The following is a 115,343-nucleotide window of genomic DNA, read 5'->3' as shown; positions in this document are numbered from 1 at the left end:
TCTTCAACAGAGAGCCCGACATAAGGGTTATCGAGAAATGGATAATTATCGTGAACCAGAATTTCGATTAAATATTCTCTGCTTTGTTCTTCTATCGTTTCTGTCATGCCTTTGTAGTCAGGCAGTATTTTCTGGCCGATCGTCACTAAATAAATAATCCCCAGAATACTTGCCGGCAGGCTGACAAGACCTAATGTGAAAAGAGAGTAACCATCCATGCCGCGGTCGAGCATCAAACCATGAATAACCAGGTTAGTGGAGGTTCCCATCAATGTTAATATTCCTCCTAGAATGGATGCATAAGATAATGGGATTAAAAATTTAGAAGGAGAAATCTTATGTTTTGTACACCATTCTTTTACGATGGGAGTAAGTGTGACTACGATCGGTGTATTGTTTAAAAATGCGGAAACCCCGGAAACAGGGATCAGTAATTTAAATAGCGATCGTATTCCGCTGGCTTTTGGAGTGCCAAGCATTCTTGATAAAGCCTGGTTCACGACGCCGCTTTTTTGAATCGCCCCGGCAATAATAAATAAAAGGGCGACCGTCATCATTCCTTCATTCGAAAATCCGGAGAGAGCCTCTTGTGGAGTGAGAATGCCGGACATTAAAAAAATTACTAATGCAACAAATACGATAATGTCCGCCCGGGCGATCTCTTTAACCAGAGCAAACATCATCAGCAGGACGACAAATAATACAAATCCCATCTCCCACGTCAATATTCAGGGCCTCCCTTCAAAATAATAAGTATATAAAACACTAAGAATATGATTGAATTATACATTAGGCAATCTAAAAAGTATAAACACAATCATATTCATACATTTCTTATTTGTCAAGTCGGAATTAAACTTGAAGCTATTGCAATTTTGTTGTGGAAATCAAAATTATATTGTATGCTGTTCTATGCTTTGTATTTGGAATAAGGAGGAAATTTAGTGGATACCGCAGATACACCATCCTTTTTAAATTTATTATGTTTGCACCAGCTCTCGGGCCGACCCTTTCCGGATTAATAGTGGATGGCTTGACGTGGCGCTGGCTCTTCTTTATAGTCATTCCATTTGCCATCTTTTCAATTGTGTTTGCTGCAATATATTTAAAAAATGTTTCTGAGGTCACTCGTCCGAAGGTAGATGTGCTCTCCATTTTACTTTCTACTATTGGATTTGGCGGTATTGTTTTCGGTTTCAGCAGCGCGGGAGAAAGTGCAGAAGGCTGGAGTAGTCCTGCGGTTTATATCACCTTGGCTTTAGGGTTTTTATCTCTTGCTTTGTTTGTATGGAGACAGTTGAGAGTTGAGGAACCAATGCTTGATCTTCGTGCATTCCTGTCCCCAATGTTCACGTTAACAACCATTCTGCTTGTGATTATGATGATGAGCCTGTTTTCTACAATGATCATTCTGCCATTATTTTTACAGGGGGCTTTGGCATTAAGTGCATATGCTGCAGGGCTTGCCTTATTGCCAGGGGGTATCTTAAACGGTATGATGTCTCCAATAGCAGGGAGATTGTTTGACCGCTTTGGGCCGCGTATGCTGGTTATACCAGGGACCGCAATTCTGGTTTTTGTTATGTGGATGTTTACAAACGTTTCCTCAACTACTTCGACGATTACGTTTATTGTGCTTCATTCCATACTAATGATTGGCATTTCTCTCGTAATGATGCCAGGCCAGACCAATGGGTTAAACCAGCTGCCGAGAAAGTATTATCCACACGGAACCGCAATATTAAACACGCTGCAGCAAGTGGCGGGAGCTATTGGAGTCGCCCTGTTTATCAGCATAATGTCCGCCGGCCAGGCAGGGTATCTAAGGGGACTCGAAAACCCTGAGAATCCGGTGAATCAGGCTGAAGCTTTAACTGCCGGTGTCCAGAGCGCATTTACAGGTGGTCTCGTTTTTGCTATTGCTGCGTTTATCTTATCCTTGTTTATAAAAAAATCAGTATCGCCAGATGATGCCTTTCAGCATTCCTCCTGAAATAAAGGAGTATTCATAAGGATTCTTCGTCTCAGCTTAGACTAGCGAAGGGAAAATCTCCTCATACCAATAGTAAAGAGGGGCTGTAGCAAAAGCCCCTTTTTATAGAAAAAGTAGTAACCTAAATAGAAGATAGCAGGGGACAAGTCCGAAGACTCCAGTGGGAAGAGCAGCGGCTGAAGATCCGCCGGGCGCGGGTTTCGCCCGGTTAGCTGAAGCGCTGCCCACGGAAAGCGAAGGACTTGTCCCCTGCTTTTTTTTACCATGCAAAAAGGGGCGAGTATAATTTATGATACAGCCCCGTCTTATCAATGATGATCAGTCGTAAAAATTCACGATCCCATCATACACAGCATTCGCTGCTTGAGCCTCATAACCTGGTGCACTCATTTTGGAGGCGTCTTCGGCATTGGTCATAAAACCTAGTTCAATTAAGGAGCTTGACATCGTCGTATTTTTTATTACTAAAAATTCAGCTTCCGCTGTACGGCGGTCGTTCATACTCGTCTGAGCTGTTAATTCTTCCTGGATGGATTCAGCCAGGGCATAGCTTTCCTCGGGGCTGTTATCGTTGTTGTAGTAAGTTTCTGCTCCTTCAGCCGCAGGTGCGGCTGCGTTTGCATGAATACTAACGTATGAATCAGCGTCCGCATCTTCAGCAATCGAGACTCGTTCGTCCAATGATAAAAATGAATCATCCTCGCGCGTCATTACTACATCTACACCATCTTCTTCAAGCAGATCCTCTACCTCCAGGGCAACTCCGAGATTGAGCTCTTTTTCCACGAGGCCGTTAGCTTCTGCCCCCGAATCACTTGCCCCGTGTCCTGCATCAATTACAATCGTCTTATCAGACAAGGAGCTTTCCCCGGGGTCATTTTCTGACAGGTAATAACTGTGGACATACCCCGAATGATTGTCGCCGTAATTTATTTTTACCCAGTCTTCATTACTGCGTTCGTGGATGGTAACCATGTCTCCGCTGTTAAGAAGATCTAACGATTCACTATCTGGATCAGGCTGGTCACGTACATTTAAACCATCGGTAGTCACCTGGGCCTCCGCAAGAACTTCATCTGAAGCAGGAGTCTCTGTATCAACATCTTCTGCTTTTATGACATAATCCTGGTGAACATAGGCCTGCTGCCCTTCATACTTTATTTCCAGCCAGTCGCCTTCCGTATCGTAAACATCAATCATGCTTCCACCCGGCAAAGATCCAATACCTGTGTATTGTGTTCCAGGGCCGTTTCTGACATTCAAGTTTGGTTCTGTAGAAACCTCTCCTTCATACAGAACGCTCTTAGAATCCTGCGCATCGTTATTATCATTATGTAAGCGCAGATTTTCATTCATCGCTCTTGCAAGATAAGCAGAAATTTCAGATCTTGAGGCGGGTTGGTTTGGGGAAAATTCACTTTCCTCTTCGATAATTCCGTGATCAACCAAGGTTGCTATGTATCCACTTGCCCAATGATCTGAAGAAATATCAGTGAATGAAACTGAGGTATTATTACTTTCAGATTCTTCACCAAAAAATGCTCTGGAAATAGTCGCTGCCACATGAGCTTTACCCATGCTGTTGTTGGGCTGGAACGTTCCGTCATTTTTTCCGGTAAAAACCCCGAGGTCTGCAGCATGCTCAATATAATCATATGCCCAAAAAGATGAGGACACATCTGGGAAGGTAGCTGCAGCTGGTTTAGGAATTTCATTAGAGAGTGCATTCGACATCATTTTAGCTGTGTGCGCTCTCGAAACATTGTCTCCAGGTCCATACGATCCATCCTCACGTCCGCTGACAATTTCTTGTTCAGTCAAATACTGAATCTCTTCGTCTGCCCAATGATCAGACCCTACATCTGAAAAAGGGCCGGCCGCCTGAGCTGGAGATGAAAAAATCGGAAGTGAAAAAACAGCAGCTGCGGCAGATAGCGTCATATAATGTTTCGTTTTTCTCAAGTGACATAATCCTCCTTTATTAGAGATAATTAGACGATATTCTACAAAAATTGCTGTCTGTTTTTAAGGGTACCATGAACAAAATGAGGAAACTAGAAGTAAGAAAGATTCATTTTTGCAGATTAGTTAAAAATTATTTCAAACAAATTATTGAAATATAGTAAGAGAAAAGATACATATAAAAAGCCGTTTTTAGTATAAAGGAGTATGCAGAAGATAGAGCATACTTCTTATACAAAAACGGCTTTGTAATTATTTTTCAGGAAAAAAATCTAATTCAAACTTTTGTTGGAAAATTAGTAAAAAAATTATTCATCTTTGGATGGCTGCTTCTTTTCTTTTGGTTTATTTTCCCAGGATTCTATATTTTTTAAGCCAGGAATACTATCTTTATAAAATACAGGGTCCAATCCCAGCTTACGTTGGCGCTGATAATCGTCGAGTGCTGCAAGAGCGACTTTCGTAAGCATGGCTATTGCCACTAAGTTCACAAGAGCCATCGACCCCATAAAAACGTCTGCAAGGCTCCAGATCAGTTCCAGTTCAGCCATAGCACCGACCATGACCATAATTAAGAATGCTACTCGGAAAATTTGAATATATACGGGGTTGGTAGAAATGAATTCGATATTTGATTCACCGTAGTAATAATTCCCGAGCAATGAACTGAATGCAAAAAAGAAAATCGCAAAAGAAGCAAAGGTCTGCGCCCACCCGCCTAAATGAGTTTCAAGTGCAAGCTGAGTCAGCTGAATACCTTCCATATCTCCAACTGTATAGACATCGGCAAGTATGATAATAAAAGCAGTAGAGCTGCAAATAATTAAAGTATCTGTAAACACACCTAAGGTTTGAACAAGTCCCTGTTTAACCGGATGACTGACAGAGGCGGTTGCTGCAGCGTTAGGTGCACTCCCCATACCGGCTTCGTTGGAAAAGAGCCCACGCTGTATTCCATTCATAATTATAGCCCCGAGCGTTCCGCCGGCTACCTCTTGAATGCCTAAGGCGTTTGTAATGATTAAGGAGAAGACCTCCGGTAAAACTTCTATATTGATCATCATAATGATAAACGCAATGATGATATATAAAACTGCAAATACAGGTACAACTATTTCAGCCACCACAGCAATTCTGCGGATGCCGCCGTAAATAATAAAACCGATCATTACCGCGATAATTGCGCCGTTGACCCAGGTTGGAATCTGATAGGCCCCGTTGAAAGCAAGCGAAATCGTATTCGTCTGGACTGCATTAAAGATTAAACCGAAGGAAAGGGTTATTAGGACGGCAAAAAGAATGCCCATCCAGCGCATCCCCAGCGCTTTCTCCATAAAGTAGGCGGGTCCGCCGCGGAATCCGTCTTTATCCTTTACTTTATACATTTGTGCCAGTGTACTTTCTACAAAGCCGGTCGCAGCACCGAGGAGGGCAATTAACCACATCCAAAATATAGCACCAGGCCCGCCCGCCGTGATTGCGATAGCTACCCCGGCAAGATTCCCGGTTCCTACTCTCGCGGCCGTACTAATAGCAAATGCCTGAAAAGGCGTAGTACCTTTCCTTTCATTAAAATCAGATCGGTCTGTGCCCTTGACGAGCAGCTTCACCATCTCTCCAAGTAGTCGGAATTGTACAAATTTTGTGCGGATGGTGAAGAAGAGTCCGAGTCCTAACAGCATACCAATGAGAAGGTACGTCCATAAAACATTATTCGCTGAATCAACAAGAGTACCAAACCAAGTATCCAAAACATCACCCCTATGTAATAAATATTCGTGATTCGAATCAATTTCATAAGTAAGTTTCTGAAAATAACACACGAACATGTTGATTGTAACATAAGGCTTCTAGAAGCAAGGTCTGCTGGAAGCCTCCCCCTGTTCTCCGGACGCTGGTTCCGCTATTTCCTCCAAACAGCACCGTTTTAAGACGCTGCCGGACATGGGTTCCGTTATCGGCTGAAAAAGAAGCCAAATTCTCTGTCATTCAGGCAAATAGCGTACCTGATGTCCTCCAGCCATTCAAAAAGTGAGAAATTGGTTCAAATAACGGAACTCCTGTCCGCATCACCATTCGATATAATTGTCCCCCCCTTTAAAAATTCAGAAGCGGAAGGTGGTCACTCCAGGTCGATGAAAACCGGCCATGTCCTGGGACCAGCATCGGTACCAGCACGTCTGGTACAAGTTTGAGGTAATGCCCGGGGAAGCTTAGATCAGTCCAACGGGAAGCGTTCGACTGAAGCGAAAAACCAATGGCAGAAAAAAATTATATGTTCATGTTCGTATCAGACTTATGAAATTCATTCAATTAATATTTCCCTCAATTTAGGTGAAACTAACATGAAATTACAAAGGAGGATGAAAACATGGCTAAACCAGATGATCGTTCGGACAATCCTGAAAAGCTCGAGAGAATGATCGGGCATACGATGCAGAATATGAATGAAGCAAAGGATTTTGTGAAAGCTCATGCAGAGGAAATGAATGAAGAGGAAATTCAAGAGATAGAAGAGAAAAATGAACGCAGAGCGAGAAGTATAGAAGGGTATCGTGAAGAAATAAAAGATGAAACGCAGGACAGCAGGGACAGTTAAGTAAAAGGAAACCGCCGGAGCAGAAACACCGGCGGTTACTTTTATGCTTTTCATGAATAAGCATGCTGAGCAGATTTTCGCAGAAACAGCAGAACCAGACTGAAATGCTTATTGGTCAATTTCATATTTGTCACGACTTTCTGCAAATGAATTAAAGCGCCTTTTGAAGAGGTAAAACAAATGGCTGAAAATTACTTTCAACATGGCATAGCCTGGAATGGCTAAAATGATCCCTATCACGCCGAATAAATGTCCTGCAGTCAACAGGATAAATATAATTGTGACAGGATGAATGTGGAGCCGTTTACCCATAATTTGAGGAGAGATAAACTTTCCTTCTAACAGCTGTACGACAGTCCAAACAATGATAAGTTTAAACAGCATAAATGGTGATGTAACAATTGCAATGATCAGTGCCGGTGTTATGGCAATAGCCGGCCCAAGATACGGAACGATGCTAGTGACACTTGCGATGGAAGCGAGCAGCAGCGCATAGTCAAGTCCAATAATGAGAAATCCAATATACATCATCACACCGATACAAAGACTAACCAGAATCTGTCCTTGAATATATGCCCCGAGCTGATGATCAATTCCGTAAAACACGGTTCTTAAGTCATCGCGGATTCGAGGTGGAAAAAGTGTAACGATTCGTTCTGGAAACTTATTACCGTCTTTAAGTAAATAAAACAAAATAAAAGGAAGAGTAACAATTGCAATAATAACGCTTGTCAGCTGTGAAATAAAGCTTGTAACTCCTTCTAAGGTGCGTCCGCCATATTCGGCAATGTTTGCCGGAATATCCTGTGTTATACCAGTAAGATCAGAAGATAGATCTTCATAGTAGCTTGCAAACATGGAGTTTTTCAGCCATTGATCAAGGCTGTTTCCCATCTGCGTAAGATAGTCCGGGAATTCCTCCGCCAGGTCGACAAACTGCCTTTCTAAAAAGGGAATAATTAAGAAAATTAATAAGGTAATTAAACCAGCAACGACAAGAAACATAATAAAGATGGAAACGACTCTGTTGATTCCTATTTTAACGAGAAGATAGACAAAGGGACTTAGTAGGTAATATGCGATCACAGAAAGGATTACAGGTAAAGCAATAGTTTCAATCAATACCACAAAAGGGTGAAAGAGAAATGAAACGTGAGTGTACACTAATATATTTAAACCCAGTAATAAAACAACACCAAGAAGAAAATAGAGATTTCTTCCGCCAAAAAAACGCATAAGAGAAGATGTCTCCCAACGAAACATATACAATTTCCTTTCTTTGTGAACGAATTTCATAAGTGGATGCGGACAACAGATACGTTATTTTATCAAATTTTCCACATTTTGAATTGGCGGACAGGAGTTCCGTTATTTACCTGAATGCTAGAATGGAACCCATGTCCGGCAGCGTCTTAATACGGTGTTGTTTGGAGAAAATAGCGGAACGAGCGTCCGGAGAACCAACGGCGGTTTGCGGATCGGGAATCCTTATGCCGCCCCCCGACAGGTTCGTGTGTTATTTTTAGAAAAGCACTTATGAAATAGATACTTTTCTTTAAGAAAAATATTTCTGCTATATATATTATCATAATATATATGAAAGCTTTGTTACGAAAGCATGTGAAAATAAAAAAATACGAAAGGCAGGTTTGCCTGCTTTAAAGGAGGGAAGAAGTGGGGGGATGCAGAGATATGAAAGGAGTATGTAATTGGCACTAATATCCATATCCATCTTTATAGCTGCTGCTATTATATCTGTTTTTGCAGCGATAAAACTATCAAAATATGCTGATATTATAAGTAAAGAAACAAAAATGGGAGGCATGCTTGCGGGAATGCTTTTACTCGCTGTCGCTACCTCTCTCCCTGAACTGACCGCCTCGATTTCTGCAGGTGTGATCGGCAGTCCGGATATTGCTATCGGTAATGGGGTCGGAAGCATTCTGTTTAACATATTTGTACTGTTTTTATTTGATATTCATTTCAGACAGAAACGATTATTTTTAGGAGTGTCGTCGAATCATATTTATACCGGTGTTATAGCTCTGCTTTTATGTGTAATTATTGGATTTGCACTGCTTGTCAGGTCTGGGCCGGATTTTTTAGGAGTAAGCTTGACAAGTTTTGTAATTGTAATTATTTATATTACTGGTCTCACGATTGTGTCCCGAAAACAGCACTTAGAAATGGAAGAGCAGGAACCAGTTCAATTCTCAAGAAAGAAATCTGTAACTAATCTATCATTAAAGACTTTAGCTTGGCGATTTTTAATTTTTGCATTTGTAATATTTATATCTGGAAGCGCCCTTACTGTTTCCGGGGATATGTTGGCAGAATCCACCGGAATCAGCGCAACAGCAGTCGGAAGCTTCCTGATTGCCCTTGCGACCTCTCTTCCGGATGCTGTCGGAGTGTATGTTGCGTTGAAAGTAGCCAATATAAATCTGGCGGTCGGGACGATTCTTGGAAGCAATCTGTTTAATGTGGCAAGTATTTCGACTGCAGATGTTTTTTACCGGAGTGGTAGTATATGGGAAGATGCTGGACCACAGAATGTCGTTACGGCAGCTGCGGCCTTTTCATTAACAGCTTCCGTGATGTTGATCTTAAATAGAAAGAAAAGCCGCACTACGATAACGTATTTAATGCCGTCCCTTACTGCTGTTGCGATTTATATTGGTTATGGTGTCTATATTTTCATTTTCTAAAACTGGCAGTGTTATTTCAGTACCAACGAAATAACGCTGTTTTTTTGCTTGAAATTTGAAACTGGATGGAGAGGTGATTCGTTACGTACAGAGACTAATTTATGAAGGAGAAAATTTACTGGGGATTGCCTGACTATTCTTATGCTCAGCTAATATCAAAAACATTTCTGAAGGAGCCTTGATCATCTGATCAGCTCCTTCAGCTTATCGAGATGGCTGTAAATGATTGATTCGAGACTCCGATTATATAACACTGCTGCGGGGTGGTAGATAGGGAAAATTGTATAGTGTTGAGCCGTGAACTCGTATCGATTAGTTTTCTCATCAGTCATCTTCAAAATTGGCGAATCTATTTGTTTTCCAGTGACCTCCGCCATTTTTTCTTGTTTTCCAAGCAATCTTGAAAATGCGACTTTGCCCATAGGAGCTATTATTTTCGGGACCGTGTATTGAATTTCGAAATCCAGCAAGGGGGCGTGAGCAGCTGTTTCTTTTTTTGTTGGGGTACGATTATACTTCCGCGGCTCTTTATTTACTCGTTCTTTCCATTGAAATGGCCTGCTGCGTACGGCACTTGTGATATACACATCCTTTCTCTCATACCCGAGATAATGAAGAAATTGAATAAATTCTTTTCCAGCCATTCCGCTGAAAGGGATGCCATTTTGAATTTCAGTTTCTCCCGGTGCTTCTCCTACAAACATTACAGGAGGGTTGATCGGTCCTTGACCAAAAACGAAGCCTTCACAATCAAAAGGCTCCATACGTTTCTTGCATGTATTTACGAGCTCTTCAGGAAACATCTTCTGACCTCACTTTCCCCGTTATCTCTAACCCTTTCCCACTATTACCCTGGTTCACTCTGCTTTTTTATCATATCTAGTAATCCTTGCATATTCTGATGTTTCCTTGCATGAAACATTGACTGGAGTGGGCATCCTTTTGTCTCCAGACGTTTGATGACGTAATCCATCGTAAATATTGTCCGGTCTAAATCTTCTGAGACTTCCTCCCAAAATAGAGGGCAGGCGACCAGCCCCTCATTCGTCCCCCGAACGGCATATGGGGCGATTATCGTCTTTCCTTTTGCATGCTGGGGAACATCTACATACATCCTGCCTTTTCGCTTTTTCTTTAAACGCTCCATTGTGAATAAATCAGGGAAGGTGGAGGTTAAATAAAGGCCGAATGCGGCAGTTACTGGTTTTATCTCCTTCCATGTATAGGTGTCAGCGGGGAGCGGCAGATAAAATTGAAGACCTTTATTGCCTGAAAATTTAACGAAGGTTTCAAGGTGAAAGCTGTCACAAAGCTCTTTAAGCTGTAAAGCTGCCTTGGCTGCCAGGAAAAATTTAGAGGTCTCTGGAGGGTCAAGGTCCAGCACTATGTCCTCTACAAATGGAGAATCGATCGTCTCAAAGGGTATATGCCATTCGAGCGCAAGCTGATTAGCCAGCCAGAGCAGGGTATGAGTGTGATTGCATACTATAAAGCGGATGTCATCTTCTTGGTGTGTGTCTACAAAATCCGGGGCATAATCAGGACATTCCTTTTGGTAAAAACCATCTTCAAAGCTGCCGTGCGGGAAACGTACCAGAGTTAATAAGTGCTGTTTTAAATGTGGCAGAGCGTAGGGAGCAGCCAGGCGCACATATGACAAATAAGTAAGCTTAGTGATATCCGGTTTTTTCCAAAGGAGTTTATCAGGACTCGTAATGTCTACTTCCTCCGGCCACTTTAAGTCAGCAATCTCAAAAGTCTCTGCGGTGCAGTCAGCCGGGCTGCTTTGTAATTGAAAGCCGGCAAAGCGTGGTTCACGTAAATCACCCGCTGTACGGGTAGTATAGGCAGCAGTGATAACGAGCGTTGGTTCCATAATATATAGTTTTTGATAGTTGTCCCAGGTACCATTGTTTTTAATCATATGAGTTAACGTCTTTTTTTCTTCCTTTGAAAAGCCATGAGCCATCTTTCCGGCAGCATTCACCTCACTACCCTGATAATAACCGAGGTGAAAATAATCATTAGACGGATCATAGGCAGTAAGAAAACAATTTGCCATGCTTGGATACTTCACTTTTATCCAATTATTGGTTTTTCCAGAATTATATTGGGACTGGGTTCGTTTCGCGATAACTCCTTCACTGCGGCATTGAAGCTGCAGTTCGAGGATATCCTCAATATTTTTGTAAAAAGGCACAAACATGATTGAGTTCATATTGGTTACAGCTGGCCGGAGAGGGAGTTGATGACCTTCCATAAATAGTTTCAACAGCTGCTTGCGCTTAATTAAAGTTTGTGAAAATTGTGGTTTGTTCTTCAGCATTACTACGTCAAATGCTAAATAGGCGGCAGGGCGCTTTGCTGCCTGTTCATTGATCTTCGTTCTGCTGCGAAGCCGGTGTCTGCTTTGCAGGGCATAAAAGTCAGCCTTCCCTTCGTTATTTAGAATAGCAAGTTCCCCATCCAGCTCGAATGCCTCAGATGATGTACAAAACTTTTTGCAGCTGCTCCATATTTCCGGAAACAGCCATAGAATATCCTTGCCGTTTTTCGTTACAAGTTCTGCCGATTCGCCATCCCACCTCAGCTTTGCCCTGTAGCCATCATATTTAATCTCATAAATCCATCCTGCTATATCCGGAAGAAAATTGGATCTTTCAGGTTTCATGAAATCCATAGTCGTCCCCTCCTGAATTCTTTTCATAAGTAGTATGAATGAGGAACAAGGTGAACATGCACACTATTACAAAAAGGAGGGTATCTCCATGCACACGATGTGGAAAGGCAGTATCCAATTTGGTCTTGTCAGTATTCCAATAAAAATGCATGCGGCTACAGAAGATAAAGATGTTTCCTTTCGATCTCTTCATGCAAAATGTCATTCCCCTATAAAATACGAAAAAGTCTGTCCAGTCTGCGGAGAAGAGGTAGATAAAGAAGAACTTGTAAAAGGGTATGAAACAACTGCAGGGCAGTTTATTATTATGGAAGAGGAAGAATTGAAAAGTATACGCTCACAGTCACAAGACAGGGCTGTAGAAATTCTTGATTTTATTAATATTGACGAAATTGATCCGATCTATTTTAACCGCAGTTATTACCTCGGTCCGAATGAAGGCGGCACAAAAGCTTACGCCCTGCTGAGACAGGCGCTGAATGATACGAGAAAAGCAGGTATTGCAAAAATTTTGATTCGATCCAAAGAACAGCTTGCCGTGATCCGAGTGTTCGAAAATACGCTGCTGATGGAAACGCTGCATTTTCCTGATGAAATTAGAGCAGCTGCTGATGTACCCAACGTTCCCAGCGAAGAAAATATTGTGAAAAAAGAGCTCGATACTGCTAAAATGTTAATTGAACAGCTTAGTGAAGAATTTCAGCCGGCTAAGTATGAGGACGAATATCGGAAGAAACTATTAGATCTTATCGAAGCAAAGAAAAATGGAGAAGAAGTGACGTCTCCAGAAGGGCCGCCTAAGAAGGACAATGTAACGGACCTAATGGAAGCACTGCAGGCATCAGTGGATCGAAATAAAAAGAAAACCACAAAGAAAACGACAAAAAAACGGAAAACTGCACCGAAAACGAAAGTCACCTCATAGAAGAGGTTTACAATGTTGATTCTTCCTTAAAACCAATGTAGTGTAAAAAGCAGGAAAGTGAAATTGGTTGAGGAGGGTTTCAAGCATGGATGATCGTTTATTTAAGTCAGCGATGGGTAAATTTGCCACTGGGATAACGGTGGTGACGACCGAATCAGATGGAGAAGTACATGGAATGACGGCAAATGCTTTTATGTCCGTCTCACTTGATCCAAAGTTGGTGTTAATTTCTGTCGCGAAAAAAGCAAAAACTCATGGTTATATTGAACAAGCCGGAAAATTTGCTGTAAGCATTCTAAAAGATGATCAGGAACAGCTTTCACAATATTTTGCAAAACAGATAGGTAAAGACGTAGATGTGAAATTTGAACGCTTTGAGAATCAGTCTGTGATTGAAGGCGCCCTGGTGAATATTGCCTGCAACGTCTATGATTCTCATGAAGCAGGAGATCACACGTTGTTTATCGGAGAGGTTATCAATCTGCAGGTGCAGGATGAAAACCCGCTTCTTTATTTTGAAGGAAAGTACAGGGAATTTAAATAATGTAAGATAAAAAAGCTTTGCGGCAAAAGCCGCAAAGCTTTAATTATTCAAGTGTGCGCTTATTTTCATCTGTGTCAAACGGTTTGTCCGGCTCCGGAGAATCTCCTTTATTAAATATGCCGTCTCCGCCACAGACGCTGCATGAATATCTCCATTGCTCATCATCCATTAGAAGACCGGTACCATCGCAAGCTTTACATTCATTTTCTCTTGGATTCATTGATAACATTCTCCTGTTAAAAAATTCTGTTACTGTCTGTCTTTGACCCAATTAATTAAACCGCCTTTTAACAGGATGTCCTTCTGCCGATCTGATAATTCATGTTTAAGCCCAATTTCTTTTCCGCTTTCTTTAATGATTGCTTTTAAGTCTTTTCCTTCTTTAATCGAAGCATGAATGTCTACAATTTGCAGAACATCACTTGAGTTAATTTTGTCGTAATCACTTTCATTTGCAAAGGTTACCGGAAGAATACCAAAATTAACCAGATTCTGCCAATGAATTCTTGCGAAGTCTTTTACGATAACTACTTTTAAGCCAAGATATCTTGGGGCAAGCGCAGCATGTTCCCGGCTAGATCCCTGGCCATAATTGGAACCTCCGATAATGGCGTGGCCGCTTTTCTCCCTCATATCCATCGAACGACTGTAATAGTCCTCATCTAAAATCTCAAAAGCAAATTTACTAATCTCCGGAAGATTACTTCGATACGGCAGGACCCGTGCTCCACCGGCTAAAATTTCATCAGTAGAGAAATTATCCCCTACTTTAAGCAGAATTGGTACTTCCATTTCATCAGGGAGTATATCCATTTCAGGCAAAGAAGCAATGTTTGGCCCTTTTTCAAGCTGGATTTTCAGGGATTCTTCCAATTCCGGAGGCTCCTGCAGCAAACGGAAATCCACGGTAGGCTTATCTGGGTCCTTGACCTTCGGGTATTTCATTTCCAGTGTCCGAGGATCTGTAATTCTTCCCTTTAGGGCTGAAGCAGCTGCGGTTTCCGGGCTGCAAAGGAATACGCTGTCTTCCCGAGTTCCTGAACGGCCCGGAAAGTTACGGGGTGTCGTTCGCAGACTGTTTCTTCCTGAAGCCGGGGCCTGGCCCATGCCGATACAGCCGTTACAACCGGCTTGATGAAGGCGCCCGCCGGCTGAAAGCAGACTGGCCACGTGACCGTTTTCTACTAAATCCGTCAACAATTGCCTCGATGTAGGATTAATGTCAAAGGAGACCCCGGGCGCAATCTGATTATTTTTTACGATTTCTGCTGAAATGGCAAAATCACGATAACCGGGATTTGCTGATGACCCAATGTATGACTGGTAAATTTCTTCCCCGGCCACTTCCTCTATAGGAACAACATTTCCTGGACTCGATGGTTTTGCAATCATCGGGACTAATTCCGAAAGGTTAATTTCTTCCTCTAAATCATATGTTGCTTTTTTATCTGCAGTAAGCTCCATCCATTCATCTTCACGTCCCTGGCTTTTCATAAATCGTTTAATTTCTTTATCGGAAGGAAACACAGTAGCTGTTGCGCCAAGCTCCGCCCCCATATTGGCGATTACGTGTCTATCCATGGCACTCAGCTCCTTCAAGCCGGGACCGTAATATTCTATGATTTTATTGACACCACCTTTTACATCATGGCGTCGCAGCAGCTCAAGAATTGCATCCTTCGCACTTACCCAGTCCGGCAGTTTGCCAGTAAGCTTGATGCCCCAAATTTGAGGCATTTTCACATAGTATGGTTCTCCGGCAATTGCAAGTGCAACATCAATACCTCCTGCGCCCATCGCAAGCATACCCATGCATCCGTTCGCACAGGTATGGCTGTCTGAACCAAGCAGCGTACGCCCCGGCCGGGCAAGCCTCTGCATATGAACGGGGTGGCTGACCCCATTACCTGGACGACTGAAATATAAGCCGAACCGTTTTGCTGCACTTTCTAGAAATAAATGATCGTCAGGGTTTTTACTGTCTTCTTGAATCATATTGTGATCCACATACTGAGCAGAAGCTTCTGTTTTTGCGCGTTCTATCCCCATCGCTTCGAGTTCAAGCATAACCATTGTTCCCGTAGCATCCTGAGTCAGAGTCTGGTCAATTTTCAGGCCGATTTCTTCTCCCGGCTCCATTTTGCCGGAAACAAGGTGCTCACTTATTAATTTTTGTGCAACATTCTGAGCCATCAATACCCCTCCAATGAATTATTTCTGATTTTGAAGTAATTACTTCCACATGTGTATATGTTTTCTATTCCTTTTGTGATGTATGTACAAACAATGAAATATTTCTGTATAACAAGATTCTACGGGACAAAAATGTTAAAATAACAATGAATCTTTTTCCCGCTTCATTCGTACAAGTAATAACAAATACAATTTTGTCTTGGGAGGCATCGGCGTTGGGTAAAAGAATAATGTTGTTTATTTTAACAAACGTACTCGTCATCACGACGATTACGATTGCGATAATGGTGCTGGGCATGTTTGGGGTAAACCTGAATTACATCACAGCGGAAGGCTCAATTAATTTTGTCAGTCTCTTTATTTTAAGCGGTGTGATTGGGTTTGCAGGGTCATTCATCTCATTGGCTATGTCGAGATTTATTGCAAAACAGGCGATGGGTGTAAAGGTGATAGATCCTGATAAAAGTACTGGTGTCGAAAGGCAGCTCGTTGAAAGAGTACACCGGCTGTCCCGCAGAGCCGGCTTGACGAAGATGCCGGAGGTCGGTATTTATAATTCTGCAGAAGTGAATGCTTTTGCTACAGGTCCAAGCAAGAAACGTTCGCTTGTGGCAGTGTCGAGCGGTCTGCTTCAGTCTATGGATGACGATGCGGTCGAAGGTGTTCTCGCTCATGAGGTGGCGCACGTGGCGAACGGGGATATGGTGACAATGACACTTCTTCAAGGTGTTGTTAACACGTTTGTCGTTTTCTTTTCCCGTATCGCAGCATTTTTTGCGTCCCGCTTTATTCAAAACGACGCTGTTAGAATGATCGTTCATTTTGGAGCAATCATCGTTTTTCAAATATTGTTCTCCATCTTAGGAAGCCTTGTCGTGATGGCATATTCCCGCTACAGAGAATTTCATGCTGACCGCGGAGGGGCTGATCTTGCAGGTAAAGACAAAATGGCGCATGCTCTGCGTTCTCTGCAGTCCTATGTGAATAGAGTGGACAATGAACATGCTTCTGTTCAAACATTGAAAATTAACAATAAATCTTCTGCAGCTATGCTGTTTTCGTCTCACCCTCCGCTGGAAGAGCGGATCCGCAGGCTGGAAGAGAAATAAGAAAGATCAAGCTGGGGCTGTATCAAAAGCCCCTTTTTATAGAAAAAGTAGTATCCTAAATAGAAGATAGCAGGGGACAAGTCCGAAGACTCCAGTGGGAAGAGCAGCGGCTGAAGATCCGCCGGGCGCGGGTTTCGCCCGGTTAGCTGAAGCGCTGCCCACGGAAAGCGAAGGACTTGTCCACTGCTTTTTTTACCATGCAAAAAGGGGCGAGTATCATTTATGATACAGCCCCTATTTTTTTGGCTCTAAAGAGAATTTATATGCTGCGGGCTGATCGCATTCCACGGCCAACACTAAAGCAATTGCTCTTTTCCGATGATTCTAAAAATTATTTGTTCTTGGGACAACCTCATATATCATATTTTTTTAAAGAGTTTGATGGCGGAGGAGGGGGATGCAGTGTATAAACAAAGGGAGGATGCACCTCAAAGAGAAGAAATGCTGCAGATTTTTAAGCAGCTGGCGGGCCAGGCGAAATTTTTAGAGGAAAAACTGGCAGCATGTGAAACGGATTATATTCAGGCGACGCAAGGCTATGCAGAAACCTTTAATCACTTTACCGTTCAATTGACTCAGCCGCATTTAAACGTGGCGCTGCTGCATGTAAAAGCGATGGAAACTGTCAAAGATTTTCGGTTTCTGCAGCTGCAGATTTTGAGAAAACAGTTAACCGGCAGGATAGAAATCGATGTTCCGCCTGCAGCCTTAAGTGAATTAGTGAATGAGGCAAATCGAAAACTAAGTAAACTGTCTTATTTTAAAAAGCTTTCTAAAGAAAGCTCACATTTAGAGAAAGCATAATTACAAACGCCAGGCTGCAGAATAAAGCCTGGCGTTTGTAATTTCCTCAAGAATTGTTAATGGAATGTACATAGTAACAGTGGGCAGGATCTGATATAAATAGTAAATAGTCCCCTTAAAATAATAAGCCATCTGAATAATATATGTTTTGATTAAAGGAGAAAGGAAGTGGGAGAATGAGAAAGAAAAGAACTTGGTACGTAGTGTTTACGTTATTGATATTGGCTTTTCCTGCTGCGGCAGGTGCGCACACTCACCTGGAAAGCTCAGATCCGGAAGATGGAGAAACGCTCAGTGAAGACACGGAAGAAATTGTTTTAACATTTGATTCCTCTGTGCAGGAACCGAATGAGGTTACTTTGACTGGAGAAAATGGCGAAGCGCTGACCCCGGAAATTATTCATGAATCAGAAGATACTCTGCAAATTAAGCTTCCAGATGATCTTCAGGAAGGTGATTACTCATTAGCATACAGTATCGTGGGTGAAGACGGTCATATGATGGAAGAGGAATTGACATATACCTTCGAAGCAGATGAAACGGATCAGGATACAGCAGAGGAGGAAAGTGAAGCGGAGAAGGAGAATGCGACTCCAGAGGAAGAAAGTCAAAATGAAGAAGAAGCTTCAGATATAGAAGGTAATGAGGAGAATGATAGTGAAACCGAAGAGAATAATCAAAACACCTTTATTCTTCCAGCAGCCGGGGGAATGCTGATCATTGCGGCTTTATCTTTGATCTTTTTGTTGCGAAAGAAAAAATCATGATCCTCGCATTGAGTAACAGTATGATGTATTTATGTTTTTCGATTATTATGGGAGGATGTCTGCTGGCACTTATACCAGCTGATAAAAAACCCAGCATTAAGCTTCCACAGAAATGGCTGTCAATAAGCACCGCATTCATTCCGGTATTCGCCGCAGCACCAGTGATTTATCTTGCGGCTGACATCAATAAATATAGAGATGAATCATTTTGGATAAGCTTATTGCACATTTTATTCACTGCAGAAACAGGCAGAGCATGGACTGCGCTGCTGTTTCTGTGTCTTTGTTTTCTAGGACTGATAGGGATCATGTCTCGGACTGCCTCCTTTCCAATTGTATATGCTGCCGGTATTTTTCTGATATTTGGCATGATTACCACGCAGGGGGTTACCGGTCATGCGGTCAGCATGGGAAGCTATCCTGGAGCAGCTGCTCATATTTTTCATTTTATGGCTGTCAGCGCCTGGCTTGGAGTACTATTTGTGGTCAGCTGGTATTCGACTGACGATAACTATTGGAAGGAATTCACAGGCTGGTTTACTCCTATAGCTGTTGGCTGTGTAACCGTCGTTATCTTTTCAGGTATGCTGATGGCTTCTTTCTTGACAGAGGACTTAACGAATTCATGGCTGCTCACTTATGGTCAGACCCTGCTTCTCAAGCACTTGTTGTTCATCCCTCTACTCACCTATGCATGTATTAATGGATTTTTACTAAGAAGAAAAATTAACAGCCATAAGAATTACTCACCACGAATCTGGTGGAGAGCGGAGTCTCTGATTGCAGTTGTTATTTTTGTCGTGACGGCATTCATGAGCGAACAAGAGCCTCCTCATAATATTCAACAGACGCTTGCCTCACAGGAGCCTACACCTATCTTCCAGTCACTGTTATCTTTCGAGGTTTCTCCGGAGACAAATGTTACATTCAGCCCTGATGTCGTCAGCATACTATTTCTAGTAAGCGGACTGCTCTATATCATGATCATCGTAATAGGTTTCCAAAAGAAGCTTTCAGCACCAATCACGCTGCTGTTGAGTTTACTGACGGTGCTCAGTTTGTATTTTGGAGTGATGAACAGTCTTGAAGATACTTCCGCTTCCATGTCCTATCTCTTTCAAGAAGACTAGAATCCCTCACTGGAACGGTCTTCTTTTTTCGAAATTTAAGAAAGTAAGGATTGTGTTGATTGCATCTCTGCAGGCTGCCGCTTTCCGTGGGGCTTGTCTTCAACTAATTCATCCTCAGCGAAGCTTCGTCAGAATGGATTTTCAGACTTCGCTGATCCCGCGACGCACAGGACCTGGCCGGTTTTAATCGACCCGGAGTGTCCGGAATGACCGTTAGAAAGCTGACATGTTTATGTGTCAGTTTTTTCAATTCATTTTTCTGGAAAATACAAATACATATCGTTTATACTGAGAAAGTTAAGAATAATATATCGGCACCCGAAATAATGAGAGATTTGAGGGAGAGACATGGTTAAAAATCAACAGGCAACAGGAGTAGTGATGGCTACTCTTGCTTATTTGCTGTGGGGGGTACTGCCTCTGTATTGGAAACTTGTGGGAGAGGTGCCCTCAGGAGAGGTGCTTGCCCATCGAATAGTCTGGTCTTTGGTATTTATGACAGCGGCCCTTCTCATCATGAGAAAAGCTGGAAAAGTAAAGAATGAAATTGTAAAGACGTTTTCTTCCTTTCAGTCCGGAGCATCTATTACGCTTGCGGCAATATTAATTAGTGTCAACTGGTTTATTTTTATCTTCGCGGTAACAAGTGACAGGGTGATTGAAGCTTCGCTTGGTTATTATATCAATCCGCTTATAAATGTAGTTCTTGCGACTATTTTCTTAAAAGAAAAGCTAACAAAATCCGAGGCCGCAGCTTTTTTTCTGGCAATTGCCGGGGTTATTACATTAACAGCTTCCTATGGATACGTACCGTGGGCAGCATTGGCACTTGCGCTGTCCTTCGGAATGTATGGATTAATTAAAAAAACAATCTCTGTTGGAGCATGGGCCGGTCTTACTATTGAAACACTGCTGATGACACCATTTGCCCTTTTATTTTTGTTGATTATTGGGAATGGAAGTGGGACAGTTTTTTCATACGATAGTGGCGTGGTGATGCTATTAATAGGTGGAGGGGCAGTAACAGCAATTCCATTACTTCTCTTTGCAGCAGGTACAAAACGGATTACTTTTTCGCTGGTTGGATTTTTACAATATTTCGCTCCAACTATTATGCTGATATTAGGAGTGTTTTTATTTAAAGAACCGTTCTCCCCTCAGCAGCTTACCGCTTTTATCATTATTTGGATTGGACTGATTATATTTACAGTGTCCCGGTCAAGCACGTCGTTAAGAAATAAAAGACAAACGATGGTTGCTCATTCAGAAAATTAGCGGGCTTGATGGGAGAAAAGGGGGAAGACATGGAGTATAAAGCAGGCAGTTTTTGGAGAAGGCTTGCTGCAGTTCTATTAGATGGAATAGTTGTAGCTGCGCTCTCATTTATTATTTTTTATCTAATGGGGGGTAACCTTACATCATCACCCACAGAGAATTGGGTGCAGAACCTCATTTCTTTATTATATGGAATGGTCCTGCCGGCAGTCTGGAGCGGGTACACACTAGGAAAAAAAGCGCTCGGTGTAAGAATCATTAAAATGGACGGCTCCAATGTTAGTTTATGGACGATGTTTTTAAGGTATTTTGTCGGTGGCCTTGTAATGGTCGTGACGCTCGGAACAGCCTTAATTGCTTCGATTATTATGATAATTGTAAGAGAAGATAAACGTGTCGTGCATGATTTTATTGCTGGAACGAGAGTTATTAAAGCGTAAAGAGAATACAACTGTTTCATTACTTTTATTATTGTAGTGAAACAGTTGTATTTTTTGTGTATTTCCAAAGGTTGCATGTATATAACAGATTATCTCAATGAACCGTTTTCAATATTGACTGTTTTATGAAGGATTTGTGTTTATTTTGAAACATTTTCGTGAGAGTTGTTTGACAGGTACTGACAGAAAGCCTCAAATTGTAACATATCTGCTATGATAAACTTGTGTATTTTTCGCCAGTACAGGGAAAAGGTTCACATCATAAATTAAGAGATATATCTATATAGAAAGGAGTGCTGCGTCCGGTGAGGCAATTAAATTCCTGGGTAAAACGCTTAGCACTATTGCCGGCTCTCGCTTTTCTGTTACTCACAGGGGGATGTGCAGAGCTTACAGTGCTGGATCCAAAAGGTCCGGTCGGATCCGCCCAAAAAGATCTCATAATGTTTTCTATTATTTTAATGCTTGTCATAGTCGTGGTCGTATTTGTATTGTTCACGTACATGTTAGTCAAATATCGAGATCGTCCAAATCGTGATGAAAAAGACTATGATCCTGACCACGAGGGAAACACAATGCTTGAAATTGTCTGGACGATTATACCGTTTATTATTGTCGGAGCGCTATCTGTTCCGACTGTTATTACGATTATGGATCTTGAGGAGCCCCCTGAGGCTACAAGTGATAAAGAACCGCTCGTTGTTTATGCAACGGCTGCAGACTGGAAATGGTTTTTCAGTTATCCGGAGCAGGGAATTGAAACGGTCAATTACTTACACATTCCGACAGACCGGGCGATTGAATTTAGACTGTCTTCGGCTGATTCGATGGCTTCCATCTGGATTCCTGCTTTAGGCGGGCAGAAGTATAACATGGCCGGAATGGAAACCAAATTATATCTCCAGGCAGATGAAGAAGGGACGTATGACGGCCGGAACTCAAACTATAACGGTTCTGGTTTTGCAGAGCATACCTTCGAAGTGATTGCTCAGAACGAAGAGGAGTTTGTGGACTGGGCAGACGAGGTAAGCAATAATGCTCCTGAATTATCGCAGGACGAGTATGACGCCATGCTTGCGCCAGGACTGGTCGAAGAACAGGAATTTTCCTCTACTCATTTAGAGTATGTAGACCATGGGACAAATGAAGGAAGAGACTATACTGTCGAACGTTATGGTCCCGATGTATATGAGAATAAGCTGCATCTAAAAGGCGGCAGAGGAGTAGAAGAAGGTGCGGGAAGCAATGACTAATATCGCACATCGGAAAGCAGGTGAAACGACTTGAACCTTGGTTTTATAGATTTTCTTCTAGAAGACTTTTTAGTCACCGGCCAGCCTCTAATTTACGGGGCGATGGTCTCTATCGTTCTCGTCTCAGCTGCCATATTGTTTGTATTAACCTATTTTAGAAAATGGGGCTGGCTCTGGCGGGAATGGATCATTACAGTAGACCATAAAAAGATCGGTATTATGTATATTATCGCCGCGCTGGCGATGCTTTTCCGGGGCGGGGTCGATGCTTTACTAATGCGTACGCAGCTGACGCTGCCAGGGATGGAATTTTTGGATTCTCAGCACTATAACGAAATCTTTACTACTCACGGTACAATCATGATAATTTTCATGGCGATGCCGTTTCTAATAGGGTTAATGAACTATGTTGTTCCCCTGCAGATTGGGGCAAGAGATGTTGCCTTTCCGGCACTGAATAACCTAAGCTTCTGGTCATTCGCTTTTGGGGCAATGTTATTCAATATTTCCTTTGTAATTGGGGGATCACCTGACAACGGTTGGACCGCCTACACCCCTATGGCAGGCTCAGAGCTTAATCCCGGGCCTGCGCAGAATTACTATTTGCTTGGTCTTCAGCTTTCTGGTATTGGTACGCTCGCTACAGGCATCAACTTTATGGTAACAATATTTAAGATGCGGGCTCCAGGCATGACAATGATGAGGCTTCCAATCTTTACGTGGTCCACCTTGATCACTTCGCTTATTATCGTATTTGCTTTTCCAATTTTAACGGTAGCATTGGCGTTAATGACAGTTGACCGGATATTTGGTTCTCATTTCTTTACGCTTGCCGGTGAGGGCATGCCTATGATGTGGGCGAACCTTTTCTGGCTGTGGGGGCATCCCGAGGTTTATATCGTAGCACTTCCTGCTTTCGGTATATTCTCTGAAGTTATTTCAACATTTGCACGTAAGCAGTTGTTTGGATATAAAGCAATGGTCTATGCGATGGTGGTCATCGCTGGATTAAGCTTCCTCGTATGGGTCCACCATTTCTTTACGATGGGAGCGGGCGGAACTGTCAATTCGTTCTTCTCCATTACCACTATGCTGATTGCGGTTCCTACCGGAGTGAAGATATTTAACTGGCTTGGAACGATGTATAAAGGGAAAATTACCTTTGAAACTCCGATGCTGTGGGCACTTGCCTTTATACCCTGCTTTGTAGTCGGTGGTGTAACTGGTGTAATGCTTGCCATGGCTGCAGCAGATTATCAGTATCACAATACGTATTTTCTTGTCGCGCACTTTCACTATGTACTGATCTCTGGGACAGTATTCGGCTGCTTTGCAGGTCTGACATTCTGGTACCCTAAAATGTTTGGTCACAAGATGAATGAGTTTTACGGAAAAATTAGCTTCTGGCTGTTTGTGATAGGTTTTAATGTATGTTTCTTTCCGATGTATTTCCTCGGATTTGCAGGAATGCCTCGGCGGACGTATACAATTGAACCGGAATGGATGGCACTTAATGTAACGGCTTCTATCGGTGCTATTTTAATGGCTGCAGGGTTTGCTGTCTTTGTATATAACATTTATTACAGCTTCCGCTACAGCACTCGTGAAACTACCGGAGACCCTTGGAACGGAAGAGCACTTGAATGGGCAACACCGACGCCAGTGCCTTTTTACAATTTTGCTACAATCCCTCATGTGGAAGCACCAGAAGCCTTCTGGCACATGAAGAAGAATAAAAGAGTGACGTACGATGAAAGCAAGCTGGAACCGATTCATATGCCTAATGACACGGGCACACCTTTCATTATGATGGCCTTCTTATTTGTGGCAAGCTTCGGTCTTGTCTGGGAATGGTTCTGGATGGCGATTCCAGCATTAATTGGGGCGATTGTTTATATGGGCATCCGTTCCTTTGAAAATAACGACGGATTCCATGTCCCGGTGGATGAAATTAAACGGACAGAAAAAGAAGCAAGGGAGGATAAACGATGAGTGGACATGCAGATTTAAAAACCGGCCCTATCGAATATCGTTCCCATCAAGGCAGAATGGACATCCTTGGCTTCTGGATATTTCTTGGTGCGGAGGTAGCGCTTTTTTCTACGTTGTTCGCCACGTACGCCGTCATGTTCGGGCGTACCGGTGATGCAAATACACCACATGAACTGTTCGAACTGCCGATGGTCCTCATCATGACCTTTCTGCTTCTGACAAGCAGCTTTACGTGCGGACTGGCTATTCACGAAATGAGGAGGGGCTCTCAAAAAGGAATGCTCGTATGGATGGGCATTACACTTGCTCTCGGGCTTGGCTTCCTTGGATTTGAAATTTACGAATTCGTTCACTATATTCATGAGGACGCCGCCATGACGTCGAGCGCATTTTGGTCAGGCTTCTTCATTCTCACCGGCACACATGGCCTGCACGTCACCTTAGGTATTGGCTGGGCAGTGATGGCGCTTATACAGGTTATCATGCGGGGTCTGAATCCTATGACCGCGAAGAAGATATTTATTGTTGGTCTTTACTGGCACTTTTTAGATGTTGTCTGGATCTTTATTTTCACAGGTGTTTACCTGATAGGGATGGTGGTATAGATGAGTTCACATACCGATGAACGTTTCCCTAAAAAACACGTGATTGGTTTTCTCGCTTCTATTATTCTGACACTTGTTGCTGCGTATACTGCTCTTGGAAGCGGATTGCCGACGACCTGGATCATTATTATCATTATGGTGCTTGCCGTAATTCAAGCTGCAATTCAGCTGTTCATGTTTATGCATATGACGGAAACAGACAGTGGCGGCCTGCAGACAGGCAATATTCTATTCGGATTTTTCACAGCGGCTGTCATTGTGGCAGGATCGGTTTGGGTTATGTCCTTCGGATATCATCATGATCATGGCGGAGGCCCTGATGAAGGCGGATCTGATTCAGAAGAACATGAAGAACACGAGGATATGGACCACTAATTTAAGAACCCTCTGGAGCAAGAGCTTCAGAGGGTTTTCTGCATAGGAAAACCCGGCACTGAGGCCGGGTTTAGTTTCTAATTGGAACGAATACTGGATTGCAGCTCAGAGCGCAGGCGGCGCATCGGCTGTTTGATTTCCAATTCTTTGAAGAAAGTAATCATCAGCATAATCAATGCTACATCTGCCAACGCAAGGCTTCCGTAGAATGCGATTACAGAAGTAGGAGCATTTAACAACGTAATTGATGTGAAATGACTATAGAAATAATCCCACATGCCGAGCATTAAAGCAAACTGTATAACGGAAAGCCACTTATAGCCCCTTCTCCAAAAAATCAACGGGCTGACTGACGCCAACAGCATAAAAATTAGAAGAACATCCATATTAGCACACCTCTTTAGTAATGTCGTTTGAAGTAAATTCATTAGTAAACGGTTTCATTTATTAAGTTACGTTTATTGTAACAAATGATTCACAAAAAAGACATATAAAAACGCTGAAATTTGAATTTTTTTTGAAGGAATTTTTTTCGGGTTGATTTTTAAAATCTGGTATAAATATATACATTTGAAAACCTGCGATTGCAGGGGCGGTGTTGTTTTAAAAAGCAGCAAACACAGTAAAACGCGCTTTTTGAAGTGATTAGCGGAAGCAGGGTCCGGAGAACTAGCAGCACACAAACCAAAACGGACTTTCCACTACGCCAATACAAATAAGAAACTAAAGATTATCTCAAAACACTTCCTCCTGAAATTTTCACTGATTCTCCGACGATGTTAGCTGCTGCATCAGTCAGCAAAAAAACAATGGTGTGTGCTACTTCCTCAGGTTCGGTAATTCGGCCGGAAGGGAGGCCGTTAGCAGCAATCTCCATCTGTTCTTCGAATGTATTTCCATTTCGGTCTGCAATCCGCTGAATAGCGCGTCTGCCCATTTCTGTATTAACAAATCCTGGGCAGACTGCATTGACACGAATGCCATGGGGAATGGCTTCTACTGCCATTGAATGTGTAAATCCAATTAATGCGAACTTTGAAGCGGCGTAGGCAGTATTCCCATAGGTTCCCCGAAGTCCCGACAGCGATGAAACATTTACAATTGCGCCTTCTTTCTGGCTGCGCATGGATTCATAAATTTTTTGAGTTAATAGGACAGCTGAAGTGTAATTCACATGCATAATTTTTTCCATCTCAGCCTGCGTGAGCTCCTCGACAACAGCGCCGCCACTGACTCCGGCAGAATTAACGAGCAGACTGATAGGACCGTGCTTTACAGTAGCTGAATCCACAAGCTCATTTCTATCCGTTTTTCTTCCAATATCGGCAGTGTGTATATAAATTTCTGCTTTTGAGTTGGTTAAAAGAATTTCTTCCTTTAATTTTTCAAGTTTTTCTCTGCGTCTGCCTGTGATTGTAATTTTAGCTCCGGTTTCAGTGAGCTGCTTGGCCGCAGCGTAACCGATTCCACCGCTGGCACCAGTGATGAGAGCATGTTTTCCTTGAAGTGCTGTTGGAGAAAATAAGGTCATATTCTGACTCATCCTTTCATGTTTAGATAATGATATGGTTTACAGTGATTCGATCTTCGCTGTTTCGAAACTTTCCAGGCGAAATGCCAATCATTTTTCGAAACACTTTGTAAAAATAATTATCATCGGAAAACCCCGTTTTTAATGCAATTGTCTTCACTGGCAGATCTGTATTTTGAAGCAGCTCCACCGCATATTGAATCCTTAACCTGGTGATATATTGCTTGGGGGTAAGGTGAAAAAATTCTTGAAACTGCTTAATAAAATATCCTCTGGACAGTTCTGCCAACTCAGCCAATTCCTCTACAGTCACAGGCTTCTGATAAGAGGCATGCAAATATGTAATTGCTTTGGACATGTGTGGAGGAAGATCAACTTTTTTGTCGATCTTTTTCACAAACCTGTAGCACTCCATAATAAATTCATAGGCTTTCGCGGAGGCATAGTATGAGTCGGTGATTCTGCCAGTGCTCGTTTCATCATAAATGGTAAATAAAGACTGAATGACTTTTGCATCGGGTGGGACATCCATAACCGGACCATTTAACTGCAGAATATCACTCCAGCAGGAACGTGTATATTCACCGCCGAGAATGATGAACACAAACTCCCAATGACTGCTTTTACTTGGAAGATAGTAGCGATGGTCGCTGGGAATCTCCACAAGAAAGGCCCGTCCGGCTGATAATTGGTATTTTTTCTTATTCATCTCCAGGACTCCGTTTCCGGAAATAGTGTATTGAAAAAGGTAAGAACCAATATCCTGGCGGGTTAATCCATTCCAATCATAACTAACAGACGTTTGTTTTTCGCGGCCTGCCACTAAAAGATTCGTGGGATTAGAGGAGTTTTGAAAATTAAAGCCATAATTCTTTAAGGACAATTTATTACCCCTTTCTTATACCTTATTACCGTTGTTCCTGTTAGGAAAGCGCTTTATCATAGTAATTATCAACGTACCATGTATTTGCTTAGCGAGCACGTTTTTATTTTTTGGAGGGGATACTGGATGAGTTTTAAAGTAGCTTTTATTGGAGCGGGGAGTATTGGATTCACACGCGGGCTATTAAGAGATTTATTAGCTGTGCCGGAATTTCGTCAGATAGAGGTGGCGTTTACAGATATTGACGACCACAACCTTGAGATGGTAACTGAGCTCTGTCAAAGGGATATAAATGAAAATGGACTCAGCATTAATATTCAGGCGACCACTGATCGGCGGGAGGCGTTAAAGGGTGCCAGATACATTTTTATTGTTGTACGAATTGGTGGGCTGGAAGCTTTTGAAAAAGATATTGATATTCCTTTAAAATATGGAGTCGATCAATGTGTCGGTGACACACTTGGTCCGGGCGGTATTATGTATGGACAAAGGGGAATTCATGCAGTATTGGAATTTTGTAAAGACATTCGTGAGGTTGCTGAGCCGGAGTGTCTGATGTTAAATTATGCAAATCCAATGGCAATGCTCACCTGGGCATCCAATAAGTATGGGGGTGTCCGAACGGTTGGGCTCTGTCATGGAGTTCAAGGCGGACACCGGCAGATTGCGGAAGTATTTGATCTTAAGCAGGAAGAAGTCGATATTGTCTGTGCAGGAATTAATCATCAGACCTGGTATATTCAAATCCGTCATCAAGGCAGAGATTTGACCGGTCAATTGCTGGAGGCATTTGAAAACCATCCAGAATACAGTAAAACAGAAAAAGTGAGAATTGATATGCTGAGGCGTTTTGGCTTTTACAGTACTGAATCTAATGGCCACTTAAGTGAATATCTCCCGTGGTACAGAAAGCGTCCGGAAGAAATCAAGGAATGGATTGATCTTGGATCGTGGATCAATGGAGAAACAGGAGGATATTTGAGGGTCTGTAAGGAAGGGCGCAATTGGTTTGAAACGGATTTCCCAAATTGGATGAAAGAGCCTGCTTTTACTTACACTGCAGGTGAGCGGGGGCAGGAGCATGGGTCATATATAATTGAAGGACTTGAAACCGGACGTATTTATCGCGGGCATTTTAATGTCGTAAATCAGAACACGATAGCTAATCTGCCCGAGGATGCTATCGTTGAAGCGCCAGGGTATGTAGACCGGAGCGGTATTCATATGACGCAGACAGGCGAGCTTCCGATGGGACCGGCGGCGGTATGCAATGTGAGTATTTCTGTACAGAGACTCGCCGTCGAAGCCGCCGTTTCTGGTGATGATCAGCTGCTGCGCCAGGCAATGATGCTTGACCCTTTAACTGGAGCTGTCTGCAACCCGCAGGAAATATGGCAGATGACAGATGAAATGTTAATTGCCCAGGAAATATGGCTGCCACAATATGGTCAAGCAATAGCCGAAGCAAAGCTTCGAATGGCTGAAAAAAACCCGCTTCCGACAAAAAATTATCGCGGAGCAGCACGGCTGCAGGTGAAGACTATTCAAGAAATGAAAGAAAATCGTAAGGCGGCCAGTAAAAATGCCGGTGAAGCGGATAAATCGACCGAAAGGCCAGCTGCATCAAAAGAATAAGAACTATTTTTGCGGAGTTTTCAACATTATTTTTCCGTTTCTCGTCTTTTTAAGTTGGGGAAAACAGAGAAGAAATATCTCGAGTGGAGGAAGCGTACAGTGGCTGCCGCTGGCTTTTCTGCTAGAATCCTTAAGCAAGCTTCGGCATGTTCGTGTTTTGTATTCAGAAAAATCAATTAGAGATTGATTCAAATCATTACTTATTCTTTCTTTCTGTTTTGGTGATATAATGAATGCAAGGGGAGGAAAGAAGGGAGTAAATGCAAGTGAAATCGTATAGTGAACTTGCTGATAGTGTCGTTTTTGTTGGTAAAGGTTCGCGGACGTGGCTTGTATCAAAGGATGACCAGCTTGATTTGATCGGAAAGGGCAGAAGTGCATTCGCCTTTCGGATCCGGGGAACAAACAAGGTGCTGAAGCTTTTTTTTCCTGAATATGAACATATTGCAGCAGAAGAATCAGAAATCTACGCAGCTCTTGAAGGATTGCCCTTTTACCCTGAACTTTACGGTACAGGAAAGAACTTTATTGTATTGGAGTTTGTAGATGGACATACGCTGTTTGAATGCCTGCGTTTTGGACTGCCGGTGAGTGAGACGGATCTAGAACAAGTAGACCAGGCGTTGGACCTTGCCAGACGGAAGGGGCTGAATCCCTCCGATATTCATTTAAGAAACATATTAATTACCAGACAAGGCACTGTAAAGATCATAGACGTAGCAAGGTACAGGCAAACAAAAGAATGCAGTCAATGGGATGACTTAAAAAATGCTTTTACACGATTTTACAAAAAACGTTATTGCCCAAAACGAATTCCTGCATTATTTTTACATTTAATTGCAGCAATGTACAAGCGTAATATTCTGCCAGGAGTATAATTTCAAATTTCAACCCTACGGACGGTTCTTTAGTATAAAAACTAAAGAGCCGTTTTTTCTAATATAAAAATTAATTGATATATGCAATATCCATCATGTGAGCTTATATAATGTTGCATATTTCTCTTAATACTATTTAAAATATGCGTTATTATGAAAGTGGTTTCATTTCCATTCAAATTTTTAATGGGGGAAAATTATGAAAAAAATTATCTTTGATAAGCAGGATCATTTAGGAATTATAACATTAAACCGCCCTGAGCAATTAAACTGCTTTGACTTTCAGACATTGCAGGAATTCCTGGAGATAGTAGAGCTAATTCAAGTGGAAAAAGATATTCGAACAGTAATTATTACTGGAGCTGGGAAGAAAGCATTCAGTGCAGGCGCAGATCTGAAAGAAAGAAAATCATTGTCTGAAAAAGAAGTAAAAAGAAATGTACGAATGCTTCGAAGCTTATTTTCCTCCATAGAAAACCTTCCGCAGCCAGTAATCGCTGCCATTAATGGTTACGCATTAGGAGGGGGGCTTGAGCTTGCGCTTGCATGTGACTTCCGCTATGCAGCTGAAAGTGCTGTCATGGGTCTGACAGAGGTGAGTCTGGCTATTATTCCAGGAGCAGGAGGTACACAGCGCTTAACAAGGTTAATCGGACCATCTCATGCAAAAGAGCTGATCTTGACTGCCAGAAAAATTGACGCTGAGACAGCAAAAGAGCTAGGGGTTGTGAATAAGGTTTTTACAGAAGAGGAACTAATGAAGGGTGCAAGAGAATTAGCTGAAGAAATGATGGCTAATGGGCCTCTTGCTTTAATCCAGGCGAAGTATGCTATAAATCATGGGAACAATACTGATTTAAATACAGGACTTGCCATAGAAGCAAAGGCATATGAAGTAATCATTCCAACTGAAGACCGTCTGGAAGCACTCGAAGCATTTAAAGAGAAAAGAAAGCCCAACTTTAAAGCTGAATAACAATATAAAAAATAGTAAACCACAGCGGGGGCGACTGTGGTTTTTCTAATCTATTTGAAAAGAGGGGTCATAAATGTCATGTGTTACCAGCTGGATTTTTTCACACCAGGGACTTGGCCTTTATAGGCAAGCTCACGAAAGGCGATGCGTGACATGTTAAATTTTCTCATATATCCTCGAGGTCTTCCGGTCAGCTCGCAGCGGTTATTCAAGCGGGTGGGAGAAGAATCACGAGGCAGCTTTCGAAGTGCTTCATAATCGCCTTTTTCTTTTAGCTCCTGACGCAGTTCAGCGTACTTTGCAACGGTCTCCCGGCGTTTTTGTTCTTTCACGACTTTTGACTTTTTGGCCATCCGTCATTCTCCTTTCCTTTATATTTTACAAATCGTAATGAATACGATTTAATACATAGTTGATAATAACACAGCATGATTGGAGAATCAAACAAGACAACAGGATATTTACATCTATATGAAGAAGTAATGGCTTTAGGAAAGGAGTAGTTTAGTCGTGAACAAAAAGCGAGTGGGTATTTATCTTTTTAAAGATGTAGAAGTATTAGATTTTGCAGGTCCGTTTGAAGTTTTCTCAGTAGCTTTTGCATCTGCAGGCAACATAGAGGAAAAGCTTTTTAATGTTAGTACAGTCTCTGAAAATGGAGAAGCAGTAACAGCCCGTAACGGGCTCCGTGTCGTTCCAGATTACAGCTTAAGCACAGCGCCTGCTTTTGATATTTTAGTTATCCCCGGCGGTAAAGGCGCTAGGGAAACAGAAATGCACAAGGAACGATTACATCACTGGATAAAAGAACAGCAGCGAAGTGCCGAAATCATTACCTCCGTCTGCACAGGAGCGCTGGTGCTGGCGAAATCTGGGTTATTAAATGGAAAGTGTGCAACTACTCACTGGGCTTCCTATGAGAGGCTTGAAGAATTCAAAGAAGTAGAAGTGCTCCGCAATGTTAAATTTGTGGACGAAGACAGCATTATTACCTCCGGAGGAATTTCCGCGGGAATAAATATGGCTTTTCATATAATCAACAAGCTGCATGGTGAACAAGCTGTAAAGCTGACGGCGGAGTGGATGGAATATGATCTTTAATTAATGGAGGAAAAACGATGGAAATTGTGAAAAGACGCTTCCAAAATACTCTTGTTGAAGCATTAGGCATTCATTTTTTAGAGCTGGAAGAAACGAAAGTTATTGCCACCATGCCTGTACATAACGCAACTCGTCAGCCGATGGGGCTGCTGCACGGGGGAGCTTCCGTGGCTCTTGCGGAGACGGTCGCCAGTGTCGGAGCGTGGAACCTTATTGATCAGGAGAAGGAATTTGTAGTCGGAGTAGAGATTAATGCCAATCATATAAGGTCTAAAAAGGACGGCACCGTGACAGCAACAGGAATCCCTCTTCATATTGGGAGAACGACCATGGTGTGGGAAATAAAAATTGAAGACGAACAGAAGCGGCTTATATGTATCTCAAGATGCACGATAGGTGTGCGTAGACAGAATATAGAAGAAGGATACGGGAGGGTGTAAAGATGATTGAAAAGAAAACAGGCTCCAATTATAACGCAGTGGACCTGGGGAAAATGGAAAACTTAAAAAGCCACAAAATTGAAGAACCTGTAAAAGCACGCGGGAAGGTGTTTCTAAATGAGCTTCTGGAGCTTACTAGTATGGAGGTTTCTGTGAATTCATTTCCTCCGCATACCTCGATGCCATTTCATCACAAGCACGGAGAAAATGAAGAGCTATACATCTTTATTTCCGGAAAGGGCCAGTTTCAAGTGGACGATGAGACATTTGATATAGAAGAAGGCTCCGTTGTGAAAGTTGCACCAGCAGGCTCAAGAATTTTTCGCAATAACTCAGATGAAAGTCTCTACTATGTATGTGTCCAGGCCAAAGAAAATTCTTTAAACAAAAGTGGCGTATCGGATGGTGAAATTTTAGAAAAAGAAATTCAATGGCCATCCTAGTTTTTTCATCGTTTCTTCAGGGAATAATATCTATAAGGAAGGAGCGATGATGGATGGCTGAATTGAAACAAGGAAGCAATACATTTTATTTAGAAACGAACGGAGAACGTAAAGCGGAAATCTCGTTTACGAGACAGGATGAAAGTTTAATTATTGACAGTACCTACGTATCAGAGGAGCTCCGCGGGAAGGGAACTGGAAGAGAGCTGGTTCATAATGTGGTAGAACTTGCCAGGGCAGAAAATAAAACCATTATACCGAAATGCTCCTATGCTGAGAAAGTTTTAAAAGAAACATCGAAATACCATGATGTATTAGAACCTTTGTAAATACAGAAAAGGCCGGGCTTCTGCTGCCCGGCCAAAATTATTCTTCATTTACATCTACAGGAGTTATTTTAAGTGCTTCTGATAAAAAGCTGACGCTCCCTGCACTTCTGTCACAGTTAATTGATGACCGCTGTGCTCCCATTGAACACTTACCGTGGCTCCTGCGCTTTCAAGCATGGCAGACAAATCCTTCGTTTCCTGCGGGGAGCAGATAGGATCGTTTTCTCCTGCGCCTATAAACACTCCCGTACCGGTTAAGTCAGGCAAATCGATATTTCGGCGCGGCACCATCGGGTGAAAAAGCAGTGCCCCTTTTAATGAATGGTTGTAGTGAAACAGCAGGCTCCCTGCGATATTTGCTCCATTTGAATAGCCGGCAGCCACAATATTGCTTCGGTCAAATCCATACTTTTTTGCACTTTCATCGAGGAAATCATGAAGCTCTTTTGTGCGGAAAATCAGGTCCTCCTCATCAAAGACACCTTCAGCAACTCTACGGAAATACCGGGGCATTCCATTTTCTACAACATTACCGCGCACACTGAGTATAGAGGCTTCCGGATCAATCATCCGCCCAACCTCCAGCAGATCTTCTTCGGTGCCTCCGGTTCCATGAAGCAGAAGTAATACAGGTGCGTTTTTGTCTGAGCCTTCTTTATAAATATGCTTCATATTTACCTACGCTCCTTTATAACTGTTCTGGTTTATAATTAAGTGGTTTTAAGCTTGCTTCAATCTGCTCTCGTTTATTTTCCAAATAAGGAGGAAGAGCTAGAGATTCGCCAAGATGATTAATATCCTCATCCCCGTCAAATCCTGGTCCATCCGTCGCAATTTCAAACAAAATGCCGTTTGGTTCGCGGAAATAAAGAGACTTGAAATAATAACGCTCCACAAATCCCGAATTTGGCAGACCTGCATTGGTAATGTGCTGGATCCATTCATCAAGCGCTGCCCTGTCTTCCACTCGGAAAGCAACATGATGAACTCCTCCGCGTCCCTGCCGTTCAAATGGTAAATCCGGGCGTTCCTCTATATGAACTTCAGCACCGCTCCCGCCCTTTCCTGTTTCAAACACGATAATATCAGGCTGACCATCTTCATGAGAAGGGTAGGTAGATTTTTTGCGGAAGCCCATTACTTCGGTGAGCACATGGACAGTCGATTCAGCCTTGCGCACAGTGAGCCTGATGGGGCCTAATCCGGTAACACCGTATTTCTGTGGCACAGAGGCTCTTTCCCATGGACGTCCGCCTTCAACCCCTTCATTATTTTCATCTGAAACAAGTATCAAGCGCTGCCCTTCAAAATCAGTAAAAGCCAAGGTACTGCGCCCGGCCCGGTATGCAATTTCTTCGTGCTGTACCCCATGATCATCCAGACGCTGTTTCCAATATTGAAGTGCTTCGTTATTGGGCACGCGCAGGGAAGTAGCGGATATGCTGCTTGTGCCCGGCTTATTTGGTGCGGCCATCGGAATTTCAAAAAACGTCAGCTCCGTTCCCGGGTTCCCGCGTTCATCACCGTAAAATAAGTGATATACGGATGTGTCATCCTGATTCACTGTCTTTTTCACAAGTCGGAGTCCAAGCACTTTTGTATAGAAATCTAAATTTTCTTTCGCATTCGCAGTAATGGCGGATAAGTGATGAATTCCTTTTAATTCCATTTTTAAATACCTCCTGAATGTTTATTAGTTTTTTGTAGTTTTCTCAACAATTCCAGCAGTTGCTTTTGCTCTTCTCTCGCCAGGCCTTGAAATTGGGAAGCTTGAAAACTTTCTTGTGCAGCTGCGGTTTTATTTAATAGATCAACACCTGCTTGAGTGAGCGACAGCGTTTTTGTGCGCCATATCTGCTCTCGTAAAATCAATCCCCGGTCTTCGAGCTTTTTCAATAATTGAGTCATGTTTCCTTTGGTAACAAAAAGCTTATCAGCGAGCTGCTGCTGACTTAACGGCTCGTGCGCTCCGGTTTGAACGAGTACGTCAAATTGAGCAACGGTAAGGTTATAAGCTTTTAAATGTTGATTGGATTTCCTCAGGCTTTCGTTATAAAATCGCGAAAGCCGGAACCAGATCATCAGCCCCAGCCGTTCATCATGTTTAGTCATTTTCATAGACATCGGACCCTTTCAGGTAGTCTTTCAATGATTTTACCCTTATCAGTTTATATATAAACTGATATTTGTACAAGAATAATGTTTCAATAAAGAAGGTTTAGGGTTAAAAGAAGAATAAAGGAGGCGTCTTATGTGGGTAATCTTGAACAAATAAGTGAATTTAAGGCGGAGCTTGGAGAAGGGCCGGTGTGGGATCACTACAATAATGTGCTCTACTGGGTGGATATCGAAGGAGAAAAATTACTTAAGTATAACCCGGATACAAGTGAAGAGAAAATTTTTCACATAGGCATACGGACTGGCGCAGCAGTTCTTATAAAAAGTGGGACATTGCTGCTTGCCACTGAAACCGGTTTCTACGAATGGGAGGAAAAAACAGAAAGGTTAACATTTATTTCAGACCCGGAAGAGAAAAAAGATGGCAACCGATTTAACGATGGTAAGGTAGATCCGCACGGTCGCTTCTGGGCAGGGACGATGTCTCTTCACGGAGAAAGTGGAACCGGTTCCCTTTATCGATTAAATCATGATTATTCGATAGAGACCGTGAAAACAAACGTCACCATTTCCAATGGGCTGGCGTGGGTGCCGGACGGTTCGAAAATGTATTACATTGATACTCCGACAAAAAAAGTTCAGGTTTTTGATTTAAACCGTGACACGGGGGAAATCGTAAACGAGGCCACTGCATTTCATGTCCCGGAAAACGAAGGCCGTCCAGACGGTATGACGATTGATGAAGAAGGAATGCTTTGGATAGCCCATTTCAACGGAAGTCAGGTAGCCCGCTGGAATCCCGCTACGGGAGAAAAAATGGATTCTATTCAAATGCCGGTATCATTATGTACATCTTGTACGTTTGGCGGACCGGAGAGGAAGGATTTATACATCACTACAGCAAAGATGATATTTTCAGAGGAAGAACGCCGCATGCAGCCGGAAGCAGGAGGCCTCTTTCGGATATCTTTAGATATAAAAGGTGCTCCATCCTATACTTTCAAAAAATCATAAAGCTGTTAACTGTAAATTTCCGGAGAAGAGAAGTACAATGGATGAGAAGCTGAAGAAAGGGTCTATGTCATATGAAAGCGTATATTTTTCTTCTCATTACTGTTATTATCTTCTCCGGGAATATTATTGTTGGGAAAGCTATCAGCGATCTTCCCCCTTTTACTATTGCATTTTCCAGAGTGACACTCGCTTTTTTAATAATATTACCGATTGGCCTTTCACAGGCAATTAAATACAAAAGTACATTCGTGAGCGAATGGAAGCCGCTGCTCGGCATGGCACTCACTGGAGTGGCTTTTTTTAATGCCTTAATCTATGCCTCTCTCCAATTCACGAGCCCGACCAATGTGGCAATTATGGAATCCGCCATCCCCGTCGTTACGATTTTAATCAGCTTGTTATTTTTAAAAGAAAAGCTCCGCCCCTTACAGTGGATCGGTGTTCTGCTTTCCGTAGGGGGAGCAGTCTGGGTCATTACAAATGGTTCCTGGCAGGTGCTTGCGTCCATGGCATTTAATATCGGAGATGTCATAATGATTGGAGCCGTAGTGACCTGGGTCTCGTATTCTATGCTTGTTAAGTACCATATGATGAAGTTCCCTGTGTACGGTACATTAGTAGTAATGCTTGCAATTGCCATTCTTGCACTGCTTCCATTTGCTGCGGTGGAATGGTTCAGGCTGGGATGGCCTGACCTTTGGAGAGCCGATCGCCTGCTTGGGGTGGCGTACCTCGGAATTTTTCCATCTGTGATTGCATTAATCTTGTACAATAAAGCTATTGAAGAAGTCGGCCCATCGATTTCGGCAGTATTTTTAAATTTACTTCCAGTCTTTACAATGGCGGGAGCATTACTGTTTCTAGGAGAAAATGTAACTCACGTTCAATTAATTGGTGCATTTATTGTAATCTCCGGTGTTTTTTTAACCACCGTACGCAGAAAATCACTAAAGAAAAAGCCGGCAGTCATTAAAAATTTATGAGCCGGCAGCACACCTCATGCCCTGATGTTACCAAGTCTGAGAAAATAATAACGAAGCTGGGTATTGTCCCAGCCTCGTTATTGTTAAGACGAAATATATTCCCCTCCATTAATATGAATGGTTTGCCCTGTCATATAAGTTGACTCATCAGATGCCAGCAGTACATATGCGCCGGCATGCTCAGAAGGCTGCCCTGGACGGCCCATTGGGGTATTTGTACCGAATTTCTCCACTCCCTCAGCCGGGAATGTAGCTGGAATGAGAGGAGTCCATATTGGCCCTGGAGCTACTGTGTTAACTCGAACTCCCTGTTCCACAAGCGCTGTTGCCATACTGCGCGTGAAGGTAACGATCGCCCCTTTTGTCGAAGAATAGTCAATCAGGCTTGGATGACCGCGGTAGGCATTAATGGAAGCTGTGTTAATAATTGTACTGCCTTCTTTTAGATGCGGCACCGCAGCTTTTGTTATATGGAACACAGAGAAAAAGTTGGTCTGGAATACCTCCTCAAGCTGTTCTGCACTCACGTCCAATATACTGTCATGAACGTATTGAATTGCAGCGTTGTTAACAAGAATATCAAGCTTTCCAAAATGATCGACGGTCTTTTGAACCACCTCTTTGCAAAATGCTTCTTGTTTGATGTCTCCTGGAAGCAGAAGACATTGAACACCCTCAGTTTCTACCGCTGCTTTCGTCTCCTCAGCGTCGCTGTGCTCATCTAAATATACAATTGAAACATCGGCACCTTCTTTAGCATATGCCATGGCCACCGCACGGCCTATACCACTGTCTCCACCGGTAATGAGCGCTGTACGTCCCTTTAGTTTATCACTGCCTTTGTACTCTTTAGGCTGAACAGGCAGCGGGTTCATTTCTGACTCGATACCTGGCTGCTTTGCCTGGGTCTGCCCGGGCTGACCTTCTTTTTGACGGTGCATTATATCCATATTTATTTTCTACCTCCTTGTGGTCATGTATCACAATGATTAACTTTCCACTTTATTGGAAGAAATAAACCACGAACAGGATGGGATATGATTTTAACGAGGGAATGAATATATATATAAGACCAGAGCAAGGCTCTGATCTATGTCCGAGAGTTGGATAGAGTGTGAGAGGCGAGCAGCATGATTGTCATATCGTCCATCGGCGGATTATGGAGGCCGGCACGGACGTCACGATAATAGCGCTGCAAAGGATTTTTTGCTGATAAGCTTCTTGCCCCAGTAAGACGCATGGCAAGATCAACAATGGAAATTGCATCATTAACAACACTGAGTTTTACTGCACCAAGTTCAGGCTTCATTGCCTGTTGTTCTGTCTCTGAGGCATTATCCCATTGGCTGGCGACCGAGTAAAGGAAATGCTGGCTCTGCATCACCTTCAGCTCCATTTCCCCGATTTTCTGCCGGACGTTTGGAAGTTCTGAAATCGTCCCCTCAATACTGTTAGGTGAATATTCCAGTGCGAAGGAGGAAGCATATTCTTTTGCAGCACGTGCAATGCCGAGATAACAGGCAGGGATATGAAGCAGCCATCCAGCTGCAGCTTTGTCGCCGGGAGTCAAATATGCTGCAAGGCGGTTGGCAGGAACATGGACTTTGTCAAGCACGAGGTCATGACTTCCGGTTCCGCGCATTGACATTGAATCCCAGGTTTCCTCGATCGAGAGCCCATTGCTTTCTCTTGAAATGAGAAAGTTAGCGACACTATCTTCTCCTTCAATAGCTGCGCTGACAACAAAAAAATCGAGAACTGGTGCCATTGTTGTGAATGTTTTCCGGCCTGAAATCAGCCAGTCTTCTCCATTTTTCACTGCAATCGTAGTAGGTTTCCCACCCCTGGTAGGGCTGCCAGTAGCGGTTTCTGAGGCAGTGTTGTTAAGAAGCGCTCCATCGTTTACGGCCTTTTCACAAAATTCTTTATATAATTGTTGCGGCCACGCTTTTGTTTCAGCTAAATTTTTTACTATTCCCATGTGCCAGCCAACGGAAAGTCCAGTTGATCCGTCTGCTTTTGAGATAATTTCCTGTGCTTTCACAAGCTCTAATAATGAGATGTTCTTTCCACCATACTCTTCAGGTACGGTCAGGGCCGTATAGTGAATAGATTGAAGCTCTTTTATATTTTCTGTCGGAAATGTCCCTTCTTTATCATGCTTCCAGGCTCTATCTTCGAACGGCTTTACAGCTTCCTTTAAAGCATCCAGCCGATCGTCTTGATTATTTAATTTTAGAAGGTTCATGCTCTGCCTCCTTATTTATTTGCAATACCTTATATTATAAAAACATAATGAAAGAAGTGCTTCAACTATTTGGGTTCAAAGAGACCATTGTATGCTTTTTTCATTTAAATATCTAAACTTGTGCTCTGAAAGCAGAATCAGGATTATTATAAAACATGAGGGGAATAGCAAGTATAATCGTCGACTAATGTCGAAGAATATTGATTTAGAAAAACTGAATAGTGAACCAAAGGCTGCAGAACACTATTACATATGTATTGGAAGGAGATGGGACATGGAGACAAAGAAATCTCTAGGAACGGTATTTTATGTTACTACAGGAATATTATTTTTTGCGATATTATTTGGGTGGATTGCTCCTGATGCATTGGAAACAGGGACTGCGGCCGCTCAGACCTTTATTTCTACTCGCTTTGGATGGTATTACTTAATTATTGTTTCAGTGTTCGTGCTTGTTTGTGTATATTTTATATTCAGTCCTTATGGAAAAATACGGCTTGGAAGACCCGACGACAAGCCAGACTATAGTTATCCGACATGGTTTGCCATGCTTTTTAGTGCAGGAATGGGCATCGGTCTCGTTTTCTGGGGAGCGGCAGAGCCAATTTCCCACTATATGATTGATTCCCCTACGGTGGAGGAAGGCACGAATGAAGCAATATTAGAATCGATGAGATTCACTTTTTTTCATTGGGGACTGCATGCATGGGCCATTTATGCAATCGTTGCAATTTGTCTTGCATACTTTAAATTTAGAAAAGGCGCCCCTGGTATGATTAGTGCCACTCTCAGCCCTGTGATGAATCCTGCCGGCCCTCTTGGTAAAACGATCGATATTATCGCCATAACGGCAACTGTTTCCGGCATTGCCACTACTCTTGGATTTGGGGCAGTGCAGATAAATGGCGGTCTTTCTTTTATGTACGGTCTGCCACTCGGCTTTGGGGTTCAATTTACGATCATTGCGATTGTGACTTTCTTATTTCTTATTTCGGCATATACTGGGCTGAACAAAGGAATTAAGATACTTAGTAATGTAAATATGATATTGGCTCTGCTTCTTTTTGTTTTCATTATGGCAGCAGGTCCCACATTGTTTTCGATAAATATTTTTACAGATACATTAGGCAAGTATATACAAACGCTGCCGACCATGAGCTTTCGCATAGCTCCTCTTGAGGAGGACGCCCGTGCATGGATCGATGGCTGGACGGTATTCTTCTGGGCATGGTGGATCGCCTGGTCACCGTTTGTCGGAACTTTTATTGCAAGAGTTTCGAAAGGTCGTACGCTGCGTGAATTTACAGCAGGAGTACTGCTTGTGCCTTCGCTGGTCGGCTTCTTATGGTTTTCTTTCTTTGGAGGCGCGGCGATACTTCTGGAATCAGAAGGGACGGCTGTTATTTCAGAGCTTGCCACAGAAGAAGCATTATTTGGGATGCTTGAAAATTATCCGATTGGTGAACTTATGTCCATTCTTGCGATGACATTAATTGCAACCTTTTTTATCACCTCCGCAGATTCGGCTACCTTCGTTCTTGGAATGCAGACAACGAACGGTTCATTAAATCCGCCGACTGGAGTGAAGTTCCTCTGGGGAATTATTCTTTCTGCAACGGCTGCTATACTTTTATATTCCGGGGGGCTTCAGGCACTTGAAAATGCTATGATCGTGGCTGCCTTCCCGTTTTCTATAATTATGCTTGTAATGATTTATGCGCTGTTCAAAGCTCTGCGCGAAGAGAAGCCGTTTGTAAAAGCCGAGCATAGAAACATTAAAAACAAAGACAAGGACTAATTTTGGTGATTCGTACCCTGGAATTTTCAGGTGAATGGGAGGGTAATAGTAAAACTGAGTTTCTGCTGATGAACAGACCGGAGAGCCGCGACCGGTTTCTTCGTCATCTTCAGCAGTTCCACTTCAGACATATGTAGGATAAAAAAGGTTAGGTCTTGTTTCTAGTTTTTATTTGGAAAGGTTTGAGATAAAATAAGAAAGGTATGAAAGAGAAAAGGAGGCAGATAAGATGAAAAAATATACACAACAGTTTTTAGGCATCGCCGGGTTAACCGGAACGCTATTATTTCTTCCAGATTTGAATTCAGTGGACGCAGCAGTTCTCCAGCAGGAAAGCTCCGGAACGGAAGTGACGGAGATCCAGCAGCAGCTGAATAATATGGGCTATTTACATACAGAAGCTACAGGTTATTATGGTCCTTTGACAGACCAGGCGGTGAAAGAATTTCAACGTGATTTCAATTTATCACAGGATGGAGTAGCAGGTGCCCAGACGCTGCAGTCACTTGAAGATGCGGATATATTGGCTAGAACGGTACATGGTGAAGCACGCGGTGAAAGCTTTGAAGGGCAGGTAGCCGTGGCAGCGGTAATAAAAAACAGGATGGAATCCTCTGAATTTCCTTCTACGATTAATGATGTCGTTTATCAACAGCGGGCCTTTACGGCAGTAGATGACGGGCAATATAATCTAGAGCCGGACGCGACATCCTACCAGGCTGTTACAGAAGCATGGCAGGGATCCGACCCATCCCAGGGGTCGCTGTACTATTATAATCCGGCTGAAGCTACGTCAGAGTGGATTTTCACAAGACCTGTGAAGCTTGACATTGGAAAGCATGTTTTTGCGGATTAATTACAGGTTGGGTTAGAAATGATAACGATTGAATTGGCAGGCCAGGAGCAGGCCGAAGAAATTCGTGAAGTAATGCACCAGGCGTTTGCTCAGTATAATAGTGAAAAACCACCGTCAGGAGCGATGCTTGAAACGGCTTCCTCCATACGTACGATATTAGCAGAAGAAACTGAAAAAGCACTGCTTTGTTTTATGAACCTTGAGCCTGCTGGAATGGTCAGGATCCGGGAAGAAAAAAAATCTTTGTATTTTTCACGACTATCGGTTGTGCCCGCTTTTCGAGGCAGAGGAATTGGCAAAGCGTTAATTAAAGAAGTGGAAAGATATGCCATTGAAATGAATAAACAAATGGTAACCTGCAAAGTGAGAGTTTCCACGCCGGACAATATTAAACGTTATGAGGCAGCCGGCTATCATATTTATGACACATACGAACTGGAAAAGCCCGGCTGGCCGCCCATTGCTATTGTAGCTATGAAGAAAATTTTAAAAAGCTAAAGCTGGGAGAAAACCCCAGATTTAGCTTTTTTCCGTTGGCAAGGCTTCGACACGGATCTTCGGTCCGCATCCTTCCCGCGGTATAACTTTTCCCTATCGTCAATCAGCCTGGTAGAAGTTAAAAAGAGCGCGATCAAATAAAACGCTTCCGACTATCACTTTTTCTGATAATCGGAAGCGTTTATTACTTTCTAGTGGCTGTTAATTCAAAGCCTCATTTTTAAAAGCTTATGAAGTTCTTTCTACTTCATTTTTTAATAATATAACGCGGGGATACGGGTACTCCTCTTCTTCTCCTGGGAATGGGTACCCAAGATATTCAACGCAGATCGTTCTATCATATTCTGCGATAACACGGCATTCTTTCTTTTCATAGAGGAGAAGCTCGCCCTTTTCAAATAGCGGTTCTTCTTTATCTTTTTCCATGGCAGATGCCCCCTTTACACTTATTAGTAATTTAAATCATGTGGAGCAAAGAAGCAAGTTTTTTGTTTGAATGAAATTAGTAAGATGGGCAGCTATAGTACCTTTCTAAATATTCAATGTCGGTAAAATTCCACAACTAAAGTGAAATTAAACGTCGTCATTGATTAGATTAAGGTCAACGAAGGTCAAAACTATTTAAATATAATACTTGATTTTTATAGTCATTTTGGAAGAAAGGTGAGAAGATAGCATTGTTCAAATGCCAAAATAAAGCTAAGAGAGAAGAAGGTGAAGGATATGCGGCCGATGACAGCGTATGGAATTACAGTGGCTGGTGCTTCTTTTTGGGGATTGACTGGTCTTTTTGTTCAAAATTTATATGTGTATGGTTTGTCGCCATTAGAAGTTGTCACCGTTAGAATGACGCTTTCTGCCTTGCTTATGTTTCTTATCGTTGGAATTGTAAGGCCGTACCTTCTCAAGATCTTTATTCGGGATCTGCCCCATTTTGTCGGTCTCGGGGTGGTCAGCATTGCATTATTTAACTGGTGTTATTTTACTGTAATGGAGCAGGCAAATCTATCTGTTGCTGTTGTTCTCCTCTATACGAGTCCAGTTTTTGTCGCAGTTCTTTCCAGATTTGTATTTAAAGAACTGTTAACGGTTAACCGAATTATTGCGATTCTGCTTACCCTGACCGGCTGTGCTTTTGTCGCGGGCCTGCTTCCGGGAGGAGCAGGTGGAGTAACTACATCCGTTTTATTAATCGGTATTGCTTCAGGCTTTTTTTGTGCACTGTACAGCGTTATCGGAAAATTTGTCAGTCGCAAATACCACTCCGTGACAATTACGGCGTATGCAATGCTGTGCGGAAGTATATTTTTACTTCCTGTCAGCGGGATTATGAACAACCGCGAACCTTTTACTGAACCGGGGATGTGGGGGTTTGCAGTAGGCAGTGTCATAATTAGTACGATTTTAGCTTATGTCCTTTATACGATGGGATTGAAATACATCGAGTCTGGACATGCGGCCATATTATCTACGGTAGAACCAATTGTCGCTATCTTAGTAGGCGTTTTGATTTTTCAGGATCACCTCTCATTCTGGCAGACTTTTGGTATTACGCTTGTTTTTTCTTCCATTCTTTTTTCTATCTTTTCTCATAAGCGGAAATTTCAGATGCCGCGCAGAACCGGTCCCCGTCAAGTAGAAAAGGCCAAGACAGAGAGGAACAGACAACACGTTCAGTAAAGTGTATTCATACAAAAGGGACTGTATCAAAAGTCTTTTCAAAAAATTTTAGTCCCCACTTTGGTGGTTAAAATCACACCAAAACAAGTTAGGGGCTGTATCATAAATGATACTCGCCCCTTTTGCATGGTAAAAAAGCAGTGGACAAGTCCTTCGCTTTCCGTGGGCAGCGCTTCAGCTAACCGGGCGAAACCCGCGCCCGGCGGATCTTCAGCCGCTGCTCTTCCCACTGGAGTCTTCGGACTTGTCCCCTTGCTATCTTCTATTTAGGATACTACTTTTTCTATAAAAAGGGGCTTTTGCTACAGCCCCTTATTTTTGGGATGAAGTTAATAGATTATCTTCTTTTGATACAGTTTATTTTTAATGATTAGAAAGATTTTGTTGATTTCATCCCTGCAGGTGGACGCTTTCCGCGGGGCTTGTCTTCAACTAATTCTGTCTCAGCAAAGCTTCGCCAGAATGGATTTTCAGACTGCGCTGATCCCGCGACGCACAGGAGGTGTTAGTGTCGATGTTGGCCACAGGACGTGGCCGGTTTTAATCGACCCGGAGTCGCCGCCTTCCGTTCTTCAATCTAAGAATAATCACCATAAGGGCGACTATGTTTTTTCGGCTCCCCTGGGAAATGAACCGGGCAGAAAGTGAGCAACTCTTGTTGGGCTCAGCGGAAATTAAGCTCCTGCGGCGGTTCTCCTTTTTTATTCATTAACCGAATGCTTTCCGGCTCAATTTCAAGTACGACATATTCTGGATCGTCTGGGCCGTCCAGCCACTTTCCCATATCGTTATTCCAGATTTTTTCTTTAATCTGATCATCCTCACGAATGGAAGCCCTGCCGGCTACCTCTACGAATGCATCGCCAAAACCTTCGCCGTCATAGCCAAGGAGAATATGAACGTGAGGGTTCTTCTCAATTTCTTCTGCTTTGTGAGTTTCTTTGCTCGTCGGTGTATGGAGTGTGAAATCGTCATTGAAAAAGGTCATATAGCGTGAATGTGGTTTGTTTCCTTCCACGGTTGCAAGTACGCCGATTTTGTGTTCATCCAGGATCTGGACGACTTTTTCTTTAAGTTCTGATTGATTCATGTTGACACTCCTTATTGAAATGATATTTTGCTAAAATGAAAAGTGTAATATTGGAAGTATTCCTTGAAATACATAAATCTAAACACTAAACGGAAGGTGGTCGTTTTCATGCAGCCACGGGTTATTATCGCGGGAACTGGCAGCGGAACTGGAAAAACAACAATCACAGTCGGATTAATGGCAGCCTTTATAAAAACGGGATTAGCCGTCCAGGGTTTTAAGTGTGGCCCCGATTATATTGACCCGAGTTACCATACAGCAGTAACGGGAAGATCGTCGAGGAATATGGACAGCTGGATGCTTCCGCACAAAGACATGCTTTCCTATTTTCAACGCGGTGCAGAAGGTGCCGACCTTTCCATTATTGAGGGCGTTATGGGGCTTTACGATGGAAAGAGTCCAGAGTCGGACCAGGGGAGCACCGCAGAAATAAGTAAGCTCCTGCAGGCACCGGTAATTTTAGTGGTAGACATTTCGAGCATGGCTAGAAGTGCAGCAGCCATCGTAAAAGGATTTCAAGCACTTTCAGAGGACGTGAATATAGGCGGGGTCATCGTAAATAATGCCGGAAGCGAAGGGCATTATAAACTCTGCAAAACGGCAATTGAGAAGGAATGCGGGGTACCGGTCGTAGGGTATTTAAAACGTGGAGACGTTCCGCAGATTCCCGAGCGGCACCTCGGCCTTATTCCGGCCCTGGAGCGTGGAGAACTCGATGAACTTTTCGATAAATTATCATCTGTGATGAAGCAGCAAGTCCAACTAAATGAAGTAAAGCGAATTGCGGAAAAAGCAGGGGAGCTTGAACGAAATAAATCAGCCTCCGCCATGAAAAGGAAAACAGTAAGAATTGCGGTCGCACGTGATCATGCTTTTAATTTTTATTATCCTGAGAACCTTGAACTTCTCGAAGAAAATGGGGCAGAGCTGTTGTATTTCAGCCCATTGAAGGGGGAGCCTCTTCCCTTGGAAAGTGATGCCCTGTATATAGGCGGTGGTTTTCCGGAGGAATTTGCCGCAGAACTTGCAGCAAGTACCGAGACGAAAGAATCAATTTTGCAGGGAATTCGTAAAGGCATGCCTGTATACGCAGAATGCGGCGGCTATATGTATTTATGTAAATCGATCATGACCACTGATGGTCTTAGTCATACAATGATCGGGGCAATTCCTTCTACAATTCAAATGACCACAAATCTTGCTGCTTTAGGATATCGCGAAGTCGAAGCTTTGCATGATACAGTTCTCCTTAAAAAAGGTGAGCAGGCACGAGGCCATGAATTTCATTACTCCACCGTTTCTGCCGAGAAACCATACGATGCTCCCCATTATGTAAAAGGTATGCGAAAGAACGAAAAGGAAGGATATTATCTCCCTAATGTCACAGCGGGCTATACTCACATACATTTTGCCTCAAACCCTAAAATGGCAGCCAGGTTTGTTGAATTAGCAAAGACGTGGCGTACTTAATGAACAGCCATATCTAATGTTTGGGAGAATTTCGTTCTTCCTCCGCCATTTTTTTTGTATAACTTCGCTGAATGGAAAGAAGAAGACCAAGAAAAACCACAACGAGAATGTAGCTCATAATTCGGAACGGCTGGAAAGAGATGATAATTAAAAATACTGTATAAGCTATCAGTACCAGGTTTGCTGCAACATCCTGCTTAAAGGTAAATGACAGTTTAAGCCTTGTCCATTGATACAGCTGACTTGCTGCAAATAGAATCATGTAAAGATCGGCAAATGACAGCATCTCTGCCGTTTCTGAATCAGGCGGCTGAAATGTAAATCGGAAAAATAAATAAATAGATATAAAAATAAGCGCGGGCATGATTGGATAATCAGTAGATTTTTTTTGTTTTTTTGCCATCTCCGGCCTCCTGTATGTGTGGGTACTGCTAAATAATTTTACCATACAGGAAGTCTAGAAATAATATGATACGATAAAAAGGGCACTCCGTTGATGAGGCTCTTTTTTTATCGCGGCTCCTTTTTCATGGACTGGCAAAATGAGAGCCGGGTGCCGATAATACAGAGCGCGGCCTTCAAATCACATAAATATGTTATTTGTATCTGCATTAATTTAATCTTACGCTGATCCATTTGAATTTGTATCACAGACCAACTGTTTTTTTACAATGGATGCTGAGGGGATAGGAAATGCGTCAACTAGAAGGACTACGTTTTGTGACATATACATTGTATGCCTTAGTATATATAGGTAATATTTTTGCAGAGTCTGAGCAGATTACATATTTACTCGGTATTATCGGCATGTTTGCTTTGATTATTTCCTTTCATGGAGCGAATCGGACTTATCAGGTGCTGGCGGTTGTGTTTTTTATTATTTCTACTTTGCTGTTTTTTTCATGGGAGCTTCCATTCAAGGAGCTGCCGAAATATTTCACCTCTATGGCACTGCTGCTGGCTTTACTTTACATGATCCCATATATTAATCATTTCATGATTGTCGGTCGATATGAACGTTCATTGTATCGTCTGCTGCAGACACGTACGCTGACTCTCCGTTCTTTTTACAGGAGAGTCTCCTTTACTCATTATATGCTCGGCCTATTTATATTTCTGTCAGCAATTCCGCTTGTATATCGGTTTGTTACACAGCGGTTGCATCAATTTTCAGATAAGACAATTCAGAAATTTGCCGTTCAGTCGATGCTGAGGTCTTTTGCGAGCGTCAATGTATGGAGTCCGATTGAGGTGTACATCGCGCTGGTGCTGGGTATTACAGGCGTTTCTTATTTAGGTATTCTTCCATTCCTGTTCGGGTTTTCTATATTCATGCTGATGATAGACTGGGTAATCGCGGGCAAATATAAAAGGCTTCCGCTGCCTGAAGAAGCTCCCGGCCGCCTCTTTGCAAAAAAAGAAAAGCTTAAACTGCTCTCAATGGGGTTCTTTCTCCTTTTGTTTATCAGTACAGCTTCTCTTGTTACTTTTTTGACTCCATTAGATTTTTTTGAATCTCTTATTATTATTATTTTCCCGTATACCTTTAGTTGGGCTTTCATAATACGGCGGCACAAAACGTTTTTGCGGTACAATGCCGTTATGCGCCAGCAGCAGACGAAAACGATGCAAAATTTTATGCTGCTGTTTATAGTACTGGGCTGCTTTAACTCGATTGTTGAGGAAACAAATATCTTCCAGATTATCCGCGGGCCATTTATGGGACTGGGAGATACTCCGCTGCTTTTATTTTTAATGCTTCAAATTAGTTCCATCGCGCTTGCCTGTGCCGGAGTGCATCCACTCGTCACTATCAGTATGCAGGGACTGTTTGTGGAGCCTTTTCTGCAGCAAATTAATCCTTTGAGCATCGCTATTGTGATGATTACTGCTACGCTGGCCAATGATGCGGCAGGTACATTTAATGTGCCAATCACAATGATGAGTCAGTACATGAAACGGCAGCCATACCTTCTTACACTCTGGAACCTGCCATTTGCGCTGATTTTTGGCGGAGCAGGAGTCGGATTGGCTTATCTGCTTTTATGATAAAGAAGGAATTAGGCAATTCATGTCGAAATGGTTTTTATGAAGCTTTTTTTAGATAGAAATGAGGGACTGCCATGGGATTTTCAATGGAAATGAACTGGGACATAATTACACATAAACAAACGGAAAGGCTTGATGAAAGTAATTTTAGATTAATCAAAGACGGGTATCAAATGTATCCGCTTGATCTCTCTCTTCCCATCCACACCTTTGAAGAAAAAGAACCATTTGGAAGAGCCGTTATCAAGAAGGTAGAATGGCAAAATGGGCGTACGATTCTGGATTATGAACTGGTATCATTGAGTTCTGTAAATTAAAAGCGGCTCCATAGCAGGGCCGCTTCCCGTATTAGACGAAATTCATATCTTTTGTATTGCCGCGCATGCTTCTGACCTGGTCAGGATCTGCAATTACTGATGGCTGATAATCAATTAAAATAGCTGAACGTTCTCCTGGTCCGTCACCTTCCCCCTTTTCCACATCCCCAACATAATGAGTTACGAGAGGATCATATATACCATAGGACTCCAGTGGGGAAGACAAGTAAAAGGAAGCTGTCAGCCCGCCCTCCTTAATGTCCTCAGGCAGCCTGCCGCGGTGTTCTGGGATAGAAATCGCATTTAGGCCGCCTTTCACATTTTTGCGGCTGATTAAATGAGCGAACGTAAATGGCTCCCCGTCCTGATGCAGCGTATTTGGTGACGATACTGCTTTTTCTCCGGACTTTTCCGCTTTTAATTTCACAAAGTGAACCCCCGCATGAAACGGCATCAACGCATCTTCTTTTGTCCAGAAGGTCTGTTTAAAGTTGAAAAGAATAATTTTTTCAAGCAGATGGTTCCTCCGTGTTCTTTCCCCTATCGCCGGAAAGCGTCGGTATTCCCCAGTGTACTCAGGATTAAAGCTCCCTTGAAAGTATTCATAATACGTATTTCCATCTATCACCGTTTCCGGGAGCCACTCCATATGATAGGTCCCCGGCATAATAATAGCTCTCGCATAGCGGCGGTAACGGTTCAGAGCCGGAGCGTATTCGTCCTGCGGTAAATGCTCGAACGCCTCTGTCAACTCCTTTAAATCCTCATCGATACCACTGTAATGCAGCATTTTATATAAATTATAATATTCAAACCCTGTATCTTTTAACTTACTCATGTTATGACCTCCAGCATCTCACAAAACTAGCACGTAAAAAGTCTATCACGGAATTTCTATTTTGTGAAAAAAGAAAAAGGTAGTATAATAAAAGAACATTCGTTCTAAAGATGAGGAGCATTATAATGGCTGTTATACTAGCAGAAAAACCTAGCCAGGCACAAGCTTATGCAGAAGCTTTTCCAAAAGGCAGAAAGGAAGATGGGTTTATTTCAATTCCTGCCTGTCATCTATTCCCGAAGGGGGCATATTTAACGTGGGGAGTAGGTCATCTCGTTGAATTAAAGAGTCCTGCTGAGTATGATCCTTCCTGGAAAAGGTGGAGTCTTACCCAGCTTCCGATGATTCCAAAAGAGTTTGAATTTAAGACCACCTACAAAACGAGAAAACAGTTTCAGATTGTACGCCGCTTACTAAAGCAGGCAGAGGAAATAATTATCGCTACAGACTGTGACCGTGAAGGTGAAAATATTGCAAGAAGTATTATCCGTCAAGCGGGGGCTGAGCATAAGCCGGCAAAACGATTATGGATCAACAGTCTTGAAAAAGAGGAAGTTCTGAAAGGATTTGAACAGCTGCGGGAAGCTGAAAGCTATCGCTCTCTTTATGAGGAGGCTCAGGCCCGCCAGATCTCCGATTGGATTGTCGGTATGAATGCGAGCCGCCTCTATACTCTTTTATTACAGAAAAAAGGTGTCAGTGATGTATTCAGCGTAGGGCGTGTTCAGACCCCGACGCTTAAATTAATATACGACCGCCAAAAGGAAATTGAACAGTTTACACCTGAACCTTATTATGAAATCGAAGGAACATTTACCGTAAGTACCGGGACCTACAAAGGAAAAATAAAAAAACAGTACAAATCAGAGGAGGAGGCCCGGAAGCTTCTAGAGCTATACGGTGTAAATAAACAAGCAGAAGGTATCGTTAAAGATGTAAAGATCACTCAGAAACGTCTTAAGCCGCCGCTGCTTCATTCCTTATCGACTCTGCAGACCCTTGCCAATAAAAAGTACAAATACAGTCCTTCAAAAACACTTGATGTGCTGCAGAGCCTGTACGATCAGCCGTTAAAGCTTGTCACCTACCCGAGGACTGATACACAGCACATCACGAAAAATGAATTCAAGTATGTAAAGAACAACTTTTCTTCTTATCAGCAGCTTGCTGGTGCTTCCTTTCAGCCAGCTTCGCTGCAGCCCAGGAAACGCTATGTTGATGATGCTAAAGTACAAGAGCATTACGCAATTATTCCGACAAAGAAGATCCCGACAGAAGCTGCTCTTCAAAAGCTTTCGAAGGAACAGTACAATCTTTACATGGAAGTTGTAAACAGTGTACTCGCGATGTTTCATGAAGACTTTCAGTATGAAGAAACGATTGTGACAACAGATGTGAACAAGCTTTCCTTCTTAAGCAAAGGAAATGTTGAAAAAGTAAAAGGCTGGAAAGAGCTGTTTTATTCAAAAACAAATACTGCCGGCAGGAAGCAGAACGGCAAAGAAACGCTTGTGCTGCCGCCGCTTGAAACAGGAATGAGAGCGGATGCGGAGGTTAAGGTGCTAATGGAAATGACCAGGCCGCCGAAGCTGTATACCGAGGGGCAGCTGATTAATTTAATGAAAACATGTGGGAAAGTAATTGAAGATGATGAGGAAGCTAAACAGACATTAAAAGATGTAGAGGGTCTTGGTACAGAAGCGACACGAAGCAGCATTATTAAGACACTGATCCGCCAGGAGTATATAAAGGTAGTAAAAAATATTGTTCATGTGACAAGAAAGGGTGAGATCCTATGTGAGGCTGTGGAGGGCTCCTTATTATCAAAGCCGCAGATGACTGCGAAATGGGAGTTATTCTTAAAGAAGATAGGGGCAGGGGAAGCAGAAAAACAAACATTTATTACCAATACGGCAGCCTTTACGGAAAAAATTGTCTCATCGGCAGGAGAAGACGTAAACAAACTGGCCGTAACCGAAGAAGATAAAAAGCAGACCGGTAACAAAAGAAAAAGCGGCTGGGAGCCGGTAGCTGAATGCCCGGCCTGCAAAAAAGGGAGACTAATGCCGAGAAAAGGGTTTTATGGGTGCAGTGAATATAAAAATGGATGCCGTCTCACCATCAATAAAACAATCCTTGGCAAATCGATCAGTCCAGCTCAAGTCCGGCGCCTTTGTGAAAAAGGAGAAACCAGCCTCATAAAAGGATTTAAGGGAAAACGTCCATTTGATGCAAAGCTTGTGCTGAAAAACGGGAAGCTCGAATTTTTATTTCCCCACAAAAATAATTAGGCGACGAAGTGCTGAAGTATACGAAGCACATTTCCTACAGCAGCTTATTGATCGTAAAATTATCCTCTAAAAGCAGCCAATTCTGCGGGAACTCCCAGCCGAGAACCCAGTAATAAACGCCGCGCAGTTCAAATTCCTTCACAAGATCAAATTTTGCCTGAATGCTTCTGGCATCTTCAAACCACACCTCATGCTCCAGTCCTTCCTCATCATAATAAGTAAAATGAGGGGACTGGGCTTCTTCATCATATTCAATGGCGGCGTTATTGTCAGCTGCCAATTGGACAGCCTGCTGATGATCGATGGAGGTGGCCCTTGTTTCACCCTCTACATACGGAAGTGTCCAGTCATACCCATAGAGTGGGATCCCGAGCATGATTTTATCGGGAGGCATAACCGAAACGGCGTATTCTACCACACGCCTGACCTGATTTAATGGCGCCACTGCCATTGGGGGCCCGCCGGTCCATCCCCATTCATAAGTCATCAGGAATACAAAATCCGCTATTTCTCCATGTGCAGCGTAATCATGCCCTTCATAGAGAACTCCCTCCATCCCCGGTTCCACCTGCGGCGCAAGCGCGCTGGATAGTAAATATTCTTTCTTGTCCAGCAATTCTTTTGCTTTGCGCATGAGGTTGTTATAGCTTTCCCGGTTTTCAGCCCCGAGATATTCTAAATCGAAATCCAGCCCAAGAAAGCCTTTTTCATCCATTATCGCTATGGCTTCTGACAAAAGCGTATCCTGAAGCTCTTCACTTTCCAGGATTGTAGTCGCAAGCTCCGTGCTGAACTGTCCATCTTCCATATTAGTTATAACCATCAGCGGGACAATTTGATTCTCGTAGGCAGTGTTAATTACGGCTTGATCGTCAAGCGGAGTAAGAGTGCCGTCGGGATTCATTTCATAACTGAATATCTGTAAATAAGTTAAATACTGCCCTATTTCATTCACTGCTTCCGTCGATTCGTCACCAGTAATATCCAGGTCTATATAGGCACCGACGTCAATGGCCGGCTTTTGACGATATGGAGTATAGATATACAATGGATAGCCTTCCGGCACAAACTCAGAATAGGAAAGCCGATTTATCCTCAACAATTCAGAAAAAGGCACCTGACAGCGTTCGCTGATTCGGCGAAGGCTTTCCCCTGGCGCTGCCCAGTAAAAACGGCCTTCTATAGGTATTACGAGTGCCTGCCCAGTTACGAGCTGTTCTGGATCCGGTAATTGATTAGCTTCCACGATCGCCTGATAGTCCACATTATAGCTTTGGGCAATTTCCCATAAGGAGTCACCCGGAGTCACCACATGTATTTGCACAGCCTCGTCCCCCTGAATTTTTCGCCTTATTCCACCCTATTATCGGAAAAGGAAATCCATGACTTGCGAAAGTAATAATTGCAAACTTTATCTTCGATATAAGAATCATTTCCCACATCCTTTCACAAACTACATAAAAGTGTGAGGTGTTGAAAGGAGAGTGTACGGTGAGTTTTCTATGGGAGTCGGCTGTCCTTGTGTTTTTCGGTCTACTGCTTTTAAGAGTGGCCGGCCGCAAATCAATCAGTCAAATGACGGTAGCCCAGACAGTCATCATGATTTCGATTGGATCTTTGATTATTCAGCCTATTGCTGAAGAATCGGTATGGAAAACAATCACAGCCGCTGCAATTTTTATTGGCTTTCTACTAATCGTAGAATATGTCCAGGTGAAATCAAACAAACTGGAACAAGCCATGACCGGAAAAGCATGTGTCGTTATTAAAGATGGTAATATTGTATATGATGAACTATTAAAACTCCGCTTTACAGCAGACCAACTGGAGCTGCGGTTAAGACAACAGGGCATTACCAATGTGGCTGATTTAAAAACAGCCACCCTGGAATCGAATGGACAGCTCGGCTACGAATGGATGCCTCATAAACGCCCGGTAACAGTGGAGGACATGGAGCAGCTCCTTGGAAAAAAACTCGTTCAGACACACAATCCCCAGAACATTTTTGATGAAACAAAAACGAAGCGCCACCCTGTTCCAAATCGAAAAAAATTTCAGTAACGGTCATTAATGGACATAGGAAACGAATGCATTTATAATAATTACAATTAATGTTTTCTAGGGTTCCGCGGGGAGTAACTGCACCCGGTCAGGTCCGAGAGAAAACACACGGAACCTTAAGTCCGTGACACGGAGGGACAAAAGCCCGGGAGATCTTCTGTAAAGGAGGTGTCCGGGTTTTTTTCAAAATAAAAGAAAGATTTTGTTGATTTCATCCCGCAGGCGGACGCTTTCCGTGGGGCTTGTCTTCAACTAATTCTGCCTCAGCCAAGCTTCGCCAGAATGGATTTTCAGACGGCGCGCATCCCGACGGAGTCGCAGCCCTGCGTTCTTCCATCTAAGTAAAATCACCATATATTAAATATCGCATAGAGGATAAGCTCTAGCCCGGGCGGGTTTTGCCCGGTTTTTCTTAGTATATAAAGAAAGATAGGAAGCGGGGAAGCTTGATGAATAAGGAATGGCTGAAAATTTTTATTGCTGCTTTGTTTGAAGTAATGTGGGTAATTGGGTTAAAGCATGCTTCATCGCCGCTTGAATGGGCAGGCACAGTGCTTGCAATTATAATTAGTTTTTATTTATTAATTATGGCGGGCAGACATGTGGCTGTAGGGACGGCTTACGCAGTATTTGTTGGTCTTGGAACCGCTGGAACAGTACTTTCAGATATTTTGTTTTTTGGAGAAGAATTTCAATGGCTGAAAATAGTATTAATACTTGTTTTGCTGGCTGGAGTTATTGGTTTAAAAGGAGCGGCGCCAAATGATAAGGTACAGAGAGGAGCGAGTTCGTGATGGCCTGGCTGTATTTGTTTGCAGCAGGAATTTTCGAAATGACAGGCGTGACAATGATTAATAAGTTTCACCACGATAAAAGTCTGGCCGCCCTTCTTTTGGTAGGCGGAGGTTTTTCATTAAGCTTTATTTTTCTTGCTTTTGCGATGGAGACACTTCCGATGGGGACTGCGTATGCGGTCTGGACAGGTATAGGCGCTGCAGGTGGGGCTGTGCTTGGAATGATTTGGTACAATGAGTCAAAGGACATACGCAGAATTTTCTGTATTGTATTAATCATTGTGGGGGCAGCCGGCTTAAAAATCGTATCTTAATAAGCCTGACAGCCAATTGATATGATGATTTTGTTAACGATTCCCTTTCTTCTTGCACCTGCGGCGTCTGTTCTATATATTTGACGTAGGAACTAGCAAACGATATAAAGGAGTTGCAAAAATGGATGTAGTAAGTGTTTTTTATCAATCACATGCCGGTTCATGGGCGTTTCTGATTCTGTTTTTTCTGATAAGCTACTTTGCAGCCGGTCAAAAAATCACATTAATGCTTCAGAGACTGTTTGCTGTGATTATGATTATTTCTGGTGTCGGAATGATTGTGGCTTATGGGTTTCCACTGGTTTATATTTTAAAAGGGGTATTGGCACTCGTTCTCATCGCTGTTATGGAAATGCTTATCGGGAAAAAGAAAAGAAAGCAGTCTCATGGCGGGCTCTGGATTGCCTGTATTGTGCTTGCTGCCCTCGTTATCATGCTTGGCTTTGGTGTCATTGGTTAATGGGCAGACTGTGAGTTGAAACGGGATCTGAACTCATTTGAATGCTGCTAAAAAGGATGCTTCCCACTAAAGGGGAGGCATCCTAATTTTTTTTACTCCACGATTTTGCTCGTTCTGCAGCCTTTTTTACATCCGATAAGGATTTTCCCATTCCTGATTCAACTGCAGCAATGTAGGAACCTTCCACTATTGGAGCATCAGCAATTGCTGTTTCTATATTTTCATCTCCTAATAATTCAATAGCGAGCTCTGTATTCATAAAAGCACTGCCGAGATCAAATAAAATGATAACGCCTGCTCCTGCGTCTGCTTCCTTTATGGCCTTCTGTACTTTTTCTGCACTCGTTCCGATTTCATCATCTTCCGTTCCGCCTGCAGGAATGACCATCACATCGTTTTTCTTTGTTTGAGATATCAGCTCCGCCACGCCTGCTGCGAGCTGAGAGCTGTGAGAAACAATGACAATTCCGACATTCGCCATTATTGTGCCCCCTCTTTATGAAGAATGTCAGCCATTGCTTTAAATAAAAGATACGACGAATAGGCTCCTGGATCCATATGGTCCACAGATCTTTCCTGCAGGTATGAGGCACGTCCTTTTTTAGCCGTCATAGGTTTCGTAGACTCTGCTGCTTCTCTCGCTGTGGACTTAAGCTGGTCTGCATTAACGCTTCCGGCACGAATGTATTCGCAGACGGGAACCCATACATCAAGCATGGTTTTGTCTCCGATTTCTGCTTTCCCGCGCTGCTTTAATCCATTGATTGCTGCCTGAAGAGCTTCAGCCAGGTGTTCTTCTGTTAAACTCGTAACATCTTTTAAGGTGTCCGCTGCTTTTAAGAAAGCTGTTCCGTATAAGGGCCCGGAAGCTCCGCCTACTTTCGATATCAGTGTCATGGCTGTATCCTTCAAGAGACTGCCTGCATCTTCATAATCAGCATTCTCTATTTTTGCCGCCGCTTCATGAAAGCCCCGGGCCACGTTATACCCGTGGTCCCCGTCCCCGATGGACTGGTCGAGTTCAGATAAATAATCCTTGTTTTGCTGCATCTCTGAGTTGACCGCATATAGCCATTTTTTCAAGGCTGAAATATTCAGGTTCATTTCTAACGTCCTCCTTTGTCAGGTGCGATGCTGCAGCAGCAGCTGTCTGCATTCCTCATCGAGCTTAAACAGTGTTATAGAAAACCCTGCCATTTCCAGCGAGCTCATATACTCTCCGACAAACGTACACTCTACGTTTATATTTTTTTCCCTTAAAATCTCATGAACCTTCCTGTTTACTACAAATAGTTCCATCAGTGGCGTCGAACCGAGACCATTAATCATAACCGCTGTATTATCCTCTGCCTCTAATTCTAACTCAGGCAGGATATAATCGAGTAATTCTTCAGCCAGATCGTCAGCCGGGGCTAAGGTACGCCGCTCCATTCCTTGTTCTCCATGGATCCCGGTTCCAATTTCCATTTCGTCTTTTTCAAGTGTAAAACCGGGCTTCCCGGACTCCGGAACGATGCTTGGGCTTAAAGAGACTCCCATCGATCGTATGGAGGTGGCAGCTTTTTCTGAGATATCGGCAACTTCCTCCAGGGATTTTCCAGTAGCTGCAGCAGCCCCTGCAATTTTATGAACGAATATCGTGCCTGCAACTCCACGGCGGGCTTCAGGGTCTGCAATAGCCGTGTCATCCCGGACAATCACCTGCCGCACACTTATGTTTTCAGCTTCTGCCATATCTGCAGCCATATCAAAGTTCATGACATCTCCGCTGTAATTTTTCACAATAAGTAGTACACCTTTTCCGCTGTCCACAGCTTTAATGGCTTCAAATATCTGATCGGGAGCAGGAGACGTAAACACTTCACCGGCAACAGCTGCATCAAGCAGTTTTTCACCGACAAATCCAGCGTGAGCTGGTTCGTGCCCGCTTCCGCCGCCGCTTACGAGTCCTACCTTTCCAGGGACAGGAGCGTCTTTCCGAATTAGAACATTCCATCCGGAGAGCCTGCGGAGTCTTTCCGGAGCAGAAGCAACAATTCCTTCAAGCATTTCATCCACAATATTTTCGGGCTGATTCATCACTTTTTTCATCCCAATTCCTCCTTGTGTATTCGATCTAAACGTAAATTTCGCCTGTACCCTGAAACCATCTTCTTCCTATACCCGTTTTTTCCCTTTTTTAATTTCAAAATAAAGCCTTTTTGGAACAAATAGCGGAACCATTGTCTGCAGAACTGGCAGTTGCTGCTCGGCGGACTTTGGCGTTTCGTTTGCTCCGCTTTAATCAACCAGCTCTTTCCAATCGTCCCGGACTTTAGTTGATGATCTCTGTTGTTAATGCGGCAGAAAGATAAGCTGAAAAAGAAACAAGACAGCAAAAACGTAAACAAGGGGATGGACAGTTCTTCCGTTTCCTTTGACAAGCTTCATTAACGGATGCGCAATAAATCCAAATGCGATCCCGGTTGCAATGCTTGAGGTTAACGGCATCGTCAAAATAACCAGAAAGGCAGGAAACGCTTCATCAAATTCCGCCCATTTAATTTCCGCCACAGAACCGAGCATGAGACTCCCGACAATAATAAGAGCAGGGGAGGTAATTGCGGGAAGTCCGGAGACGGAGCTTACAGCGGGACTGAAGAAAATTGTTAGAATGAACAATCCGGCCACAGTCACAGTGGTCATGCCTGTCCTCCCACCAACAGCAACTCCTGATGACGACTCAATATAAGCACTAGTCGGACTTGTGCCAAAGATCGAGCCGACTGTTTTTGCGACAGAGTCTGCGAGAAGTGCCTGACGTACTCTCGGCAGCTTTTTTCCCTTCATGAGGCCAGCCTGTTCAGCAACACCAATCATTGTTCCGGTAGTGTCAAAAATAGTGACGAGCAAAAATGAAAATACTACGGCATAAAGACCGTATTGAAATACGTCAACAAACGCCTGCACCGGTGAGCCAAATATAAACCATTCCGGAGAGGGAGGAGCTGCAGTAAATCCATTCTCAAATGAAAGGTGGCCGGTCCCAAAAGCAATCAATCCGGTGACAATCATCCCTATAAAAATGGCGCTGTTTATGTTCATTGCCATGAGAATGATGGTAATCGCAAGACCTGTAAGGGTCAGCGCTACCACAGGCGACTGCAGATTACCAAGCCCCACTAAATTATCGGGATGAGCAACGATAATTTCACTCATGCGCAGGCCGATAAAAGCAATAAATAAGCCTATTCCAGCGGTGATTCCATGCTTCAAGTTTGAGGGAATTGCTTCGATAAGCTTTTCCCGAAATGGAGTGAGAGACAAAATAACAAAAATAATCCCAGAAACAAAAACAGCGCCGAATGCTACCTCGTAACCGACAGCATCATTCGTGCCAACTACAGAATAAGCGAAATATGCATTTAATCCCATGCCCGGTGCGACAGCGATAGGATAGTTAGCAAAAAAAGCCATCCAAAGGGTGCCGATTACTGTAGCTATTATAGTTGCCATAAATACCTGATCAAACGGAACGCCGGCATCTGAGAGAATGACTGGATTTACAACGACGATATACGCCATAGTTAAGAATGTCGTAAAACCGGCGAGTAGTTCCGTGCGTGAATTCGTTTTATTTTCCTTCAGCTTAAACCATTTTTCCAACATTATTATCACCCTGAATAAAAATCTATTTAAAGCCATGTATAATATTATTCTTAAATATTTATAAATACAAGAATCATGCAGAAAAAAAGGACCCTGCAGGCAAATTATTATTTCTTAGAAAGCGTGTATGGTATTATTAAGTTACATAATAACTAATTTACATACGCTTATGTCACCTAAAATGGAGATGAACACATGGAATATGTGCAACCAATTAAAGATCACAAAACGATCTGTTTGTTAAAGAGAACGTTAAAGAAACAATCTTACAGAGATTACCTTTTATTTGTTTTCGCTATTAATACAGGCATGCGGATTAGCGAACTGCTCCACGTTCAATGGGAAGAAGTGTTGGAAAAGGATGGCACGATTTCGCTGTTTCTTCCTGCTGAAAAGGAATCCATTTATTTAAATGAACGTATAAGACGCACGCTTATTAAGTATAAAAAGTCCCATCAATCTGGGGAATCTCCATATTTGTTTCCTTCGTTACGAAGTGGTACTCCAATTACAAGACAGCAGGCCTACCGAATAATGAACAATGCAGCAAAAAAAGTCGGGATTGTGGAAAAAATTGGTCCTCACACGCTCCGGAAAACTTTTGGTTACCACGCTTATATCCAGGGAATTGCCATTGCTCTTATCCAAAAACGATTTCACCACTCTACTCCCTCGGAGACTTTAAAATATATCGGGGTTATTCCAGGAGAGATACAGTCGAAAATTAACGTTAATTTATAAGAAGAAAGGAGAAGATTGAGTTTTGATAATAGAAGGATTTAATGTTGATTCCTTTGTACTGCTTGCTGCATTGCTGTTAGTGGTTGGTGTCACTGTTACCAAATTTTCTTCCAGGCTCGGTATGCCTTCCCTGATTCTATTTATACTCGTGGGAATGGTTATTGGAAGTGATGGTTTAGGAATTGTATACTTTGATAATGCAGAGCACGCTCAGCTTGTCGGTATTATTGCACTGATTATTATATTATTTGAAGGCGGTACTCAAACGAAATGGTCAACGATTCGACCGGTCGTTCTTCCATCCATATCACTTGCAACTATAGGAGTGTTTGTCACCTCTGCTATCGTAGGTGTCACGGCAAAAGTGTTTGTGGATGTTACCTGGCTGGAGGCATTGCTCCTCGGTGCCATTGTAGGTTCAACTGATGCAGCGGCAGTATTTGCGGCATTAAAGGAAAGAAATATTAAAACGAAGGTAGCGGCAACGCTGGAAGCTGAATCGGGAACGAATGATCCAATGGCAATTTTTCTTACGCTAATATTTATTGAATTAATTACAATAGATCAGCCCAACTACTGGCTTCTGTTCGGATCGTTCTTTTGGCAGATGGGCATCGGCCTTCTCGTGGGACTCGGTCTTGGTAAGATAGCTTCTCTTTCCATCAATCGTATCAACCTCGATTCCAGCGGCCTGTACCCCATTTTTGCTCTGGCCCTGGCAATGCTCACGTATGGTGTAGCGGCCGGGGTGAATGCCAGCGGATTTTTGGCAGTGTACGCGGCGGCTTTAGTAATAGGAAATTCAGAATTAACCTACCGTCATTCAATTTTCCGGTTTAATGAAGGCTTTGCCTGGATGGCTCAGATTACAATGTTTATAATCCTCGGGCTTTTGGCTTTTCCGGAACAGATATTAAGCAGTGGTGTTTTTGGAAACGGCCTCCTCTTATCCGGTGTTCTTATTTTGATTGCGAGACCGGCAGCCACCTTTTTGGCCACTATCGCAATGGGTTACTCTTTTAAGGAAAGAATCTTTCTGTCATGGGCAGGCCTTCGGGGAGCCGTTCCTATCGTTCTGGCGACCTTTCCAATTGTTGCGGGAGTCCAGGGAGCGGAGCTTTTGTTTAACATTGTCTTCTTTATCGTTCTCACTTCTGCCTTAATCCAGGGCACCAGTATTTCGTATCTGGCCAAAAAATTAAATTTATCCGGGCCAAAGAAAGATATGCCCTATCATTCTTTAGAATTGATATCCATCGGGAAAGCGAATGCGGAAATCATTGAATTCAGAACCGATGAATTTACGCCTATAGTTGGGCAAAAGCTTCACAACATTGAATTTCCTCCTTCTGTTCTTATTAGTGCAATTGTGAGAAATGAAGAGCTGGTAACGCCATATGGAGAGACCGAAATCCTGGCGGATGATTTTCTATACATTCTTGTTTCTAGAAAAGAGAAAATCCAGTTGAGAAGAATGTTGAAGACGGAGTATTAGCTGAATTATAATAATTGAAGAAGAAGCGGGACTTTGAAGGGTTCCGCTTTCTTTATTCTTTTCAAAAAAATCATATAAACGATTTATAGTAAAAGAAGAGTGGAGACTGGGTTCAGTTGACCCGGTACTGACTCAGTTTTTCCTTATAGTAGAAAGAAGGTTTTCCATTGGCAGTCCTTATCGATGTGTTAATACCGATTGCACTCATTTTCCTATGTGGTTTTCTGCTGCAAAAAAAGCAGGTCCTGGATGTGCGTTCTCTTTCAGCAGCAGCGCTTTACATATTAAACCCGGCTCTAGTTTTTCAAACGTTTTACACGACTGAACCAGATAGTGATCTAGTTCGAATCACTGCATTCTCTGTTTTATTTCTCCTTATTATGATAATTATTAATAAAATCCTGAAGCGTATCATGAAGTGGTCTATGAAGGAGGAAAGCGGAATGATGCTTGCGACCGCTTTTATGAATGCGGGAAATTTCGGGGCACCGCTGATACTGTTTGCACTTGGTGAAGAAGCATTCGCGTATGCGGTCATTTTCATGGTTATCCAAGCTCTCCTCATGAATACCGCTGGAGTTTATATTTCCAATAGAAGCAGCTTGACTCCTGCAGATGCCCTGCGAGTTGTTATAAAAATGCCTGTATTTCATGCGCTTCTCGCCGGATTCACCCTTCAGGCTGCCAGAATACCGATTAAAGAATCTTACATGGATGCGGTTGACTTGCTGGCACAGGCAGCCATTCCAGTAGTAATGATTGTGCTCGGCATGCAGCTTGCCAATATATCTGTATCAGCAATTGATTGGAAAGCAGTCAGTCTCGGAACAGCGATGCGGCTTGTTTTATCACCACTGCTCGCTTATGCTTTAACATATATTGTTCAAACGAATGATACTCTAAGCACAGTGCTGATTGTGTCCTGCGCGATGCCTTCAGCGGCAACAATTGCCATGATTGCAGTACAGTTTGATTCTAACCCTCAGCTGGTTTCAGGTGTTACACTAATTTCTACGATTTTAAGTGTACCATCCTTATGGATTTTACTTTTAATTATTGGAGTATGAAGATTTTGAAAGGAAGGACTTTAAAATGAAAAAATTAATAATTGCATCCATAGGTTTATCATTTTTGTTTTTGCTTACCGCCTGCGGGCAGACAGAGAATGAAAGCGGCGATGAAGGAACTGCTTCGCTTGAACCACTTGAAGTCAAAATTGACATGGCAGAGAATGCGGAGCCTGAAGAAGAGATCGATATTACGGCAGCCGTTACCCAGGACGGCGAAGCTGTGGCAGACGCAAATGAAGTGAAATTTGAAATTTGGAAAGAAGGAGCAAAGGAAGAAAGTGAAATGGTAGAGGCAGACGGTTCAAAAGATGGAAGCTACACCATTACCCACACCTTTGAGGAGGAAGGCACACACAGCGTTACAGCGCATGTCACTGCCAGAGATACACACACTATGCCGACGGAGACAATTATGATCGGTTCAGATTCAGAAGAAAGCTCTTCTGGTGAAAAACAGGAAGAAAACGAAGAACATGCTGGCCACCACCACAACTCGCCGGTTACTGCTGAGCTTGAAGAGGTAGAAGAAGTGAAGGCGAATAAGGAAACACCTCTGACGTTTTCGGTGGCACACGAAGGAGAACCTCTGACAGAAGCACGTGTCCGGCTGGAGATATGGAAGCACGGAGAAGATACAAGGAAGTGGGTTGATGCAGAAGAAGAGGCAGACGGTACTTACAAGACTTCGCATACTTTTGAGGATTCTGGCGGTCACTATATTACTGTTCATATAGAAAATAACGATGGCCTTCATGAACATGTTGATAATGAAATAACTGTGCAATAGTAAAATTCTGCATTCCTAAAAAAGTAGGCGGCCATCTTTATATACTCTGCAAAAAAGGGAAGTGATTCTCTTACTAACCTGTGTACATAGTTTTGCCGGAGCAGCTCTGCCCCGGCTCATATTATTCTCCGCGCTTTCGCTTTTCTGTTATTGATTCACCTCCGAGACCGTAATTATCTGTCTCGATTTCATCAATAATGACTACGGTGGATTTAGGATTTTTCCCGAGTGTATCCTGAAGAAGTTTAGTTGTTCCTTCAATAAGAGCATGCTTTTGTTCTGGTGTGGCAGGCTGTTCTTCTTTTGTGATTTTTATATTTACAAATGGCATGGAAGCATCCCTCCTTATTCTTATATTATCAAAAAGGTACCTGTCTGACAGATTTATTTACTTTATTTTGCTGGCGGAATTGACCAATGCCGAGTAGGATCATCCCTGCTGCCAGTACAACAATGGCAAAGTAAAAGGAGGAAGAGAGTACCCCGCTTATGGAGATGATTACAGCCGCTGCAGCCGGACCGATCATTTGACCTGCCCCATAAAAAAAGGTAAGCCTGCTGATGACGCGATTGCTTTCCCTGCCTGCTGCAGCCCGGCCTTCACTCATTACCATGGTTACTATCCCCATAAAGGTTGCTCCAAAGAGAATGGACCCGAGCAGAGCTCCAACAGCATTAAAAAATACGACCGGTAAAGCTATTCCAATTATTTGGACAACGAAAGCAAACTGAATAGCCGGAAGATTGCCGATTCTTGACGCGATTGCAGCCCAAATGACACATGATGGGGCTGCTGCAGCCCCGACAAACACCCAGCTCAGGGAAGGTGCTGAGTGAAGAAATGGTATTTCTGATGCAAATGCTACAAGGTAGGTGCCGCTTATAATATATCCTATGCCCTCCATAAAATAAGCAGCTGTCAGCCAAGGTATTATTCTGGAATTGTGGTTTGTACCTGTGCTTTCTGGCATTATTTTTTGCTCCGGGGGATCTTTGACCCAGTTCAGAACAGCTCCTCCAAGTAAAAAGGAGAGCAGCCCGAGTGAGAGCCAGACTCCGTTCCATTCTGCTATCTGCATAACAATTGGTACAAGAAGACCAGTGCTTATAATGCCGAGCCCGACTCCCCCAAACAAATATCCAGACAAGGGAAGTCTGCCTCTGCTGGCCAGGGTGTCTAAAATGAGACTTGAAACGAGCACAAATACAATCCCACTCGACAATCCGGACCCAAACCTTAAGGCATGCCAGCCCCACTCTAAATTCGTAAGTCCCATTCCGAGCGTCGTGGCTGCATTCATACTAAAGAATATGTAAACATTGAATGCTCTTCCTCGTTTCCAGCTCAGTTTTCCAGCAAGCAGAGCACCGACCAGATAGCCGAGGTAATTACTTGACGCCAGATACCCTGCGGACTCATTATTTAAAGATGTATGCTCCACCATTACCGGGAGTATTGGTGTGTATGCAAACCGTCCTATTCCCATGACGACTGCAAGCACGATCACACCAGAAAGTAATATAAAAAAAATAGATGCTTGCTTGGGCGTTTTTAATCCTGCAGACTGACTCATGGATGTCACTTCCTTATAAACTTGTTCTATCTAGCATTCTAGCAATAGAGGACGAATCTTGGAAGCGATTGACATAGAACAAATTTTCCTATAAAATTTTAGATAATATAACCACTGGGGGCGTCTTTTGACTGAGACAGAGAATTCTGGTCCCTTTGAACCTGATCTAGTTGATACTAGCGGAGGGAATGTTGGTACGGTCCTTTTTAGGAGAGTTTGTGAAGTCCCGTCCCCGTTTTCCTGAGGGATGGTTTTTTTGTTTTCTTAAGTTTTGAATGTACTATGGCTATGCTTTTCTTCTGTACAGATGTTCTCGAGTTGTAAAAATAATATTAATTATTCACTAGGGGTGCCTTAACCGGCTGAGATCAACGGAAGTTGAAACTCTTTGAACCTGAACTGGAAAAACCAGCGGAGGAAAGTGATTGCAGCATGCACTCAGCAGCCGCCGCCTCTTTCCTCACAGCAGGGAAGGGGCTTTTTTTCGCTGCGGAAAAGGGGGATTAAGAAAAGTGCAGCTTCATGCTATTTCTTCAGGAAATCAGAGTATAGAAAAATGGCACGAGGTGACATTGCAGACTCACCATTATGTCGATTTTGTACACATCAGAGAAAAAAAGTGGTCCAGAAAAGATATAGAAGCTGGAATTCGGCTGCTGCTTCAAAGTAATGTCCCGAAAATGAAAATAATAGTGAACAATCAGCCAGAGCTGGTTGAAAAATATAATCTTGGCGGTATTCATTATCCTGAACACTCCCCTATCCGGAAGCTGACTGGAAAAGTTCTGCACGGTGCTTCTGTGCATAGCGTTACTTCTGCTGTGGAGAAAGAAAAACAAGGTGCAGATTATCTGTTTTTCGGACATGTGTTTGCTTCTTCAAGCAAACAAGGGGTCGCAGCCAGAGGATTAATGAAGCTTCAAGAAGTGACAGCAGCTGTCAATATTCCAGTAATTGCGATTGGTGGAATGACAAAAGACAACCTCAGAAAAACAGCTCTTCATGGAGCAAAAGGAGCGGCGGTGCTCTCAGGAATTTATTATGCAGAAAACCCTGGTGCAGAAGCTGCCGCTTTGCGAAAGGAAGGTCAAAATTGATTCAATCCTATGACGTAATTATCATTGGTGGAGGAGTAAACGGCTGCTCGATTGCATACCAGCTGGCTAAACGGAACTATAGAGTGAAACTGCTGGAGAAGGGAAGGATTGCCGAAGAAGCTTCCAGCGCTGCAGCGGGTATGCTCGGAGCTCAATCGGAGTTAAAGAATAAGGGCGCATTTTTTGATTTTGCCAGGACGAGCAGAAATATGTTTTCTGAACTTGTACCGGAAGTGGAGAAGGCTTCTGGATTAACAGTTTCCTACCTTAAGAATGGGATGCTGAAGGTTGCGGTGACAGCGGAAGAAGCCCTTCAGCTTCAACAGATAAGGGTTATACAGGAAGCTGAAGGAGAGCATGTGGAATGGTTGAATGCAGAGGAAGTCCTCCATCGGGAGCCTGAAATCAAGGGAAGAATTCAGGGAGCTCTTTATATTCCTCAGGATGGACAGGTAAAGGCTCCTGACTGGACAAAAGCTCTGGCACGGGCGGCAGCGAATATCGGGGCTGACCTGCAGGAGTATATTAGCGCTGACAGATTAATAGAAGATAATGGCAGAACCACTGGCGTAGAGACCTGTTACGGGCCTGTTTACGCTCCGCATGTGGTGGTCGCAGCAGGCGCGTGGTCCGAAAGTCTGCTGAATAAAGATAAAGCACCAGTTCCACAGATGATCCCAGTAAAAGGCGAATGTGTGTCACTAATACCTGAGCGGAGTGTGATCCGTTCCACCATTCATGCCAGCGACTTTTATATCGTTCCTAAGGCAGACGGATCGGTTATTATCGGTGCCACGGAACGGGAGGGACACATGGATAAAAAAGTTATGGCAGAAGCCGTGCAAACTCTGCTCCGCAAAGCCTGCAGCCTTGTTCCTGCATTTGAAAGAGCCGAGTGGGGCCGGGCATGGGCAGGAGTGAGACCACAGACAGCGGATGGTATGCCATATCTGGGAGCTTACGGACAGAAAGGATTATGGCTGGCGGCAGGCCACTACAGAAACGGTATTCTACTCTCCGCTGTTACAGGGGAATGGATGGCGGATATGATCGATGGAAAACCCGTCCGTTCAGACTGGAAATCCGCTTTTTGCCCGAAAAGAACTATCGAAGGAAAGGAAGATCGCATTGGAAGTTACCATTAATGGTGTAAAGCAGAATTTGCCGGACTCAGCAGACAGCGTGAGCGGTCTATTAGAACATCTTCATTTATCAGGGAAAAAAGCAGTGGTGGAACGTAATGGCACAGTACTGAAAAAAGATGAGCATGCGGATGAAGCTGTTGAAGAAGGAGATATTCTTGAGATTGTCCATTTTGTAGGAGGAGGGTGAATTTTTATGTTAAACATTGGGCCATATTCTTTTAATTCACGATTATTTTTAGGAACAGGAAAATATGAAAATGCAGAGATTCAGAGGTGCTCAGTACAGAAGTCGGAAACGGAGGTGCTGACATTTGCCGTAAGAAGAATGAATATATTCGATACCTCTCAGCCGGATCCTTTCGAAGAAATGGATCTGTCGGGTTTCCGCCTTCTGCCTAATACAGCGGGAGCAAAAACAGCTGATGAAGCAGTAAGAATTGCAAAAATGGCAGATGCAGCGAATATGTGCGATATGATTAAAGTCGAGGTTATAGGCTGTGATAAAACACTACTTCCCGATCCAGTGGAGACATTGAAAGCTTCTGAAATACTTCTTAAAGAAGGCTACACGGTGCTGCCATATACGTCTGATGATGTAGTGCTGGCAAGAAAGCTTCAAGAACTTGGGGTGCATGCAATCATGCCGGGAGCTTCCCCGATCGGAACAGGTCTTGGTATTATAAATCCTTATAATCTGTCTCATATTATCGAGCAGGCAGAAGTGCCGGTAATTGTGGATGCCGGCATTGGAAGTCCCAAAGATGCTTCCTACGCAATGGAGCTTGGGGCAGACGGCATTCTCTTAAACACTGCAGTGTCCGGTGCAGAAGTTCCAGAAAAGATGGCAGAAGCAATGAAATATGCAGTGGAAGCCGGTAGACTCGGATATGAAGCAGGACGGATAGATAAGAAATTTTATGCTCAGGCAAGCAGTCCGGCTGAAGGAATGAGCAGACTTTGAGAGAAAGATATTCAAGGCAGGAATTGTTTTCCGGAATAGGAGCTGACGGTCAAAGAAAGCTGCAGAAGGCAGAAGTAGTGATTATCGGGGCCGGGGCGCTTGGAAGCAGTGCAGCAGAAACCCTCGTACGTGCTGGGGTAGGAAGCATCACTATTATTGACCGGGATTACGTTGAATTCAGCAACCTGAACCGTCAGCAGCTTTATACAGAAAACGACGCAGCGGGCACTATCCCCAAAGCTGCAGCCGCAGAAAAACGGCTCCGCGAGATTAATAGTAATATCACTATTAATGCGATAATTGGGGAAGCAGATATCGCTTTTTTGGAAACTGTTACCACCTGTGATCTTATCATCGACGCACTTGATAATTTTGAGACCAGGATGCTCGTGAATGACTTCTGCCAAAAGCACAATATCCCATGGATATACGGGGCATGTATTGGAAGCTATGGACTAACATTAACAATTAGGCCAGGTATTACGCCTTGCCTGCACTGTTTAATGGAGGATATCCCATTAGATGGGGAAACTTGTGATACAGCTGGTATAATCGCCCCTGCAGTGCAGATGGTCAGCGCCCATCAGACGACAGAAGCTATGAAGCTGTTAACAGGTAACCTTGCTGCGCTGCGGCCCACTTTGTTCTCCTTTGATCTTTGGAAGAATGAATTTTCTGAAGTGAACGTAAACGGTTTGAGAAACTCTGAATGCCCTAGCTGCAGTGAAAAAGCCGTGTATCCTTACCTCGATTACAGTCATTGGACAAAGACAGAAATGATGTGCGGAAGGGAAGCTGTTCAAATCAGGCCTGCTGCAAATCAAGTACTTTCTTTACAGGATTTAAAGAAAAGGTATCAATCTTTTGTTCAGAAAGAAAATGATCATTTACTTGTGTTACTGCTTGAAAATAAAAAAGTAGTTATTTTTTCAGATGGCCGCGTCATGATCCACGGAGTAAATGATAAAACGAAAGCCAGACAGCTGTACCAGATGTACATCGGAGGTTAGCTTCCGGAAATTCTTTGTATGGAAGATGTTTTAGTTAATAGAAGTCCGGGTATTTTCAATTACCAGGAGGCGATAAAATGACCCCATTTTATAAAGAGTTTTCAAATGATGAAGAAGCAGTAGGGGCTGTGCAACTTTTAAAATCCAAAGATATTCACGAGGATAATATTTTTGTAATTTCACATGACGATGATCACACCCAGCGCGTAGCAGACAGGGCGGATGCAAACAAGGTAGGCGCGAAGGAAACAGGGCTGAGCACAAGCGTCAAGAACATCTTTCGAAAGAAGGGCGATGAACTCAGGGCTAAGTTTGAAGAACTTGGTTATACTGAGAACCAGGCAGAAGAACTCGAGAATAAGCTCGATGAAGGAAAAGTGATTGTTATTGTGAAGGATGCACCGAATAGTTTGTCCTTGTAATAAAAATCGTAACAGCGGAAGACTGCTCTTACACAATAAGAGCAGTTTTTTTGTGTCCAGCAGCCTGCAGTTTAACCCTTTCCCCGGACAGCGTGTCCTGTAGTTTTTCAGGTAATAATTAAGATGAGACCCATTTGTTATACATAGTTAGGTATGATTTGCTAAAAGCAGTAGAACGTGATACCTTTTGTTTGGTTAGAAATACGTAGTTACTTCATATTAATAGGGATATTTAGAAGATACAAGCTGAGGCTGTGAAAGATTCTATGAAATTGTGGCAAATCAGTAAAAACAGTCGGAAAATTTGTTTTCGAACTGTATAATATAAATGATAATGTAAAATGTGGAGGTAATGACGTTGAAAATTATTGTAGCAGGTGGAGACGGCTTTTGTGGGTGGCCGACAGCTCTATACTTATCGAAGCAGGGCCACGATGTATCCATTATTGATAATATGATGAGAAGAAAGTGGGATGAGGAGCTGCGCTCCAACTCTATTACTCCGATTGCTTCTTTAGAAGAAAGAGTAAATAAATGGAAAGAACTAACTGGCAAGGAAATTCGTACATATGATGGAGATTTGAATCATTATGACTTTCTCCGCGAGGTTTTAAAAAGAGAGCAGCCGGAAGCATTTGTACATTTTGCAGAACAGCGCTCTGCACCATACTCTATGATTGACCGGGAACATGCAGTATTTACCCAGGTAAATAATGTAGTCGGCAATCTAAATGTCCTTTACGGAATTAAAGAATATGTCCCGGACTGTCATTTAATTAAACTAGGAACCATGGGAGAATATGGCACTCCTAACATTGAAATTGAAGAGGGCTATATTGAGATAGAGCACAAAGGACGCAGGGATGTCCTTCCGTACCCTAAACAGCCTAACTCTTTTTACCATCTTTCAAAGGTGCATGACAGCCATAATATTATGTTCACTTGCAAGATTTGGGGAATCCGGGCTACCGACCTAAACCAGGGCGTTGTATACGGACTTGATACTAATGAAACAAGAATGGACCCGGTACTTGCCAATCGTCTTGACTATGATGGAGTATTTGGTACTGCTCTCAATCGGTTTATTATTCAGTCCACGATTGGTCATGACTTGACTGTTTACGGAAAAGGCGGACAAACCCGCGGTTTCCTGAACATTGAAGACACCGTGCGCTGCATTGAAATTGCTGCAGAACATCCTGCTGATAAAGGGGAATTCCGTGTTTTCAATCAGTTTACAGAAGAATTTTCTGTGCTTGATTTGGCTAATATGGTACAAAAGGTAGCTAAAGAAGAGGGTTACGATACAAATGTCGGTCATTATGACAATCCGCGCGTGGAACTTGAGGAGCATTTCTTCCATGCAGAAAATACAAAACTCAGAGACCTTGGCCTCGAGCCGCATCTTCTCACAGACGAGGTAATTCGTGATATTTTAAAAACCGTTGAAAAATATAAAGACCGGGTCATCAAGGATAATGTGCTTCCAAGTGTTACGTGGAAGTAATAAAATGAACGAGGAGTGTTCTCGTTGAAAATTGCTATAATTACCGAGACGTTCCTGCCTTCAACAGATGGAATTGTCACGAGATTAACCGCCTGCATCCGCTGGCTGCTTGACGATGGTCACGACGTACGTGTAATTGCGCCGGACCTTGGAGTATATGAGTTCGAAGGTATAGAGATTAAAGGGGTGCCTGCGCGCACCCTTCCTTTTTACCGCTCGAAACAATTTGCTCTGCCGCATCCTGTTGTGAAGAAGCACTTGGAGGAATACAGGCCGGATGTTGTTCATGTGGTCAACCCGGCTATATTAGGATTCTCCGGGGTGAATTATGCAAAGAAGCTGAATCTGCCGTTAATTGCTTCTTATCATACGAATGTAGCGCAGTATCTTGATTACTACCGGCTCGGAGCTTTTAAATGGCTGATCTGGTGGTATTTCCGGAAGCTTCATAATAAGGCTGATTTAAATTTATGTACTTCAAAAACGGTACAGGATGAATTGATTGAAAAGAACTTCTATAACGTCCATTTATGGAAACGCGGCGTCGATACAGACATGTTCCGGCCAGATCATTATGATGATGAAATGCGCTATCGGCTGACGGACGGAAAGCCGGAAAGAAAGCTGCTGCTTTATGTCGGCAGACTTGCCGCTGAAAAGGAAATTGAAAAGGTACGCTCCGTATTGGAAGCGTCCGATGAGTTTTCGCTGGCAATCGTAGGAGACGGACCGCACCGCCAGGCGCTCGAAGATCATTTTCGAGATACTCCTACAGTTTTTACAGGGTTTATGCATGGGGAGGAGCTGGCTAAAACATATGCATCTGCAGATGTGTTTGTGTTTCCTTCAACCACAGAAACTCTCGGGCTTGTTATTATGGAAGCGATGGCGTCCGGTCTGCCTCTTGTTGCTGCCAAGAGCGGTCCGACGTGTGAACAGATTGAGGACGAACGAACGGGCCTGCTCTATGACCCGGAGAAGGATGGAGATTTCACAAAAACTGTATGCCGGTTTGAAGACGAGACTTTGCGTAAACGTCTAGCGTTGAATGCTCACAAGGATATTGCTGAGCTCGGCTGGGCAGGAGCTGCTGAACAAATGAGAGATTTATATGAAGAAGTGATCGGACTGGATAGAAAACATCAAATGAAAAAGAAAAAATTAACGTAAGAAGCACCAAAAGCAGAGGGATAACCGATGAAGAAAAAAAAGCTGCGAAAAGGGCCATTTCAAATTATGACGTTCAGTGCGATCGGAATAGCTAATGCCGCAGTAGACATCGGTTCATTAAATGTGCTGCTGGTGCTTTTTCCTACGGACGAGCGGGGCATTCTCGCATTATATAATACAATTGCTTATTCGCTTGCAGTGGCTAACAGCTATTTCTGGAATTCATATATCACGTTTAGACACAGTGCCGAAGGAAGTAACAGACAACGGATTGCATTTATACTCCAGGGAGTTGTCAGTCTCGGTGTCAATAATCTCGTGTTTCTTGGAGCAAATCAGCTCTTTCAAATTATTGAAATCCCACGCTGGCTCAGGTATAACCTAGCGAAAGGCCTCGCGATGTTTTTATCCTTTACTGCCAGTTTTTTCATGATAAAGCATTTTGTGTTCAGAGATTCCTCAAAAAAATAATATACAGTAACAAGTATTTTTTGGTTGCGCAGGGAGGATCAACCTCTTTATACAACATCCAGATGAAATAAAAAAAACCTGATTCACTTTCCTGGATGGAATGAATCGGGGCTGCTTTATATTAAGCTGCATCATTTACAATTCTTCTTTGCACTATTTTTCTCGTAATCACTCCGTGGGATGGAGAAAACAAGAATACGAGCAGAAAAATCAGTCCGGCTGTTGAAGCCATGCTGCCGGATATCGAAACGTTCAACGCTTTTGCTATATAATATCCTGCTGTAGAAGACAGCACCCCGATGCCTGCACTTAAGATAAGCATATGCGATAATTTTTCCGTTAAAAGATAGGCTGCGGCAGGGGGGACAATCAGCATTGCCACCACAAGTATCGCTCCAACGCTGTCAAAGGAAGCAACTGTAGTTAGTGACACCATGGACATAACAATGTAATGAAGCAGAGTTACAGGCAGTCCAAGAGCAGCAGCGAGGGCCGGATCAAAAGTTGATATTTTCAATTCTTTGTATAGAAGAAGAATAAGAAACAAATCCAGGATAAATACGCCGCTGATTATCCAGAAAGCTTCTGGCCCCAATGACATTCCATTCCATTCGAATGTATTGAATGGAACAAAGGAAATTTCCCCCATTAAGACGTGGTCTGTATCAAGGTGTACATCTCTTGCATAAACCGATACAAGAATGACACCGAGAGAAAATAACGCTGTGAATACCACCCCTATAGCTGCATCCGTCTGCACGCCTGAAGAATCAAGCAGCTGAATGAAAAACGCGGTTAACAGTCCGGTAATTAACGCTCCTAACAGCATTAGTGGACCTTCCAGGGTTTGAGATACTAGAAATGCCCCGACGATCCCAAGTAATACGGTATGGCTGATAGCGTCTGCTACCATGGCCATTCTTCTCAGTACTAAATACGTACCGATTATTCCGCACGAAGCACCTACAAGTCCTCCTACAATTAATATCCATAATTCATACACTAGAGACTGCCTCCTTTCTCAGTTATTGCTGAACAGTAGCGATAAGCCCGTTTTTTTGGCTGATGGTTACCGGTTCTAAATTTTCTCTGCGCATTAACTCATAAGCACGTTCTTTCATTTGCTCTGGCAGCCGGTCAATAGTTCTGCGGCCAACATCTTCATCATGAAAAACGCCAAGTTCGTCCTCATACATTAAAAACACATCATATATTCGCTGATGCAGGGCCGCTTCGTAAGAATATTCCAGCCCTTTTTCCGTTAATAGATAAGCAGAATTGTCTCTTGTAGAAGTGATTAAATGGTGCTGCTGTAAAATTTTCAGCGTTTTCTTTGTTTGCTTTTCAGGCAGATGAATGTGTGAAGTTAAATCGTTTAACGTAAATGAAGCTGAATTTATATTATTTTTATAACGCTCCTCCAGCAAATTAAATACTGAACGGAGAAGCTGCTGCTTCCAAATTTCCACGGAGAATTTACGATTCCGGAGTGCGTTTGCCGCCAGGCCTCTTTTTGGCGAAAAGAGAAGGGAAAAGAGAAATACAACAGTGGCCGCGACTACAATAACCGGTCCAGTCGGTAGATTCGTAACAGAGGAACTGGCTGCCGCACCAAATGCACCGGAAAAAGCACCGATAAGACCTGCAAGAACGGCCATAACACTGAGCTTATCTGTCCAATATTTGGCTGCTACTGCTGGAGTGATAAGCATTGCAGCCATCAGCACAACTCCGACTGTCTGGATCCCGGTAATGACTATTAGCACAACCATTGAGCTGAGCAGACCATTCAGCCATTTCACAGGCAGGCCGATTCCGCCTGCAAACAAAGGATCAAAAATAAGAAGCTTTAATTCTTTGAAAAAAAGAAACGCGAGCAGTAATAGAAGCGTGGCGGCACCCATTAGAATTTGAACATCTCTGCCGACAAGAGACGCTGCCTGGCCGAAGATAAAGTCATCCAGTCCGCCTTTATTACCGCTGCTTCCATTTGTTATTCGAGTGAGCAGCACAATTCCAAATCCAAAGAACACTGACAGTACAATGCCGATTGCAGCATCCTGTTTAATTCTTGATTTTGCCGCGATCGCACGGATTGAATAAATTGCGAGAAGGCCGGTAAGGGCGGCACCGGCCATCAGTGCAATTGTTTCACGGCCGAATATAAAAAAGCCAAAGCAGATGCCGGGGAGGGCGGCATGGGCCATCGCATCCCCTATTAAGCTTTCTTTCCTGAGCAGTACAAAACTGCCGGTTACACCACTTGCAAGTCCGAGTAAAGCGGCTCCTGCCATCACCCATTGAGCATTGGCACTAAGGAAAATATCAAACATGTGAGCTCTCCTCCTGCTTTGTCAGAAAAGCTAATTTCCCTCCATAGGTTTTTTGCAGTAGTTCTGTTGTGAAGGTTTGTTCTGTGGGACCTTCTGCGATTAATCGTTTATTTAATAGAATAATCCAATCAAAATAATCTTTAGCCGTCTGCAGGTCGTGGTGAACAACTAGCACCGTTTTACCCTGACCTTTTAATTCGTTTAATAAAGAAATGATTGCCCGTTCTGTTTTCGCATCAACACCGGCAAAAGGTTCATCCATAAAATAAATATCAGCATCCTGAGCAAGCGCTCTTGCCAGGAATACACGCTGCTGCTGTCCACCTGAAAGCTGGCTGATCTGCCTGTCTGCATACTCCTTCATTCCGGTTTTTTCCAGACAGAATAAGGCATAGTCAATGTCCTGTTTACGTGGCCGCTTAAACCAGCCAATATGGCCATATCTCCCCATCAATACAACGTCCAGCGCATTAGTTGGAAAATCCCAGTCAACAGAACCTCTCTGCGGAACATAGCCGATATGCTTTTTTTGTATCTTTACGTTTTTTCCCAGTACTGCTATGCTGCCAGTGGAACGAGGAATCAGGTTTAATACAGCTTTTAAAAGAGTTGATTTCCCTGCTCCGTTCGGGCCGATAATGCCTACCAGCTTTCCTTTAGGAATTGATAAAGTAATATCACGCAGAACAGGTGTTTTTTTATAAGCCACAGTTAAATTTTTGATTTTTACAGCTTCCTCCATGGTGGATCCTCCTTCTTGATAAACGGTCAAGCTTTAAGCTGGCCCTAATAAATCTTACTTTAACGAGGATGTAATCGTATCAATGTTATGGCGGAACATCCCCTCATAGGTACCTTCTTCTGTACCAGCTTCGCCCATGGCATCTGAGTACAGTTCTCCCCCGATCGATACTTCATGTCCCTGATCAGCTGCCCCTTTGATTACTGCATTGATGGCTCTTTCGGATACACTCGATTCTACAAAGACCGCTTTAATATCATTTTCCACAAGCAAGGAAACCAGGTTGTTAACGTCACGTACACTGTACTCTGAGTCTGTGCTTAAGCCCTGCAGACCGTTCACTTCAAAACCATACGCGTCCCCGAAATATCCAAAAGCATCGTGAGCGGTAACCAGAATCCTGCTCTCCTCTGGTATACTTTGCAGCTTTTCGTCTGCATATTGATCAAGCTCTTCCAGCATCGAAATGTATTCATCCGCATTTTCTTGATAAGTGCCGGCTTCGTCTTCGTTTAATTCAGCCAGTCCAGCTGCTACTTCATCCACGGCATAGGTCCATCTATTTGGATCAAACCAAACATGAGGATCAGAAGAATTGCCTCCTTCTTCTGTAATTAATTCTTCTTCAGGCACATTTTCTCCAACTGCAATTGTTGGCACGTCGTTCTTAATTTCCTCGAATACTTTAACGAGATTACCTTCTAAATGTAAGCCGTTATAAAAAATAATATCAGCGTCAGCAAGCTTTTGTATGTCGTTTTGAGAAGCTTGATAAAGGTGGGGGTCTACTCCCGGTCCCATCAAGGTTTCAATCTCTGCCTGGTCACCTGCGACGTTCTCAGCGATGTCCCCAATTTGTGCCGTAGTGGTCATAATCTGCAGCGGCTCTCCGTCCCCACTGTTGGAATTACCCTGTCCGCATCCAGCTGCCAAAACAATGGTAAGACCGGATAAAATAGCTGTTACTTTTCTTTTCATTGTTTCCTCCCTGGATATAAATTGTCTTAGTCTATTATTATTAGGTTACCTCATCAAAGTTTCCTAAAGGCAAAAAATAATTCGAAAAAATGCACATATTTACCCACAAGCAAATATGTTTCCCTAAGGAAAGAATATCTCATTATTAATTTTTCGTCAAATGTTTTATTGTTGATACTATATGAGCGTTTATCCTGGGAGTTGCAAATTTTATTGTTAAAATTAAAGGATTTTGTAATAATATATAGAAGTCTGTGTTATGAAGGCGTCACAGTAACCAAGAGCGGGAAAAGGAGGAGTGTCATGAACGAGCAGGAACCTATTCATTTGTATCTTTCCCGCTACCGGGAACATCTTCAATATCTGCGTGATACTGGTCAGGAAACTCCGGGCTGGCGTGAGTTGCGGGATGAGGATTTACCCGGCTTTTTGCAGATTACAGACTCCACCATCGAAATAAAAGAAAGTGATGTTGTTCGTGACCTTGCACGTGAAGGCTCGTGGAAACCGGGAAGCAGTATTTCAATGCAAATGCAGCTGAAAGACGGAACTGTTTATATTATGCACGGCTACTTTGTTGAGGATAAGAAAGACTGGTATCCAAATGAAAATCCTGTGGTGCATAAAAGTAACAACTGCGGGTTCTGCCAGTCCATTATTGGCTTGGGCAAAGATGGCAATGTTAAAGAAGAGTTCTGCATGCTGCCGCTGCCGGAAAAAAAATATTTATTTGAAGAAATGCTGAACAGGCATCGGGAAGACCTTTATCATAGCTGAAAGAAGCGCCATCGCGGCGCTTCTTTTTAAATATACAGAAAGGTGCCCGCCAAACCATACCCGATACGTTGCTGCAGGGAACATTTCACTTATAATATAGGAGATAATAAATGAGAAACAGATTCTTTTAAGCGGATCCACACAGACCTTTCTAAATACTTCTCATATGTCAGCTCAGAAGATTGCTCTATATCCTGTTCAAAAATAAGGGACATTCTTTCCGCAGTAGGCCGGTGGTATAAAAACGCATTTACTTCAAAATTTAAGCGGAAGCTTCTCACATCAATATTTGCGGTCCCTACAGATCCGACTTTTCTATCTACAACGATCGTTTTTGAATGAATAAACCCATTTTCATATATAAACACCTTTGCTCCGGCTTTTAAGATATCACCGATATGAGATAGTGTGGCCCAGTAAACGAATGGATGGTCGGGTTTGTTTGGAATCATTATTCTTACATCCTTACCTGACAAAGCCGCGATGCGGAGAGCATCCATGAGACTTTCATCAGGTATAAAATACGGGGTTTGGATAAATACCGATTCTTTTGCAGAAGTAATCATTTTAATATAGCCGTTTTTAATCTGCTCCCATTCTGAATCCGGGCCGCTTGAGACGATTTGGGCAGCCATATCGCCGGCAGCCTCAGTCGGCGGAAAAAACATTTCTTCATATTGAATGTAATGATGGTGAGTCGCTTGATTCCAGTCCAGGATAAATCGGGTCTGGATCGCTTTAACTACCTGGCCGCGTACGCGCAGGTGGGTGTCGCGCCAATAGCCGAATTTTGGATTGAGTCCAAGGTATTCATCTCCTACATTAAATCCTCCAACGTATCCCACGTTACCATCAATAATGACAAGCTTGCGGTGATTGCGGTAATTCAGGCGCAGGTTAATAAATGGAATCCGGCGGGGGAAGAATATTTCCACTTCCCCACCGGCAGCTTTTAACAAACGAAATACCTTATTAGAGAGTGCACGTGAACCCATTTCATCATATAATACTCGGACCTTCACACCCTCCCTGGCTTTTTTTGTAAGTAAATAAAGAAGCCGGGAGCCGAGGTTGTCGTGGCGTAATATATAATATTGCAGATGTATGTGGTTTTCAGCGGCTTCGATGTCTTTAAAAAGCTGATTAAATTTTTCATTTCCATCAGTGAATAAATCGACATTATTGTCCTGAGTCAGAACTGCATCATTATTGACAAGGTGCATGTATATTAAATCTCTGTATTCTCTGGCTTCCGGATCATTAAAATGAAAACGCTGCTCGCGTAAAGCGTTCAGCTGCTCCTGAATTAAATTTTCAATACCGATTTTTTGGATGTCAGCCCAGTCAAATAATCGTTTTCTGCTCAGGTTCTGTCCAAATATTAAATAAAGAATAAACCCGAGAAACGGTACGAAAAAAAGAACCATAATCCACGCCCATGTTGAAGTGGCGTCTCTTCTTTCCAAGAACACAATAATGCCGGCAAAGATAATATTTAAAACAAATAAAAAGCTAAGTAAAAAAGAAAGTACACTCATATTATTCCCTGCCTCACGTCATTGGGACAACTAGCAGATCTCCCGGGTTAATTTTTGCCTATATTTTTATTTTATCACACGTTTTCATATTTCGAACGAATCCTTTTTTTTACTAGTAAATAAATCAGAGCTTTCCCATTTCTATCCTCAGGTATTATAGTATAAAATGTAGGAGGCAGATAGAAAAGAAGCAGCGTCAAGTAAAAAAGGGGAAGGGGATTTCCTTCAGTATGAAGAATGAATATATAGGAATAGATGCCGGCGGCACACTTTCCAAAATAGTATATACAATCAACGGAAAATGTCATTATAAAAAAATGTCCACTGCCGATATTGCCAGCTTAAATACTTGGATGAAGCAATCATTTAAGCAGCCTGATATACATATCACAGGAGGAAAGGCAGGGGCCTTTTTACATGAGTCCGAATTTATAAATGCCCGCCGGATCAATGAATTTGAAGCGACTTGTGAAGGTGTGAAATGGCTTCTTGAAAACAACAGTTTACTAAAAGATACAGGTCCAAATTTTATGGTTACGAATGTTGGCACCGGCACTTCAATTCATTATATTAAAGGAAACTCTTATGAGCGTATCGGCGGGAGCGGTATGGGAGGAGGCACATTGCTGGGACTCTCTTATCTGCTGACCGGCGAGGATGATTATGATACAATTCTGAAATTAGGTAACAATGGAAATGGTCGTTTATTAAACTTAACAGTTTCTGATATTTACTCGCATGAAAAGCCGCCTATATCTGGGGATTTAACCGCAAGTAACTTTGGCAATTTGATGCAAATGAAACAGGAAAAATTGTCTAAAGAGGATTATATTTCCAGTGTTGTCCGAATGATCGGTGAAACTATCACGACGATGAGTGTACAGGCTGCGGAAAGATTGAACACAGATTCCATCGTCTACATTGGTTCTACGTTTGCCCGGCATGACGTCTTAAAAAACATCATCAGCGGGTATACTGAGCTGCGCGGGAAAAAAGCCTATTTTATCGAACACGGGGAATACAGCGGGGCCATAGGGGCTATTTTAAACACAGGATTACAAAAGACAGTGCAATAATGAAACGGGAGTGGAAGCTATGAGTCTCGAAGATTATAAAAGGGTATTTCTTGAGTCCGTTTATTCGATGGAAACAATCGCCAAGTATTTACAGCCGAAAATGCCGCTGCTTTCAGAGCTGCAGCTGACATCCCGTCAAGAAGCAATGATGATCCTATTTATTCGGAATGAGAATATTACATTAAGCGGTATGGCTGAGCAGCTAGGTATTTCAAAGAGCGCTGTCAGTCAGGCGCTGAATAAATTAGAAAATGAGGATCTTCTTATTCGTTCTATCAATGAACAGAACCGCCGAGAAATCAATATGGCCCTTGGCCGGACCGGAGTCCGCCTGAAGGAACAATTTGAAGCATTTGAAGAATCGATTATCCGTGATTACATCTCTCAGCTTGATATAGAGGACCTCAAACAGGTTAGAGATGTTATCAATACATTAAAGGAAATAATAAAAAAAGAAGAAGATGTAAATGAATAATCAAACTGTTTTCTCCAGATAAGGAGAAAGCAGTTTTTCATTGTCTGGAAAACATTAAAATCGATAGTGTCCCTAGGACCGTCCGGAATTTTTCTTTTTGTTAAGAAATCATGAACATTAGGTTAAAACCTTGACGAGATTGGATGAATAATTTAAATTAATAAATAGTTAAGAAACTTAATAGTTTTAGAAGTTAAATTGTTTTAAATATTTAATAATCGTATTGAAGAAAAATGGCCGCATCGCGTGCCAAGTTAGCGTGCATCCAGCCAACGGTCCTGGTTTTACACTCTCATCGACCAATGCTGGAAGCGGAAGGCGGTAAGTTATGAATGCAAAAGGAGGAAGGGAAATCGACAAACAAGCCTTGCTGAAAGCGATAGATGATGCCATTTTTGATATGAGTGTAAAGATAAACGAAGAGTTTGGCGGAGCGTTTCCACACATTCCGGAAAAGTATAAAGTTGTGCTGATTCTGATTTCGCGGTACAAAACATTGTACGTGAAAGACATAGCAGAAATGCTTCATGTTTCCTCCAGCTCTGCAAGCCAGCTTCTCTCAAAAATGGAGAAGGAGCAGTTTATTAAACGTGAATTAGACCCCGGCCAGCGCCGGCAGACATTTGTAAAGCCAGGCAGATACGGAGAAGAGATTACGAAAAAAATGATGAATGCCCACAATGAAATCACCTCAAAATACTTATTAAGATTACCGCAGGAAGATCTTGAGGCCTTTCATCGAATAGCATTGAAATTAAAAGATATCGTGGTATTGGAGAGGGAGGCAGAAGAATGAAGATTACTAATTTATCGATAAGAAGGCCAAAGCTCACTATTGTGGGCATGATATTATTTATTCTGCTCGGCGGAGTGTCGTTGACGAATCTTCCTCTGCAGCTTTTTCCAGAAATTAATCCGCCGGTAGGAGCAGTGGTATCCAGCTATCCTGGTGCGAGTCCGGAAGAGGTGGAAGAAAAGGTTACAAAGCCGATCGAAGACGAATTATCTTCACTGCCGGGGTTAAATGTGATGACCTCAACTTCAGAAGAAGGCATGTCGATGGTGGTGCTGGAATTCTCCTGGAGTTCAACGATTGATGAAGTGGAACAGGATATTATTACTTCCATGAATCAGGCATCCGTTGCAGATGACGCAAGTGATCCCAGCTTCCTGAAATTCGATCCATCCATGATGGGTTCGGTACAAATGGCGATAACATCAGACAGTGGGGAAATTGAAGATTTTCAAGGGGAAGTGGAGGATCTTCAAGGAGAGCTTGAACGTATTGAGGGCGTGGCAAGTGTGGAGCTTGCCGGAGGAGTGACGGAACGTTATGATATCAGGCTTGATCCTGAAGAATTAGAATCAAACCAGCTCACACAGGAAGATATTACTAATGTTATCCAATCCAGTAATGTTTCTGTCCCCGGAGGTACGGTCGATACGGATGAGCGGACGCTTACAACAAGAGTGCTGAACAGTCTGGAAGCCCAAGAAGATCTCGAAGAGCTGGTCGTTGGTGCAGATCCGGAAAATGGAGAAGATTTATTGTTAAGTGACATTGCTGATGTCAATTTAACGACGAGTCAGCCTGATGCTATTACGAAAGCTAATCAAGATCCAGCACTGCAGTTTACGGTCATGAAGGAGTCCGACGCCAATACTGCACAAGTTTCGGCAGATTTTAATGAAGAGCTGGATTCTCTTCTGGAAGAGGATGAGTACGAGGATCTGAATGCCGTCCCTTTATTTGATGAAGGAGAGTTTGTTCAGCAGTCGATTAACAGTGTGTCGATGGCTCTTGTTCTCGGGGGAGTCTTCGCGATGGTCGTGTTGTTTTTCTTCCTGAGAGATTTGAAAACACCTCTCATTATTGGAATTGCAATACCATTTTCAGTCATCGTAACATTTGGCTTTCTATATTTTACGGATGTAAGCCTCAACCTGATGACACTGGGCGGACTTGCACTCGGAATAGGGATGCTGGTGGATAACGCCATTGTTGTTATTGAAAATATTTACAGACATTTGTCGATGGGAAAACCACCCCGTAAGGCTGCTGCTGATGGAACAAAAGAAGTTGGTGGAGCTATTACTGCTTCCACTCTGACTACTGTAGCGGTATTTTTACCGGTAGTATTTATCAGCGGGATTGTAGGTAATATTTTTACAGAATTTTCGTTGGCAGTGGCTTTCAGCCTGCTTGCTTCTCTGCTGGTGGCTGTGACCGTAGTACCGATGGTGGCAAGCCGAATCTTAGTTGCGAAAAATGGTGATAAAGAACGTAAAAGGCAGGATTCCGGCTTTATTAGATCCATTGAGCGCTCCATCAAATGGGTACTGTCTCACCGGCTAGCAACGATAATCATCACAGTTTTACTACTGGGAGCGGGTGGCGCAGGCTTAGCAGCTACCGGTGTGAATTTTCTTCCGGCGACTGATGACGGCTTCTTCACTGTGGACGTAGAGCTTGAAAATGGAGCGAGTCTGGATAGCACGGAAGCAGTGGTAGAAGAAATTGAAGCGATATTTGAAGATGAATCAGATATCAAGGATTACATGTCAGTGGCAGGATCTTCAGAGGATTCTGCAGCCATGGGTGGTCCTTCCGGCAATAACGAAGCTCAAATGTTTATTACGATGGAAGATCTTGAGGAGAGAGAGATCAGCACTTTAGATTTTGTGGAGGATATCGAAGAGGAAGTTGTCGGTGTAAATGAAGATGCGGATATTTCTCTTTCCACCCAGGCGGCAGTCGGGGGTGGTGAAGCAAACACAATTGTCTTTACCTTAAGTAACAACAACTCCGAAGCTCTGACAGAAGATGTGGAAACGATACAGGACGATCTGAATGACGAGTCCTTTGTACGGGAGATTGATCTTTCTTCGGAAGAACAAGCACCTGAGATGCAGGTGAATATTGATACCGAAGCAGCGAGGGATAATGGACTCACACCGGCCCAGATTTCACAGACGGTGGAGGACGTTACCCGTGGAACCACAGCAACTACAATTAACACAGAAGACGGTAATACGTATGAAGTGAATGTTCAGTACAATGAAGAATCTACCGAAGATCAAGAGGATCTGGAAAATCTTCAAATTCCTAATGCAGAAGGAGAGTATATAGCTCTTTCTGAGTTGGCTGATGTTGAAGAAGGGGAAGGCCCGGCGACTATTAATCGGCTGGACCAGGAGGAAAGTGTCGAGTTCACAGTAACTTACAGCTCTGATACAACACTTAATGAAATGGGCACGCTGGTCGAGGAAATTATTGAAGACGCTGATATTGCAGATGGCACCAACTATGCGTTTTCAGGAGAGCAGGAGCTGCTTGAAGATGCTATTAACAGCCTGGCATTTGCGTTTGTCCTTGCGCTTCTGTTTATTTACTTGATTATGGCCGGTCAGTTTGAATCATTTAAATATCCATTTGTTGTTATGTTCAGTGTACCGCTGGTGATCATCGGGGTAATGCTTGCATTAACACTGACGCAGACACCATTAAGTGTGACGGTGTTTATCGGTTTAATTGTTCTTGCCGGAATTGTTGTAAATAACGCTATTGTGCTTGTTGATTACATTAATCAGATGAAAGCCAGGGGTCTCGCGACTCGGGATGCGATTATTGAAAGTGTCAAACAGCGGACGAGACCAATATTAATGACAGCTATTACGACAATATTAGGTGTGTTCCCACTTGCGCTGGGAATGGGAGAAGGAACTGAAATTCAGCAGCCGATGGGTATTGCTGTCATTGGCGGCCTTGTCAGCAGCACCTTCCTGACATTGTTTGTCATCCCTGTTTTATACAGTCTGTTCGATAAAGAAACACGGAGTATGAATAAGCGTTTTGTCACAGAAACAGGCGAAGTCGTCCGGTCCTATGAGCTGGTTGAAAGAAGAAGGAGCTCGGATCGGTTTGACAGGCTCAATGACAGCCAGCTTGCAACGACCAGCGAGCGGCAACATTACCTTGAAGATTCTACTGCAGACGAATTTCCGGACGATACACAGGAAGATGATGTATTTTTGAAGCCAAAGAATAATCAGTCAGTACAGGGAAAAGAGGAAGACCTTTCTAAAGATGATATTTTGAATATGCTTGAAAAAATTGTGAGAAGTTCAAAAAACGATAAGGACAGGGATGGCCGGTAATTGACAGCAGCCTGAATTGTCCAGTAAGATGTAATCAATCTCATAAACCTGTTCACTAGGGGCGCTGTACAGCTGAGATGGAGCCGCCGGCACCTGTCCCTTACCACCTGATCTGGTTAATGCCAGCGTAGGAAAGTGGAGCAGATGAATTGTAAAGAGCACGATATACAGCCATCGCTCCCATTAAAGTGGGAGCGATTTTTTATTTTATTTAGATATGAAGAAAGGATGAGTAGAAATGAATAATATACCGGCCGTCTTATCAATCGCAGGCACTGATCCAAGCGGCGGGGCGGGGATTCATGCCGATTTGAAAACATTTCAGGAATGCACAGCGTATGGTATGGCTGCGGTGACTACCGTGGTAGCCCAGAATACGGAAGGCGTCCGGGATGTTTGGCATGTCCCGGTAGAGATGGTAGAAAAGCAGATTCGTTCAGTATTTGAAGATATTCGTCCGTCAGCTGTGAAAACAGGAATGATTGCCACACCTGAAATGATGAAGCGCATAGCTGCTATACTAAAAGAAGAAAAAGTAGATATTGTCATAGATCCTGTAATGGTGGCCACAAGCGGAGATTCCTTGATGGAAAAAGAAACTGCTCAAATCATGAAGGAACAGCTGCTTCCACTTGCAGCTGTGGTGACACCGAACCTTGAAGAAGCGGAAAAGCTGACCGGCTTAACTATCAATTCAGAAAATAGTGCAAAGGAAGCGGCAAAAATTCTTGTAGAGGAATTTGGCTGTAGAGCTTCTGTAGTGAAGGGCGGTCATCTGCATGGGAAGGCAACCGATATTTTATATACGAATGGAGAGTTCAGGATCTTCCGTGCTTCTCGTTCGAATACGAAAAATACTCATGGCACAGGGTGTACATTTTCTGCTGCAATTGCCGCGAAACTGGCCAGGGGACATACTGTTTATCAGGCAGTGGAAGAAAGTAAGGATTTTATATCGAAAGCAATTAAAGATACACTTGGTTTAGGGAAAGGAAGCGGCCCCGTGAATCATTGGGCTTCGAGAATCGAATTAGAAAAAATAAAAAGATAAGGAGGGCGATTCATGCGCTCAAAAGAGCTTGGGAAGATACTTGATGAGGTGAAAAAGAAAAGACCGCTTGTGCACAGTATAACTAATAATGTGGTTACAAATTTTACTGCTAATGGACTGCTTTCGATGGGAGCTTCACCTGTTATGACCACTGCACTCGAAGAAGCAGAGGAGATGGCCTCCGCTGCAGATGTACTTGTGTTGAATATCGGCACTCTTTATCCTGCACAGGTAGAAGCGATGCTTGCTGCAGGAAAGGCAGCAAATCAAAAAGGAGTGCCTGTCATCCTGGACCCGGTCGGGGCAGGGGCAACATCCTATCGTACGACTACGGTTCATCATTTATTGGAAAGAATTACGATCGATCTGCTTCGCGGAAACGCTGCTGAAATTTCTGCAGTGGCTGGACTTAACAGTGATATTCGCGGAGTAGATGCTGCAGGTGGCGAGAAAAATATCGCAAGTATCGCTTTGCATGCGGCCAAAACACTGAATGTGCCTGCAGCTGTAACTGGTCCTGTTGATGCTGTATCAGATGGGAAGCAAGTATACCGGATTCACAATGGACATTCGATGCTTACCAAAGTTACGGGAAGCGGCTGCCTGGCTACTGCTGTCATTGGGGCTTTTAGTACCGTAATTAAGGAGCCGGCGAAAGCTGCGGCAGCTGCGTTAGGATTTTATGGAGTGGCCTCAGAAAGAGCAGAAGGATTTGCATCTATGCAGGGGCCTGGAACTTTTCAGGAAGAGCTGCTGAATGCTCTTTATCATGTGGGGGAAATGGACTTCAGACAACATTTGAATATTAAAACGCAGACAGCGGAAGAGATTTTTGATGAATAAAGATATATTGAAGCTTTATTTCATAATGGGTAGTAATAACACAGAAAAAGATCCAGTAAGTGTATTAAAAAAGGCAATACAAGGAGGCATCACCTGTTTCCAGTTCCGTGAAAAAGGAAAAGGAGCACTTGCAGGCGGGGCGAAAGAAGAGCTCGCCCGTCGTTTACAAGAGGTATGCGCAGACAACGATATTCCTTTTATCATAAATGATGATGTCGAGCTTGCCCTGCGCCTGCGGGCAGACGGCATTCATGCTGGCCAGAATGATGCCCCGGCTTCAGAAATTCGAAAGTACTGTCCGGCCGGCATGCTGGTCGGGATCTCCGCAAAAACGCTCCGGGAAGCGAGGAAGGCAGAGCAGGATGGAGCAGATTATATTGGCACCGGTCCAATGTTTGCTACTGCCACCAAAGAAGATGCAGAGGAGCCGATCGGTCCAGCCGGGATCAGCAGAATTCGTGCCCAGGGTTTCACTCTGCCGATTGTCGGTATAGGAGGCATCCATGTTGAGAATGCAGTGCAGGTAATAAAAGCTGGAGCGGACGGAATTTCCGTTATTTCCGCTATAAGCGCAAAAGATAATCCAGAACAGGCAGCCCGAAGGCTTCTTGAAGCTGTTATGAAAGATTGACGCGTGCCGGCATCAAATGATGCTGTTTAAGACTGAGGCTGCTGCAAAAGTAGATTCACCAACAGATATGTAATGATTACTCTTCTACACGCATAAGAGATGGTTGATAAGAGCGGAGCAAGCGAGACGCCTGCGGGAATAGCAACGGCTGAAATTCCCACAGGCAGCGACTAGCTGCCGAGGAAGTTGAAGCGTTGCCCGCGGCAAGCGAGTTTGCGCAGGGAAAATCAACCGCTTAATAAAACCTTTATTATCAATAAACAGTTATTTTATTCTCTTACTTACTTTCTCAGTAGTCTTGTTTAGGGCCTGCTCAAGATCCTCCCAGATATCATCAGGAGATTCAAGGCCAAAAGAAAGCCTCAGCAGGCGGTCACTTATTTTCATTTTCTGCCGCTCCTGCTCCGGTACAACGGCGTGAGTCATGGTCGCGGGATGCTGAATTAATGTTTCAGCATCTCCCAGGCTTACCGCTATTTTAATCATAGACAGTTGATTCATAAAAGCCTGAGCTGTTTGCTTGTTCCCCTTTAATTCAAAGCTGAGCAGCCCCCCTGAATCATCCATCTGTTTTTGTGCAAGTGCATGATAAGAAAAGTCCGGATCTCCTGGATAATAGATTTTTTCTACAGCCTTATGGGTTCTAAGCTTTTCGCTGATAATTTTTGCAGTGCTGCAGTGACGATGCATGCGGAGTGATAGAGTTTTTAAGCCGCGGAGCAGCAGCCAGGCATCGAATGGCCCTAATATACCGCCCATGTCTTTCTGGGCAGAAGAGCGGACTCCGGTTATAAAGTCATTACTGCCACAGGCGAGTCCTGCGATAAGATCTCCGTGCCCACCTATATATTTTGTCGCGCTGTGTATAACCACATCCGCACCAAATTCCAACGGCCTCTGTAAAATAGGGGAGGCAAACGTGTTATCTACTATCAATGTTAATCCTTTGTCTTTGGTAACTGAACTCAGCATCGCCATATCAATAACTCTCATCGTTGGATTTATAGGTGTTTCTACATAAACCGCTTTTGTGTTTGGCTTTATAAACGAACGAATATGAGCCTCGTCATCCATCTCGATCAGGTCAAACTCTACTTGAAAACGATCCTTCAGCATCGTGAGCAGTCCGAAAGTACAGCCATACACTCCTTCTGATATAAGGAGGTGATCACCGCTTTTCACAAGAGAAGCAAGCACAGAAGATATGGCTGCCATTCCAGAGCTGAATGCTATTCCATCCTCCGCTCCTTCAAGATCAGCAATTTTCTCCTCTAATTCTCGCACTGTTGGATTAGCAAGGCGGGAATATATATAGCCTTTTTCATTACCTGCAAATCTTTGTTCTCCCTGCTCGGCACTAGCAAAGGAAAACGTAGAGGTTTGATAAATAGGCGGTACCAGGCTGCCGTGCTCGTTACCCTTTCCCTTACCGTGTATAGCTCTTGTTTCCAATTGCTTTTTATTCATCTGTGTCATCCTCTCGTGCTTTTGTATAAGTTTCCAGTATTAGTATATTAAAACAGCCTGTCTCACGCACGGCTGTGCGGTGAAGGGACAGGATAATAGGATTTGATTTTTTAGAGGCTGCTATTCAGAACTACCCTTTTATTTTTCATTTCTATCATTTTGTGGGAAAATGGCGGTTATTATTAAAATTTCAATTCCCATGGGAAGGGAGAACAAAGACAATGCTCGATCCGACGCTGATAATCATCGTTTACCTTACAGTGCAGCTGTTTGCAAATAAATTAATTTCGACTTCTCATGTTGGCAGATTTAAATGGGTTTCTTTTTCTGGTGGAGTTGCTGTTTCCTATGTTTTCGTTTATGTGCTGCCTTCTCTGCATGAAGAGCAGGAGAAATTCAAAGCATCTGGACTGCTGGCGATGGAGTCAGAATTATATTTGCTGGGGCTCTTTGGTCTGCTTGTATTTTATGCCGTTCATAATGCAGCAGAAAAAGCTTACCAGAAGCATGCTCAGGGTGAAGGAAGCTTCTATTGGATTCAAATAATATTTTTCGGGATGTACAATATGTTTATTTCGTACCATGTTTTCGGGTCTGATATAGAAGGGATAGAGGCGTGGTTTTACGGGTTAGCTGTTGGACTGCACTTTATGGCAATTTCGAATGATTTGTGGAGAGAGGATGCCAAAAGATATGTAGAGCTTGGGAGGTACATTCTTGCTGCAGGGATTTTAAGCGGCTGGCTGCTTGGTGTGTTCGTTTCTATGCCTGACTATGCACTGGGCATTGTTTTTGCCTTTATATCTGGAGCTATGATCTTAAATGTGCTGAAAAAAGAACTGCCTTCTGAACACAATGCACACTTTCGTACGTTTCTTCTCTCATCTATTGGATATACACTAATCACATTTGCATTAAAGTTATTTTTTGAATGGTAAAAAAAAGCCTGCCCTTCATGATGAAAGGCAGGCATTACGCTGCGGCCTGAGGGGATCTTTTAGTTTCAATGAAAAATTGCGGCCTGTATCTGGAAATAAGAACGACAATCACCATCGTTATCAGCATTTCCGGCACAAGATATGAAGCGTTATAAATTGCTGAATACGCAGAGACCGGCATACCATCAGGAGCGTAAGCCCCAAACCAGATAATACCGGAAGCAAAATGATCCAGAAATCTGAGCAAAGTAGCAAATCCTATACCTGTAATCATTAAAGCCAGCGGCAGTCGGTCCTGTCTGCTTTGTTTACCGGCAAATACTCCGGCAAATCCCAGCACGGCGAAAGCAATCGGATATTCTAAAATATATTGAACAGGGTGAACAATCGTTGGACCAAACAACAGCTGAACCATTCCATAAATAAAGCCTGTGAGTACTCCGATTTTCCATCCTCTCCGGAAAGCCATAATGAAGATAGGAACCATGACAAGGGAAATTGAACCTCCCATTGCCCAGAGTGCTGAAAATTTGATATAGCTGAGGATGACTGCCAGTGCAGCCATAATAGCGACTTCTATCATAATGACTAGTCGATTGGATTGCATAAAAATACTCCTTTCATATCCTCAAAGGGGGAAAGGAGACGACTGATTTTTTAAAACACTCTTGTCTGTGTGACAAGAAGCCTGCCGCACCACTTTCCTACGCTGGTCTGAGCCAGTTCAGGTTCTAAGAGTTGAGGCAGCACGCCTCTCTCAGTCTTCCGACACCCCTAGTGGAAATATAATATTTTCTTAAATATAGCACAGCCTTATGAGTTTGAAAAGCAATGGGGAGTAAATATGATGTATACTAAAAAGAAGTTTGGACTCAGGAGGATATTATGGAGGCTTCATCACAAAGTGCAATTATTCGTTATTTAAAAGGAAGCGGCCTTGCCTGCTCCGTCACCTTATTGTTGTTTATTTTTTATACAATCAGTCTTGGCGATATCAATCAATTTTTACTGCTGGCTTTTATATTAACTGTACATACATATGCAGGAGCTGCGGCAGGGGAATTGCTGCTGCAGTTGTTAAAGCCGCTCGAAACCTGGCTTGTTTATCCGCTTCTAGGTGTGTTTATCTTTGGCTCTCTTGGAGCTCTCCACGGTCTTTTTATTATACTTACCTATGATTTAGTCGGATTTTTTATTGGCGTGACGATGGCATCATCGATCTCTTTCTTTTTTAGTCCGCTGATAAAGTCACGGCCGCTTTCTTTTCTGTTTGCAGCTATGGGGCCGTCCTTATTCATCATTATTTTACTATCCAGCTTCTTTGCAAAGGCTCTCGGTCAAAATTAAAGGCTAAACATTTGGCAAAATTATTGTTAGAATAGTATTTTAAGAAATTATTCGCAAATTATCATAATTTCTTTTATAATCAAACTACTACTATAAGCATAGGAATATAGCGGAAAGGAGGAAAAAATCACCAATATGTAAGCGTTATCTATTTTTTTAATCCAATGCAGAAAGGAAGAGGCGCTCATGCCAGCTATTGTTTTAGCGGTTATAGGGATTATAGTATTTGCCCTCGGATACCGGTATTATTCTAAGTTTATCGCTGAACGCATTTATCGCTTAGATCCAAATTTCCGCACACCGGCACATGAATTCCGGGATGGCGTAGACTTTGTACCAACAAATAAATGGGTTCTCTGGGGTCACCATTTTACTTCCGTCGCCGGGGCAGCACCGATTGTAGGGCCTGCTGTTGCCGTCTATTGGGGATGGCTTCCCGCTTTTTTGTGGGTCGTTCTCGGCACGGTCTTTGCTGCGGGGGTTCATGATTTTGGAACACTGGTATTATCAGTCCGTAATAAAGGACAGTCCATCGGTACATTAGCCGAAAGAATTATCGGCCGCCGTGCCAAGCTCTTATTTTTGTTTATCATTCTTATTCTAGTATTAATGGTAAACGCTGTCTTTGCATGGGTTATTTCGAATTTATTTGTTTCATTTCCAGCAAGTGTTCTGCCAGTTTTCATCCAGATACCGCTTGCAATATGGATCGGCTATAAAGTAAACAAAAAAGGCGGCAATATGCTGGTCCCTTCTATAATAGCGCTTGCTGTCATGTATGCAGCAGCGGTAATTGCTGCGAATGTACCTGCTCTGCAGATTGATATTGTCAGCTATTTTGGCGGAGAGGAAGCGGCGGGACCGCTTGGTCTTGGGGCAGTATCCTGGGCATTTATGATATGGATAGCGATTCTTATGATCTATGTATATATCGCATCGATTCTGCCAGTATGGAAGCTTTTGCAGCCACGGGATTACATTAACTCCCACCAGCTGGTTGTAGGTCTTGCCATTTTATATCTAGGGCTGCTGTTCACTTGGCCAGCTCCAGAAATATCAGCACCTGCGACAAGAGGTGTTTCTGATGTCTCATGGTTCCCACTGTTATTTATTACGATTGCATGCGGGGCTATTTCAGGTTTTCACGGACTTGTTTCCTCCGGTACCACTTCAAAACAGCTGAACAAAGAAACGGATGCCAGATTTGTCGGTTATTTTGGGGCAGTCGGCGAAGGAACATTGGCACTGATAACCATCCTGGCAGTGACAACCTTCTTTGCTACTCAATCTGACTTCCTGTCCGCGTACGAAAGCTATACTATTGCAAATGCAGATGGACTGGGACACTTCATCGGAGGGGCGGGGCAGCTCGCCACCGGACTCGGGCTTCCGGCCGGAGTGGCTGAAACGATTGTAGCGGTTATTGTAGTAAGCTTTGCCGCTACCACGCTTGATACCTCTGTCCGGCTGATGCGCTACATCATATCAGAGCTTGGCCAGGAGTATAAAGCTCCGGCGTTAACGAAGAAGCATGTCGCCACAGCCATGGCTGTTGGGGCAAGTACAGCGCTCGTTCTTCTCCCTGGAGATGATCGTGGGTTTGGTTCCGGTGGATATCTGCTCTGGCCGCTGTTTGGTACATCGAACCAGCTCCTGGCGGGTATCAGCTTACTGCTGATCTCGATCTGGCTTCGCCGGAAAGGAAGGAACTTCCTATTTACCCTTGTTCCGATGATATTCTTATTGTTTATGACCCTTTGGGCGATGACGCAGCAGGTTCTGTTCCAGTGGTCCGGTCTCGGTGACGCCGATGCGCAGATTCTCTTATTCGTATTAGGCGCGATAATTCTCGGGTTTGCCATCTGGATTTTATTAGAAGCAATTGCATTGTTTAGAAGAGAAAAGCCGAATACAGAACCGGATAATGATTAAGTAAACATGATAAAATAAAGAAAGGAAGAAAAGGGTCCTTTCTGCAGGGCAGTACTTTCTGCAGAATTGCGGCCCTTTTCGTATAGGCACGATATAATCATGGGGGGATAACCATGGAAAAAAAATTAAGTATAAGAAGCTTGCTGGAATTCTACGATGAGGTTTTGAAGCTTCCGCACCGCGCCGAGATAAAACGAGAAATCCGTGATGAAGATGATTTGTTTTTACTGCTTTGTTTTTCAGATCTGCTTGGCCTGCCGAATCCTGCTTCCTACTACACGCTGGAGCTCTATCCGGAAATGGTGGAGCGGTTTCATGACTGGCATTTACGGATGGGAATGGATAAATCACCGTTATCGGGAATTCGCTGCTGTTAAATAGAAAGGAGGAAGGTAATGGAAAATCTGTTTTCTTTTGATATCGTATTTTTTGGAGGAAAAGGCGGCGTAGGCAAGTCAACATCTTCCTCAGCTTTTGCACTTGCCGCTGCCAAAAAACGCAAAAAGACGTTGCTCGTTTCGACGGATCCTGCTCATAATCTGAGCGATCTTTTCGATGAGGAGATCGGAGACAAAAAGAGAAAATTGACGGACTGTCTTTGGGGACTTGAAATCAGTCCTGAAAATGAATCCAGGCGCTACATCAATCAAGTGAAGGATAACTTAAAAGGGCTTGTCAAATCTCATATGGCAGAGGAGGTGAACCGCCAGATTGATATGGCGGCTGTCTCCCCCGGCTCTGAGGAGGCGGCTTTGTTTGACAGGCTCGTGGAAATAGTGCTAGATGAAAAAGAAAACTTTGATTTGATCGTGTTTGATACAGCGCCTACCGGTCATACAGTGAGATTATTGTCTTTGCCGGAATTGATGGAAGCATGGATTGAAGGGATGCTGCAGCGGCGTCAGTCTATTAATGAAAATTATTCCCAATGGTTAAATGATGGAGAACCGGTCGATGATCCGATATACCGGGTGCTTATGAATAGAAAGGATAAATTTTCAGCCGCAAGAAAAGTCCTCATGGACAATAAAAGGACAGCTTACATTTATGTACTTGTCCCGGAAAAGCTTCCGATCGCAGAAACAAAGAGAGCAGTGAAGCTGCTGGAAAAAACAGAGCTGCGTGTGAATGCGCTTGTTGTGAATAAATGCATGCCGGTTCATGCTGGAGATAGTGAGTTTATTCAAAAACGCAGAAATCAGGAAAAGCGATACTTAACACAAATTGAAGAAATGTTTTCCTCAAGAGAAAAGCTTTACCTCCCTCTCTTAGCGGAGGATATTTCTTCAAGGGAGGCGCTGGAGACGATTATGAGCTGTTTTCTTGAATAGGTGAAAAAAGGTAGAGCGAAAGCAGCCTGAACAATAAACCAGGCTGTGTGCTTGGCAGGATACATGAGACCCGTGATTTGATCAAATGAAGCCTATTTCTAAAGTGAGCACATCAGGTGCGTTATTTACTGAATAGAGATAGAAAATTGGCCACCATACTAGCAATAGTGGAACACAAGTCAGGCAAATCCATAAAATCAAGCTGTTTGAAGTAATAAGCGGAATCAATGTCCGGAGAAAATGACAGTGACTGCCTGCTGCGTATCACCTACCCTTACAACTTCCACTACTTACCTATAAATTCCAGCCTGTTGCCAAACGGATCCTTTGTATAGAAACGCTGAACTCCCGGAATGGAGTCATCTGCTGTACAGGGATACCCGTGGTTTTCAAGAATTTTCTTCAGTTCATGCAAATCTGTGGCTGCAAAGGCCGGATGAGCTTTTGCTGCCGGCTGAAATGGTGTTTCAACGCCGATATGAAGCTGGAGTGAACCAAATGCGAACCAGCATCCTCCTTTTCTCTTAAGTAAATCAGGTTTTTCTATTTCTTTCATGCAGAGGATGCCGCTGTAAAACTTTCTTGCAGCCTGTTCGCACCCTTCAGGAGCGGCAAGCTGTATGTGGTCTAAATGTGTAATATGCAATGTCATCCAATCACTCCTCAATTCAAAGTGGTCAAGAAAGACTCTCTTTCCATTATATAGAATGTTTCTAACGGTGGATTCTTTCTGCTGCGGGGAAGAGAAGTTTAGAGAGGATATGATAAGAAAAGCTTCCCTGCAGCTTTCAGCTGATAAAGGGAAGCTTTTTCAATTATGAAATAGAATTTTGTCTATAGATGGGGCTTGAATCGTCCAGCTCTTCCTCAGAATCGGAATCTTCACTGCCTGCTTCTTTTTTCACTTCAATTACTTTTATTTGGTGGCCTTCTGCTTCCTTCAGGGTGAATGTACAATCTTCAAAGGAGACGATGTCGCCTTTAATAATGTTATACCGCTCAGAGAGAAGCCAGCCTCCAATTGTATCTATATCATCGTCATCAATGGAGATGCCGAGAAGGTCGTTTACTTCTTCGATAAGCACTTTCCCATCGAGAAGATAATGTGTATCATCGTCATTCACTTTCTGGATGAAGGGATTTTCTTCTGCATCAAATTCGTCTCGCATTTCCCCGACGATTTCCTCTATGATATCTTCCGCTGTCACAAGACCGGCAGTGCCGCCATATTCATCTAAAATAATTGCCATATGAGTCCGTTCTTTCTGCATAGTGATTAACAATTCAGAAATTGGCGTAGCCTCAATCATTTGTATGACCGGCCGGAGATATTTTGATAAATCAATAAGGTGCCGCTCCGTCGATACGAGATCGCCGAATACTTCTTTTGCATGAATCATTCCGACAATGTGATCTTTATCTCCATTAACAACTGGATAACGGGTGAAGCGCTCACTAGTCATGGTTGATAAGCTGTCCTCAAGCGATGCTTCATTAGATAAAGTAATCATCTCCGTACGGGGAATCATAATTTCTTTTGCCAGGCGATTATCAAAGTCAAAAATTCGGTTGACGTATTTAAATTCTGACTGATTGATTTCACCCTTTTGATAGCTTTCCGTCAACATAATACGCAGTTCTTCCTCCGAATGGGCTGAATCGTATTCCGATGCCGGCTGCAGTCCAAATGCTTTTGTGAGGATTCGTGCTGACCCGTTCAGAATCCATATTAACGGGTACATAATTTTATATAGCAGGATAATCGGTCCTGCAAGCATCAGGGACATTGCTTCTGCTTTTTGGATGGCCAGTGCCTTAGGAGCAAGCTCGCCTATCACAACATGAAGAAATGTAATGATAGAGAATGCTATTCCAAAGCTTAAAAGGGTGACCGTGTTATCCGAAAGCGCAAATTGTTGAAAGACTGGATGAAGCAGTCTTTCGACAGTTGGTTCTCCCATCCACCCAAGACCTAGTGTTGTTACGGTAATGCCGAACTTGCAGACAGATAAATAGTCATCAAGATCAGTAATTACTTTTTTGGCGGCCAGTGCTCTTTTGCTGCCTTCTTCCACGAGCTGATCAATCTTTGAAGTTCTCACCTTCACCAGGGCAAATTCCGTAGTCACGAAAAATGCGGTCAACCCGATCAGCACTGCCGCCAATAATAAATGAGCTATGTCCAATTAGCACCCCTCATTAATGAATGAGGTGTCACCTCCTGTATGAGCGTAATGTATATACTTAAATATACTGCGCTTATAGCTTGAATTTTACTGTAAATTTACAATCAAAGCAATAAATTTTATTTGGAGGAGGAGTTTAGCCCTCAAAGGCTTATATCACCTGTTTATTTTTATTCCATATTGAGGACAGGCGCGGCACGAGCAATACAGCTATGACGATGTTTATTGATGAAGCAATTAGGAGTCCAGGCACAGCAGCTGAATAAAATGCAGGGGAGATCAGCCAAATAAAAGGAAGCGGCGCAAGAAATGTATTTCCCGTCCAAAATAGGAAGCAAGAAGGAAAAATGGCTCCCTTTTGATATACACTGCCAAACAAAAGAATGAGCAAGAACATCTCTATGCTGATAATTAAATGAAACGGGCCAAGCGGAAACCCGCCCAGCAGAGCGGATAATAGATGACCGGCAAAAGCGATGCCGGCACCGAAAAAAGGGTTAATTAAAGCAGCAGCCACAAGAGCCGGTGCCGAATCAAGCGCGAGGCTTGTCAGCCCGGCCGGAATTTTAATGGAAGCTCCAACAACAGAAAGAGCCGAAAATATCGCAAATAGAGCTGTTTGTTTACTTGCTGGCATGCGTTTTCCCCTCTCTATAATTCGAGCAGCTCCCTTATATCATTTTCTGATAAAGAACTCAGGCTTGTTTCACCGGATTGAATTACCTGATCGAACAATGCTTTTTTCTTATCCTGGAGCTGTTGTATTTTTTCTTCTATAGTTCCCTGTGATATAAGTTTCATCACCTGCACCACCTGTTTTTGGCCAATCCGGTGGGCACGGTCGGCAGCCTGGTTCTCAACAGCAGGATTCCACCATAAATCAAAGAGAACTACTGTATCTGCCCCTGTGAGATTCAATCCAGTTCCGCCTGCTTTCAATGAAATAAGAAATGCTTCTTTTTCGCCTTGATTAAAACGTTCCGTCAATGCCAGTCTCTCCTGGGAAGGTGTTTGGCCATCCAGATAAAAGTAATCGAGACCTTCTTTATTAAATGCTTCTGAAATAATGCTCAGCATTGTAGTGAACTGGGAAAACACGAGTACTCGGTTATTATTTTCTCTGGCTTCCTGCATGAATTCCATCAGTTCATCCAGTTTGCCGGAACCTCCTGTGTAATCCTCAAGAAACATGCCTGGATGGCAGCAGAGCTGACGAAGTCTTGTTAAGTTGGCGAGAATGTTCATTCGGTTCTGCTGAAAACCAGCTTCAAGCTGGAGGGCTGTTTCTGTCTTAATTCTATTTAGATAAGCAACATAGGTTTCTCGTTGCTTTTTGGAAAGTTCACAATGTCTGGTCGTTTCAATTTTATCCGGCAGTTCCTTTAATACTTCTTTCTTAGTGCGCCTTAGGATAAAAGGGGAGATTCGCTGACTTACCTGTTTTGGCTCTAACGATTTAAAGGCTTTAATGTCCGAAAATAACCCTGGCATTAAAATCGCAAATAAGGACCAAAGCTCCTCAACTTTATTTTCTATGGGCGTTCCGCTTAATGCGAATGCTTTTTTTGTTTTCAGCTGTCTGACCGACCGGAAGGTTTTGGAGGTGTGATTTTTTACAGCCTGGGCTTCATCCAGAATGATGCCCTGAAACTCAAGGTCCTCGTATAAATCAGTATCCCGTCGCAGTAATGGATAAGAAGTGATCAGGACGTCGCTGCCATTTATGTTCGTCAATTGCTGGCGCCGCTCTTCTTTGCTGCCCTGAATAATACTGGTCCGAAGACGTGGTGTGAAAAACGCTGCTTCCTTTTCCCAGTTATAAACAAGAGAGGATGGGGCAACCACCAGAAAAGGAGGCTCTGCCTGGGAAATCTCTCGTTCTGACAATATAAAGGTAAGCGTCTGTAACGTTTTTCCAAGACCCATATCATCTGCAAGAATCCCGCCGAATCCATACTCTGATAATACCTTGAACCATTGATATCCCTTTTCCTGGTAATCCCGCAGAGACGCATTCAATCCAGCCGGAAGCGGAGAGTGTCTCTCTTCTGGTGTTCTAATATCACTCAAAAGCTTTTCAAGACTTTCATCCTTTGCCCATCTTCTGCCGGATTCCATGTATTGGTCCATTTGAAAGGCTTTATAGGCGGGAAACCGAAGAGAACCGTTCTCAAAGTCAGTAGCTGATTCATCTGTAAGCAGAGAGCGAAGGTCTTCAAACATCTCATCCTCTAGCGGTACAAAACGGCCGTCCCTCGTTTTATGGAATTTCTTTTTTTCTTTTAATGAGCGCATCAGCTCATAAAGCTCCTGCTCATCAAGATCATCGGTCTGAAAGGAGATATCGAGCCAGCTGAGAGAGGAATCAAGCTTTGACTCTAGAGAAAATGAAGACGATTCAACAATCATGTTATCAAGATCTCTGCTCATGAATACGACTGCTTTTTTCTTCAGTTCCGGCAGAATTTCAAGCAGAAAATAAATGATATCCTCTTCATCGGTCAGGGATAAGGCTTTGCCGTTCCAATGGAATCCTGCTTCCTCAAATAGCTGCAGAATCTCTTCTTCCTTTTGTACATTTCTAGAAATCAGCCTGTCATCTTCAGCGGGGGGCCTTTCCTCAGTTACTGCATGAAAGGAATGAGAGCCGTAGGTGAAAAGCGGCTCCGCCTGAATGGAACCTTCCAGCGCTTCTAAGTACACCTTTGCCTGTAAAGGGTGTTCAATGACGTTTTTTTCAACCTCATTGTCCAACTTCAAACGTGATTTTTCTTTTAACGGTAAAACGATGTTCGCATACACTTGTTCTAGCTCGTCTTTTTTCAAAGGGAGGCGTCCCTTCGGTGTATCCATAAGCATGTGAAACAGCAGTTTTGTCGACCTGTCTTCTTCTTTCGTTTCATAGAGCTTATCGTTCCATAAATAATAAGGAGTAAGACTTACGTTTCGCGGTGGATAGGCGAATGAAGAATAAGTTAAATAATAATGGTTCTTCTCTCTGTTTAAAACAAACTCTCCCGGCCAGCTTTGTTTAACGGTTAAAGGGATTTCGCTGCCAAAGGAAGTACGTATATAGACATTTTCGCATGAAAATAATGCGTTTAACATATCATTTGCTGCAACGGGAGGTACCTCGACTTCACTCTTTTGTCCAGAACCGCTCATAAAATAGCCGCGCTGCCCCTCCCCCCAGCTTTGATTTCGAAGGATGTCCTCGAGCTTTCTCAAAACAGCAAGATCCTCTTCTTTAAAGTAATGGTTCGTAGGATCAAAGGTAAATTTTTTGGTGAAAGGAAGTAACGAACGCTGCCGCATCGCAGCAAGCAGTGCTTCAATATCCTTTACTACATATTTTTTATCAGTGCCGATCTTTAGTTGAATAGAAAAGTAGTATTCCTGTGAATGTGAATGGTCCGTTCGAAAGCTCAAGGCATATTCTGTCTTTAGTGCTTCACCAATCGATTCGACTGTCTGCATTCGTCCGGCAAAATAATCTACGAACAGTTTCTTTAGTGAAGAAGTCTGCTCCCATTCATCCGGCTGTTTCTGCTTTTTTTTGAAAAATGAAGGAAGATCAGTGGATGGTCGGCTGGGTGCTCCGGTCTGGGTAAGCAGCAGTGCAGCAATGTGTTTGCAATAATCAAACCCGCCTTCAAATGCTGGGCATGTACAGAACTCGTCACGTACCTCACTTTCTTCATTTAAGAGAACTTCTGTGTGGTAAGATTTTGAGCCGATCACACGAGCGGAGACTTGAGTAAAAGAGCCAACCTTATTCGTTTCTATATGAGTAACTCTGTCTTCTCTATAATAGGCACTCCCCCGTTGGTATATTTTCTGGCCGACCAGGGAGCGAATTTTTTCTTTCGTTAATGTTTGCAAGGGGCTGCCTCCTTTGCCTGCAAATCCATAAGCTATATTTTATCATAAATCAAACGGGGCTGCGCCTTGTTCGATAGTGCATTTAAAGAACAAAATCTGTATATTTAGAAAAGAACTTTGTGCGTCTCAGGAAGAAGGATGCTATGATAAAAAGAGGAGGGAGAGAAATGGAATATTTAAAGAACGATAAATACATTCTGCAGCAGGCGAAAACCGAGGCACATCGTTTTTTTCAAAATACAGATCCCGCCCATGACTTCTGGCATTCACACCGAGTGGCTGTCTGGTCGGTTCGACTGGCAGAGGAAGAAGGGGCCGACAGATTTATTTGCGAATTAGCGGCCTGGCTGCATGATATTGCTGATTCAAAATTGAATGAGACAGAGCATGCAGGACAAGCCAACGTGAAAAATTGGCTGGACCAGCATGTGGAAAATTCACATAAACGAGATCATGTTATGGATATAATTAAAACGATGTCATGGAGAAAAGGATCCAATCCGCCAATGAATACACTGGAGGGACGGATTGTGCAGGATGCGGACCGCCTTGATGCCATTGGAGCCATCGGGATTGCCCGCGCCTTTGCCTACTCAGGGTCACATGGTAAACCGCTGCACGAACCGGCTGCGGAGGACAAAGATAACCGCGACACAGCTATTCAACATTTCTTCGACAAATTATTTCTATTGAAAAGTTTAATGAATACAGAAACGGCTAAAAAAGTTGCCAATCAGCGTCAAAAATATATGATCAGCTATTTAGAACAGTTTTATAGTGAATGGGAAGGAAAACTATAAGCACTAAAGTTATCCATATTGTGGGTAGCTTTTTTTATTGAAGTAAGTGAATGAAATAAGAAGAAATAAAAAGAAAAACAAAGATGATTCACGCTTACATAGCAATTAGAAGCGTTTTGAAGTATATCGATTGTGTGATACAATCCGCATGTTCACAACGGGAGCTTATGTAACGGAGACATAAGCTATTTGTAAAAAAAGGCTTGAACGTACGGTGAGAAACAACGTTCTGCTCAAAAAAATTGAAAAGAGGAGATAACAAGTGAACGCAGCACAACTGAAAAATGAATGGTTCGGCAATATCCGCGGAGATATTTTAGCCGGAATCGTGGTGGCATTGGCTCTTATTCCAGAAGCAATTGCCTTTTCGATCATCGCAGGAGTAGATCCAAAGGTAGGTCTCTACGCTTCTTTTTGTATTGCACTTGTCATCTCGTTTGTAGGAGGCAGACCTGGAATGATTTCTGCAGCGACAGGGGCTATGGCTTTATTAATGATTACACTCGTTGCTGAGCACGGCCTGGAATATCTGCTCGCAGCAACGATTTTAACAGGAATACTGCAAATTATTTTTGGATTCAGCGGATTGTCGAGGTTAATGAAATTTATTCCACGCTCTGTGATGGTCGGTTTTGTTAATGCACTGGCGATCCTCATTTTCACCGCTCAGTTTGATCATTTTAAAGGAGAAGGCTGGGTAATGTATACCTTTGTTGCCTTAACTCTAGCTATCATTTATTTATTTCCAAAGTTCACCAAAGCAGTTCCATCTACACTGATTGCCATTATTATTGTTACAGCACTTGCTGTATTTATTGGATCTGATGTTAGAAATGTAGGGGACATGGGTGCTCTGCCTGATACTCTGCCGGTGTTCTTGCTTCCAGCAATACCTCTTAACCTTGAAACCTTAATTATTATTTTCCCTTATGCACTGGCGCTTACAGTGGTCGGCCTGCTTGAATCTCTGTTAACAGCTACCATTGTGGATGATATGACAGATACGGAAAGCAATAAAGACAAGGAAGCGCGGGGCCAGGGGTATGCAAATGTCGTTACCGGTTTTTTCGGTGGAATGGCGGGCTGTGCGATGATTGGTCAATCGGTTATTAATGTAAAATCAGGCGGTAAAGGTAGATTATCCGCCTTTGTAGCAGCAGTTTTTTTACTTTTTCTTATGCTTGTCCTCGGAAATCTGGTCGTTCAAATACCATTAGCAGCTCTCGCCGGGGTGATGATTATGGTAGCCATCAGTACGTTTGACTGGAGCTCACTTCGGATGATGACCAAGGTGCCAAAGAGTGACTCTACCGTTATGGTAGTTACCGTCGCGACAGTAGTGATTACGCACGATCTCTCCAAAGGGGTACTCGCCGGCGTAGTGCTTAGTGCTATTTTCTTTGCCGCTAAGATTTCTAAAGTTCATGTTACGAAAGAAGCTGGAAAAGAGAAGAACGAAAAAATCTATACCGTTGATGGACAAATCTTTTTCGCTTCAGTTACTGACTTTGTGAAAAGCTTTAATTATAATGAAAATATCAACAAAGTCACAATAGATTTAACAAGAGCCCATGTATGGGATGATTCAGCAGTGGAAGCAATTGAAAAGATAAAAACTAAATTTGGACAGAGAGATATCGCTGTGACTTTTAAAGGCATAAACAAAGAAAGCTCTCAGCTCATGAATAAGCTTGATGGATTATCCTCCGGCCACTAATCAAATAGGACGGTGAACGAATATGTACGAAAAAATATTACTGGCTGCCGACGGATCTGAGCATTCTCTCCGCTCTGCAGATCATGCAATTGCTCTGGCAGAAAGAGAACAAGCAGGTCACATTGACATTATTTATATTGTCGACGGAGATAAATCTAAGTCCGATGTTCTTCGATATGGTGATAAGGATGTAATTCAATCAAAGCGGAAAGAAAAGCTTGAGCCAATTGAAATTAAATTAAAAGAAAAAAATATTTCTTATGAGATTCATCTTAAGCACGGAGAGCCGGGTCCGACTATCGTAAAATTTGCAAACGATGGAGAGTATGACTGCGTTGTACTTGGCAGCCGCGGGTTAAATCAGCTTCAAACAATGGTACTCGGCAGTGTGAGCCACAAAGTAGCGAAAAGAGTGCACTGTCCTGTTATGATCGTGAAATAACCAAACGGGGCTGCATCAAAAGTATTTCACAAGAACAAAATGGAGTGAGGATGAATTCAATCCTGACTCCATTTTTATGTGCACAGAAAAGAGGCCGGGACATAACGGTCTGTGAAAAGTAAAAAGCGCTTCCGGTTATCAATGATGATAGTCAGAAGCGCTTTATTTTAATCTGATGAAAGATGAAATGTACGTTCGGAGTCGCCGTCCTGCAGGCTTTCATTTGGGTTTTTGTCGCAGTCTCCCATCTTTATTTACTGGGATATGTCCCAACTGTAATTAGATTTATTTTTGCTCCATTGCCCGATTGTTCACATGTTCGTGCGGCATAAGAAGTCGTTTGGGCGGACATTTTTTCTTCGTTAATTCTGAAACGATGAAAATAGTAATGAATGCAGCTGCCATCGCAAGAGTCCGAAATGGAAAGAGCACAAGGCCATCTTCAAACATCGGATACGGAAGAAAATGCGGAAGTCCGATCGCAGGTTCTCCGCCGCCAAGACGAAGAAACACTGCTATCGCAAAGCCGGCTAAGGAACCGTAAAAATTCGCATTTTTATAAAATAGTGCCATTGTCAGCTGCGGAAAGAGAATACAATATACAAGGTCGGAGGCAAGATACCATAAAGTGTAAACACTGCCTACGTTTAAAGCGATGATCATTGCAGCTACTCCGACAATAATAATGGAGCGCTTGATGACTTTCTTCAGTTCAGCCTCTCCCGCTTTCGGTTTGATTAACGGGCGGTAAATATTCCAGGCAGCCATAGAGGACGCAGATAAAATGGAAGAGTCCATAGAGGACATTACTGCCGCAGCCAATGCGCCAAGACCGACCGCTGCGATCAGCTCAGGAGTTAAAAAGCGCAGCACCTGCGGGAGTACCATTGCGGCTGATTCAGGAGCCTGTGCTCCAAACGCGCTCCAATCTGCATTATAGCCTATTATCCCAATGAGAACTGCTGGAAGAGCAGCAATGAGACATATGAAACCGGCTGAAATAGACAGCCACATTGCTGTGTTTTCATCCTTTGCGGACAACACGCGCTGGAAATAGACCTGCCACGCGATACCGCCGAAAATAAGCAGCAATGCATAATCCCACCAATTCCAATAATAATTGCCCCAATCAGGATGGTTCCATCCGTCCAACGGAGGAAAAAGGTTAGCGTACGTTCCGAAATCAGCCTGATAATTCTCCCAATTTACACTGAGACTGCCGACATTTCCAAAAGCAAATGGTAACACTAAAAACAGTCCAATCAGAAGAATTGCCATTTGAAATACATCGGTATAAGCTACTGCCCACATGCCGCCAAATACTGTATAAGCAATAGCTATAATAGCAGAAATAATAATAGACGTAGAGAAGTCAAGCCCCAGAATGGTTCCGAAGGTAGTGCCGAGTGCTGTCAGGATGGCTCCACTCCAAAATAATTCACCAAGGAGCGCCGGGATGTATAAAATACCTGCCATTTTGCTTCCAAAGCGCTGCTCCAGTGGATCTATAATAGTCATGAATTCAAAGCGGCGCATCTTTCTCGCGTAAAAAATCCCACCTATAATTAAACTGAGTGCATAGCCCCATGGTGCCTGTGCCCACACGAGACCGTCTGCGTATGTTGATTCAGCGGTGCCGTTAATATAGCCTCCGCCAACCCAGGTTGCAGCCATCGTAAACATTGCAACACCAAGAGGGATACTGCGTTTTGCCACCATCATGTCGCTTAACGACTCTGATTTTTTGGCTGCAAAGAACGCACCAATATAGTAAATAAGTGCATAAAATAATAGCATGGAAACAAAGCCGCCCCAGGCTATATCAGTATCAGTTAATATTACATAAATGATAACGCCGATCATCAATGCGGCAAAACCAATGGTTTTTAATAAAGATGTGTTCTTTTCTTTCATCTGCATCACCCCAAAAGTATATTATATAGAAAATTGTAAATATTATGAAATCTATTCGATGCACACGTATCCCGCCCAAAGAACCAATGATGTTCTTTTAATCAGGACACATGGTATTTTTTATCATTCATTCTCTTCTTCTAAAGGAATAAAAGAGAAAATTTCTCCAGTCTGGATAGAATGCACTAATCGGTCAAGCCAGCGGTAGTAGGCCTTTGATCTCTCAAGAAGTTCATATAAAGCATTTGCTTCTTCCAATATGTCGGCAGAAATCTCATTTTGAGATAAAATGATTTCAAGCTGCTGCTGCGCCTGATGGATGGAGTCCAGATTTAACTTTACTTCTCTTTCCCATTTCTGACTGAAAAAGTTAGTAAAAAATCGGAAGAAATCTTTTTCGGCTACATACGTCTGCTTTCTTTTGCCTCTTCGAAATGTCTTTTTTACGACATTGAACTCCTGAAGCTTTTTAACACCGGTACTCATGCTTGGTTTACTCATTCCGAGCTTTTCCCGCATTTCATCCAGTGTCATATCCCCTTCTAGATACATTGTTCCGTAGAGAGTGCCGACACTACGTGTCACACCGTACAAATCCATAGTTTCTGCAATTGAATCCACCACAAGATCCTTCGCAAAATTTATCGATTCACGTGCCGCCTGATCTTGATTGTCAGACATGCTGTCCCTCCTCTCGTTCAATTAATTAAATTCGTTAAATTTTTTCTTTACAAGTTATAATCATAACGTAATAAAAATAGATGTCAAAGGCTAAACAATTTTCATCAGGCGGGAGGTGTGCTCACTGATATCATCCTCGTTTTTTTAAAAAATATATTGTGCTGTTCTACTTTGACAAAAAAATAGTCAGATGATAGATTTATATTGTTCAAAACGTTAAATTTTTATTTAACAAATTTAATCATAATGTTAATAGTTTGTAAGGAGGGGCAGAAATGGAACGAAAAAAAATGTTCATCAATGGAGTCTGGACAGATGCAAAATCAAAAGAGACCCGAGAGATTATCAATCCATATAATCAAGAAGTTATTGCAGAAGCTGCCGAAGGTAATCGAGAAGATGCAAAGCTTGCGATTGCCGCAGCCCGAAAAACATTTGATGAGGGAGAATGGGCAGTGACTCCGGCAAGTGAACGTGGAGAACTGGTTCAAAAAATTGCAGAGCTTATTCGCCGGGATAAAGAGGAATTATCAGAACTTGAAACCCTTGATACGGGAAAAACAATCGAGGAAAGCCGGGCAGATATGGATGATATCGCAAATGTCTTTCAATATTTTGCCGGACTGGCTGATAAAGACGGTGGAGAAGTCATTTCTTCCCCTCTTCCGGATTCTGAAAGCAGAGTGGTCCGTGAGCCTGTTGGCGTGTGTGGCCAGATAACACCGTGGAATTATCCACTTTTACAGGCAGCCTGGAAAATCGCTCCGGCATTAGCTGCCGGAAACACCATTATTGTAAAGCCAAGTGAAATTACTCCACTTACTACAGTTAAGGTTTTTGAGTTAATGGAGGAAGCCGGTGTTCCTAATGGGGTTGCCAACCTTGTACTTGGAGCGGGAGCGTCTGTTGGCGCAGAGCTTTCAGAAAATATTTCGGTGGATCTCATCTCTTTTACCGGAGGTATTGAAACCGGAAAGAAAATTATGCAGGCAGCAAGTACGAACGTAAAAAAGATCGCCTTAGAGCTGGGTGGTAAAAACCCTAATATTGTATTTGCCGATGCCGACTTTGACACGGCAGTCGATCAGGCACTAAATGCTGTCTTCTTTCATGCAGGACAGGTTTGTTCTGCTGGATCACGCTTACTTATAGAAGAAAGTATTCATGATGAGTTTGTTGAGACTCTTGTGAAGCGTGCTGAATCGATTAAGCTTGGAAATGGTTTTGATGAAAGTACTCAATCGGGTCCTCTCATTTCCGCAGAACAGAGAGCGAAGGTAGAATCGTACGTTGAAATTGGCAGACAGGAAGGCGCAAAGCTTGAAATCGGCGGAAAGCGGCCAGAACAAAAGGAATTGGAAAGTGGCTTTTTCTATCTGCCAACCATCTTTACGAACTGCACCTCAGACATGAAAATTGTTCAGGAGGAAGTATTCGGTCCAGTCTTGACAATTGAAAAATTTAAAACCGAGGAAGAAGCTGTTGAAAGAGCCAACGATACTATTTACGGACTGGCTGGTGCAGTATTTTCCAGCGACATTTCAAAAGCAGAAAATGCTGCGGGAAAACTCCGCATGGGTACCGTTTGGATCAATGATTTCCACCCATACTTTGCTCAGGCACCGTGGGGGGGATATAAGCAGTCAGGCATTGGCCGGGAACTCGGGCATGCCGGTTTAGAAGAATATACGGAGACGAAGCATATATTCCGGAATAAAAAGCCTGAACCAATTGGCTGGTTTGAATAATTACTATTAATTTCAGGAGGTATTTTTTATGAGTATGAATATGAAAATAGAACACATGTTAAATTACCACACATTTGAGATTCCGACGACGATCAAACACGGAATCGGAGCCATTAAAAACATTGGAGAAGAAATCAAAGCACTTGGAGCAGATAAAATACTTCTCGTTACCGATCCGGGAATCTACAATGCAGGTGTCGTAAATCCAGTGTTAGAGAATCTTGAAAAATCTGGTGTATCGGTCGTACTTTTTAACAAAGTTGAACCAAATCCTCCTGTCCGTCTAGTTGGTGAGGGATCAAAGGTATACAAAGAAAACGGATGCAACGGTCTCGTCGCTGTCGGAGGAGGCAGCTCTATGGATACCGCGAAAGCAATAGGTGTTGAAGCCACTCATGAAGGCTCTGTGCTTGATTATGAAGCAGCGGAAGGCAAAAAGCCTCTGGAAAACCGCATCCCGCCGTTGACTACGATCCCGACAACCGCCGGCACAGGGTCCGAAGTAACACAATGGGCTGTAATTACGGATGAAGACCGTGAATTTAAATTCAATACCGGGGGACCGTTAATTGCTGCTCATCTTACCCTCATTGATCCGGAGCTGCATGTTTCCATGCCTCCGCATGTCACAGCGATGACCGGCATTGACGCAATTGCCCACGCAGTAGAATGCTATACGATGAAATTTGCTCAGCCAATCACCGATGCTGTAGCTCTGATGGCAATGGAATACGCTGCTTCTTACATCCGCCGTGCATATGCGGACGGAACGGATTTGGAGGCACGCTATGGAATGGCTCAGGCTGCTATGCTCGCAGGGCTGTCTTACGGAAGTGAATCTGCAGGAGCTGCCCATGCGATGAGCCAGACGCTCGGCGGGATCATTCCGGTAGCACACGGCCAATGTGTAGCTACAATGATGGGACCGGTTATGGAATACAACTGGAAAGGTGCTCCTGAGCGTTTTGCCCGTGTTGCGAAAGCCTTTGGTATCAATACGGCTCATATGACTACAGAGGAAGCAGCCAAAGCAGCAGTAAATTGGATGTACGATCTCGCAGATGACCTCGACATACCAAATCTCGAAGAGCAGGGCGTCAGCAGCGATATGATCGAACGGCTGTCCAAGGAAGCTCAGAATGATCCGCAGACGGAAGGGAATCCACGTGATCTGACTGAAAAAGACTACAATTGGATTTATAAGCGCTGCTTTAACCTCGTTCCGAAAACAGTTTAATCAAATGAAACTCAAAGAGGCCGGGACACACCGGTATCTGAAGAGTAAAAAACGCTTCCGATTATATCAGAAATGATAATCGGAAGCGTTTCGTTTTGTATTTTATTAAGTTCCAGCTTATGAAAGAATAGGCGGATTCCCGGGTGCGTCCTGCCTGCTCCACCATTCACGAAGAAAACCCCTCCCAATAGGAAGGGCCATCTTCATTATACTTGTAGACGCCATTGCCCTGGTGGCAAGCCTCGGCTTTTCTTTACTGATAAAGCATTCACATTCTTATTACGGCGTATTCTTCGGCTGGCCCTTCAACAAAAAGTCAATAAAGCTGCCTGCGATCATACCGGTAAAAATATCATTAATATCGACCGTTTCTGCTGTTAAAGCAAACAGCAGGCCGACTCCGCCAAAGATAATAGTATAGCGGACGTGCATGAGAGAGTTAAAATAAGGGAACGAGGCTTGCAGACTTTCCATAAAGAAAGGTGAAAAATAAACCGCGATGATAAGAACAACGACAATAATAAATAATACTTCCACTTTTACACCCCCTGATTAATCCGTTACAGTGCTTCTATTTACATTTTTCCTTTCTCATTCACTTTTAAACAAATTTCTTATCGAAAAATAGTAAATAAAGTATTGGGAGAATAAAAAGCCTATTGTCACTGAAGCATCACAACAGGCTGTCAGTTCTACTTACTGCTCCGAACTTTCAAGAGGAGCGGAGCTCTTACGAAGCAGTAACGCCAGCAGTATTGTTACTGATAGGGCGCTCAGCAATCCTAAAATCGTGCTTCCACTTCCGCCGAGGACAAGAAAGCCCGCCAGTGCACCTGCTGCTGACAGCAGTGCATACGGAAGTTGGGTCATTACGTGGTCCATATGATGGCTTCCTGCCCCCGTAGATGAAAGAATCGTTGTATCAGAAATTGGGGAACAATGGTCTCCCAATATTGCTCCTGCCAGCACAGCTGCCATCATTGACAGTACCATGGACGGGTCGAGCTCAGCTGCAATGTCTGCCGCAATCGGAAGCATCAAGGTAAACGTACCCCAGGAGGTCCCTGTCGAAAAGGCCATAAATCCTCCGATCACAAACAATATGGCTGGCAGCAAAAATAATGAAATACGCCCGTCAATCTGGTCGGCAAGATATGGACCGGTTCCAAGTTCGTCAATGATGGCAACGATTATCCACGCAAGAATCAAAATATATATCGCCGGAAGCATTGATTTAATTCCCGTACCGACAGTTTTCAAAAATCCGGCAGGTGCAGGGCGTTTTATCAAATTTAATAGGATTGTAACCCCGAGTCCAACTAATCCGCCATATACGAGTGAACCAGCTACATCCGTTTCAGCAAATACAGACAGTGGAGTTGCCTCGTCGACTGCATTAGCTCCAGTGATAATCATGAAAACAACGGTACTGACTACCAGAACTAAAATCGGAGCGGCCAGGTCCAGAACCTTCCCTTTTTGTTCTGGAATGTCCTGCATCTTACCCCCGCCGGGGATGGCTTTATGGGAAGGGTCCAGTACTTCCCCCGATAAGAGAGCGCGCTTTTCGTGTTTACGCATGGGGCCAAAATCAAGCTTCCATACGATAGCTAGAAAAACAAATAAAATAGCAGTAAGGGCATAAAAATTCATTGGTATCATGTAGATAAAGCCTTCCAGTCCTCCATATTGGGACTGCTGATCGGCAATGATCGTTATGATATACGCTCCCCAGCTAGAAAGTGGAGCAATTACACAGACTGGGGCTGCTGCCGAATCGACGATATAAGCGAGCTTGGCCCGTGATATTCGATGTCTGTCAGTTAATGGCCGGCTCACCTGGCCGACCGTAAGGCTGTTAAAATAATCATCAATAAAAATGAGAATACCAAACAACAATGTAACAAGCTGAGCGCCTGTACGAGTTTTGACACGCTGCAGTGCCCATTCACCAAAGGCGCGGCTTCCACCTGAAAAACTGATTAAAGCAGCCATTACTCCAAGGATGAGCAGAAATATAATAATGTATAATTCCCAATTGTTGATAGCGCCTTCAGTGTAGAACAGCCCGGAAAAGATAGTCCAAATTTGAAGAAAAGCTTCACTGACCGACCAATTGTTCAGCAGCAGCGCACCAATGATAATCCCGAGGCCAAGGGATGGCAGTACTTTTCTTGTCAGGATAATCATGAGAAGGGCTAATAGAGGAGGCAGTAAAGAAATAACTTCAGGATACTGCATCGTTGATTTCTCCTTTCTCTTCAGTATAAAAAAACTGCCGGACACAGCGTCCGGGCAGTTTTGTACAAAGCATCCCCGTCCGCGGTAGTCCTCCGCGATAATTCATCGCGGCAGTCCTGTGTTTATTCAACACAGACCCAGCCGGAATTTCTTGACTGAAAAAAACCAGCTTCGGCGAAAAACCCTTTTTTCCCTGATCATCGTTGTCATTCTTACAGAGAATACTCATGTTGTCCGCGCCTCTACCTCATCTAAAGGGATGAGGGTTTTTTATTAATTTTTACATACAGAAGCCATTATAGCAGGAGTCAATACCCTCGGCAATAACAAAAATGGTTTATCTCACCGGGGCTGATGAAGGAAGAATTATTGATTCAATCGCATGAGCGACTCCGTCCTCGTCATTCACTTTTGTTTCACAGCTTGCCACCCGTTTCACATCTTCCTCGGCATTTCCCATGGCAATACTATATTTAGCTGCATTAAACATCGGAAGATCATTGTAATTATCACCTATAGCATAAGTGGATTCTATTGATAAATCTGCGTGCCTTACTAGATAAAGCAGGCCATTTCCTTTTTGAATAGAAGGGTGCATAATTTCAAGATTGTCCCGGCCGGAAGAAGTGATAAAAATATTTTCTTTTTCATTCCATTGCATTCTGCACGAGGTGAGTTTGTCTTCGAGCATAGAAATAATTAAAAACTTGTAAACATTCAACTGCTTTTCTTCAATCTGATCAGAATGGTGCAGTTTCTTCATCTGCGCCTGCCGCCAATGTCCGTCGGCTCTGCGCCGGACAGCTTCATTAATTGCATCTCCATCTTCTTTATCAGAAGTATATATATTCAAGTCATTCATAAAATATTCCCGGGATCGAGGCGGAGAATACAGACCATCATTTGTATAAATTTGATAGTAATATTTATTTTCCTCGAGCCATTGAATCAGGGATACAGCACTGTCACGTTTCATATGAGATTCTTTTATAATATTCCCTTCCCAGGATATTATAGCTCCATTCAATGCCACAATACCATCAGGTGTTATATCTACTTCACCGAGCAGACGATGTACATCAGATATCCCTCTGCCTGTTGCAATTACTAATTTATTTCCCTGCTCCTGCAATTTTCGTAAAGCCAAAGTATTCTTTTCAGAAATATATCCATCTGAATGTAAAAGTGTTCCATCCATATCAATAGCAACCACGTTCATTCGTTTCACCTCAAAGATCTATTATTCTTTTTCCATGAAAATTATCAATACTAAATAAATTTTATCATAAATTGATAATTTTGTTCCGTCAATGAGAAGAAAGCCATCTTATAGGAAAACGTAAGGAAGTATATTGACTGGCAGTGCTTCTTCCGATATAATACTTCTTGGCAAATTAATAAACAACACTCGTATATTCCGGACAGCATGGGTCCGGGGTTTCTACAGGAGACCAATATTCTCCAGGCTACGAGCTTTCTGTTCACTCAGGAGGCACGTAGCCTTTTTTAATAGGAAAAATCAGCTAAAAATAAATTTTTATAGAAGCCAAGACTTCGCCGGCTGCATCTGGTGCAGGCAAGGTTTAATTATGAAAAGAGGATAAAGTGCTATGAATCAACTATTTCGATTAAAAGAACACGGAGTCACGGTTAAGCAGGAACTGCTTGCAGGAATGACCTCCTTTTTTACCGTTGCATACATTTTAGTTGTCAACCCGGCAATTTTAGCTGATACTGGAATGCCCTATTCTTACGCCCTGCTTGCCACTGTGCTTGCTACAGCGGCAGGTTGTTTTTTCATTGGGCTGTGGGGCAATGCACCTATGGTTTTGACACCAGGAATGGGCATTAATGCTTTTTTTACCTATACACTCGTCATCGGTTTCGGTTTGAGCTGGCAGCAGGGACTGGCTGCGGTTCTACTAGCTGGCCTCATATTTTTTATTTCTGCCATAACACCGTTTGCAGCGAAGCTGTCTGGTGCAGTGCCAGATTCATTAAAGCACGGGATAACAGTCGGAGTCGGGATTTTCTTGTCGTTTATCGGTCTTCAAAAAGGCGGCCTGATTGCAGCAGATGAAGAAACGTTTGTAACACTCGGCAATTTGGCAGCTCCCCATGCATTATTGACTCTATTCGGATTGACAGCTACGTTAATTTTGTTTGTAAGGGGAATAAAAGGCAGCTTTTTGCTCGGAATAGCTGCATCGTCAGCAGCGGCTTATCTCTTTGGGATTCATAATGATAACGGAGGAGAATCAGTTACTTACAGTGGATATACTTCACTATGGACAGCGGCTGACTTCAGCGGTGTGCTTCAGCTTTCCTTTTGGACAGCAGTGTTTTCCCTGACTATTATTATTATGTTTGAGAGTATGGGACTTCTTCACGGCATGCTCCCGGATCGGTCAAAATTTTCCAGATCGTATCAAGCAACAGCATTATCAGCACTAAGCTGCGGTTTTTTAGGAACATCGCCGACAATTCCAACGGTGGAAAGTGCGGCGGGTATTGCAGAAGGGGGTAGAACGGGATTGACAGCAGTGGTTACGGGAATGTTATTTCTTGGTGCCATTGTTTTTGCCCCGGTTTTCACGGCAGTGCCGGACGGTGCTATTGCTCCAGTATTAATTATTGTCGGCGGATTGATGGTACAACAGATCAAGCATATACGTTTTCATGATATGTCGGAGTGGTTTCCGGCATACCTTATCATCGGATTGATCCCATTAACGTATTCGATTGCAGACGGAATTGCCTTTGGTTTTATTGCGTACCCCATCCTGAAAATTGCCCTCGGCAGCCCTCGTGCTGTATCTCCGTTAATGTACATCATTTCCGGATTGTTTCTATTGAATTATGTATTATTAAGTATGATTTAGCTGTTGAAGCCTGTCTTCTTCCGTTAGAATAGAATGATAGACTAGCAAAATATCAATCTTTTGAACTATTCTTGTATGTTACCTCATCCAAATAGAGATTCTTTACGTATGCTGTACAGAATCTACTTTTATTATATATAGAAATGAACAGGGGCAGGGGATTCCGGCCTCTGTTTTACATATTGTGCAAGGGGCACTGCGGGTAAAGTTCAGGGAAAAGAAGTCTGTGCATTTCTTATGAAAAATGTTTAAAAAAGGTGTACGATAACTAGAAGAGCAATGTAGATGACGGGGTGCAATGATGATAAAAAAACTGTATCTATAGACTGACCTAGTTATATGAGACAGTAATAAAACACCTTCTTAGGCTACCATGTCACCAAAATCTATTGGTGTATGGTAGCCTAATTTTTCTTGGATACGCTCATTGTTATAATACTTCATAAATT

At 43.1% G+C, this 115,343-nt stretch carries 114 protein-coding genes and 7 riboswitches (1 of these 121 running past the window's edge); of the genes, 69 read left to right on the top strand and 45 right to left on the bottom strand.

The annotated features are described in order from the left end of the window. Positions 1-725, bottom strand: partial view of an SLC13 family permease gene (locus tag ACE4RR_RS08575; protein ID WP_375535002.1) — the start only. The gene continues 1,084 nt to the left of window position 1, outside the view; the window shows 725 of its 1,809 coding nt (coding positions 1-725); its start codon is at positions 723-725; its stop codon lies off the left edge, out of view. A 203-nt stretch (positions 726-928) separates the two neighbouring features. On the opposite strand from ACE4RR_RS08575, the gene ACE4RR_RS08570 reads away from it, so the two are divergent. Continuing rightward, positions 929-1,993 (top strand): MFS transporter, encoded by a 1,065-nt coding sequence (locus ACE4RR_RS08570; protein ID WP_375535097.1) that lies wholly within the window; start codon positions 929-931, stop codon positions 1,991-1,993. Between the two features lie 318 nt (positions 1,994-2,311). Here the strand turns inward: ACE4RR_RS08570 and ACE4RR_RS08565 are convergent, their stop codons facing one another. Both ACE4RR_RS08565 and ACE4RR_RS08560 read right to left on the bottom strand, forming a co-directional pair. After that, positions 2,312-3,955 (bottom strand): N-acetylmuramoyl-L-alanine amidase, encoded by a 1,644-nt coding sequence (locus ACE4RR_RS08565; protein ID WP_375535001.1) that lies wholly within the window; start codon positions 3,953-3,955, stop codon positions 2,312-2,314. A 308-nt stretch (positions 3,956-4,263) separates the two neighbouring features. After that, entirely contained in the window at positions 4,264-5,706 is a 1,443-nt protein-coding gene (locus tag ACE4RR_RS08560) for an alanine/glycine:cation symporter family protein (RefSeq protein WP_375535000.1), read from the bottom strand. Positions 5,707-6,326: 620 nt separating this feature from the next. Here ACE4RR_RS08560 and tlp point away from each other — a divergent pair. Further along, the gene (gene tlp, locus ACE4RR_RS08555) at positions 6,327-6,554 is read left to right on the top strand and encodes a small acid-soluble spore protein Tlp (protein ID WP_375534999.1); all 228 of its coding nucleotides are present in this window, start codon (positions 6,327-6,329) and stop codon (positions 6,552-6,554) included. Between the two features lie 108 nt (positions 6,555-6,662). Here the strand turns inward: tlp and ACE4RR_RS08550 are convergent, their stop codons facing one another. Then, positions 6,663-7,817 carry an AI-2E family transporter gene (locus tag ACE4RR_RS08550; protein WP_375534998.1) on the bottom strand — a complete coding sequence of 385 codons (1,155 nt, stop codon included), beginning with the start codon at positions 7,815-7,817 and terminating at the stop codon, positions 6,663-6,665. Positions 7,818-8,263: 446 nt separating this feature from the next. Here ACE4RR_RS08550 and ACE4RR_RS08545 point away from each other — a divergent pair, with 446 nt between their 5' ends. Next, on the top strand, positions 8,264-9,262 hold the full coding sequence (locus ACE4RR_RS08545) for a sodium:calcium antiporter (protein ID WP_375534997.1): 999 nt from the start codon (positions 8,264-8,266) through the stop codon (positions 9,260-9,262). 182 nt (positions 9,263-9,444) lie between these two features. On the opposite strand, the gene ACE4RR_RS08540 is transcribed toward ACE4RR_RS08545, so the two are convergent. Both ACE4RR_RS08540 and ligD read right to left on the bottom strand, forming a co-directional pair. Then, positions 9,445-10,065, bottom strand: coding sequence for a uracil-DNA glycosylase (locus ACE4RR_RS08540; protein WP_375534996.1), 621 nt, complete (start codon positions 10,063-10,065; stop codon positions 9,445-9,447). Between the two features lie 44 nt (positions 10,066-10,109). Then, positions 10,110-11,942 carry a DNA ligase D gene (gene ligD, locus ACE4RR_RS08535; RefSeq protein ID WP_375534995.1) on the bottom strand — a complete coding sequence of 611 codons (1,833 nt, stop codon included), beginning with the start codon at positions 11,940-11,942 and terminating at the stop codon, positions 10,110-10,112. A gap of 88 nt (positions 11,943-12,030) precedes the next feature. Here ligD and ku point away from each other — a divergent pair, with 88 nt between their 5' ends. Beyond that, a complete protein-coding gene (gene ku / locus ACE4RR_RS08530) occupies positions 12,031-12,867 on the top strand; it encodes a non-homologous end joining protein Ku (protein WP_375534994.1) in 837 nt (278 codons plus the stop codon). A gap of 85 nt (positions 12,868-12,952) precedes the next feature. Beyond that, the gene (locus tag ACE4RR_RS08525; protein ID WP_375534993.1) at positions 12,953-13,411 is read left to right on the top strand and encodes a flavin reductase family protein; all 459 of its coding nucleotides are present in this window, start codon (positions 12,953-12,955) and stop codon (positions 13,409-13,411) included. Between the two features lie 43 nt (positions 13,412-13,454). On the opposite strand, the gene ACE4RR_RS08520 is transcribed toward ACE4RR_RS08525, so the two are convergent. Both ACE4RR_RS08520 and ACE4RR_RS08515 read right to left on the bottom strand, forming a co-directional pair. Then, positions 13,455-13,631 (bottom strand): hypothetical protein, encoded by a 177-nt coding sequence (locus ACE4RR_RS08520; protein WP_375534992.1) that lies wholly within the window; start codon positions 13,629-13,631, stop codon positions 13,455-13,457. Positions 13,632-13,660: 29 nt separating this feature from the next. Beyond that, entirely contained in the window at positions 13,661-15,604 is a 1,944-nt protein-coding gene (locus tag ACE4RR_RS08515; protein ID WP_375534991.1) for an aconitate hydratase, read from the bottom strand. Positions 15,605-15,819: 215 nt separating this feature from the next. Here ACE4RR_RS08515 and htpX point away from each other — a divergent pair, with 215 nt between their 5' ends. The 10 genes from htpX to qoxD all read left to right on the top strand — a co-directional run bounded on the left by htpX (position 15,820) and on the right by qoxD (position 25,354). After that, a complete protein-coding gene (gene htpX / locus ACE4RR_RS08510; RefSeq protein WP_375534990.1) occupies positions 15,820-16,713 on the top strand; it encodes a protease HtpX in 894 nt (297 codons plus the stop codon). Between the two features lie 402 nt (positions 16,714-17,115). Next, positions 17,116-17,517 (top strand): DUF2935 domain-containing protein, encoded by a 402-nt coding sequence (locus tag ACE4RR_RS08505; protein ID WP_375534989.1) that lies wholly within the window; start codon positions 17,116-17,118, stop codon positions 17,515-17,517. Between the two features lie 176 nt (positions 17,518-17,693). After that, positions 17,694-18,284 (top strand): copper resistance CopC family protein, encoded by a 591-nt coding sequence (locus tag ACE4RR_RS08500; RefSeq protein WP_375534988.1) that lies wholly within the window; start codon positions 17,694-17,696, stop codon positions 18,282-18,284. Between the two features lie 20 nt (positions 18,285-18,304). Beyond that, the gene (locus ACE4RR_RS08495) at positions 18,305-19,414 is read left to right on the top strand and encodes a copper resistance D family protein (protein WP_375534987.1); all 1,110 of its coding nucleotides are present in this window, start codon (positions 18,305-18,307) and stop codon (positions 19,412-19,414) included. A 348-nt stretch (positions 19,415-19,762) separates the two neighbouring features. Continuing rightward, positions 19,763-20,689, top strand: a complete 927-nt coding sequence (gene rarD / locus ACE4RR_RS08490) for an EamA family transporter RarD (protein ID WP_375534986.1) — start codon at positions 19,763-19,765, stop codon at positions 20,687-20,689. 29 nt (positions 20,690-20,718) lie between these two features. Then, positions 20,719-21,129 (top strand): RDD family protein, encoded by a 411-nt coding sequence (locus tag ACE4RR_RS08485; protein WP_375534985.1) that lies wholly within the window; start codon positions 20,719-20,721, stop codon positions 21,127-21,129. Positions 21,130-21,434: 305 nt separating this feature from the next. Next, complete coding sequence (gene qoxA / locus ACE4RR_RS08480) at positions 21,435-22,382, top strand: cytochrome aa3 quinol oxidase subunit II (protein WP_375534984.1); 948 nt, start codon at positions 21,435-21,437, stop codon at positions 22,380-22,382. A 102-nt stretch (positions 22,383-22,484) separates the two neighbouring features. Then, a complete protein-coding gene (gene qoxB, locus ACE4RR_RS08475) occupies positions 22,485-24,374 on the top strand; it encodes a cytochrome aa3 quinol oxidase subunit I (protein ID WP_375535096.1) in 1,890 nt (629 codons plus the stop codon). Continuing rightward, positions 24,371-24,979 (top strand): cytochrome aa3 quinol oxidase subunit III, encoded by a 609-nt coding sequence (gene qoxC, locus ACE4RR_RS08470; protein ID WP_375534983.1) that lies wholly within the window; start codon positions 24,371-24,373, stop codon positions 24,977-24,979. The genes qoxB and qoxC overlap by 4 nt, the downstream gene beginning before the upstream one ends. Beyond that, positions 24,980-25,354 (top strand): cytochrome aa3 quinol oxidase subunit IV, encoded by a 375-nt coding sequence (qoxD, locus tag ACE4RR_RS08465; protein ID WP_375534982.1) that lies wholly within the window; start codon positions 24,980-24,982, stop codon positions 25,352-25,354. Positions 25,355-25,431: 77 nt separating this feature from the next. Here the strand turns inward: qoxD and ACE4RR_RS08460 are convergent, their stop codons facing one another. The 3 genes from ACE4RR_RS08460 to ACE4RR_RS08450 all read right to left on the bottom strand — a co-directional run bounded on the left by ACE4RR_RS08460 (position 25,432) and on the right by ACE4RR_RS08450 (position 27,768). Then, positions 25,432-25,740, bottom strand: coding sequence for a hypothetical protein (locus ACE4RR_RS08460; protein WP_375534981.1), 309 nt, complete (start codon positions 25,738-25,740; stop codon positions 25,432-25,434). A gap of 344 nt (positions 25,741-26,084) precedes the next feature. After that, positions 26,085-26,885 (bottom strand): SDR family NAD(P)-dependent oxidoreductase, encoded by an 801-nt coding sequence (locus tag ACE4RR_RS08455; protein ID WP_375534980.1) that lies wholly within the window; start codon positions 26,883-26,885, stop codon positions 26,085-26,087. A gap of 22 nt (positions 26,886-26,907) precedes the next feature. Next, positions 26,908-27,768: an AraC family transcriptional regulator gene (locus tag ACE4RR_RS08450; protein WP_375534979.1), complete on the bottom strand. Its 861-nt coding sequence runs from the start codon at positions 27,766-27,768 to the stop codon at positions 26,908-26,910. A 126-nt stretch (positions 27,769-27,894) separates the two neighbouring features. Between ACE4RR_RS08450 and melA the strand changes: the two genes are divergently transcribed. The 3 genes from melA (at position 27,895) to ACE4RR_RS08435 (ending at position 31,257) form a co-directional block, all read left to right on the top strand. Further along, positions 27,895-29,403: an alpha-glucosidase/alpha-galactosidase gene (gene melA / locus ACE4RR_RS08445; RefSeq protein WP_375534978.1), complete on the top strand. Its 1,509-nt coding sequence runs from the start codon at positions 27,895-27,897 to the stop codon at positions 29,401-29,403. Positions 29,404-29,663: 260 nt separating this feature from the next. Next, on the top strand, positions 29,664-30,281 hold the full coding sequence (locus ACE4RR_RS08440; protein WP_375534977.1) for a protein kinase family protein: 618 nt from the start codon (positions 29,664-29,666) through the stop codon (positions 30,279-30,281). 199 nt (positions 30,282-30,480) lie between these two features. Continuing rightward, entirely contained in the window at positions 30,481-31,257 is a 777-nt protein-coding gene (locus tag ACE4RR_RS08435; RefSeq protein WP_375534976.1) for an enoyl-CoA hydratase-related protein, read from the top strand. 83 nt (positions 31,258-31,340) lie between these two features. Here the strand turns inward: ACE4RR_RS08435 and rpsN are convergent, their stop codons facing one another. Next, complete coding sequence (gene rpsN, locus ACE4RR_RS08430; RefSeq protein WP_375534975.1) at positions 31,341-31,610, bottom strand: 30S ribosomal protein S14; 270 nt, start codon at positions 31,608-31,610, stop codon at positions 31,341-31,343. Positions 31,611-31,767: 157 nt separating this feature from the next. Between rpsN and ACE4RR_RS08425 the strand changes: the two genes are divergently transcribed. The 4 genes from ACE4RR_RS08425 to ACE4RR_RS08410 are packed head-to-tail and all read left to right on the top strand — an operon-like array spanning position 31,768 to position 33,570. Then, positions 31,768-32,358, top strand: a complete 591-nt coding sequence (locus ACE4RR_RS08425; protein WP_375534974.1) for a DJ-1/PfpI family protein — start codon at positions 31,768-31,770, stop codon at positions 32,356-32,358. Positions 32,359-32,375: 17 nt separating this feature from the next. Continuing rightward, a complete protein-coding gene (locus ACE4RR_RS08420; protein ID WP_375534973.1) occupies positions 32,376-32,798 on the top strand; it encodes a hotdog fold thioesterase in 423 nt (140 codons plus the stop codon). 2 nt (positions 32,799-32,800) lie between these two features. Further along, positions 32,801-33,241 carry a cupin domain-containing protein gene (locus ACE4RR_RS08415; protein WP_375534972.1) on the top strand — a complete coding sequence of 147 codons (441 nt, stop codon included), beginning with the start codon at positions 32,801-32,803 and terminating at the stop codon, positions 33,239-33,241. A 53-nt stretch (positions 33,242-33,294) separates the two neighbouring features. Continuing rightward, positions 33,295-33,570 carry a GNAT family N-acetyltransferase gene (locus tag ACE4RR_RS08410; protein ID WP_375534971.1) on the top strand — a complete coding sequence of 92 codons (276 nt, stop codon included), beginning with the start codon at positions 33,295-33,297 and terminating at the stop codon, positions 33,568-33,570. Between the two features lie 63 nt (positions 33,571-33,633). Here ACE4RR_RS08410 and ACE4RR_RS08405 read toward each other — a convergent pair whose 3' ends face one another. The 3 genes from ACE4RR_RS08405 to ACE4RR_RS08395 are packed head-to-tail and all read right to left on the bottom strand — an operon-like array spanning position 33,634 to position 35,682. After that, on the bottom strand, positions 33,634-34,242 hold the full coding sequence (locus ACE4RR_RS08405) for an alpha/beta hydrolase (protein WP_375534970.1): 609 nt from the start codon (positions 34,240-34,242) through the stop codon (positions 33,634-33,636). A 16-nt stretch (positions 34,243-34,258) separates the two neighbouring features. Continuing rightward, entirely contained in the window at positions 34,259-35,239 is a 981-nt protein-coding gene (locus tag ACE4RR_RS08400) for a ring-cleaving dioxygenase (protein ID WP_375534969.1), read from the bottom strand. A gap of 2 nt (positions 35,240-35,241) precedes the next feature. Beyond that, a complete protein-coding gene (locus ACE4RR_RS08395; RefSeq protein WP_375535095.1) occupies positions 35,242-35,682 on the bottom strand; it encodes a MarR family winged helix-turn-helix transcriptional regulator in 441 nt (146 codons plus the stop codon). Between the two features lie 141 nt (positions 35,683-35,823). Here ACE4RR_RS08395 and ACE4RR_RS08390 point away from each other — a divergent pair, with 141 nt between their 5' ends. After that, the gene (locus ACE4RR_RS08390) at positions 35,824-36,702 is read left to right on the top strand and encodes an SMP-30/gluconolactonase/LRE family protein (RefSeq protein WP_375534968.1); all 879 of its coding nucleotides are present in this window, start codon (positions 35,824-35,826) and stop codon (positions 36,700-36,702) included. 71 nt (positions 36,703-36,773) lie between these two features. After that, the gene (locus tag ACE4RR_RS08385) at positions 36,774-37,685 is read left to right on the top strand and encodes a DMT family transporter (protein ID WP_375534967.1); all 912 of its coding nucleotides are present in this window, start codon (positions 36,774-36,776) and stop codon (positions 37,683-37,685) included. An 83-nt stretch (positions 37,686-37,768) separates the two neighbouring features. On the opposite strand, the gene ACE4RR_RS08380 is transcribed toward ACE4RR_RS08385, so the two are convergent. Continuing rightward, on the bottom strand, positions 37,769-38,635 hold the full coding sequence (locus ACE4RR_RS08380) for an SDR family oxidoreductase (RefSeq protein ID WP_375534966.1): 867 nt from the start codon (positions 38,633-38,635) through the stop codon (positions 37,769-37,771). 140 nt (positions 38,636-38,775) lie between these two features. Then, positions 38,776-39,933: an acyl-CoA dehydrogenase family protein gene (locus ACE4RR_RS08375; protein ID WP_375534965.1), complete on the bottom strand. Its 1,158-nt coding sequence runs from the start codon at positions 39,931-39,933 to the stop codon at positions 38,776-38,778. Positions 39,934-40,207: 274 nt separating this feature from the next. On the opposite strand from ACE4RR_RS08375, the gene ACE4RR_RS08370 reads away from it, so the two are divergent. The 3 genes from ACE4RR_RS08370 (at position 40,208) to ACE4RR_RS08360 (ending at position 43,085) form a co-directional block, all read left to right on the top strand. Beyond that, positions 40,208-41,731 (top strand): glycine betaine uptake BCCT transporter, encoded by a 1,524-nt coding sequence (locus ACE4RR_RS08370; protein ID WP_375534964.1) that lies wholly within the window; start codon positions 40,208-40,210, stop codon positions 41,729-41,731. Between the two features lie 229 nt (positions 41,732-41,960). After that, complete coding sequence (locus ACE4RR_RS08365; RefSeq protein WP_375534963.1) at positions 41,961-42,587, top strand: cell wall hydrolase; 627 nt, start codon at positions 41,961-41,963, stop codon at positions 42,585-42,587. 18 nt (positions 42,588-42,605) lie between these two features. Next, on the top strand, positions 42,606-43,085 hold the full coding sequence (locus tag ACE4RR_RS08360; protein WP_375534962.1) for a GNAT family N-acetyltransferase: 480 nt from the start codon (positions 42,606-42,608) through the stop codon (positions 43,083-43,085). Positions 43,086-43,313: 228 nt separating this feature from the next. Here ACE4RR_RS08360 and ACE4RR_RS08355 read toward each other — a convergent pair whose 3' ends face one another. Next, positions 43,314-43,511, bottom strand: coding sequence for a hypothetical protein (locus tag ACE4RR_RS08355; RefSeq protein ID WP_375534961.1), 198 nt, complete (start codon positions 43,509-43,511; stop codon positions 43,314-43,316). A gap of 297 nt (positions 43,512-43,808) precedes the next feature. On the opposite strand from ACE4RR_RS08355, the gene ACE4RR_RS08350 reads away from it, so the two are divergent. Continuing rightward, complete coding sequence (locus ACE4RR_RS08350; RefSeq protein WP_375534960.1) at positions 43,809-44,765, top strand: DMT family transporter; 957 nt, start codon at positions 43,809-43,811, stop codon at positions 44,763-44,765. Positions 44,766-45,149: 384 nt separating this feature from the next. Next, positions 45,150-45,413, top strand: coding sequence for a hypothetical protein (locus tag ACE4RR_RS08345; RefSeq protein ID WP_375534959.1), 264 nt, complete (start codon positions 45,150-45,152; stop codon positions 45,411-45,413). 16 nt (positions 45,414-45,429) lie between these two features. Here the strand turns inward: ACE4RR_RS08345 and ACE4RR_RS08340 are convergent, their stop codons facing one another. Next, entirely contained in the window at positions 45,430-45,855 is a 426-nt protein-coding gene (locus ACE4RR_RS08340) for a pyridoxamine 5'-phosphate oxidase family protein (protein ID WP_375534958.1), read from the bottom strand. Positions 45,856-45,963: 108 nt separating this feature from the next. Here ACE4RR_RS08340 and ACE4RR_RS08335 point away from each other — a divergent pair, with 108 nt between their 5' ends. Next, on the top strand, positions 45,964-47,325 hold the full coding sequence (locus ACE4RR_RS08335) for a cobyrinic acid a,c-diamide synthase CobB (protein WP_375534957.1): 1,362 nt from the start codon (positions 45,964-45,966) through the stop codon (positions 47,323-47,325). 13 nt (positions 47,326-47,338) lie between these two features. Here the strand turns inward: ACE4RR_RS08335 and ACE4RR_RS08330 are convergent, their stop codons facing one another. Then, the gene (locus tag ACE4RR_RS08330; RefSeq protein ID WP_375534956.1) at positions 47,339-47,728 is read right to left on the bottom strand and encodes a hypothetical protein; all 390 of its coding nucleotides are present in this window, start codon (positions 47,726-47,728) and stop codon (positions 47,339-47,341) included. A gap of 290 nt (positions 47,729-48,018) precedes the next feature. On the opposite strand from ACE4RR_RS08330, the gene ACE4RR_RS08325 reads away from it, so the two are divergent. Both ACE4RR_RS08325 and ACE4RR_RS08320 read left to right on the top strand, forming a co-directional pair. Beyond that, entirely contained in the window at positions 48,019-49,374 is a 1,356-nt protein-coding gene (locus ACE4RR_RS08325; RefSeq protein WP_375534955.1) for a hypothetical protein, read from the top strand. Positions 49,375-49,448: 74 nt separating this feature from the next. Beyond that, positions 49,449-49,691 (top strand): DUF2584 family protein, encoded by a 243-nt coding sequence (locus ACE4RR_RS08320; RefSeq protein WP_375534954.1) that lies wholly within the window; start codon positions 49,449-49,451, stop codon positions 49,689-49,691. A 31-nt stretch (positions 49,692-49,722) separates the two neighbouring features. Here the strand turns inward: ACE4RR_RS08320 and ACE4RR_RS08315 are convergent, their stop codons facing one another. Next, on the bottom strand, positions 49,723-50,529 hold the full coding sequence (locus ACE4RR_RS08315) for a 2OG-Fe dioxygenase family protein (protein ID WP_375534953.1): 807 nt from the start codon (positions 50,527-50,529) through the stop codon (positions 49,723-49,725). A gap of 125 nt (positions 50,530-50,654) precedes the next feature. Here ACE4RR_RS08315 and ACE4RR_RS08310 point away from each other — a divergent pair, with 125 nt between their 5' ends. After that, on the top strand, positions 50,655-52,820 hold the full coding sequence (locus ACE4RR_RS08310) for a type IA DNA topoisomerase (RefSeq protein WP_375534952.1): 2,166 nt from the start codon (positions 50,655-50,657) through the stop codon (positions 52,818-52,820). Positions 52,821-52,854: 34 nt separating this feature from the next. Here the strand turns inward: ACE4RR_RS08310 and ACE4RR_RS08305 are convergent, their stop codons facing one another. Continuing rightward, positions 52,855-54,144: a glycosyl hydrolase family 18 protein gene (locus ACE4RR_RS08305; protein ID WP_375534951.1), complete on the bottom strand. Its 1,290-nt coding sequence runs from the start codon at positions 54,142-54,144 to the stop codon at positions 52,855-52,857. Positions 54,145-54,311: 167 nt separating this feature from the next. Here ACE4RR_RS08305 and ACE4RR_RS08300 point away from each other — a divergent pair, with 167 nt between their 5' ends. From ACE4RR_RS08300 to ACE4RR_RS08285, 4 genes are all read left to right on the top strand, one after another. Continuing rightward, positions 54,312-54,881 carry a DUF421 domain-containing protein gene (locus ACE4RR_RS08300; RefSeq protein ID WP_375534950.1) on the top strand — a complete coding sequence of 190 codons (570 nt, stop codon included), beginning with the start codon at positions 54,312-54,314 and terminating at the stop codon, positions 54,879-54,881. A gap of 46 nt (positions 54,882-54,927) precedes the next feature. After that, positions 54,928-55,035: riboswitch (guanidine-I (ykkC/yxkD leader) on the top strand. 295 nt (positions 55,036-55,330) lie between these two features. Further along, on the top strand, positions 55,331-55,675 hold the full coding sequence (locus tag ACE4RR_RS08295; protein WP_375534949.1) for a DMT family transporter: 345 nt from the start codon (positions 55,331-55,333) through the stop codon (positions 55,673-55,675). Further along, positions 55,675-55,989, top strand: a complete 315-nt coding sequence (locus ACE4RR_RS08290) for a DMT family transporter (RefSeq protein WP_375535094.1) — start codon at positions 55,675-55,677, stop codon at positions 55,987-55,989. Before ACE4RR_RS08295 ends, ACE4RR_RS08290 begins: the two co-directional genes overlap by 1 nt. A gap of 121 nt (positions 55,990-56,110) precedes the next feature. Continuing rightward, positions 56,111-56,449, top strand: coding sequence for a DUF1516 family protein (locus ACE4RR_RS08285; RefSeq protein ID WP_375534948.1), 339 nt, complete (start codon positions 56,111-56,113; stop codon positions 56,447-56,449). A gap of 82 nt (positions 56,450-56,531) precedes the next feature. Here ACE4RR_RS08285 and dhaM read toward each other — a convergent pair whose 3' ends face one another. The 4 genes from dhaM to ACE4RR_RS08265 all read right to left on the bottom strand — a co-directional run bounded on the left by dhaM (position 56,532) and on the right by ACE4RR_RS08265 (position 60,097). Beyond that, positions 56,532-56,930, bottom strand: coding sequence for a dihydroxyacetone kinase phosphoryl donor subunit DhaM (gene dhaM / locus ACE4RR_RS08280; RefSeq protein WP_375534947.1), 399 nt, complete (start codon positions 56,928-56,930; stop codon positions 56,532-56,534). Further along, complete coding sequence (gene dhaL / locus ACE4RR_RS08275; RefSeq protein ID WP_375534946.1) at positions 56,930-57,553, bottom strand: dihydroxyacetone kinase subunit DhaL; 624 nt, start codon at positions 57,551-57,553, stop codon at positions 56,930-56,932. Before dhaL ends, dhaM begins: the two co-directional genes overlap by 1 nt. Positions 57,554-57,571: 18 nt before the next feature. Continuing rightward, positions 57,572-58,540 (bottom strand): dihydroxyacetone kinase subunit DhaK, encoded by a 969-nt coding sequence (dhaK, locus tag ACE4RR_RS08270; protein WP_375534945.1) that lies wholly within the window; start codon positions 58,538-58,540, stop codon positions 57,572-57,574. Between the two features lie 243 nt (positions 58,541-58,783). After that, positions 58,784-60,097 carry an NCS2 family permease gene (locus ACE4RR_RS08265; RefSeq protein ID WP_375534944.1) on the bottom strand — a complete coding sequence of 438 codons (1,314 nt, stop codon included), beginning with the start codon at positions 60,095-60,097 and terminating at the stop codon, positions 58,784-58,786. A 195-nt stretch (positions 60,098-60,292) separates the two neighbouring features. Between ACE4RR_RS08265 and ACE4RR_RS08260 the strand changes: the two genes are divergently transcribed. The 4 genes from ACE4RR_RS08260 to ACE4RR_RS08245 all read left to right on the top strand — a co-directional run bounded on the left by ACE4RR_RS08260 (position 60,293) and on the right by ACE4RR_RS08245 (position 64,190). After that, a complete protein-coding gene (locus ACE4RR_RS08260; RefSeq protein ID WP_375534943.1) occupies positions 60,293-60,838 on the top strand; it encodes a tyrosine-type recombinase/integrase in 546 nt (181 codons plus the stop codon). A 28-nt stretch (positions 60,839-60,866) separates the two neighbouring features. After that, positions 60,867-62,333: a potassium/proton antiporter gene (locus ACE4RR_RS08255; RefSeq protein WP_375535093.1), complete on the top strand. Its 1,467-nt coding sequence runs from the start codon at positions 60,867-60,869 to the stop codon at positions 62,331-62,333. 167 nt (positions 62,334-62,500) lie between these two features. Further along, positions 62,501-63,400, top strand: coding sequence for an AEC family transporter (locus tag ACE4RR_RS08250; protein WP_375534942.1), 900 nt, complete (start codon positions 62,501-62,503; stop codon positions 63,398-63,400). A gap of 25 nt (positions 63,401-63,425) precedes the next feature. Then, entirely contained in the window at positions 63,426-64,190 is a 765-nt protein-coding gene (locus ACE4RR_RS08245; RefSeq protein WP_375534941.1) for a FixH family protein, read from the top strand. Positions 64,191-64,311: 121 nt separating this feature from the next. On the opposite strand, the gene ACE4RR_RS08240 is transcribed toward ACE4RR_RS08245, so the two are convergent. Further along, on the bottom strand, positions 64,312-64,521 hold the full coding sequence (locus ACE4RR_RS08240) for a 2-hydroxymuconate tautomerase family protein (protein ID WP_375534940.1): 210 nt from the start codon (positions 64,519-64,521) through the stop codon (positions 64,312-64,314). Positions 64,522-64,549: 28 nt separating this feature from the next. Then, positions 64,550-65,764: a YbfB/YjiJ family MFS transporter gene (locus ACE4RR_RS08235; protein ID WP_375534939.1), complete on the bottom strand. Its 1,215-nt coding sequence runs from the start codon at positions 65,762-65,764 to the stop codon at positions 64,550-64,552. A 106-nt stretch (positions 65,765-65,870) separates the two neighbouring features. After that, positions 65,871-65,970: riboswitch (TPP riboswitch) on the top strand. Positions 65,971-66,099: 129 nt separating this feature from the next. Then, a riboswitch (TPP riboswitch) is annotated at positions 66,100-66,201 on the top strand. Here ACE4RR_RS08235 and ACE4RR_RS08230 point away from each other — a divergent pair. The 9 genes from ACE4RR_RS08230 (at position 66,190) to ACE4RR_RS08190 (ending at position 73,547) form a co-directional block, all read left to right on the top strand. Further along, positions 66,190-66,861 carry a thiamine phosphate synthase gene (locus tag ACE4RR_RS08230; RefSeq protein ID WP_375534938.1) on the top strand — a complete coding sequence of 224 codons (672 nt, stop codon included), beginning with the start codon at positions 66,190-66,192 and terminating at the stop codon, positions 66,859-66,861. (Overlaps the previous riboswitch by 12 nt.) Further along, positions 66,858-68,006, top strand: coding sequence for a glycine oxidase ThiO (thiO, locus tag ACE4RR_RS08225; protein WP_375534937.1), 1,149 nt, complete (start codon positions 66,858-66,860; stop codon positions 68,004-68,006). Before ACE4RR_RS08230 ends, thiO begins: the two co-directional genes overlap by 4 nt. Beyond that, a complete protein-coding gene (thiS, locus tag ACE4RR_RS08220) occupies positions 67,990-68,193 on the top strand; it encodes a sulfur carrier protein ThiS (protein ID WP_375534936.1) in 204 nt (67 codons plus the stop codon). The genes thiO and thiS overlap by 17 nt, the downstream gene beginning before the upstream one ends. Positions 68,194-68,199: 6 nt before the next feature. Then, the gene (locus ACE4RR_RS08215) at positions 68,200-68,967 is read left to right on the top strand and encodes a thiazole synthase (RefSeq protein ID WP_375534935.1); all 768 of its coding nucleotides are present in this window, start codon (positions 68,200-68,202) and stop codon (positions 68,965-68,967) included. Further along, complete coding sequence (locus ACE4RR_RS08210) at positions 68,964-69,977, top strand: ThiF family adenylyltransferase (protein ID WP_375534934.1); 1,014 nt, start codon at positions 68,964-68,966, stop codon at positions 69,975-69,977. Before ACE4RR_RS08215 ends, ACE4RR_RS08210 begins: the two co-directional genes overlap by 4 nt. A 77-nt stretch (positions 69,978-70,054) precedes the next feature. Then, positions 70,055-70,399, top strand: a complete 345-nt coding sequence (locus ACE4RR_RS08205) for a YflT domain-containing protein (RefSeq protein WP_375534933.1) — start codon at positions 70,055-70,057, stop codon at positions 70,397-70,399. 358 nt (positions 70,400-70,757) lie between these two features. Then, positions 70,758-71,906, top strand: a complete 1,149-nt coding sequence (locus tag ACE4RR_RS08200) for an NAD-dependent epimerase/dehydratase family protein (protein ID WP_375534932.1) — start codon at positions 70,758-70,760, stop codon at positions 71,904-71,906. Between the two features lie 15 nt (positions 71,907-71,921). Further along, the gene (locus ACE4RR_RS08195) at positions 71,922-73,076 is read left to right on the top strand and encodes a glycosyltransferase family 4 protein (protein WP_375534931.1); all 1,155 of its coding nucleotides are present in this window, start codon (positions 71,922-71,924) and stop codon (positions 73,074-73,076) included. 27 nt (positions 73,077-73,103) lie between these two features. Further along, positions 73,104-73,547 (top strand): GtrA family protein, encoded by a 444-nt coding sequence (locus ACE4RR_RS08190; protein WP_375534930.1) that lies wholly within the window; start codon positions 73,104-73,106, stop codon positions 73,545-73,547. 121 nt (positions 73,548-73,668) lie between these two features. On the opposite strand, the gene ACE4RR_RS08185 is transcribed toward ACE4RR_RS08190, so the two are convergent. Genes ACE4RR_RS08185 through ACE4RR_RS08170 form a run of 4 tightly spaced genes read right to left on the bottom strand, consistent with a single transcriptional unit; the run spans position 73,669 to position 77,600 of the window. After that, entirely contained in the window at positions 73,669-74,550 is an 882-nt protein-coding gene (locus ACE4RR_RS08185; RefSeq protein ID WP_375534929.1) for a metal ABC transporter permease, read from the bottom strand. Positions 74,551-74,572: 22 nt separating this feature from the next. Then, positions 74,573-75,880 carry a metal ABC transporter permease gene (locus tag ACE4RR_RS08180; protein WP_375534928.1) on the bottom strand — a complete coding sequence of 436 codons (1,308 nt, stop codon included), beginning with the start codon at positions 75,878-75,880 and terminating at the stop codon, positions 74,573-74,575. Continuing rightward, the gene (locus tag ACE4RR_RS08175) at positions 75,873-76,622 is read right to left on the bottom strand and encodes a metal ABC transporter ATP-binding protein (protein WP_375534927.1); all 750 of its coding nucleotides are present in this window, start codon (positions 76,620-76,622) and stop codon (positions 75,873-75,875) included. The genes ACE4RR_RS08180 and ACE4RR_RS08175 overlap by 8 nt, the downstream gene beginning before the upstream one ends. A 54-nt stretch (positions 76,623-76,676) precedes the next feature. After that, positions 76,677-77,600: a metal ABC transporter solute-binding protein, Zn/Mn family gene (locus ACE4RR_RS08170; RefSeq protein WP_375534926.1), complete on the bottom strand. Its 924-nt coding sequence runs from the start codon at positions 77,598-77,600 to the stop codon at positions 76,677-76,679. A 303-nt stretch (positions 77,601-77,903) separates the two neighbouring features. Between ACE4RR_RS08170 and ACE4RR_RS08165 the strand changes: the two genes are divergently transcribed. Further along, positions 77,904-78,377, top strand: coding sequence for a hypothetical protein (locus ACE4RR_RS08165; RefSeq protein ID WP_375534925.1), 474 nt, complete (start codon positions 77,904-77,906; stop codon positions 78,375-78,377). Between the two features lie 89 nt (positions 78,378-78,466). On the opposite strand, the gene cls is transcribed toward ACE4RR_RS08165, so the two are convergent. Next, the gene (gene cls, locus ACE4RR_RS08160) at positions 78,467-79,915 is read right to left on the bottom strand and encodes a cardiolipin synthase (protein ID WP_375534924.1); all 1,449 of its coding nucleotides are present in this window, start codon (positions 79,913-79,915) and stop codon (positions 78,467-78,469) included. 230 nt (positions 79,916-80,145) lie between these two features. Here cls and coaW point away from each other — a divergent pair, with 230 nt between their 5' ends. From coaW to thiE, 7 genes are all read left to right on the top strand, one after another. Next, a complete protein-coding gene (gene coaW / locus ACE4RR_RS08155; RefSeq protein ID WP_375534923.1) occupies positions 80,146-80,991 on the top strand; it encodes a type II pantothenate kinase in 846 nt (281 codons plus the stop codon). Between the two features lie 19 nt (positions 80,992-81,010). Beyond that, a complete protein-coding gene (locus tag ACE4RR_RS08150; protein ID WP_375534922.1) occupies positions 81,011-81,466 on the top strand; it encodes a MarR family winged helix-turn-helix transcriptional regulator in 456 nt (151 codons plus the stop codon). Positions 81,467-81,794: 328 nt separating this feature from the next. Continuing rightward, entirely contained in the window at positions 81,795-82,262 is a 468-nt protein-coding gene (locus ACE4RR_RS08145) for a MarR family winged helix-turn-helix transcriptional regulator (RefSeq protein WP_375534921.1), read from the top strand. Next, the gene (locus tag ACE4RR_RS08140) at positions 82,259-85,624 is read left to right on the top strand and encodes an efflux RND transporter permease subunit (protein ID WP_375534920.1); all 3,366 of its coding nucleotides are present in this window, start codon (positions 82,259-82,261) and stop codon (positions 85,622-85,624) included. The genes ACE4RR_RS08145 and ACE4RR_RS08140 overlap by 4 nt, the downstream gene beginning before the upstream one ends. Positions 85,625-85,671: 47 nt before the next feature. Beyond that, a riboswitch (TPP riboswitch) is annotated at positions 85,672-85,775 on the top strand. 87 nt (positions 85,776-85,862) lie between these two features. Further along, the gene (thiD, locus tag ACE4RR_RS08135) at positions 85,863-86,675 is read left to right on the top strand and encodes a bifunctional hydroxymethylpyrimidine kinase/phosphomethylpyrimidine kinase (protein ID WP_375534919.1); all 813 of its coding nucleotides are present in this window, start codon (positions 85,863-85,865) and stop codon (positions 86,673-86,675) included. A 12-nt stretch (positions 86,676-86,687) separates the two neighbouring features. Further along, positions 86,688-87,518 carry a hydroxyethylthiazole kinase gene (thiM, locus tag ACE4RR_RS08130; protein WP_375534918.1) on the top strand — a complete coding sequence of 277 codons (831 nt, stop codon included), beginning with the start codon at positions 86,688-86,690 and terminating at the stop codon, positions 87,516-87,518. Next, positions 87,511-88,149 (top strand): thiamine phosphate synthase, encoded by a 639-nt coding sequence (gene thiE, locus ACE4RR_RS08125; RefSeq protein ID WP_375534917.1) that lies wholly within the window; start codon positions 87,511-87,513, stop codon positions 88,147-88,149. The genes thiM and thiE overlap by 8 nt, the downstream gene beginning before the upstream one ends. Before the next feature lie 264 nt (positions 88,150-88,413). Here the strand turns inward: thiE and megL are convergent, their stop codons facing one another. Further along, complete coding sequence (gene megL / locus ACE4RR_RS08120) at positions 88,414-89,625, bottom strand: methionine gamma-lyase (protein WP_375534916.1); 1,212 nt, start codon at positions 89,623-89,625, stop codon at positions 88,414-88,416. Positions 89,626-89,837: 212 nt separating this feature from the next. On the opposite strand from megL, the gene ACE4RR_RS08115 reads away from it, so the two are divergent. Beyond that, entirely contained in the window at positions 89,838-90,554 is a 717-nt protein-coding gene (locus tag ACE4RR_RS08115) for a hypothetical protein (protein WP_375534915.1), read from the top strand. Positions 90,555-90,588: 34 nt separating this feature from the next. On the opposite strand, the gene thiT is transcribed toward ACE4RR_RS08115, so the two are convergent. After that, positions 90,589-91,161 carry an energy-coupled thiamine transporter ThiT gene (thiT, locus tag ACE4RR_RS08110; RefSeq protein WP_375534914.1) on the bottom strand — a complete coding sequence of 191 codons (573 nt, stop codon included), beginning with the start codon at positions 91,159-91,161 and terminating at the stop codon, positions 90,589-90,591. Between the two features lie 77 nt (positions 91,162-91,238). Beyond that, a riboswitch (TPP riboswitch) is annotated at positions 91,239-91,340 on the bottom strand. Positions 91,341-91,439: 99 nt separating this feature from the next. Between thiT and ACE4RR_RS08105 the strand changes: the two genes are divergently transcribed. From ACE4RR_RS08105 to ACE4RR_RS08090, 4 genes are all read left to right on the top strand, one after another. Next, positions 91,440-91,901: a hypothetical protein gene (locus ACE4RR_RS08105; protein ID WP_375534913.1), complete on the top strand. Its 462-nt coding sequence runs from the start codon at positions 91,440-91,442 to the stop codon at positions 91,899-91,901. A 186-nt stretch (positions 91,902-92,087) separates the two neighbouring features. Beyond that, entirely contained in the window at positions 92,088-93,833 is a 1,746-nt protein-coding gene (locus tag ACE4RR_RS08100) for a carbon starvation CstA family protein (protein WP_375534912.1), read from the top strand. 113 nt (positions 93,834-93,946) lie between these two features. Next, positions 93,947-94,210 (top strand): cory-CC-star protein, encoded by a 264-nt coding sequence (locus ACE4RR_RS08095; protein WP_375534911.1) that lies wholly within the window; start codon positions 93,947-93,949, stop codon positions 94,208-94,210. Positions 94,211-94,228: 18 nt separating this feature from the next. After that, positions 94,229-95,164 (top strand): ArsA family ATPase, encoded by a 936-nt coding sequence (locus ACE4RR_RS08090; RefSeq protein ID WP_375534910.1) that lies wholly within the window; start codon positions 94,229-94,231, stop codon positions 95,162-95,164. Between the two features lie 286 nt (positions 95,165-95,450). Here ACE4RR_RS08090 and ACE4RR_RS08085 read toward each other — a convergent pair whose 3' ends face one another. From ACE4RR_RS08085 to ACE4RR_RS08070, 4 genes are all read right to left on the bottom strand, one after another. Further along, on the bottom strand, positions 95,451-95,816 hold the full coding sequence (locus ACE4RR_RS08085; RefSeq protein ID WP_375534909.1) for a VOC family protein: 366 nt from the start codon (positions 95,814-95,816) through the stop codon (positions 95,451-95,453). Between the two features lie 163 nt (positions 95,817-95,979). Next, a complete protein-coding gene (locus tag ACE4RR_RS08080; protein WP_375534908.1) occupies positions 95,980-97,350 on the bottom strand; it encodes a hemolysin family protein in 1,371 nt (456 codons plus the stop codon). Between the two features lie 151 nt (positions 97,351-97,501). After that, a complete protein-coding gene (locus tag ACE4RR_RS08075) occupies positions 97,502-97,987 on the bottom strand; it encodes an ECF transporter S component (protein WP_375534907.1) in 486 nt (161 codons plus the stop codon). Positions 97,988-98,001: 14 nt separating this feature from the next. Then, the gene (locus tag ACE4RR_RS08070; protein WP_375534906.1) at positions 98,002-101,232 is read right to left on the bottom strand and encodes a DEAD/DEAH box helicase; all 3,231 of its coding nucleotides are present in this window, start codon (positions 101,230-101,232) and stop codon (positions 98,002-98,004) included. Positions 101,233-101,399: 167 nt separating this feature from the next. Between ACE4RR_RS08070 and ACE4RR_RS08065 the strand changes: the two genes are divergently transcribed. The 3 genes from ACE4RR_RS08065 to ACE4RR_RS08055 all read left to right on the top strand — a co-directional run bounded on the left by ACE4RR_RS08065 (position 101,400) and on the right by ACE4RR_RS08055 (position 104,191). Continuing rightward, complete coding sequence (locus ACE4RR_RS08065; protein ID WP_375534905.1) at positions 101,400-102,032, top strand: HD domain-containing protein; 633 nt, start codon at positions 101,400-101,402, stop codon at positions 102,030-102,032. Between the two features lie 262 nt (positions 102,033-102,294). Further along, complete coding sequence (locus ACE4RR_RS08060; protein ID WP_375534904.1) at positions 102,295-103,749, top strand: SulP family inorganic anion transporter; 1,455 nt, start codon at positions 102,295-102,297, stop codon at positions 103,747-103,749. 22 nt (positions 103,750-103,771) lie between these two features. Beyond that, positions 103,772-104,191 (top strand): universal stress protein, encoded by a 420-nt coding sequence (locus ACE4RR_RS08055; protein ID WP_375534903.1) that lies wholly within the window; start codon positions 103,772-103,774, stop codon positions 104,189-104,191. A 285-nt stretch (positions 104,192-104,476) separates the two neighbouring features. Here ACE4RR_RS08055 and ACE4RR_RS08050 read toward each other — a convergent pair whose 3' ends face one another. Together ACE4RR_RS08050 and cudC are read right to left on the bottom strand one after the other, a co-directional pair. Next, on the bottom strand, positions 104,477-106,054 hold the full coding sequence (locus tag ACE4RR_RS08050; protein ID WP_375535092.1) for a high affinity choline transporter 1: 1,578 nt from the start codon (positions 106,052-106,054) through the stop codon (positions 104,477-104,479). A 174-nt stretch (positions 106,055-106,228) separates the two neighbouring features. Further along, positions 106,229-106,786 carry a choline uptake/conversion transcriptional regulator CudC gene (gene cudC / locus ACE4RR_RS08045; RefSeq protein WP_375534902.1) on the bottom strand — a complete coding sequence of 186 codons (558 nt, stop codon included), beginning with the start codon at positions 106,784-106,786 and terminating at the stop codon, positions 106,229-106,231. 275 nt (positions 106,787-107,061) lie between these two features. On the opposite strand from cudC, the gene betB reads away from it, so the two are divergent. Together betB and gbsB are read left to right on the top strand one after the other, a co-directional pair. Beyond that, positions 107,062-108,534 (top strand): betaine-aldehyde dehydrogenase, encoded by a 1,473-nt coding sequence (gene betB, locus ACE4RR_RS08040; protein ID WP_375534901.1) that lies wholly within the window; start codon positions 107,062-107,064, stop codon positions 108,532-108,534. A gap of 28 nt (positions 108,535-108,562) precedes the next feature. Beyond that, positions 108,563-109,771 carry a choline dehydrogenase gene (gbsB, locus tag ACE4RR_RS08035; protein WP_375534900.1) on the top strand — a complete coding sequence of 403 codons (1,209 nt, stop codon included), beginning with the start codon at positions 108,563-108,565 and terminating at the stop codon, positions 109,769-109,771. Between the two features lie 11 nt (positions 109,772-109,782). Here gbsB and ACE4RR_RS08030 read toward each other — a convergent pair whose 3' ends face one another. The 4 genes from ACE4RR_RS08030 to ACE4RR_RS08015 form a co-directional block, all read right to left on the bottom strand. Then, on the bottom strand, positions 109,783-109,941 hold the full coding sequence (locus ACE4RR_RS08030) for a hypothetical protein (RefSeq protein ID WP_375534899.1): 159 nt from the start codon (positions 109,939-109,941) through the stop codon (positions 109,783-109,785). A gap of 109 nt (positions 109,942-110,050) precedes the next feature. After that, a complete protein-coding gene (locus ACE4RR_RS08025) occupies positions 110,051-110,308 on the bottom strand; it encodes a hypothetical protein (protein ID WP_375534898.1) in 258 nt (85 codons plus the stop codon). A 159-nt stretch (positions 110,309-110,467) separates the two neighbouring features. Further along, on the bottom strand, positions 110,468-112,012 hold the full coding sequence (locus ACE4RR_RS08020; protein ID WP_375534897.1) for a Na+/H+ antiporter NhaC family protein: 1,545 nt from the start codon (positions 112,010-112,012) through the stop codon (positions 110,468-110,470). A 77-nt stretch (positions 112,013-112,089) separates the two neighbouring features. Beyond that, positions 112,090-112,265, bottom strand: a riboswitch (Lysine riboswitch). Positions 112,266-112,349: 84 nt separating this feature from the next. Then, the gene (locus tag ACE4RR_RS08015) at positions 112,350-113,231 is read right to left on the bottom strand and encodes an HAD family hydrolase (RefSeq protein ID WP_375534896.1); all 882 of its coding nucleotides are present in this window, start codon (positions 113,229-113,231) and stop codon (positions 112,350-112,352) included. A gap of 169 nt (positions 113,232-113,400) precedes the next feature. Then, positions 113,401-113,501, top strand: a riboswitch (purine riboswitch). Positions 113,502-113,622: 121 nt separating this feature from the next. On the opposite strand from ACE4RR_RS08015, the gene ACE4RR_RS08010 reads away from it, so the two are divergent. Further along, positions 113,623-114,894 carry an NCS2 family permease gene (locus tag ACE4RR_RS08010; protein ID WP_375534895.1) on the top strand — a complete coding sequence of 424 codons (1,272 nt, stop codon included), beginning with the start codon at positions 113,623-113,625 and terminating at the stop codon, positions 114,892-114,894. The last annotated feature ends 449 nt before the right edge of the window (positions 114,895-115,343 follow it).

The sequence above is a fragment of the Alteribacillus sp. HJP-4 genome (assembly GCF_042139015.1).
Classification (GTDB): domain Bacteria; phylum Bacillota; class Bacilli; order Bacillales; family Marinococcaceae; genus JBHIKY01.
This window is presented reverse-complemented; position numbering and strand designations above follow the sequence as displayed.

Bases quoted from the DNA above. Each gene is read 5' to 3' on its own strand.
- thiE (WP_375534917.1), top strand. From the start codon at position 87,511: ATGAATAAAGATATATTGAAGCTTTATTTCATAATGGGTAGTAATAAC.
- megL (WP_375534916.1), bottom strand. From the start codon at position 89,625: ATGACACAGATGAATAAAAAGCAATTGGAAACAAGAGCTATACACGGT.
- ACE4RR_RS08320 (WP_375534954.1), top strand. From the start codon at position 49,449: ATGGGATTTTCAATGGAAATGAACTGGGACATAATTACACATAAACAA.
- ACE4RR_RS08370 (WP_375534964.1), top strand. From the start codon at position 40,208: ATGGAGACAAAGAAATCTCTAGGAACGGTATTTTATGTTACTACAGGA.
- ACE4RR_RS08365 (WP_375534963.1), top strand. From the start codon at position 41,961: ATGAAAAAATATACACAACAGTTTTTAGGCATCGCCGGGTTAACCGGA.
- ACE4RR_RS08485 (WP_375534985.1), top strand. From the start codon at position 20,719: ATGGAGTATAAAGCAGGCAGTTTTTGGAGAAGGCTTGCTGCAGTTCTA.
- ACE4RR_RS08335 (WP_375534957.1), top strand. From the start codon at position 45,964: ATGCAGCCACGGGTTATTATCGCGGGAACTGGCAGCGGAACTGGAAAA.
- ACE4RR_RS08350 (WP_375534960.1), top strand. From the start codon at position 43,809: ATGCGGCCGATGACAGCGTATGGAATTACAGTGGCTGGTGCTTCTTTT.
- ACE4RR_RS08380 (WP_375534966.1), bottom strand. From the start codon at position 38,635: ATGGATATAATGCACCGTCAAAAAGAAGGTCAGCCCGGGCAGACCCAG.
- ACE4RR_RS08265 (WP_375534944.1), bottom strand. From the start codon at position 60,097: ATGTTGGAAAAATGGTTTAAGCTGAAGGAAAATAAAACGAATTCACGC.
- dhaL (WP_375534946.1), bottom strand. From the start codon at position 57,553: ATGAACCTGAATATTTCAGCCTTGAAAAAATGGCTATATGCGGTCAAC.
- ACE4RR_RS08385 (WP_375534967.1), top strand. From the start codon at position 36,774: ATGAAAGCGTATATTTTTCTTCTCATTACTGTTATTATCTTCTCCGGG.
- ligD (WP_375534995.1), bottom strand. From the start codon at position 11,942: ATGGATTTCATGAAACCTGAAAGATCCAATTTTCTTCCGGATATAGCA.
- ACE4RR_RS08170 (WP_375534926.1), bottom strand. From the start codon at position 77,600: ATGAAAAGAAAAGTAACAGCTATTTTATCCGGTCTTACCATTGTTTTG.
- ACE4RR_RS08095 (WP_375534911.1), top strand. From the start codon at position 93,947: ATGGAAAAAAAATTAAGTATAAGAAGCTTGCTGGAATTCTACGATGAG.
- ACE4RR_RS08340 (WP_375534958.1), bottom strand. From the start codon at position 45,855: ATGAATCAATCAGAACTTAAAGAAAAAGTCGTCCAGATCCTGGATGAA.
- ACE4RR_RS08355 (WP_375534961.1), bottom strand. From the start codon at position 43,511: ATGGAAAAAGATAAAGAAGAACCGCTATTTGAAAAGGGCGAGCTTCTC.
- ACE4RR_RS08495 (WP_375534987.1), top strand. From the start codon at position 18,305: ATGATGTATTTATGTTTTTCGATTATTATGGGAGGATGTCTGCTGGCA.
- ACE4RR_RS08515 (WP_375534991.1), bottom strand. From the start codon at position 15,604: ATGGCTCAGAATGTTGCACAAAAATTAATAAGTGAGCACCTTGTTTCC.
- ACE4RR_RS08015 (WP_375534896.1), bottom strand. From the start codon at position 113,231: ATGAACGTGGTTGCTATTGATATGGATGGAACACTTTTACATTCAGAT.
- ACE4RR_RS08175 (WP_375534927.1), bottom strand. From the start codon at position 76,622: ATGGAGGAAGCTGTAAAAATCAAAAATTTAACTGTGGCTTATAAAAAA.
- ACE4RR_RS08235 (WP_375534939.1), bottom strand. From the start codon at position 65,764: ATGAGTCAGTCTGCAGGATTAAAAACGCCCAAGCAAGCATCTATTTTT.
- ACE4RR_RS08435 (WP_375534976.1), top strand. From the start codon at position 30,481: ATGAAAAAAATTATCTTTGATAAGCAGGATCATTTAGGAATTATAACA.
- thiD (WP_375534919.1), top strand. From the start codon at position 85,863: ATGAATAATATACCGGCCGTCTTATCAATCGCAGGCACTGATCCAAGC.
- ACE4RR_RS08165 (WP_375534925.1), top strand. From the start codon at position 77,904: ATGAACGAGCAGGAACCTATTCATTTGTATCTTTCCCGCTACCGGGAA.
- thiT (WP_375534914.1), bottom strand. From the start codon at position 91,161: ATGCAATCCAATCGACTAGTCATTATGATAGAAGTCGCTATTATGGCT.
- ACE4RR_RS08525 (WP_375534993.1), top strand. From the start codon at position 12,953: ATGGATGATCGTTTATTTAAGTCAGCGATGGGTAAATTTGCCACTGGG.
- ACE4RR_RS08550 (WP_375534998.1), bottom strand. From the start codon at position 7,817: ATGTTTCGTTGGGAGACATCTTCTCTTATGCGTTTTTTTGGCGGAAGA.
- ACE4RR_RS08105 (WP_375534913.1), top strand. From the start codon at position 91,440: ATGGAGGCTTCATCACAAAGTGCAATTATTCGTTATTTAAAAGGAAGC.
- ACE4RR_RS08285 (WP_375534948.1), top strand. From the start codon at position 56,111: ATGGATGTAGTAAGTGTTTTTTATCAATCACATGCCGGTTCATGGGCG.
- qoxC (WP_375534983.1), top strand. From the start codon at position 24,371: ATGAGTGGACATGCAGATTTAAAAACCGGCCCTATCGAATATCGTTCC.
- ACE4RR_RS08460 (WP_375534981.1), bottom strand. From the start codon at position 25,740: ATGGATGTTCTTCTAATTTTTATGCTGTTGGCGTCAGTCAGCCCGTTG.
- ku (WP_375534994.1), top strand. From the start codon at position 12,031: ATGCACACGATGTGGAAAGGCAGTATCCAATTTGGTCTTGTCAGTATT.
- ACE4RR_RS08075 (WP_375534907.1), bottom strand. From the start codon at position 97,987: ATGCCAGCAAGTAAACAAACAGCTCTATTTGCGATATTTTCGGCTCTT.
- cudC (WP_375534902.1), bottom strand. From the start codon at position 106,786: ATGTCTGACAATCAAGATCAGGCGGCACGTGAATCGATAAATTTTGCG.
- ACE4RR_RS08085 (WP_375534909.1), bottom strand. From the start codon at position 95,816: ATGACATTGCATATTACACATTTAGACCACATACAGCTTGCCGCTCCT.
- ACE4RR_RS08520 (WP_375534992.1), bottom strand. From the start codon at position 13,631: ATGAATCCAAGAGAAAATGAATGTAAAGCTTGCGATGGTACCGGTCTT.
- betB (WP_375534901.1), top strand. From the start codon at position 107,062: ATGGAACGAAAAAAAATGTTCATCAATGGAGTCTGGACAGATGCAAAA.
- ACE4RR_RS08410 (WP_375534971.1), top strand. From the start codon at position 33,295: ATGGCTGAATTGAAACAAGGAAGCAATACATTTTATTTAGAAACGAAC.
- ACE4RR_RS08150 (WP_375534922.1), top strand. From the start codon at position 81,011: ATGAGTCTCGAAGATTATAAAAGGGTATTTCTTGAGTCCGTTTATTCG.
- ACE4RR_RS08215 (WP_375534935.1), top strand. From the start codon at position 68,200: ATGTTAAACATTGGGCCATATTCTTTTAATTCACGATTATTTTTAGGA.
- ACE4RR_RS08180 (WP_375534928.1), bottom strand. From the start codon at position 75,880: ATGTTTGATATTTTCCTTAGTGCCAATGCTCAATGGGTGATGGCAGGA.
- ACE4RR_RS08240 (WP_375534940.1), bottom strand. From the start codon at position 64,521: ATGCCATTTGTAAATATAAAAATCACAAAAGAAGAACAGCCTGCCACA.
- qoxD (WP_375534982.1), top strand. From the start codon at position 24,980: ATGAGTTCACATACCGATGAACGTTTCCCTAAAAAACACGTGATTGGT.
- ACE4RR_RS08055 (WP_375534903.1), top strand. From the start codon at position 103,772: ATGTACGAAAAAATATTACTGGCTGCCGACGGATCTGAGCATTCTCTC.
- ACE4RR_RS08090 (WP_375534910.1), top strand. From the start codon at position 94,229: ATGGAAAATCTGTTTTCTTTTGATATCGTATTTTTTGGAGGAAAAGGC.
- ACE4RR_RS08145 (WP_375534921.1), top strand. From the start codon at position 81,795: ATGAATGCAAAAGGAGGAAGGGAAATCGACAAACAAGCCTTGCTGAAA.
- dhaK (WP_375534945.1), bottom strand. From the start codon at position 58,540: ATGAAAAAAGTGATGAATCAGCCCGAAAATATTGTGGATGAAATGCTT.
- qoxB (WP_375535096.1), top strand. From the start codon at position 22,485: ATGGTCTCTATCGTTCTCGTCTCAGCTGCCATATTGTTTGTATTAACC.
- ACE4RR_RS08540 (WP_375534996.1), bottom strand. From the start codon at position 10,065: ATGTTTCCTGAAGAGCTCGTAAATACATGCAAGAAACGTATGGAGCCT.
- tlp (WP_375534999.1), top strand. From the start codon at position 6,327: ATGGCTAAACCAGATGATCGTTCGGACAATCCTGAAAAGCTCGAGAGA.
- ACE4RR_RS08245 (WP_375534941.1), top strand. From the start codon at position 63,426: ATGAAAAAATTAATAATTGCATCCATAGGTTTATCATTTTTGTTTTTG.
- ACE4RR_RS08395 (WP_375535095.1), bottom strand. From the start codon at position 35,682: ATGACTAAACATGATGAACGGCTGGGGCTGATGATCTGGTTCCGGCTT.
- ACE4RR_RS08190 (WP_375534930.1), top strand. From the start codon at position 73,104: ATGAAGAAAAAAAAGCTGCGAAAAGGGCCATTTCAAATTATGACGTTC.
- cls (WP_375534924.1), bottom strand. From the start codon at position 79,915: ATGAGTGTACTTTCTTTTTTACTTAGCTTTTTATTTGTTTTAAATATT.
- gbsB (WP_375534900.1), top strand. From the start codon at position 108,563: ATGAGTATGAATATGAAAATAGAACACATGTTAAATTACCACACATTT.
- ACE4RR_RS08295 (WP_375534949.1), top strand. From the start codon at position 55,331: ATGAATAAGGAATGGCTGAAAATTTTTATTGCTGCTTTGTTTGAAGTA.
- ACE4RR_RS08420 (WP_375534973.1), top strand. From the start codon at position 32,376: ATGGAAATTGTGAAAAGACGCTTCCAAAATACTCTTGTTGAAGCATTA.
- coaW (WP_375534923.1), top strand. From the start codon at position 80,146: ATGAAGAATGAATATATAGGAATAGATGCCGGCGGCACACTTTCCAAA.
- ACE4RR_RS08115 (WP_375534915.1), top strand. From the start codon at position 89,838: ATGCTCGATCCGACGCTGATAATCATCGTTTACCTTACAGTGCAGCTG.
- ACE4RR_RS08440 (WP_375534977.1), top strand. From the start codon at position 29,664: ATGCAAGTGAAATCGTATAGTGAACTTGCTGATAGTGTCGTTTTTGTT.
- ACE4RR_RS08315 (WP_375534953.1), bottom strand. From the start codon at position 50,529: ATGAGTAAGTTAAAAGATACAGGGTTTGAATATTATAATTTATATAAA.
- ACE4RR_RS08360 (WP_375534962.1), top strand. From the start codon at position 42,606: ATGATAACGATTGAATTGGCAGGCCAGGAGCAGGCCGAAGAAATTCGT.
- ACE4RR_RS08020 (WP_375534897.1), bottom strand. From the start codon at position 112,012: ATGCAGTATCCTGAAGTTATTTCTTTACTGCCTCCTCTATTAGCCCTT.
- rpsN (WP_375534975.1), bottom strand. From the start codon at position 31,610: ATGGCCAAAAAGTCAAAAGTCGTGAAAGAACAAAAACGCCGGGAGACC.
- ACE4RR_RS08310 (WP_375534952.1), top strand. From the start codon at position 50,655: ATGGCTGTTATACTAGCAGAAAAACCTAGCCAGGCACAAGCTTATGCA.
- ACE4RR_RS08330 (WP_375534956.1), bottom strand. From the start codon at position 47,728: ATGGCAAAAAAACAAAAAAAATCTACTGATTATCCAATCATGCCCGCG.
- ACE4RR_RS08065 (WP_375534905.1), top strand. From the start codon at position 101,400: ATGGAATATTTAAAGAACGATAAATACATTCTGCAGCAGGCGAAAACC.
- ACE4RR_RS08205 (WP_375534933.1), top strand. From the start codon at position 70,055: ATGACCCCATTTTATAAAGAGTTTTCAAATGATGAAGAAGCAGTAGGG.
- ACE4RR_RS08455 (WP_375534980.1), bottom strand. From the start codon at position 26,885: ATGACCTTATTTTCTCCAACAGCACTTCAAGGAAAACATGCTCTCATC.
- melA (WP_375534978.1), top strand. From the start codon at position 27,895: ATGAGTTTTAAAGTAGCTTTTATTGGAGCGGGGAGTATTGGATTCACA.
- ACE4RR_RS08325 (WP_375534955.1), top strand. From the start codon at position 48,019: ATGCGTCAACTAGAAGGACTACGTTTTGTGACATATACATTGTATGCC.
- ACE4RR_RS08010 (WP_375534895.1), top strand. From the start codon at position 113,623: ATGAATCAACTATTTCGATTAAAAGAACACGGAGTCACGGTTAAGCAG.
- thiM (WP_375534918.1), top strand. From the start codon at position 86,688: ATGCGCTCAAAAGAGCTTGGGAAGATACTTGATGAGGTGAAAAAGAAA.
- ACE4RR_RS08375 (WP_375534965.1), bottom strand. From the start codon at position 39,933: ATGAACCTTCTAAAATTAAATAATCAAGACGATCGGCTGGATGCTTTA.
- ACE4RR_RS08400 (WP_375534969.1), bottom strand. From the start codon at position 35,239: ATGGAATTAAAAGGAATTCATCACTTATCCGCCATTACTGCGAATGCG.
- ACE4RR_RS08100 (WP_375534912.1), top strand. From the start codon at position 92,088: ATGCCAGCTATTGTTTTAGCGGTTATAGGGATTATAGTATTTGCCCTC.
- ACE4RR_RS08140 (WP_375534920.1), top strand. From the start codon at position 82,259: ATGAAGATTACTAATTTATCGATAAGAAGGCCAAAGCTCACTATTGTG.
- ACE4RR_RS08050 (WP_375535092.1), bottom strand. From the start codon at position 106,054: ATGATCGGCGTTATCATTTATGTAATATTAACTGATACTGATATAGCC.
- ACE4RR_RS08500 (WP_375534988.1), top strand. From the start codon at position 17,694: ATGAGAAAGAAAAGAACTTGGTACGTAGTGTTTACGTTATTGATATTG.
- ACE4RR_RS08415 (WP_375534972.1), top strand. From the start codon at position 32,801: ATGATTGAAAAGAAAACAGGCTCCAATTATAACGCAGTGGACCTGGGG.
- ACE4RR_RS08405 (WP_375534970.1), bottom strand. From the start codon at position 34,242: ATGAAGCATATTTATAAAGAAGGCTCAGACAAAAACGCACCTGTATTA.
- rarD (WP_375534986.1), top strand. From the start codon at position 19,763: ATGGTTAAAAATCAACAGGCAACAGGAGTAGTGATGGCTACTCTTGCT.
- ACE4RR_RS08260 (WP_375534943.1), top strand. From the start codon at position 60,293: ATGGAATATGTGCAACCAATTAAAGATCACAAAACGATCTGTTTGTTA.
- dhaM (WP_375534947.1), bottom strand. From the start codon at position 56,930: ATGGCGAATGTCGGAATTGTCATTGTTTCTCACAGCTCTCAGCTCGCA.
- ACE4RR_RS08290 (WP_375535094.1), top strand. From the start codon at position 55,675: ATGGCCTGGCTGTATTTGTTTGCAGCAGGAATTTTCGAAATGACAGGC.